Origin of the sequence: Marinifaba aquimaris, assembly GCF_013328345.1 — a bacterium.
Classification (GTDB): domain Bacteria; phylum Pseudomonadota; class Gammaproteobacteria; order Enterobacterales; family Alteromonadaceae; genus Marinifaba; species Marinifaba aquimaris.
The window spans coordinates 115,344-230,686 of sequence record NZ_JABULX010000002.1; the positions used below are offsets into that span (position 1 = coordinate 115,344).

The following is a 115,343-nucleotide window of genomic DNA, read 5'->3' on the forward strand; positions in this document are numbered from 1 at the left end:
CATAGCAGAAATCTGTAGTTCCTTAGCTTGCTCAATTTGATAAGCGCTTTGCAGCTCTTTCGCTTTGTCTTGTCCACCACGGAATAAGTTGTAGCTAAAGATTAAATCAGCTCTTAATTCATCGCGCTCAACATTATCGTTGTTGTTGTCATCCGTTACGCGATTGCTCAATTCAAGTGTCACTTTAGGAAAATAAGCACTTTCGCTTTGACCTAGTTGCGCTTGTGCAGCTCTTACATCAGACGATGCCGCCAATAAAGTTGGATGAGAGTCTTTAGCTAAGTCTAATAATTGGCCTTCAGAAGCAGGTAATAAAATTTGATCGGCAACAGGGGATACTAACTCTCCTGGCATTTCACCAACTAGACGAACGTATGCGTTAACGGTATCAGCGTAATTATTTTTGCTGCTGATTAAATTAGCATGTGCTCTAGCTAAACGACCGCGAATTTGCGAAAGGTCGGAAGTTGTACCTAAACCGCTTTCTGTACGAAGCTGAATTTGTTCAAAAATTTCTTGATGCGAATCTAGGTTTTTTTGTGCTAATTCAACTAATTGCTTTTGTTTTAACACTTCAAGATAAGTTGAAGCAATTTCTAAAGCCGTATTTTCAGCTTGGTCTAACAATAAGTATTTTTCAGAAGAAAGCTCGTGTTCAGTACGGTTGATATTTTCAGAGGTATAAAAACCATCAAAAAGTAATTGTTCTAATGTAATGCCGTAGCTAATTGGTTCGATTTCTTCATCTTCAATATTGGCACGAGTTTGTTGTGAGTCTTGTTCACCCACACCAACGCTTGCTGATAGATCAATAGACGGATACCAACCACCTTTCGCTTCTTTAAATACTTGTTCTGAGCTGCGGTATCTGTGATAAACCGCTTTTAATTCAGGGTTAGTATTGAATGCTGTCGCTACTGTTTGTTCTAGTGACTTAGCGTGGGCTAGGTTTACAGATAAACCTAAGCCAAGCGCTGTCATAGCGCTAGCAATGTATTTAAGTTTCATGGCAAATTCTCAAATTCTTCTTATTTTTCCCGAAGTGCATTTTGCTTGGCACGGATGATCGGCTTCAACAAATAGTCCAGCACAGTTTTCTTGCCGGTGATGACATCAACTGAAGCAGTCATACCAGGGATAATAGGTAATTTCTCATTATTTTTATCGAAATAGCTATCTTCGGTACGCACTCGGATCAGGTAATAGCTATTATCTTTTTCATCTTGGATTGTATCTGCACTAATGTGCTCAACGTTGCCTTTTAAGCCTCCATAAATGGCAAAGTCGTATGCAGTTAACTTAATAACGGCATCTAGTTCAGGTCTTAAAAACGCGATATCTTTTGGTGAGATTTTCGCTTCGATTAACAAACTGTCCTCAATTGGGACAATTTCCATCAAATCCATTCCAGGTTGAACGACACCACCAACGGTCGTTACTTTAATCGTCTTTATTTTACCATGAACCGGCGAAGTTACAGTGGTCCTTCTAAGCCTATCCTCAACAGAGACTAATGCTTCATCTAAACTGGCAAGTTTAGATTCCACCTCTGCCAGTTTTTCTTGGCTTTCACTTCTAAATTTAAGTGCCACCTCTTGGCGTTTTTTCTTCACTTCGCTCATTTCCGCAGCCAATTTTGGCAGTGAAATTCTTGCACTCGCTAACTCACCTTTTACTTCATTGGCGGTACGTTCTAGTTTGATAAGTTCAACTTCAGAGACCACACCACGCTCAGCAAGCGGGCGAGTCAACTTCATCTCTTTATCGACTAGGTTGTACGAGTTAGCTAAGTGCTCTACTTTCGATGTTAATTCATCAAAAGCAGCTTGTTTTTGATTAACTTGTTGATCCAAGATCTCAAGTTGATTAATCAAATTTCGAATGCGCTCAATGTAATAAGCACGCTGTCTTTCAATCACCCGGCTTGATGCGATTTTTTCAATATCAGAAAAATCTAAATCAACCGGAGTTGCGTCAACAGAGTAATCACCTTTCTCTGTAGAAATGGATACACTCGATAGCTCAGCTCTTAATCGAATAGAAGCGGCAGCAAAACTACCCCGTTGCGTTTCTTGCTCTCGAAAGTCTGATAAAAAGCGAGTATCGTCTATCGTTAGTAATGATTCGCCAACATTAACAGTCTGGCCTTCTCTAACGAGAATTTCTTTTACAATACCGCCTTCCAAGTTTTGAATAACCTGGATTTGTTGCGACGGTATTACTTTCCCCGTACCAACCGTTACTTCATCAATTTCAGCAAAGCCAGCCCAACACAGAGCAAGAAAAACAAAAGCAACAATGGCATACAATAAATGTCTCGACGCTCTGGGTGATTTCTCTAAAACCACCCCATCAAGTTGATCAAAAAAATCGAGCTCTTGGCGATTTGCTTTTGGTTCAGTTGTTTTAATATTCATTATATCTGCGCCTTAATTTTGCCGCTCTTAAGCGCATCTAAAATAAATGCTTTTGAACCATCGGCGATTACACGCCCCTGATCCATCACAACAATACGATCAACTAAGCTGACCATAGACATCTTATGAGTGATAAGTACTAACGTTTTATCAGCCACAATATCACCAAGCGCATTACAAATGTGATTTTCAGATTGAGAGTCCATATGACTGGTTGGCTCATCTAAAATCATAATGGGTGGATTAAACAATAACGCGCGTGCCAGTGCGACGGCTTGGCGTTGCCCACCCGATAGGTAAGCACCACGCTCCCCTACTTGTCTATCTAAACCGTCTGGATCTTTATCGGTAAAATACGTCACCCCTGCTAATTTAGCAGCGCGCACAACTAACTCTTCATCAATGTGCGGTACACCTAGTGTAATATTGTCTCGAATCGACCCATAAAACAGGTTAATTTCTTGCGGTAAACATCCGACTTTTTGCCTAATATCAACTGGACTTAACTGGTTAATATCAATGCCATCTAAGCGCAGCGCCCCCTCTGAAGGCTTATAAAAGCCCAACAAGAGTTTTTCTAACGTTGATTTACCTGCGCCAATTCGCCCAATAATGGCTACTTTCTCTTTAGGTTTTATCTCTAAATTAATCCCAGTTAACACGTTATGTTCAACTTGAGGATAAGCAAATGAGACGTTCTTAAAGCTAACTTGGCCTTCCAGATATGGGCGATGTAAGTACTGGTCTAAACTCTCTTCTGGCAAAGACATCACTTCATCCAGAGATTTAAGTGCAATTTCAGCTTGGTTGTAACGCGTGGCAAGAATGGCCATCTGTGAAAAAGGAGCCAAAGCACGTCCTGTCAGCATCACACCCGCAATTAACGCACCTAAACTCATCTCACCATCTGTGATCAAATACACACCCACGATGACGATCATTATGGTAGCAATTTGCATGACAAATCCTGTGACCGAACTCACAGATGTAGAAAGTTTCTTAACAGATAAGTTCCATTGAGCAATATTGGCAACAACCTTTTCCCACTTGTGTTGAAACTGACTCTCAGCATTGGCAAGTTTTAATGTCTCAATACCAGATAATGTTTCAATTAAGTGAGCGTTTTTCTCTACGGAATAACGGCTACCCACTTCAACTTCGTGTTTAATTTTCCCTTTAACCCACCACGAATAGCCCAGCATAATGACAATGGCTGTAACAGGCACAAGGGCAAGTGGTCCAGCGACTAAAGCAATAACAACAATAAATAAGATTGAGAATGGAATATCAATAAAAGCGGCAATGGTAGCTGAGGTTATAAAATCTCGGATTGACTCAAAATCTTGGATGTTTCTTGCAAAAGCACCAATAGACTTGGGCCTTGCAGCCATATTGATGTTCAGTACTTTTTCAAATAACTTTGAAGATAATAAAATATCGGATTTTTTTGCAGCCAAATCGAGCAAATGAGCTCTGATCTCTTTGAGGATAAAATCAAAAATCATCACAACAAAGATACCGATACTAAGCACCCACAATGTATCCATGGCCAAATTGGGAACTACTCTATCGTACACATTCATCACAAACAGTGGGCTAGCCACGGCAAATAGGTTGATAAAAAATGCTGCAATTAATGCATCGCGATATATGCCTGATGAGATATTAAGCGTCGACCAGAACCAATGCCCTGATTTAGTTTTCAATACTTGTTGGCTACGCTCGTCAAAGCGATATTTTTGTTTGACTAAAAAGGAATAGCCAGAATACAACTCAGCGAGTTCAGTTAACTCGATATGATGTTCACTATCTGGAATATCAGCCCATGAAATTTTTGCTTCATCTTCATTTATCGATAGCAAAATAGCGACTCGATTGTCATTCAGTAAAAGTACGCAAGGCAACAGCGGATTTGGAATACTGTCTAAAGACTTTTTAACTAACTTAGCAGAGATACCTGCACGCGCAGCTGCACGTGGAAAAAGTTGTGGAGTAAGAGTGCCATTAACCAATGGTAACCCAGAGCTTAAGGCTTGTTTAGAGAAGGGTTTACCATAGTACTTACTAAGGAAGACCAGGCTACTTAGCAGATGGTCTTGGTGCTCAGCATGTAAGGGGTGATTAGCAAAAGAGTTAGGCATTCTATTAATTATTATTAGTAATGAAAGAAGTGGGCACCTGAGGAAGGTGCCCGATATTGTTTAACCTAGTTTAAGGTTGCCATCATCGACAAGTGATTTCAGTAAGTCAGTATCACCTGCTAAATCTAGCCCTTCTAAGCGAATGGTTAAGTCATGTCCGCCATCAGCATCTTTGTCGACTTTGATGATGGTGTCTTCCCCTTGCTTCTCGAATGTTAAGTAATTATTAAGTGACGCTTCATCATTTGTCGCGCCTACCAGTAAATCACTTAAATCAAGTACGTCACCTTCTGAAGCATTAAAGTCAGAAATCACATCATAACCGCCATCAGCACTATCCGCATTGAAGTCAAAGGTATCCGCTCCAGTATCACCCTTAGCGGCATCGTCACCTGCACCCATATCGATAGTATCATTGCCAGTGCCACCGAAGATAAAGTCATTACCTGCGCCAGCAGCAATATTGCCAGAATCATGAATAATATCATCATCTTGAGTGGCGACATCTGTTACCACAGCCTGTTTTGATAATGTCAGGTTGCCAGTTGCCGTATTACTTACCTGACTGCCATCACTGATACTAAACTCATAACTTACCGTCGACTTAGCGGATGCTTCATCTTTAAAGGCAAAGAAGATCTGATCATTAGCCACCATAATCAAGCCATCATCACTAGAGAGGGTCTCTAAATGAACTTCAGAACCATTAGTGCTGCTCGATTGCATTACCTGGCTTTCTGTAATGTTATCAACTTGTTCAATAACAAATTCAACATTGGTTAAGAACACATCACCACCAGATGTAGCCCATGTTGTAAAAGTATGCGTTGGAATATTTTCATATTTGAAATATTGACTCGTTTGCGGGTCATTATCACCATCTAGGTTCATATCCGTACCAGCGTACTTATCATCAGGGTTAACGCCATCGCCAAAGAAGCTTAGATCTTTATTCTCACTTGCACGGCCGGCATCAACATCATAGAAATTCATTTCTAAGTTAACTTGACCTAATGTTTCATAAACGCCTGTATCAAAATCTAACTGGAAACGCTCTGTAAAGAAGTTATCTGCGGCAGTATTAGTATCAGAACCATTAGCTAAAATACCTAAACCATTAGCCGCACTGTAGCTCAGATCACCTAAAGTGGTGTTAACACTTAAATATTCCCAATTTGCATTGGCAACGGCTTGTGCTGAACCTAACTCAGTCGAGTAATCAAAATTGAGTTCAGTTGTCGATTCTGAGACATTTCGACCGACCGCTTCTAATGGTGGAGTAACAGCTTGAACCGTAACACTCACGGTTGCAGTTTCAGAAACTCCACCAGAGGTGACTGTATAAGAGAATGAATCGTTCCCAGAGAAACCTTCAGCTGGAGTATAAACAACCTGACCATTACTGATAACCACAGTGCCATTGCTACCTTGAGTAACACTGTTTAAGCTTGGTGTACCTTCAAATGTATCATTAGCCAATACATCAATCGTTACCGAAGTATCTTCATTGGTACTGGCGGTGTCACTTTCAATATCGGCTACCGCTGTCAAACTGATTACACCCGTTGCCGGAGTGCTATCGGCTAAGCCTTCATTATCAACTGCAACATATTGGAAATTCGCCGAGCCGTTATAATCGGCATTTGGCATGAAGTAGATAGTGGCTGCATCGGCTGTAGCGCTAATCACACTGCTTGTAGTCAATGCCGTTGTCATCGCACTATCACTATAGAAAGTGCCTTTGTCGGATAATGCCGTTAGCTTGAAGCTAGCAATAGAACCGTCAACATCCGTGCCCGATAATGAAATAGCGACTAGATTATCTTCTGTACCTCCGATGCTAACTTCAGATGTAGCCGGTTGATCATTGACTGCTGTCACATTAACGGTGACGGTCGCCGTATCTACACCACCATTGCCATCACTGACACTGTAATCAAAACTCGCTACACCATTGAAGTTCTCCGCCGGTGTAAACGTCACCACACCATTATTCAATACCACGGTGCCGTTTGATGGACTACTGACACCGGTCACCGTTAAGGTACCGCCATCGGTGTCCGTGTCATTACTCAATAAGGTGCTGACATTAATATCAATCGCCGTATCTTCATCGGTTGTCACTGAATCATTATTTGCAACCGGGTCATCGTTTAACACTGCAACATCTAAAGTCACTGTCGCTGTATCGACACCGCCATTGCCATCACTGACCGTATACGTGAAGCTCGCATCGACTAACGGTGGCTCACTACCATCATGGGCAAAGGTGTAATCGCCATTGCTTTGTAAAGTGACCGTACCACCGGTGACATTAAAGCTGTAACTATTGTTGGTAAACGTAATATCACTACCATTAATTTGCGTGATACTTAACGCATCATTTTCTAGGTCGCTATCATTACTTAAGATATTACCTGAAACACTCGCCCCTTCATTAACCGTGATGGTATCGTCAACTGCGTCAGGCTTATCATTCACAGCCGTCACATTAACTGTGACCGTTGCCGTATTCACACCACCATTACCATCGCTGATGCTGTAATCAAAACTCGCCACACCATTGAAGTTTTCCGCCGGTGTAAACGTCACTACACCATTATTCAGTACAACAGTACCGTTTGATGGATTACTGACACCAGTCACTGTCAAGGTATCATCTTCACTGTCGAAATCATTGCTCAATAATGTGCTGGCATTGATATCAATCGCCGTATCTTCATCCGTCGTCACTGCGTCATTGTTAGCAACTGGGTCATCGTTAACTGGCGTCACATCCCATAAAACATTTGCGGTATCAACACCACCATTACCATCACTGACCGTATAAGTGAAAATAAGCTCTTGACCTGCTGGCTCACTACCATCATGTGTGATCGTATAATCACCATTACTCTTAAGAGTGACTGAACCATCAGTGATGTTGAAGCTGTAACTACCATTCGTGAAGGTGATATTACTACCGTTAATCTGGGTAATCGTTAACGTCTCGTTTTCTGGGTCACGATCATTGCTTAACAGGTTACCCGAGATACTACCGCCTTCATTGAAGATAAGAGTGTCATTTACTGCATCTGGTTTATCGTTGACTGCTGTCACATTAACGGTGACGGTCGCCGTATCTGCACCACCATTGCCATCGCTGACACTGTAATCAAAACTCGCTACACCATTGAAGTTCTCCGCCGGTGTAAACGTCACCACACCATTATTCAATACCACGGTGCCGTTTGATGGGCTACTGACACCGGTCACCGTTAAGGTACCGCCATCGGTGTCCGTGTCATTATTCAATAAGGTGCTGACATTGATATCAATCGCCGTATCTTCATCGGTTGTCACTGAATCATTATTTGCAACCGGGTCATCGTTTAACGCAGTAACATCTAAAGTCACTGTAGCTGTATCAACACCACCGTTGCCATCACTGACTGTGTACGTGAAGCTCGCATCAACTAACGGTGGCTCACTACCATCATGGGCAAACGTATAATCACCATTACTTTTCAAGGTTACCGTGCCACCGGTGACATTGAAGCTGAAACTGTTGTTGGTAAACGTAATATCGCTACCATTAATTTGGGTAATACTTAACGTATCGTTCTCTGGGTCGCTATCATTGCTTAAGATATTACCAGAAACACTCGCCCCTTCATTGACTGCGATCGTATCGTCAACTGCATCTGGCTTATTGTTCGCGGCTGTCACATTAACCGTGACATCAGCCGTTTCTGTCACGCCACCTGAAGTGACGGTATACGTGAAGGTGTCTTGACCAACAAAACCTTCTTCTGGTGTGTACACCACTTGGCCGTTAACAATCGCAGTCGTGCCTTTGCTGCCATCGGTCGTCGCGCTGATCGTCGCACTGCCATCAAAGCTGTCGTTATCTAATACATCAATAGTCACGGCCGTTTCTTCAACCGTGCTCGCCGTATCATCGGCAATATCGGCAACCGCATTCACGGTAACCGTACCCGATGCAGGGCTTGCATCTTGTGTACCTTCGTTATCCACGGCGGCAAAATTAAAGTTCGCCGTTCCGTTAAAGTCAGCATTCGGTGCAAAGTAAATCGTCGCCGTATTACCTGACGCGGTGATTTCTGAGCTGGTATCCAGTGCCGTTGTTTTCGCGGCATCCGCGTAGAACGTACCGTTCGCCGATAAGGTCGTTAACTTAAAGTGTGCCACGCTACCATCGCTATCACTACCCGATAACGTTACGCCAATTACGGTATCTTCATTACCAGTAGAAGATGCCGCGCTCGTCGTTGGGGCCACATTCGGTGCAGCCGTCACGTTAACCGTGACATCAGCCGTTTCTGTCACGCCACCTGAGGTGACGGTATACGTGAAGGTATCTTGACCAACAAAGCCTTCTTCTGGTGTGTACACCACTTGGCCGTTAACAATCGCGGTCGTGCCTTTGCTGCCATCGGTCGTCGCGCTTATTGTCGCACTGCCATCAAAGCTGTCGTTATCTAATACATCAATCGTCACGGCCGTTTCTTCAACCGTGCTCGCCGTATCATCGGCGATATCGGCAACCGCATTCACGGTAACCGTACCCGATGCAGGGCTTGCATCTTGTGTACCTTCGTTATCCACGGCGGCAAAATTAAAGTTCGCCGTTCCGTTAAAGTCAGCATTCGGTGCAAAGGAAATCGTCGCCGTATTACCTGACGCGGTGATTTTTGAGCTGGTATCCAGTGCCGTTGTTTTCGCGGCATCCGCGTAGAACGTACCGTTCGCCGATAAGGTCGTTAACTTAAAGTGTGCCACGCTACCATCGCTATCACTACCCGATAACGTTACACCAATTACGGTATCTTCATTACCAGTAGAAGATGCCGCGCTCGTCGTTGGGGCTACATTCGGTGCGGCTGTCACATTCACCGTGACATCAGCCGTTTCTGTCACGCCACCTGAGGTGACGGTATACGTGAAGGTGTCTTGACCAACAAAGCCTTCTTCTGGTGTGTACACCACTTGGCCGTTAACAATCGCAGTCGTGCCTTTGCTGCCATCGGTCGTCGCGCTGATCGTCGCACTGCCATCAAAGCTATCGTTATCTAATACATCAATGGTCACGGCCGTTTCTTCAACCGTGCTCGCCGTATCATCGGCGATATCGGCTACTGCATTCACCGTTACCGTACCCGATGCAGGGCTTGCATCTTGTGTACCTTCGTTATCCACGGCGGCAAAGTTAAAGTTCGCCGTTCCGTTAAAATCAGCATTCGGTGCAAAGTAAATCGTCGCCGTATTACCTGATGCGGTGATTTCTGAGCTGGTATCCAGTACCGTTGTTTTCGCGGCATCCGCGTAGAACGTACCGTTCGCCGATAAGGTCGTTAACTTAAAGTGCGCCACACTACCATCGCTATCACTACCCGATAACGTCACGCCAATCACGGTATCTTCATTACCGGTTGCAGTGGTTCCGCTCGTCGTTGGTGCTTCGTTATAATCTAAAGTAACAGTTGCACTATTACTTTCAAACTCACCGTCAGTTACTGTGTAACTAAAGCTAAGATCACCACGAATAGCTTCATCGTTATAGGTATCGACCGTATAGCTACCATCTTGCTCTATAGTAACTTGATAACCATCTAAAAATACGGTGTAGGTGTTTGCTTGCGCATCAAAAGAGACATCATTACCAGTTACACCGGCAATCGTTAAACTATCACCCTGTGCATCAAAGTCATTAGCTGTAATTAAGTTACCTGTAGTACTTGTCTCAACATCAATCGTGTCATCCACAGCTGTTGGCGCTGTATTGACCTCGACTTCCGGTACTTTTAAGGTAACGGTTGCACTTTCAGACTGCGCTTGGCCATCTGTAATTTGATAGGTAAAACTGAGGACTTCTTCTGGTTGACCTTCAGGCTCGAAAGTATCAATGGTATAGCTACCATCTTGATTTAAGTTAACGGTGTAACCATTGAAGAAAATACCGTAAGTACCAGAGCCTGCGTCAAACTCTACTGATTCTGCATCTACACTTGAGATAGTTAAAGTATCGCCATCCACATCAGTATCATTCGCAGTAATAATATTTCCGCTCTCATTACCAGAAACGGTTAAATCAATTTCGTCATCATTTGCTATTGGTGCATCATTAACCGCAGCAATATTTAGTGTACCTGTAGCAGGAGACGTATCCTCAGTACCGTCATTATCTACTGCTGCATAAGTGAAGTTAGTACTGCCATTAAAGTTATCATCAGGCTTAAAGTAGATAGTCGCACTGTTATTTGTAGCTGAAACAAGGTCATTAACATTTAAAGCAATTGTTGCTTCTGAATCAGAGAAAAATTGACCATTGGCAGAACTACTCACTAGGCGGAATTGTGCCACTGAGCTATCGCTATCAGTACCGGATAATTCAACAGTTACTAAGTTATCTTCTATCCCTTCAGCCGTTGTGTTATTTGTCGTTGGAGCTTGATTTACTGGCGGCTCAACCGGTGGTTCAGGGGTCGTTGGATTAAAAACAGTAACGACAGCATTTGCCGTCGCAATTCCACCATTGCCATCACTAACGGTGTAAGAAATACTATCGGAACCAGTAAAGTTGTTATTAGGCGTATAGGTTAAAGTGCCATCATTATTGATCACAACTTGACCATTAGAAGCACTTGCCTGAGTGATTGTTAAGTCATCACCATCTACATCAATATCGTTCGCTAATACCTCTACAGAAATGGCTTGATTGATCAAAGTACTTGCTTGATCGTCATTTGCTACAGGGTCATCGTTAACTGGGTTAACCGTAACGCTGACACTGCCTTCGACTTCACCACCATTCCCATCGCTAACAACATAGGTAATTTGGTCTTCACCATTATAGTTTTCATTAGGTGTATAAGTGATCGTATTGTCGTCATTAATAACAACAGAACCATTTACTGCCTGAGCAGATGAGATTGTTAATACATCTTCATCAATATCAGTATCGTTAGCTAAGACATCAATATCGATACTGACATCTTCATCTGTTGTTACCTGTTCGTTATTGACTTCAGGGTCATCATTTACAGGATTGATTGTAATATTAACTTGCGCTTGTGTTTCTCCACCATTGCCATCTGCAACAGTCAAAGTAACGGTATCAGCACCATTATAGTTTTCGTTAGGCGTATAAGTGATTGTGTTATCAGCGTTGATCACAACAATGCCATTTTCAGCTTCAGCTGTTGAAACTGACAGCTCGTCACCGTCAACATCAAAAGCATTTTCAAGCGCGTTGAAGGTAAGCTCTGTATCTTCATCAGTGACAAGATCTTCAATCTCAACAACTGGCACATCATTAACTGGGTTTACAGTTACTTGCGCATTGCCTGAAACCGTTGTTTGTCCGTCAGAAACTTGATAGCTGATAGTATCTTCGCCATTAAAGTTTTCATTTGGCGTGTATGTCACGGTACCATCTGGGTTTAATGTCACTACACCGTTAGTTGCAGTAGCCGAAATAACGGATAAGTCATCGCCATCTATATCCGTGTCATTAGCCAATAGATCGACTGTCAAAGCAGTATCTTCATCTGTCGCTAAAACTTCATCCGCCACAGTTGGGGCGTCATTAACTGGTGTCACGGTAACATCAACGGTACTAGTTGCTGTTAGTCCTGTAGAATCCACAACCGTGTAAGAAATAACATCTGTACCATTAAAATTTTCATTAGGCGTGTAAGTGATCGTTGAATCTGGGTTGATAACGACCGTACCATTGGAGGCTGTTGCTTGGTTAACTGTTAATGTCGAGTCATCTAAATCGGTATCGTTAGCGAGCACATTAATTGTCACATCAGCATCTTCTGCAACGGTTGCAGTATCCGCTACTGCGACAGGCGCAAAGTTTGCGTTAACGGTACCAGAGGCATTGGTAGCGGTACCGTCAGTTCCAGTAAAAACAGCGGTAATATCGTTTGTGTCTTGAGTCAGTGGAGCAATTGTACCCTGCGTTAAAGTCCAAGTGCCGTCACCATTATTGGTGGCATCATAAGTAACACCATCAACAATAACCTGTATTGTTGCTGATGGTTCTGAAACTGCACCCGTGATCTGTGGCTGTAAATCATCAGTCTCAATACTGTTAATCGAGCCTTGAGGTGCAGCCTGTGAAGTTACACTCGATACAATTTGATTGGTATTATTTGTTTCGGTGGAAATATCGCTTCTTAAATCCGCTAATGCATCTGACTGGTAATCAGCTTCAGCAATAGTTTCGGCTGTACTGAACTGAACAACAGGCGCACCATTGTTACCAGATGAGGTTTCTCCCGCTGCTGTCGCTTCAATATTGGAAAAATCACCTTGCTGGATGGCTTCTTGAATGGCTTCAATTTCTGACGCTAAGTCGGTAACAGGTTCTGCGCCAGCTACATCGACTTGACCGAAAAGTAATTCTTGATCATCTTCAGTAAGGACTTTGACTGTCGTACCTTCTGGCAATGAGAGTTCAATACCAGCTGCTAATAGTTGCTCAGCTGTAAGCGGCACTAATTGACCATCTACAACCGCGAAGGCTGTTCCATTAATCTCAACGACTCGTCCTTGCTGCGGTAAAACATGCTTAGTTGCCATTACTTCTCCACCCATATTGTAACTTCAAATTTCAATTCTTCTTGTAACTTAACGCGAGTTGACAAAAAGATCGACTGCAAAATATCACTTAATAATGATATATCAAGAGAAAGAACCAGGAAACAATGAAGGATAGGGATTGACAAAAAAGCCAAAGAACATTAAGGAGCAGTTGCAAACTTGTAAATACAGCGTTAACAGCCAAGCTTCGAAACAACAAAACAGTAACAGTTCTAGCTTGGCTAACTACTTAACGTAAGTGGCTTAAAATATGAAAAAATAAGCCAGTAATAAAGTCACTAAGACGATAGAAACGATGAATAAAGTATAAGTCCAATCGAATCGAGGATCGATTTCCATATCGGGTTTTAATGTTGGGTAATTCGCCGTTTCGAATTCAAGAGGTCGAGTCACATCACTGACGCATGGTAATTCTTGTGTACTTGAACTGGCCATTTGTTGATGCTCAGTAACACCTTGCTCCAAAATATTAGTCAGTTCACAATAATAGTCGTCAAGCGAAATTGACTGGCTAGCTAACCTTGCTGCTAAATGATTTAGCTTTTTACTGTAACCAGATACGGTACTAATTTCTGCTGCTGTTACTTTTTTATCTCGTTTACCATTCACAATGATAATTGAGACATTATCTCTTGCTCCGCGGTCGAATGTCTTTTGCAATAAAATATCAATGGCCTGTTGTGAACATTGCCATTGAGAGACTAAACGATAAATTTCATTATCCGTCACTTCTGCAGTTAAGCCATCGCTACACAAAACGAAAAAATCACCACTGTCGTATGGGAGTAATGCATGGTCAAAATACAAATCTTCATGCGCACCAACTGCCCGAGTGATAACGTTAGAGAATTTACTATTAGCGGCTTCTTCTGGCTTCATATGGCCTTGGCGCAACATCTCTTCAATGTAACTGTGGTCCCAACTGATTTGTTGGATGCGCTCTGAGTTAACACGATAACAACGAGAGTCGCCAGCCCATATTGTAGCTAGCATACCTTGGCAAACCGTCAAGGCGATAATAGTTGAACCTATATGCTGTCCATCTAAAGATTCTTTTGAATAAACCTGCAACTCGTTGTTGAGCTGACGCATTGTTTGTTCAATGAGTTTGATTCTCTCACTGAGCTGCTCTGGCCAGATGACTTGTTCAAACGCAGCAACTATCGCCTTACTCGCTTTATCACCATCGCGGTGTCCACCCATTCCATCGGCGACAATCCAAACCTGCTTTTCGTCATTGGTATAAATAGAGTCCTGGTTTACCGAGCGTTTTTTACCAACATCAGTAACCGAATAACTCGACCAAGTTTTCTGCATTAGACTCCAGCCTCAACTAAAAAAGAAGAAAAGGTATCAACTGGTGGCATACCAGAAAAATAGCGATACATAGGTGCGATGCCTACGCCTCCTGTCATCCACCAAAGCGTTACTTTGGCTTGCTGCAAGGCTAATAATTGCTCAAGAAACGCTTCATTAGCCTGATTAAAGTCTTGATCAACAGAATCAGAGAAACACCCAATCTCAGATGAAGAATAAGTCGCTAAGGAAGGGTGAGAAGCGACATTAAGATCACCTGATTCTGGATAGAAAGATTGCAGTACTTCTAATACTTGCTCAAGGTTGGGATCTTTTTGTCCCAACAGAGAAATTAAAAAGTCTTCAACCTTCTTGTGATTTTCATCGATAGCACAGCTCCAAGCGAACATATTGACGTTTTGCTCTGCTTCACATAGAACAATAAAAGGATAACAACGCCCGGCTTTATCAACACTTTGCATCATCAAACCTGTTACCGCATTTGGGCTTGCTACTCCAGCTTGGAAAGAGAAACACCAAATCGGGCTGTGCAAATACCTTGCATGCCAGTGCTCACCAAGTTGAAACATAGACACATCTAAGGATTGCTTGAGCCAATTATCAAAAAACTGGATCAGTTCAGGTGCTACGTTACGATAAATGAAGTCACCAAAACTGGGTAATTTTCCAAAAAAACCAATCTTCATTTAAATACCTACAACGCGGTTAAACACTTAAATTGTGAAAGTTGTCTAACTTGAATTGGATTGACGCGATCCACGCCAGTCAATTCGTATTTAGCGAGATAACCATCTTTTTCGAAAGTGATATTCACTTTGTGGCTATTAATCACATCGATTTTAGCTTCATCTAATAACTTGAAGAAAGAGAACAAACCAGTTTGGCTGACACTTGTCTCTGAACCATCTTGTCTGACAAAGGTAAAATCACTTCTCGCTTCAAGGCTATCACCAGGCCATGTAAAACGAGTGGTGATAGGACGACCAAATTGATAGCTCATTCGCTTATCGTTAGCGGTCATTTTAAACTTAGCCACTCGTGCATCGAGATAAATAGGCTTAAGTGCTAATTTCATCTTGGGCTGAGTTGTCGTTGTTGCAAATAAATCGCCCTGTACACGCATTACTTTTTCAAAGAAAGGTAAAACCTTAGGATCAAATTTATAATTTTGAGCAACCTCTTTTTTCCAACGCCAAGGTCGAGTTGACGTATCGACAAGTGATTTCAAATGCGTTTGATAAAACTTAACTAACTCACCATTGGTAGAAAACAATTTTGCTAACTCACGACTACTCACCTCACTGCTAGCATTTTTAGCAAATGGATATTTGAAAGCAGTCAAAGATTCACATTGGGGTAATAAGTCATCATTCCAGATTTTACCAATCTCAATTTGATGAGCTTCATCATTAAAGCGTTTAGCACTATCGGCCAATGCCGTTAACCACAAATTCATTGGCTCTGGCTGTTGATACGCCAAACTCGTTAAATTTTTCACCAACTTTAAGTCAACTTCAGGCGTTTCGCTCATGCGGGTCGAAGCCAATGATAAGCTCAGAGGTGTTGAAACCGCATTTAACTGCCCCAAGAAAGCTTCAACACTTTTTGCTTTGGCAAATTGATGTAAAGCATCAAATGCGTTACTGATACGCATATGAGGTGCATTAATTTGAGTGTTATCGGTAAACTTCTTCGATCTGGCGCTCGCTTTATTAGCCAACGCAACGGCTTGAGTAAACTTGCCGCTGGCTAAGTTAGTTTCTTTGGCAATACTGTTCACCAACGTCATCAGTGGTGAGCTAGCTGTTGCAGCTTGCTTAATCGCACCTTCTGCAGATAAAGCAGTATCAAACTGCTTTACTTTTGTTTGATTGATCAAGGTTTGCCATGAGTTGATGTAATCTTGCGTATAAATATCAACAAGTTGGCGAGTCAAAACAGGTGCATTAATATCGTTTTGCTCACCTAGCAACCAAGATTCTGATTGCAGCAGTTTAACAAACTTAGCGATTTCCGTAGTCAGCACTTGAGAGAACTGCTCTGCAGTAAACAAGCGAGATAAAACCGCTGAGCCCTGATTTTGATTGGACAGCATAGTGCGCCAATCTGAACCAGCTAACTCTGCTAAGTCAATTAAGCTTCCTTCTTTGGCATTAAAAGCTAACTTGAACTCTTGGTAGTAAATATCGGATAACGATTCTGACAACAAGGCAACACGCGTCTTAGTAATTAAATCATCGTTAAGGTTTTCTAGACGTATCCCTTTATCTATTAGCTGTTGAGTATGCTCAGATAAGTAAATAACTTCAGCACTGCTGAAGCGAGATGTATCTTGGTAGCTACTCAATAGCCAATTTGATAAAAATTCAGCATCGCGCTTTTCGGCATTAGCCAGCATTAAATAGGCTTTTAACGCCTGATAAGTAGCGGGCACACTTTGCGCTTTTTCGATACTTGTCTCAATGTGTTTTTTGATAAAAGGCAGCAGGGCCGTTTTTAATAAACGTTGATAACTCGCAGAAAATGCATCTTGCATATCTGCTGACTGGCCAAGTCCCATGCCTGCCATTGCAGTGCTTTGAGTTTTAATGGTTGAAATATTCGTAGAAAAATCATTCAACGCAGGTAGATAGTAACGAATGTCTGAGTTTTCTGGTGGATTTTTATAACGCACATCCCAGCTTTCTATCGCCGCTTGATTGGCATCGATAAAACCAACATTTTTTTGATAGCTGACGCCCCAAGCACCCAATACTGCAACTGATGCTACACTAGCTGCGATTAGGCCAAGCTTCTTATTGCGCTGCTTGCGCTTGAGATAATTAGCTTGAACACCAAATAAATCCGCTTCAGGGAAAACAACTTGCTGTAATAGCTCTTTGATGAAATAACTGCGCTTGTCATTATTCCAAGCCATTTGTGAGCTTTGCTTTAGACCAAAAGTTTGAGATACACGATTGATTAGTCGATCAATTGGCGCACCGCTTTGCGTGCCACTCGTGAAATAAACACCGCGAATAATACCGTTATCAATACCGTTTTCTTGTTCTGTTAGCTTGTTAACAATCTTATTTAACGTCGGCTTTAAAGACGTTAATTGATCGCTAAAACCATAGATCATTGCTTTGCGACTAGGGTCTCGCTCATCGGCCATACGTTGCCATTGACGACGAGATACTGATTGCATCAATTCATCAAATTGTTGGTTGAACAATGAGGTAACTTCACCGGCTTTACTCTGTGCTTCCTCAAAAGTAAAACCAAAGGTTTGTTCACGCTCGTGGTGTGAAAAGTTTTCGTAGAATTGGCTAAAGCCAGCAAGCATATCTGATTTGGTGATCACGACATAAACGGGAAATCGCGTTCCAAAAAACGTATTTAATTCAGAGACACGTTGTTTTAATTGGATTAATTGCTGGCCCAGTTCGAAGTCATTTTGCGTCAGCAAATCTTGCATACTCAAACTGACCAAAACACCACTGATTGGCTTTTTTCGATACTTTTTAATTAAACTGAGAAAGTTTTGCCAACCAGATTCATCGGCTTTTTGATGACTATCACGCGATGTATAACGGCCAGCAGTATCAAGTAATACCGCTTCTTGGGTGATCCACCAGTCGCAGTTTTTAGTGCCGCCGATACCTTGTAAAGCTTGATTAGAAAAATGTTCAAATAACGGAAACTCTAAACCAGAGTTAGACAGCAATGTTGTTTTACCGCTACCTGGTGAACCAATCATCATATACCAAGGAATATCGAGTAAAGCATTCGACTGGCCTTGTTTGTCTTTTAACAAGCCAAGTGCATGTTCGAACTTGTCTTTTAACTCTTTAGATTCGGCATTGATAGCCTCTTCAACACCATTATCAGCGGTTAACGCTGACATCATTTCTTTTTGTAGCTTACTCTTTTGTGTGTATTGGTAAAATTTAACAATCAAACAAATTAATACCACAAAGCCTATCGCGACTAAGCGATTATTTACACTGGCAAATGGGTAACTCTCTGCAAATCCAATGTACGGACCGATAAACCATACGAGTAATGCAGTAAACAGCACGATTAACGTCGGTACAAACCAAGCACTTTGATTTAATTTTTTTAATAATGTCATGTGCTTATGACCCTTTTAAAACTAAAAGTAATTCCACTCGACGATTCAAACTTTGCTTAAATTTATCGTTAGTATCATCGTATAAAGGCTGGGTATCAGCGACTCCTCGGGTGATCACATTGGCAATGGGTGAGTCAGCAGTGTTTAACCAAGCGGCAATAGCTTCAGCTCTTTTTCTTGAAATGACCCAGTTGGAGTCAGCTTGCCCAGTTGAATCAGTATGGCCAACCACTAAAACGGTATCAGCATACTGTTTAATATGCTCAACCAATGTATTGACATCAGGTAGCGCTTGACGGTTGACTTTGCTACTACCAGAACCAAATAAGCTTGAACTTGTTAAACGAATAACAGGCATTTGATCTTGGCTATCAATCGATAAAATTTGCGATTCTTGTTCCGCTACAAAAACAGTCTCTAGCTTGGTCGTAACACGCGCTAGGATATCTTCATCACTCTTAGCTTTTGTGATGAAGTCTTGCCAACCAATGCTTTCCAGCTTCGCATAAATAGGCTCTGCTTTACCTTTCAAGTTAGATAACAGGCCAACATAACTCGCAGATAAAACAAATGCTAAACCGATAAGTACCAGCCATGATGGTACTTTTTTAGTAACGGTTTCATTATTTGCTTGTGCGCCTTGCCAAGCAGGAGATAAATCACGAGGTACCGGTCTGAGCTGATTAATACTGTGATAAAGCTTTTGAGAGAAAGATAACAATATTTTTTCACCATCTTGAGCCACTTTATATTTACCTCTAAAGCCAACAGATAGACACACATAAGCCAACTCAACTAAATCCAGATTGCGTTGTGCCTGTTCTAATAACTTATCAACGATCAGGAAGAACTTTTCGCCCCCCCAGGTTTCATTGTGGTACTTGCTCAAAAGTGTTTGCTGACTCCATGTCCCTTCAGCCCCCCAAGGTGTTGAAAGGATAAACTCATCGAGTAGACAGCAAATTAAATAACGAGAGGTTAAGACTTGTTCTTGATCTCCGCCTTTTTGTGCCAGTTCTTGTTCAAATTGACCAATTAACTTTTCAATATCAACTCTTAATTGCTCTATTGAATTTTGAGGCTCAAGGGAACGAAGGTTCATCGCTAGCGCTAACAGCTCACCACTTGAAGACAGGATTCGGTTTTCACCATGAAATGCTAAGTCTTGCATTGGTGTAGGCTGTGATGGCGCCGCTTGATTTGGATTAAACCCTGGCGATGGAGGCGTAACTGGCGGCACAGCAGGACTGGCAGCAGTATTGTCAATTGGCCCACGTCGGCCACCAGGATTGGGAATTATCTGGGTTTTAAATAAATCATCAGACATGAACTAGTTACCTCTGATCGCCCATAACTCTAGGTCTAGGTTCGGGAAGTTAGTCCCTATGTGCAGGGCAATACCACCAGATTGTGTCAACGCCTGCCAATATTCACCTTGTTGTACTAACTCAAAATAAACGTAACCACGCTTGTACGGAATTTCACGAGGAGCAACTGCAAGTGAACTTAATTGAATACCAGGTAATTGAACATTGACTAGTTCTTTGATTTGCTCGACTGCCCCAACTTTCACTTGAGCAGGGAAATACTGACGAAGATCATCAACAGATAAATCAGCACTCACCGCTAATACAAAGTTACCCGAAGCAAATAGCGTCGCATCGGCAACTTGACCAATACGGATGCCATACTTCTTCTCTTCGAGTGGAATTGCGATAGAGTTTTGCTCTAAAACAACAGAGAATAATTGACGTAAATGCTTGATTAATTGATTGAAAATATCCGAGCTATTTTTTTGTTGGTATGTGGGTAATTCTGGTACGAGCTTATCTTCATTAATAAACGTACTCATGTCACCAATCAGGTAACACCACTTTTCAAACAAGTCTTTTGAACCAACAAAATCAGCTTGGCTGTGATCAGATAAAATAGGTAAGTGACGATTCAGTGTTTGTAACATTAAAAAGTCTGTTACCTCTGACGTAGATGCTCGCCCAGCTACAGATACACGTTGAGCCAAAGCAGTTACTCTGTGCTGACAAAGTGTCACTAATTCAGAGATGAAGCTAGAAACATAATCACATTTCTTGATGTTAATCATGCTAGGTATAAAGTCAGCTTGTAATTTGATCTTGCCTTCAGCTGAGATATCTTCAACCACAGCAAATGGTAAACAACAGAATTCGCTTAAGTCGTCATTCTCGGTAAGCAGGGAAAAGTTAAACCCAGCCACTTCAATTGCTTGAGATAGCGAGTTTTCAGTATTGATGTCACGGATCTCAATTTCAGAGACGCGATTGCGGTATCGCTGTAATTCATCGCCTTCTCGTGAGATTTCAGTATTACCATGTCGACGTATATTAACGGCTAAATAAATTCTCTTTCCGAGTAAGCTTTCATCAACATCAATAGCTTTTGGAATACCATCTTGCTGACCAAGGTGGAAGTAACTTCCATCAGGTAAGATCCCTTCAGCTTTATCTAAACAAATTTTGCCGTTCAATAGTTGGCTAGTATCGACTTCAAAGTTAGCAAAGCCCCAAGCATAGGGTGAAATGAGGCCAAGCGTTTTCGATAGTTGAGCATCGTGATAACGCGTTTGTTGTTGGAAATGCTGTGGCTGCAGCATCATCCCCTCTGTCCAGACAACCTTTTTTTCCCATGCCATAATTTTACTAACCCTTATTCTTAAAGCTCGATAACACTAACAGATACTTTTTCTACTTTAATTTCAATCGCAGAATCGCGCCAGAAACTCTCATCAGGTACAGAGATAACACTGCGCCAATTCACACCATCAATTGCACGGTAGCCAACAGCGACACCGATAAATTTAGAACGCTCAGAGATTTTTAACGCGACTTCATTATTAGTGTCTGGGTGAACTAAGTATTCGTTCATATCAATGAATTCTGCACCAAGCACATTTTGCTCAGGATCGAATAAGGCATCATAGCTAGCATTATCAAAGTTAACGCGATTCGTTAACTGATAAACCCTAACCAACACAGGAGAAGGACGATTAGTGAAATCTGGATTGATGTCATTCGTCGCTCGGATGTAATAATTAAAATCCATTGTCGGTTCTGTTGGCGTGCTAGAACAGGCAGATAAAAATGCAACGAGTAGTAAAGTAGTCGCTTGAACAAGCTTCTTAAACATGATTTTTTTATCCTTTTTGATCATTTTTTATTTTTTCAATTTGTGCTTGATACGCTTCAGCAAAGTATTGACCTAAAACGTGATTTAAGTTTTCTTCAACGGATGCTTTAGCTTTATTTTGTCTTGCCGTAAATTCTAGCCAACACGCAGATGAAGAAACTTTGCCTAATAAACTTCGGCTATTTTGCTTAGCATGAGCTTCAATTGACTCAGGGTCTAGTTCATCTAAAACCCCTGTCATAGAAGATTGCAACCCAGCTAAAAAGGCCATTTGATGATATTGCAGATCATTCACTGCTTCATCATAAGAATCTTTTGCCGACAGATAACCACTTTTCTTTTTCAATAATAGCGCTTCTAAACAATCTGTTGGATCAATAGAGAATTTAAGCGGGTTATTAGAACGCGGCTGAACTGAAGTGACAGCTAATCGAGATTCTTGCTTGAAAATAGAACGCCCATTTAACAACGACATCAAACCTTGTGTCGTTGAAGTTAAAATGGCTGCGATATCTGTCGCAAAAGCTTCTTTGTCTACGCTGTCTTTAAACTCTCTTGGCAGTTCTAACTTTTCAAATAAAGTATCAAAAAAACCATCATTTACACTTTGTGTAGATACTTGTTTTGGTTCGACTGTATCAGCAACAGGTGCCGAGGTCTCTCCCCAACTTTGGGGGTCGACAACAGGTTTTTTTTCAACGACAGGTTGAGAAATTGGTTCAGGAGCTAGTGCAACTTCAGCTCTTGCTACAGGAGCGGCTTGCATAAACTCAGGAGTTTCAGCTTGCGGTTCTGATACGGGTTCAGTTTCAGGTTCAATAGTCGGCGATAAATCAAACTCAATTTCTAAACTAGCAGGCGGCTTGGCGACATCTTCATTAAGTTTAAAGTCACTCTCAGTTTGTGGAGTAACGTCAGCAGATTGAGCCTGTGCTTGCTCCAAATCTTGCTGGTTCCTCTTCAACGATTCTAAATCAAACTCTTTAACTGCCGGCATAATGCCAGACAACTCCCAATCATCTGGAATGGCGGCATTATTATTATTTGCAACCGGCTGACGTTCTTGGCTAGCCGCTTTAAAAGCATCGGGTAATTCAGACTGTGGAATAGCTGCGGCAGAAGGTTGAGCATTAGACGCTGCAAAAGGGTCAATCTGTTCAGTCGCTGGGGCTGGGGCTGGAGCAGGAGCTGGTTCGAAAGTAGGTGCTGGCGATGATGATGCGCCAACTTGATCTAAAATTGATGATGGTGCAGGTTCTGCACTAGGTGTTTGCTGATTAATCATCGAAAGCGGATCAGCATTTTTTGATGGTGTCGAAGGCGCAGCCGCTTCCCCGCCCATAACCAATCCTAATAAGCTATCACCGCCTTGACTTGGCGAAGCGGTTGGTGCGCTGGCAACAGATGATGTAGATAAGTCGATTTCTGTTACTTTAACTTGGTACTGACCAATGAGAATAATGTCGTTAAGCGCTAAAGTGTAACTGTTATTTTTGCCAACGGGGTTGTTGGTTGAATTGATAAAAATACCATTGGTACTGACATCGACAAGAACAAAACTGTTATTTTGGAATTGAATTTGACCGTGAACATTAGAGATAAAACGATTGGTATCAACTAAAGTCCAGTCACATGCTTCAGAACGGCCAAAATTGCCGCCTTGTTCAGTAAAAGTTTGAGAACTGTTTTGCCCAACACTGCCACCAGAGACAACTGTCAGTAATAACTGAGCCATATAAATTTCCTTTTCGATATCGAAAATGAAGTGTAGTAATAATTTTGCCTGTTAATGGCGTTATTTCAAATAAAGCCATCAAATTGAGTTTACTTTATTGCAAACTCTTATTCTGTTAATTGACGCACATATGCTAGCAACAAACTATGGAATCATTATGAAGTAAATATCGCCTTTACAGAAAGACAATTTTACAGTTTTACCAATAGTTTTAAATTTTAGCTAGCATGATACACTTCTTTGTTATAGATAACCCCATGAATCTATCGATGATAACCTAAAAAGTAGTTACGAAAAATGGATGCATCTTCAATAAAAATAAATGGTTACCAGATAAAAAGTACACTTGGCCACGGCGGCATGGCGACGGTTTATTTGGCGATCCAAGAAAGCTTTGAGCGTGAAGTCGCAGTTAAGATCATGTCGGCGCAACTATCCTCTGATCCGTCTTTTGGTGAACGCTTTTTGCGCGAAGCAAAAATAGTCAGTCGCCTGGTTCATCCGAACATTGTGACGGTTTACGATGTAGGGGTACAAAACAACCATCACTACCTATCAATGGAATATATCGATGGTCGTGATTTAAAAGATAAACTTGCAACGATCTCTTTATTCCACATCATCAAGGTTATTAAAGAAGTTTCTCTGGCATTAGATTACGCGGGTAGAAAAGGTTACGTACACCGAGATATTAAGCCTGAAAACATCATGATTAATGATGAAGATGGCCGCGCTATTCTTATGGACTTTGGCATCGCGAAAGCCTTTGACTCTGTTAGTGAAATGACACAAACAGGTACTGCAATTGGTACGCCTTATTATATGAGTCCAGAGCAAGCCAAGGGCACTGAAATAGATTGGCGCTCTGATTTATACAGTTTAGGTGTTGTTTTTTACCAACTACTAACCGGAAAAGTACCTTTTGACGGGGATTCAGCAGTTACTGTCGGTATCAAACACTTAACCGATCCTGTCCCTGATTTACCTGAATTTTTGCAAGCAACATTTAAACCCATCATAGACAAATTGATGGCTAAGTCTGCAGAAGACAGATTTCAAAATGGTTCAGAGTTAATCACAGCACTTAATCAAATCAATGAAGCCGAACTACAAAGGCTCAATAACGAATTTGTCAGTAATACAGATAGAGACAGTGGTCAACAGATTAACCATTATGTTGATACGCCTGTCACGGGACGTACTCAAGCCAGTGTTGATCAAGATGCGACACAAATTTTACAGGTGCCGCCACCAGTTGGCGCGCAAGAGAAAAAAAGTAAAACACCACTTATCATTGGCTCTGTTGCATCGCTGGCCATCTTAGCAGGCGCAGGGGTTTGGTTTAACCAAGCTTCAAAAGAGAGCAAAGATAAGCAGCCACAGGTTGTGACTATAGAAGAGATAAAGACTGAAACGGCTGTTGCAACCACCTCCCCCACAGTTGAAAAACAACCGACAGTTGCGCTGCCACAGCAACAAAAGTTAAATGAGCTTCAAGCCCAATCACAACAGTTAGAGCAGGCACTTGAACAAGGTTTGACTATCGAGTTAATTGATGAGCTAAACCAAGTCCAAAAACTTATCGCCATTTTAGATAAAAATCATTCGAGTCTATTGGCAAGAGAGAAAAAGCTCAAACAAGCTTACGTCGAGTTAACTTATCAGCAAATAGACGAAGGCGATTTAGAAGCAGCAAATAAAACGCTTTATAAGAAAATTCGCCGTCACCCCGAGACGGAACACTCAGTCACTGTGCTTAAGTTAAAACAAGAAATTGACAAAGCATTCAGGATATCTGAGTTGCTCAGTGAAGCAGAACGTTTATTTGAAAATGACTATTTAACAGGTGATGGTAAAGACAATGCGTTTTACCAATATCAGCAGATATTAAAAATAAAACCTGACCACAAAAAAGCGATTCAGGGTATTGAAGCAATTTCTGCGCGATATTTAAAGCTGGCAGATACATCAGTCAAAGCCAAGCAATATGACAAAGCGCAAAGCTATATCAACAAAGGCTTAACGGTAACCAAAACACACAAGCCTTTATTTGATGAACTACAGAATCAAATTGACTTAAGCCTTGCAGAAAAAGCTGCACTGAAAAAACAACAGCAAGCGAAAGTTAACCGTTTTCAAGGCTTATTAAACAAAGCTAAAAATGCTTATGATCAAGATAACTTGATCCCACCAGAAGAAAACAATGCTTTTGATTACTACCAACAAGCCCTGAAGATGCAACCTGACTCATCACAAGCAAAAAAAGGGTTAAAGCGTATTGAAAGCAAGCTCGCAAAATCAGTACCTTACTTGCTGAATATTGAAGACTTTGAGCAAGCAGAAGACGTAATCGTTCAAATGCAAAAGCTCTATCCGAAAAGTAGTTTAGCTAAGCAGTTAAAAGCTAAGTTAACTCAAGCGAAAAAAGCCAGTGCTGATGCCAGTGCCCCACAAATCGCTAAAGTGATGATTAAAGGGGAACAATTCTCAAGCTTGTCTGGTTTTTACGACGGTACCGTCAATGCTAAAGGACAAGTCTATGTAGGTATACAATTCAAAAACTTTGGTGGCGCAACAACGATACTGCAAGCAGAGTTATACGATGGTGCTAAAACGACAAAGCTTGGCACGACCCCCGTTATCATCACTAAAGATACAGGGACAAAAGTATTTAAAGTCGCAGGCCCAGTTTCAGGTTTTAGCTCGGGCGGTTATGTCATCGACTTTATCCGTAATAATCAGCGAATAGAATCAACTCGCTTCACGGTAAAATAATAAAAACGAAGGCTTTTTAATGAAGTTTAAATACACAAAATTGGCTAGCTTAGTGTTACTAGCAAGTATAATTTCCTCAACAGCTTTTGCGACAAGTCAAAATGAAGCTATTTTGGAACAGGCGCTAGAAAATGCAAAAGTTGAGAATCAGAATTTAAAAAACAACTTGAGGCTTGCTAATCGAAAGATTGCCGAATTGGAGGGGTTAGTCGGCACTTTAGACAGTGAAAAAAACTCACGAGTATCAGAATCATCGAACCTTAAAGGCCAAACCCGCACCTTTATTCAAAACCAAATAGACGCGTTGAAAACATTCCTAGTTGAAGGTGGTTTACTCGACTACATGGGCAGCGAACTCATTGCGCGTAAAAGCCTAGACGATGACGATGTTACTTTAGTTGATGTTGGCCATGCGATGAGTAAATCTGGAGTGCTGACAGGCATAGGTGCTTATGTCAAACAACCTGGGTCAGTCAGAGTCAAATTACTACGCCCTATCGACAAAAAGCTAGTTGTGATTTGGCAAAGTGAGACGATTCGTTTTACACAAACAGGCTTAGTTAAAAAGCAATTTGCCAATACGGTCAGTGTCGATAAAGGCGATATTGTCGCCTATGAATTTAACGATAACGTACCTATTGGCTATACATCTGGTACCGGCTCAACCTTGTATTCACATAAAGATTTAAGCTTAGGTAGTTTGATACGCCAATCTTCATTGAAAGGGTCTCGTAGTAAAAGAGCCTACTCTATTGGTGTATTTGGTTTGTTAAACTAAAACATCACCATTTTTCAAAACAAAAAAGCCCGAGCTTGTTACCAAGCTCGGGCTTTTATTTAATGCTGTTAACAGCTAATTATTCTGCGTTGTAGGCATCATCGTGAACACCGGCTACAGCACGACCTGAAGGGTCAGCCATATTTTGGAAGCTCGCATCCCAAGCTAAAGCTTCTGGTGTTGAACAGGCTACTGATTTACCACCTGGTACACATTCAGCGCATGATGGGTGCGGGAAGTGACCTTCGAAGATAGTACGGTAGTAGTATGCTTCTTTAGTGTCTGGCGTATTGTGCGGGAAGCGTTTTTCAGCATTCGCTAATTGATCATCAGTTACGTGATCTGCACAGTGCTCTTTTAAGCTGTCGATCCAGCTATAACCTACACCGTCTGAGAACTGCTCTTTTTGACGCCATAACACTTCATCTGGTAAGTAACCTTCTTTAAAGGCTTCACGTAAGATGTTTTTCTCTGGCTTACCATTTTTACACATTTTCGCTTCAGGGTTGATACGCATCGCCACATCCATAAACTCTTTGTCTAGGAATGGTACACGTGATTCAACACCCCAAGCCGACATTGCTTTGTTTGCACGTAAGCAATCGAACATATGTAATTTGTTAAGCTTGCGGTTAAGCTCTTCGTGGAATTCTTTCGCGTTTGGCGCTTTGTGGAAGTATAAGTAACCACCAAAGATTTCGTCAGCACCTTCACCTGAAAGTACCATCTTAATACCCATCGCTTTGATCTTACGCGCCATTAAGTACATTGGCGTTGATGCACGAATAGTTGTGACATCGTAAGTTTCTAAGTGATAGATAACGTCTTTAACGGCATCAATACCGTCTTGGATTGTGTATGTCATCTCGTGGTGAACAGTACCAATCGCATCAGCAACTTTTTTCGCTGCTTTTAAATCTGGTGCGCCTTCTAGACCTACTGCAAATGAGTGAAGTTTTGGCCACCAAGCTTCACCTAAATCGTTGTCTTCAACACGACGGGCAGCGAATTTTTGTGTAATTGATGAGATAACAGATGAATCTAAACCGCCCGATAAAAGTACACCGTATGGTACGTCTGACATTAAGTGAGACTTAACTGACTTTTCTAAAGCCGCGTTAATGTCTTCTGGCTTAGCTTCGTTATCTTTAACCGCGTCATATTCCATCCAGTCACGTTGGTAGTACTGACGTAACTCACCATCTGCTGAATGTAAGTAATGACCCGGAGGGAATTCTTTGATTGATTTACAAACCGGTACTAAGGCTTTCATTTCTGAAGCCACGTAGAAGTTACCGTGGTCATCCCAACCCATATAAAGTGGGATAATACCCATGTGGTCACGGCCGACTAAGTATTCGTCTTTTGTTTCATCATAAAGGATGAAAGCAAACATACCTTTTAATTCGTCGATGAACTCAATACCTTTTTCTTGGTATTTAGCTAAGATGATTTCACAATCTGATTTAGTTTGGAATTCGAAGTCTACTGTCAAATTCGCTTCTAGCTCTTTGTGATTGTAAATTTCGCCGTTGACCGCTAAAACGTGATTTCGATTTTTATTGAATAGAGGTTGGTCGCCAGAATTTACATCAACAATCGCTAAACGCTCGTGCGCTAGAATTGCATTATCGCTTGCATAAACACCTGACCAGTCTGGGCCACGGTGGCGTAATAATTTAGACAGCTCTACTGCTGACTTACGAAGTTCTGCTTGATCTGTCTTCAGATCAAGAATACCAAAAATGGAACACATAGAGTTCTCACTCCCTCTTTTTATTCAATAGCTTTTTATATTTATTCGAAATCACTGTGGAATAAAATCCACAGCATGCAATTTGCCAGTTTTGAAATAAATAGCAACACTAAATGTAAAGTTTTTCCCTTTACGTTATGTCTATTGGTTATAAAGCTTCATAAAAACGTCACGCTTGCATAAATCCAGATTAAAAAAACATCAAAAGCTGCTGATTAGAAAACAATTTGGCAAAAAATAGATGAATAACAATTCACATAAGAAAAATAAAAAACCAAAAAGAGAATAATTCCACTTTAACAAAGAGTAGGCTTTAAACTTGAAACGCCAGCCCTTTTATAAAAATCTAGACAACAAAAAAGCACTCAAAAGAGTGCTTTTTATCAAACATAATTTATTGGGAATTATAAATTATTGGGTACCGTTTCTACTCATTTGTAATGCCCAAGCTGATGAGAAATCAGTATGGTTGTAGTTAATACGTCTTGGGTGGCCTGCTTCATTTCTTAATCGGTTTTCAGTGAATTCCCAACCTGCAGCAAAAGCCAAACCTACTGTTTTAGCTTCTTCTTCCCAACCACCGCGGACGACACGTTTACCAGCCATCATTCGCCATGCATGAATCAGCTCATGACCGACCATTATATCTTCACGTGCAGCAGTCCAATCACCTTTGTAGTTTTGCTTACCGTGCCACCAGTGATCATTCAAACCTTCAGCATAAATTTGAGGCGTTAGGCGTACTTGAGTAGGGATGCCTTTCCCCGGAGATAAGTAATCGTAAAACATAAAGCATATTTTGTAGTAAGTAGCATCATCACAAATTGTACGGCCAAGTGAGATATCGACGAGCTCTTTGATTGTCTTACCAGAAATTTGTGAAATGTATCTCCAAGGGTCGTCAATCCTAACAGCCAAACGAGACATAATATTATGGAGTTCACAAGAAACGGCTTTTCTGTATAAAACTTCGTTGTAGCCCAAGTGCTGTTTAAACTTCTTTTCCCAGTACTTTTCAGCAGGTGTTTTTTTGCCTTCACTAGAAGTTCTATCTTTTTCTCGAACGAGTAAGTTTTGTACACGAGGCCTAAAAGAAATCACCATACGATCGTACTCTTGTTGGGCACAACGCGTATCTTTTGCTTGGGCACAGCCATCGTATTTCAGTGTTTTACCACCTGAGAAAATGTGACACGGATACCCTGTGTCATCAATGGCAGCAATTAGCTTTCGGCCAGTAGGTAGGCGTGCTAATTTATCAAGAGCTTTTGCTACGCCTGAAGTAAATTGGTTTCCATCTTTTTGATTCAGGTTTGAGCCAGATTGCTGGCCATTAGAATACATCTGTCTACCCTCAACTGGGTGAATCGAAATAGATCGACTGTACTGTATCATTGGCATCGCTGATTCCTTATATTATCCGTGGCGCTTAACTTCGATGTTTATCTAAGCGTAGTAAAAAAGTCTAATAGTAAAATGTGTAAAAATTGAGTAAATTGCTACAAATATTGGCTGTTTCAGATATTTCTTACAGCCTTGATATTTAATGACCAAGTTCCATTTTTGAGCTTTAATTAAAAAATTATGAAGCAAAATCATTGTAAAAATTGTCAAAAAATTATGTCGCTAGCTGAGTATAGACACTCGCCATACTGTTCATCAGGCCCTTGCCAACTAGCGAAAGTTCAAGCGCAATTAAAAGCTCAAAAACAAACAAAAACAGCGTTAAAGCAGACCGTTGCTAATCAGTACCAAAATGCAGAAAACGCCATAAACGTATCTGCAGAGCATGTACTGCTAGTACCAGCCAATACCACTGCATTATCTGAATTAACTGAAGAGAGAAAAAGGTCATTCTTGGCGCATCTTGCTTCTGTTTATCAAAACATTGAGTCAAGTAGTAAAACCGACAATTACCTTTATGCATTTGTCACCAATGAAGTGACAAAACAAGACATTGATGATTATCAACTCGACAAAGCCTGTGCTACCTGTCAGGGGCATTGTTGCTTACTCGGAGGGACTCATGGCTTTCAAGATCCCCTGTCACTGAAACATAACTTAGTTTACATCGAAAAGTTACTTGAAAAAGAGGTCTCACTCACAGAACTACTATCTCTTTTCTCGCGTTATTTCCCTCACTCAACATCAAAACTAGGTTGTGTATTCCAAGGTGAAATGGGGTGTACTCTTCCTACCAGCCTTCGCTCCTTAACTTGCAACCGATTCTTTTGTAAGGAAATTGTCGAATTTACCCGTGATCAGCAAAATAAAACTCCCTTTAGCGCAAAGGTCGCGGCAATAGCTGACAATGAAATAATAAGAACCCAAATTCACTAAATCATGCCGTGGAAATTCAAACCCCAAGCGCGGTTTTTTTGCACTTGGAAACCAGCATTTTGCAGTGCTTGAATAAAGTTTTTGAATTCATTCATATTGTGCAAAGTAATGATGGTGTTATTGCCATAACCTGTAATGGAGTTTTTCGGTACAAAAGCGGTGAAAGGAAAACCCTCGCCTTCATCTGTCATCTCGTCGCCCGTGATCGCGCCAAAAATAGTCGGTCTTAAAGACTCCATATTGTGATGAACTCGGCGAAGATAAGCACCATCAGTGCCATTTGCTGCCCCCATAAGCTTGTTCATTAAATTCACACAACGCAGCACACGAGGCGTTAGATTACCCATATGGGCATGTTCATGCTCATGCTTACCAGGCTTTTGATTGAGTCGACCTGTATGCAAACTCATATCCATTACTTTGTCTAAATTAACCCCAGCTTGAAATACTTCTTCACCGTCATAGTCACTATGAGCCATTTTCGATTTATTGCCGTAATCAGCCCATTTAGGACAAATTGTTAATAAATCATAATCACCAGTAATAGGTTTACCGTGAGTGACCATTACTCGAACTGGTTCAAGATGGGCATACGCCGTCTCTCGTTTAGTTGGCTTTTTGACTTTAATAACGTATTTGCTCGGTAAGAAATAAATATCGTATTTATGATTATTTTTGATACCAACAAAATGGCGAGTAGCCCCTGTACTGTCTTGGCAAACAATGAGTTTATCTTGGCTTTCTAGCAAATCAGAGTAATGCTGAATTGCGGTTCGACCACCTACAGGTACACTTTTTTGCAGTACTAATTCATTAGCATCGAGTGATAAAATAGCAGCATGCTGATGGTGATGTTCAATACCATTTAAATTAGCTTTGGTGCTTTTGTTCTCTGCGGATAAGTTACCGACTTTTTTGGAAAAACGCCCTTCCAATGGAACAAAACCAGCCTGGGGCCCCCAGTCAGCACTTTTACCTTTTAAATGAAAGTTCTTTGAAGGGTGATTTCGCTCTAACCAGCGCAGTGACCATTTACCAGTAGATCGGAACATGATCACTTCACCAAGCGTTTCAGCGGCTTTAACACATGCTTGCATGTCTAATTTGGTCATACCATTGTCTTTATCTAGATATGACCTTTCTAAACCCAATTCCATTTATAACGTTCCTATTGTAATTCAGTTAGTTGCCGCCGTTGTACGAATACTTCATCGTTGTTTCTTTGTTACCCCAGAACTTGTACCAAGGCTTTTTACTTATCAGTGCATTTTCACCTTTGCGAACAATCCTAAGTAGCCCTTTAATAACCAAGTCATCACTGGATAAATTCTTTGCCCAGCCATTTGAATAAACTCGACCATGCTTTTTTATCGCATCAAGATAACTCACACCATTGTTGAATTTTTTCTGGCTCAACACACTGCCATCGGCAGTGATCAGCTGTAAGAAGCGCATCTTGTCACCACAAATATTCGTGGCATAGGTAATACCACCAATGACTGGTGCATTTTCGGTTGCTTCTAAAAACATATCGTTAAAGTGATCAGCTGTACCTGATAATGCCGAGATACGCGCAGGCTCAGGTAATCGCCAGTACTGCTTACAATCTTCAATAAAATTATTGATGTACTTGCGCTGCTTAAACATGTAAATCAAGCGAATAATACTCTCAATAACACCCGCAATGGCATTAGCCACAACAGAGGTACCCATACTAATGAATTTTAAGCTTGCTGAAATTGCTGCTTTAACAACCGCGAATAAGCCTTCAAGCATTTCATTATTAATTAACTGACCAACCGCTTTTACAATGGTTTGGCTGTGCCCTTTTACTAGTTTTACTTTCCAGCCTTTCCACCACAATTCGATTTTATTAACCAAGGTTTTACCAAAGGTATATAAACCCCAAACACCGCCAGCAATATCAAAAATGAAAGGCGACATATTGGTAAATAAAATCTTTGCAATCATGCCACCTACGCCATCACCGTCAGAACCAAAAGATAGCTTTTGCATGATTGAGTTAACAGCGCCTGTACACCACTCCATCAACTTACCGGCTTCTGACTTCCCCATACCACCATCTTTAATATAATGATAAGAAAGGTAGCCACCCGAGCCGACGCCAGCTAAGCCCAACTTATTGATATTCATAAAAGAAGCAATCGTCGTCAATGGGCTGACTTTGTTCATATTGGCCCAAAGGTAGATGACCCCTTCACGCGCATTGGCCATATCATCGTTAAGATCGACCGTATTAACATTACTTCTAACGCGAGGCATTATTCTTCACCTATCTTGATTGGTTATTCACTATCTTCAGTTTACGAGCAAATATCGTTAATGCCAATATCACCAATAGTAAGAGTTGGTTAGCAGCAGCGTCTCTAGTAATTAAGGTCAATAAATTACTCATAACTCACATATGTTACTCAAGCCAAAACTACAACTTGATTAAAGGTCTCAGTTTACTAAAAAAGAAAAGACAATAATTAGATACGGTTCACACTTTAGATATTAACGATACAGGTACCGCTATACTATCCCTTGATTTGGGGATAGCTATTTATTCAAAGGATGGTGAAAGTTTTTATATAAGAAAGGATTTTAATGAAGAGTTAGCATATGGCGCTGATGTAACAACGCCATTAATCTTATTCAGCTATAAGTAATTAATACTTTAAATCCAAGAGCCTTCGTAAAAGACTTCAGAGGTGAATACATTTTTTATTTTTATGCCACTATTTTCCATGTCATAGCAGATCGTGCCATATTGAGATTGGTTCGACAGTGTATTTTGATGCGCACGAATATCTCTATATCGAGCTTGTGCTAGGGCGAAGCGCTTAAACTTTTCCTCGTTTTCACCGTTAGCTTGAACCGCTGCGATAACATCGTAATTCCCTCCGTTGCTGTTGAAGGAAATCAAGAATTTTTGTCCTAATACCCGCTTTTGTTCAGAGGTTAAAGTACTGACCCAATTTTTTAGATTCTTGTAGTCTGGAGTCTCAAGTACTGTCCTTCGTTCGTATTCAAGTTCCGCATGCTCATCGGTTTCAACTGTAATACAGCCTTGTAATTCATCAAAGCCAGTCGCACCAGAGCGGCTTGTAACTCTGACAGTTCGATTTTCTCCTAAATTTTTAAAGAGTTTGTATGCCAAACTTGTAGATAATAGTTCAGGCGCGATTCTCGCTTGCTGTCCCTCTCGATATGCCATCGTCCGAGCAGCGTAACAAATCATCAACTCAATTTTGTATTTGTCATTTCGATTGGGAAGTAAATAAGTCAGAAAAGAAGAAACTTGGTCCCATTTAGCGAGTGGTTCTTTACCATAAAATTGGCCACCATAAACATAATCAGTACAATTCATATGCCCATGAGCAGAAACGAATATTTTCCATGCCCCTTGGCAAGCCAAGCGTATTGCATTCAACTCTTCCTGAGAGATACTTGAAGACCAATTCAATACCCCCAGTTTATGAACCCTTAGCATTTCAAAGACGTCATATTGAATAACTTCATAGCTGTTTCCAAAAAAACGCCTAAATCCATTACGGGAATATTTGGTTTTAAGGCCATCACCTAGTTTTTCTACAGCTTGTTCATTTGCGTCTTTAAGTAAGTTTAAATAAATTACTTTTCTACTCATCATCTGTTCCTATGTGAATCGGCGAAGATTAAAATACTAAGAGATTGCTGATGACTCACCCAACCCAAGTTTATCTTTAAAGCAAGGTGAGCCATTTAACTGTGCTAGACTATCGAGTAACTGAACTCTCCATCTTTTGCAGTGACTTCAACTTTAGTGATTGGTGTACCTTCAAGCATGAAAGTTAAGAACTGCTTACTCACTTCAGGAAGAAGCGTATTCGTTAAGATGGCATCGATCATACGACCGCCACTTTCCAGCTCTGTACATCGACTAACAATCAACTCAACCACGGCATCATCATAGTTGAATTCAATACCTTGGCCTTCTTCAACACGCTTCTTAATGCGATCAAGTTGTAAGCGCGTAATGCTATTAAGCATTTCATCAGACAGTGGGTAATAAGGAATTGATACAATTCGACCTAGCAATGCTGCTGGGAAAATCTGTAATTGCGGCTCGCGTAGTGCCTTAACTATACCTTCAGGCTCAGGCATCAAGTCAGGGTCTTTACACATATTCATAATAAGGTCACTACCTACGTTTGATGTAAGTAGGATCAGGGTATTTTTAAAGTCGATTAAACGACCTTCCCCATCTTCCATGACACCCTTGTCAAATACTTGGAAGAAGATCTCATGAACATCAGAGTGCGCTTTTTCTACCTCATCAAGTAATACAACTGAATAAGGTTTACGACGCACGGCTTCAGTTAAAATACCACCCTCGCCATATCCAACATAACCAGGAGGAGCACCTTTAAGCGTTGATACCGTATGTGCTTCTTGGAATTCACTCATGTTAATCGTGATAACGTTTTGCTCGCCACCGTATAAAGCTTCAGCTAATGCAAGCGCGGTTTCAGTTTTACCAGTACCTGAAGGACCGCAAAGCATAAATACCCCGATTGGCTTATTCGGGTTATCAAGACCAGCACGAGATGTCTGGATACGTTTAGCAATCATATCCATACTGTGATCTTGACCAATAACTCGCTGCTTAAGCACACTCGGTAAGTTCAAGACAGTGTTAATTTCATCATTCACCATCTTACCTACAGGAATGCCAGTCCAATCGGCAACAACAGCGGCAACGGCTTGCTCATCACAGGCAGGAAGAATAAGCGGTGATTCACCTTGTAATTCTTCTAATTTGGCATGATGTTGATCAAGTTCAGCTTGAGCTTCGCTAATAGCCTGACTGTTATCAATCGTTGCTGTCTCTTCATCTTGTTCAGATGCTTTTTGCTCAGTAATGAGATCGCGCAGTTTACGACGTGACTCAAGTACACTATCGACCACTTCTTTTTCAGCCTGCCATTTCTCAGCAAGCTCTTGTTCACGGTTTGTTTCAAACGCCAAGCATTCGGCAATATCATCCATGCGCTTTTGATTAACAACGCCAATTGCCGCTTCTTTTTCTAGAACATCTTGCTCAACTTTTAAGTTTTCGATGCGTTGTTTACAGTCTTCTAATTCAGCTGGTGTTGCAAACTGACTCACGGCAACACGAGCTGCTGCTGTATCTAATAAACTAACGGCTTTATCTGGTAATTGACGAGCAGGAATATAACGATGAGATAGCTTTACAGCTGATTCAATAGCCTTATCTAACATCTCTACGTGATGATGCTTTTCTAACATGCCAGCAATGTTGCGAAGCATTAAAATAGCTTTTTCTTCGTCTGGCTCTTCTACTTTAACCACTTGGAAACGACGTGTTAAAGCAGGATCTTTTTCAATGTGCTTTTTGTATTCTGCCCAAGTCGTTGCACCAACTGTTCTCAGTTCCCCGCGTGCCAATGCAGGTTTCAATAAGTTAGCAGCATCGCCTGTACCAGCGGCACCACCAGCACCCACAAGAGTATGCGTTTCATCAATGAACATGATGATAGGTGTCGTTGAAGATTGCACTTCTTCAATAACTTGTTTTAGACGGTTCTCAAATTCACCTTTCATACTGGCGCCAGCTTGTAATAGGCCAATATCAAGCGCGAGTAACTTAACATCTTTTAATTTCGGTGGTACATCACCTTTGACAATACGATGCGCAAACCCTTCTACAACAGCAGTTTTACCGACACCTGCTTCACCGGTTAAAATAGGGTTGTTTTGACGACGACGCATCAAAATATCAATAAGCTGGCGAATTTCTTCATCACGACCAATAATAGGGTCTAGCTTGCCAGAGCGAGCTTGCTCTGTCATGTCAGTACAATACTGAGCTAACGCCTCTTCTTTACCCATTTGAGCAGGTGCCATTGCATCATTGCTCGTACCAGGTTCGCCTTGCGCTAAGTTCGTGCCATCTGTTGAGCCTTGGCCATCTTCTGGCGAACCAGATACGATGTCATGAAGGTTATCACCAAGTTGCTCCACTTTTACTTTGGCAAACTCAGCCGAAATGCTTAACAAGGCATTTTTAAGCTCACGCGTTTTAAGCATACCTAAAACAATATAAGCCATACGGACTTTGGAATCACCGTAAGCTAAGCTACCAAACACCCAGCCTCGTTCAATTGATTCTTCAATATGGCTAGATAAATCTGAAATTGAGGATGCACCTCTTGGTAACGCATCTAAAGCGTCAGTCACATCTTTTGCTAAACGCGCGGGTTCAATATCAAAGTGTTGAACAATTTTATGTAAATCGGAATCTTGTAATTCTAAGATTTGTTTAAACCAATGCACTAATTCAACATAAGGGTTACCGCGTAATTTACAGAAAACGGTTGCGCCTTCTACGGCTTTGTAGGCAAGTGGGTTTAACTTACCAAATAAACTGACTCGGCTTATCTCTGACATGTTGTTATTCCTTTTAGCAAGAAGCTGTCTGATAGACGGTTATAGGAGCACATTGCTGTAGGTGAGCTAGCTCACTTTGACTCCATGAATTAATGCCCAGTTTAGAGCGACCTAAATGACTGGTGCGAGTTTGTTGCGGTTTCAGCGAAATGCTGATTTGATATTCAAATTCTTGGCCAACAGCTCGACGCACAAGCTTATCGAGCATTTTTAAATATTGTTTATCATCGACTAATCGAATGTACTCATCATAATCCAAAGGGCCGATGTTAATTTTAAAATTAAAGCAGGCTTGGTAGGTTCGTTGGCCGAGCATGGCATCGTGGCCTAGACTGGCATTTTGGTGACCGAGTTTAAGTACTTCCTGCTCGTTAAGCTCATACCAACGCCCAACAAATTCATCAATACTCACAGGCAATTGTAAATACTCAGCTAATAGTTGAGATAACACTCTCGGGCTGCGATTTTTTTGACTTAATAACCCTGATAGGTATTGGCTGACAGGCTGTTTGAAAAAAGCTTCTTCTTCAAGCTCTGGCTCACCTGCTAACGCTGCTAAATTTTGCTGAAAGTGATCTTGTTCAGGTCTGTCGTGACTAACAGCAGGCTCGGCATCAGCCCATGCACGATAAAATAATGAGATGAACCTATGGTTAAAAATATCCAAAAATTCATTAAACGTAGCATCTTGGTGACGAAAGTTACGCTCGATAGCGTACTCGGTAAAATGAAGCGGTAATGGGCCATTAATACCTAGCATGCCCCAATAGCTGTTTTTGACCTTGTGATCACCCGTAGCTTTATTTTTACTAATTTCAGTAAAGGCTGACGAGTAAAAATGCATAAGTGGCGTTTGACCAAAACGCGCGACATCTTGTTTAGGTGAAATAGAATAACCAATACGCTCAGATAATGGCGCATTGGCTTCTAAATACCTCAATAATGACTCGAATTCAAAGTCGAGTAATTCATCATGATTATGAGTAAGTTGATCTAGATAGGATTTCGCTTGCCGATTCGTATTGGCCATCGGTGGATCTCCCCTCTTGTTGATGAATTTAAGATCAACTGAGTAAATGAATTAATACTTACGTATTGAGCAAAGAATTGCTCAAGTACCATGCCTAACATGTAGCAACTACTACCTTCATAGGCGAGCTCATCAAAAGTGATACTTATCGCCACGCCACGACCAAAACAAATAGGGCCTTTAATCGGTAATCGCGCAGTAATTTGCTCGGTTTGAACATCAATAATACCGTCTATTTGTTTGCCGTGAGCAAAATCACTCTTATCAAGCATCAAACTTAATAACGTTTTAAGACTATTGATCGCTGGACGATGATCTCCATCAGCTAAACCTAAAAAGTTAATCGATAACTGATTGATTAAATCCCAAGATGTACTGCCTTGACTGGCAGGTGCCTTAGGTCGAGTAGGCTCACCTACACAGCGAACGGATTCACACGGTGCTCCCGTTTCTATTGTAAAATCAGTATGCCCTTTTCCTAAAGGCATCATGAGCGGTAAATCTCGGTTACTGCACATAATATCAACCGCTAGCTGCCTTAAATCATCAGAAAATGGCGCTCGTTTAGGGTCGACCAAATTGATAAAAATTTCAGTACCGATATAACTCGAGCGATGACCAAACTTTCGTTGGTTTGCATTTAGATTTCGAGTTTGGCGCTTTTGGGTAAAGAAACCTTGTGGTTTATTAAAGTTATCATTATTGGTGCTGTACAGAGGGGTGAACTCAACCGTAGGCTCAATACCAGTATTGAAGCCTTGGATATGTTCAATACTGCAAACTTCAAAATCTAGAGGCCTTAACCTGTCCGGTACAACATGAAAATCATGGTGACTTTTATCGACTTTAATACGCTCGGCACGCTTGGGAAATAAATTAATAGCAGGTGTGCAATTGAGCGCAAAATTATCGGCTGAAACTAAGTTTTCGAGGCGATTATCATTGTGGTCGAGCAAGAGTAAAAGCTCTATTTTTTCTTCATCACAATGACGAAGTGTCGGAGCCAGGTTTTCTAATTCTAAAAATAAAAATCGTTTGGTAAAAGCAAAGTATTCTTTTAATAAACGAAAGCCATCAAATTGGCGATTAGAATATGGCAAAAGTGCCTGTTCTTGATTGAAGCCTGTGGGGGTAATTTGCGTTTTAGCATGTTCACGTCGCCACAAATTATTACCCGTTTTGTATAAAGCGCCAATATAACCCTTTGTCAGAGCCTCAAAAAGGTAAAGCGGAAATGATTCTGTGCCGCGAATGTGTAAATTTAAATGGTTTAGGTCAATGTCAGAAAAACGCGTACCTGGTGCCGACTCTAAAGTCACTAAAATAGCACTTTTAGGTGTTTTGACCGAATGAATACTGACCTTATTGGTATAAGCTGACAAAGCTTGTGAGTTAATATATTCAGCAGCGGTCAGTTTAATCGGCCACATGGTTACATCATGAGCGGTGCGATATTCACAAGCGGTTTGTTCACCTTTACCTAAAATACTGTGCAAAGGGGTATTGCGTGACAGCGTAACACCTTGCGCTAAGCTTCCCTCTTCGTAATCAGGGTTAAACTGAGCAACGAGCATAGATGGGATAGGCTGTAAAAAACTGGGAAATAATAGCTCAGTCAGGTGTTGGGTAAATTTAGGAAAGGACGCGTCAAGCTTTTGATGTACTCGCGCAGATAAAAAAGCAAAACCTTCAAGTAATCGCTCGACATAAGGGTCTGAACAATCAAAACCCTCGAGGCCTAATCGACCTGCGATCTTTGGATACTCTTGAGCAAATTCAGCGCCAGATTCGCGGATGAACTTAAGCTCTTGGTTATAAAATTCTAAAAACTTGGCATCCATATTACTAACTTAGGCTGGTAACCTGAACATGACCATTTTCCAGGTCAACTTCGGTTTTCAAAAACAATTGCAGTGGTAAGGGCTGAGCCCATAAATCGCCACTAATTTCAAAAGAGAGTGTGTGATTACTCATCTCTTCTTTGTTTACATGCACTTTAACTTTTAAAGTGCTGGCAATAATTCTAGGCTCGTATTGCTTTACACACCGAGCCACTTCTCTTTCTATTTGCTTAGCATTAAAAACAGCTGAGGTTCGACCGGCCAATTCAGGGATGCCGTAGTTGATCGTCGATGACTTAACATAAGGGAAGTCATCCATATCAATACTCGCATCAGCTGAGACAGAGTTGAGTAACCAAGCAATGTCACGCTGAACAAGCTGTCTTAAACGATTGACAGAGATCACGCGTTTTTCACGAGATTCAAACTGCTTATCCGGTTCATCATCGGTTAGACGATCGAGCAAAGAGAGCTGTAACCGCTCTTTTTGAGATAACTCAGGCATCTAGCTTAATTCAGCTCAAGTTTTTCAATGTTTAACATTGGGTGCTCATTGCTGTCAGTAATGAAGACTCTTTGACCTTGACCAATGAAAAAGTTTTCAACTGGCTCTACCCATTCACAACTGCGAGATAGCTTCTGACTATCATTAGTTTGCGCAGTAATTGGATATCGAACAGGCAAAAACACGACTAATTTACCACGGTTTTTCAGCGTTACATGTGCACCGCGCCAAACCATGTCTCTTAAATCTTCTACGGGTTCAAATTCAATTGAGGTAACATTTTCTAGTGGTAACCAGTAGTAGCTACCGTTAACGATAACTTCAACGACAGGACCAAAACGCAAATCGCCATCAGTGATCCAATTGAAGGAATCTTGCTCGTTAATTTTACCAGCTAGTTCAGGCGCAACTTCTGTCCCCTGGTTGATTAAACCCGCAGCAGCTTCGTATTCACCTTTGGCAGCATGTTGAAAAGCTTTAACAAAATAAGCCAACCATTCAGAGGGCTCACCAAAGCACGTTGGTTCTTTATCACCAGCAAAAACAGCGGCTCGCTGTTGCTCACATTCGATTAATTGCTGATAGGTATTGACCATAGGGATCGCACTATCGGACATATCTTTGATAACATCGAGCTGGTTTACCGCTTTTTTCCAATCTTGCGTTATGCAACTTAATTGAAATAAGAAAATTCTCAAATCGACATTACTTGGGTCTTTTCTTATTTCACTAAATAGCTGTTGCTGACACGCCTCAAGGTCACCTTGCTTTAACAAGCTTTCTGCATTCATGATGTATTACCGATACGATGTGTTGATAGATTAGAAAGAGGATATATCTCAGCATTCACCAGGAATGCTGAGATATTAGATTGGCTATTAAGCAGGAACGTTACCAGGTACATCCCACTTGAACTCAACAGCAGCACCGCCAGTACCGTCGTCTTTTTGAGTTTTGTAAGTTGATTTGATTTTAGCGAAGTTTAACGTCACATTTTCAGTTAAACGATCTTCACCGCCGGAACCACCTGTAGAGTATGAAGTAACCATTACTTCTTTTAATTCAATTACGAAGTACTCAAGTGGGTTACCACCCGCTTTACGAACAACTAATTTAGCAGTAGCTATGTGCTCACCTGTTGCAATTTTGTTCATTAATGTTGCGGTTGAATTATCAACATACTTAGTGATGCTAATATCTTGGAAGTTTGCTTTACCTGCACCACCACCTTTACCTTGGTGTAAAGTGCCAGTTTGTGATAAACCCCAACTCCAAGCTAAGATGTCGATTTGATCTTTATACGCTTTATCTTCTGATTCACCTTTAATGCCTTCAAGCACTAAAAACATATCTGCAGCCATAGTATTTCTCCTTGGTTTAAATTCTTATTAAGCCTTTTCAGAAGGCAGTTTTGATACCAAACGTAAAGAAGCAGTTAAGCCTTCTAATTGGTAGTGTGGTCTTAAGTAAAATTTTGCACTGTAGTAACCTGGGCTACCTTCCACTTCATCAACAGCTACTTCTGCTGCTGCAAGTGGACGACGCGCTTTAGTTTCTTCAGTAGAGTTATCTGGATCACCGTCAACATAATTGTTGATCCATTCATTTAACCAACGTGACATATCGTCACGGCTCTTAAATGAACCAACCTTATCGCGAACCATACATTTCAAGTAGTGAGCGAAACGACAAGTTGCAAACAAGTATGGTAAACGTGCTGATAATGCCGCATTTGCAGTTGCATCTGGGTCATCATATTCCGCAGGCTTTTGTAACGTTTGAGCACCGATAAACGCTGCCATATCAGAATTCTTACGGTGAATTAGTGGCATAATACCGCAAGCTGAAAGCTCAGCTTCACGACGGTCAGAAATCGCAACCTCAGTTGGACACTTCATGTCTACGCCGCCATCATCACTTGGGAAAGCATGAACTGGTAAGCCTTGAACGTCACCACCTGATTCAATACCACGGATGCGTGAACACCAGCCGTACTCTTTGAATGAACGGTTAATGTTTACCGCCATTGAATATGCAGCATTAGCCCAAGTGTATTTAGAAGAGTCAGCACCTGAAGTATCTTCTTCGAAGTTAAATGCTTCACAAGGCTCTGTATCTGCGCCGTATGGTAAGCGAGATAGTACACGAGGCATAGTTAATGAAATGTACTTAGCATCATCAGTTTCACGTAATGAACGGAATGAAGCATAATCTGGTGTAGAGAATACTTTTGTTAAATCACGTGGGTTTGCTAACTCACTCCAGCTGTCCATCTGTAATAAGCTAGGACCAGCAGCAGAGATGAATGGCGAGTGTGACGCCGCACAAATCTTAGACATGTTAGATAACAAATTAACATCAGCTGGGCTGTTATCGAAGTAGTAGTCACCAACGATTGCGCCTAATGGCTCACCACCAAATTGACCGTACTCTTCTTCATAGAATTTCTTGAAGATTGGGCTTTGATCCCAAGCAGTACCTGCGAATTTCTTCAAGTTTTTAGCCAATTCTTTCTTAGTGATGTTGAAAGCACGGATCTTTAACGTCTCGTCAGTTTCCGTGTTGTTCACTAAGTAATGTAAACCACGCCAGGTGCCTTCTAATTGTTGGAAGTCTTCATGGTGCAGGATTTCATTTACTTGCTCTGAAAGTTTTTCGTCAATCTTAGCAATGATAGATTCAATTGAGTGAACCGTGTCTTCAGAGATAACATTTGCATCTTCTAAAGCATAACCGGCTAACGTATTGAATGCTTTTTCAACTTCATCAGCCGCACGGTCTGATTTAGGTTTGAATTCTTTTTGTAATAGAGAGGCAAAACTACCGGCATCAAGTTCTTCAACAGCGCCTTCTTGGCCGCCTTCTAGTAATTCTTCAGCCATTATTATTCTCCGCCTTCTTCATCTTTTGGTTTTGCTGATTCAGTTAACGATGCTAACAATGCAGGATCTTTTAGGGCTTTAGCGATTAATTGTTCTGCACCTTCTTTACCATCCATATAAGTCACTAAGTTAGCTAATTGAGTACGCGCTTCTAGTAACTCTTTTAAACCATCAGTTTGCTTAGCGATGGCCTCAGGAGTGAAGTCGTCCATACTTTCAAACTTCATTTCTACTGCTAAATTCCCTTCGCCAGTTAACTTGTTTGGTACAGTAAATTGCACGCGAGGTTTAGCTGATTTTAATCTGTCATCGAAGTTATCAACGTCAATTTCTAATAGCTTACGCTCAGAAATTGGCGCTAGTGGCTCTTCAGGGTTACCACTTAAATCCGCCATTACACCCATAACAAATGGGATCTGTATCGTTTTTTCGGCACCGTATAATTCGACATCGTATTCAATTTGAACACGCGGTGCGCGGTTACGGGCTATAAATTTTTGACCACTGGACACATTATTCTCCTTATTTGAGTGTATTACCGCTACCAGTCACTTAGCGAAGTCGCTGAACTGCTAGCTGTATTTGTTTCTGTTGTTTCAGTCGTAGGTGCTGATTCAACTTGTTGCACAGGCTGCGCTGTATTTTGCACAGACGATTGCATATCTTGTTCTGACATACCACCTAACGCTAACAATTGCTGTAGCGAGTCAGGCGAAATATCTTTAATGATGTTCAAGAAATCCATCTGAATAAAGCGCTGCGCTCGATTCATAAGTATAGGCACAGGACTAGATGGTTCAAAATCGCGATAGTAAGTTAAAATAGCTTGGAAACATTTCTCTACATCCGCTCTTGAATGAAGTGTTAATTCATCTAGGTTGCTGAATGAAGTTGCACCAGCAGGAGCTGTAGGTTGCACATTAACAGGCGCTGCTGCCTGTGGCTGAGATGCAGCCGTTGGCGTCAGTTCAGTCACGTTAACGTCCTCAACAGCAGCAGGTTGTTCAACTACAATATGCTGTTCTAGATGCTTGGCTATTTCACGGCAAGTTTCACAAACTTTATCAAAATTAATGTTATAACTATTACCTGCTTGTGAAATGAAAGTTTGATTAACTTTCTCTAAATGTTCTGCACTTTGGTTAACCGCATTGAAAATAGCCGTTAATTCCTCGGCATCCGAGTCGTGTAAAATACCTTGTACTTGCGACTTGGTTAAAGTGGTTTCGTCACCATTAATAATGTTTTCAATCACTTGCAGAGTGACTTTACCCAAACCTTTAATCTCTGCGATGGTTGCATGTTTTAAAACATCAACAACAAAGGCTTTGTCATTTAAATGGCCTAACGCTGAAATGCGTTCAAGTGGGTCACCATCGTCTTCATCTAAAGGTGGGTAAACATATTGCCACTGCGTTTCAACTAGTTCTGATAAACCAGCTAAACATTGCTCAAACTTGACTAAACCTTCAGTGTTTAAAACTGATTGAGTCAAAATTGAAATAAGTTTCAAATCACGTGTTTGATCAAAGTAGCTCAAAGCTGTTTTTTTAACATCTCGCCACTCTGGTGGCTCAGCTGGAATAGTCGTTTGGCCATCAAAGCGTTCTGGCGTGCCTTCAGCTTCGAAAAAGAAGTTCTGAAAACCTGCATCATCTTCTAAGTTAGCGCCACATTCTTCGTCTACTGTAACCGCAGAAGTGATCAGCTCTTTATAATCCATGCTTGTTGTGACCTATTTAATACTTAAGCAGTGCTATTATTAATGCTCTGAGCTATTTTTGATGGAGGTACCGAGCCGCAACTCTATACCAATGTATTTCAAATAGCGATATTATGTTTTAACTAGTCTTCTTGTAAGTCTGTTTTAAACTTCATTTTACAAGTCGTAGATTCATTTAAGCACAAAAATAATTTTTTGTATGGCTGAATCAAATTAAATATGCAAAATATCCTACACTAAATTAAAAATTATCCACCCCCTAGGATTAGGGGGGTCAAGCGTTTTAAGTTAGTGCTAGTATGAACTGCTTTTTTCCCAGCACAAGCAGAATTTCAAAGGTATTCAGAGAATTGTTAAGGCCATCACAAAATGAGATATTGGTCGGTACTTTTTGTAAGTAAGCCGTTTTACTTAATGTTAGTATGAATTGCTATTTGCATGGCACAAGCAAAAAAATAAAACGTAATAAAGGAAGTGTTAATGCTGTCTCAACATCACAGATTAATCGCTATATCTACTCCTCTTGGTGAAGATGAGTTGTCTTTTTATAAAGGTACCTTAACCGAGTCCTTGGGCAATACTTTCCATTTTGAGGTTGAATTAGTCAGTGAAAATGACAACGTAGCACTTGAAGACTTATTGGGACAAAACGTCACAATAAGAACTGAAACACTTGACGACACACGTTACTTCAATGGCTTTATTACCGAGTTTGAACAACTTGAAAATCACAATAGCTTAAGCCATTACCGCGCAGTCATTAAACCTTGGTTATGGTTACTCAACTTGAGTGAAAACTGCCGTATTTTCCAAGAGCAAAGTATCCCAGATATTATTAAAGATTTGTTTGATGAGCTGGGTTTTTCCGACTACGAGTTACAGCTAAACGGCACGTATAAACCCGTGGATTACGTTGTTCAATTTAATGAATCTGACTTCAATTTTGTCTCTCGTTTAATTGAAGAGTTGGGCATTTACTATTATTTCAAACACATCAACGGCAAACACACTCTTGTTTTAGTCGATCAAAATGCCACGCTACCCGATTTGAAAAAGATCGCGTTCTTACCTTTAGATGAAGAATCAACGATCAATGAGGAAGTCATTTTTGGCTGGAAAAACTTCAAGCAAGTCAGAACATCAGCAGTGCGTTTAACTGATTATGACTTTGAAGTACCGAGTAAAAATTTAGAAGCCGTTTCTTCTGTCCCGACAACCTCGACACTCTCTGCCATTGAGAAGTTTAATTACCCCGGTAAATACAAAGAAAGAGCAAATGGTACAGATTACACTCGTCTGTTGATGGAGCGTGAAAATGCGCTTTATGAAAGTAAAACAGGCCAATCTTACCGCCGTGATTTATATGCTGGTGCTCACTTTACACTTGAAGATCACCATCGCGACGATCAAAACAATGAGTATTTGATTTCAGAGCTCAGAATCGAGTTACTTTCCAATGAATACCTAAGTTTAACAGGTCAAGAAGATACCGCGGTATGCCGTGCAACTTTCAAAGCCATTCCAAGCAATGTTGAATTTAGAAGCCAGCCAACGGCTAAAAAGCCGCGTATGCAAGGTCCGCAAACGGCGATCGTCGTCGGTAAGAAAGGCGAAGAGATCTGGACGGATAAATACGGTCGAATCAAGGTGGCATTCCACTGGGATAGACAAACACAAAAAGATGAAAATAGCTCATGCTGGATCCGAGTATCCCAAACGTGGGCTGGAAAAAACTGGGGTAGCATGCAAATTCCGCGTGTTGGCCAAGAGGTATTAGTCGACTTTTTAAATGGTGATCCAGACCAACCAATTGTCATTGGTAGTGTTTACAACGGAACGAGCCTACCACCGCAAACCTTACCAAAAGATGCTCATATTTCAGGTGTTAAAACCCGAACGACAAAAGGTGGTGGCGCCTTTAATGAAATCACGTTAAACGACAAAAAAGGTGAAGAAAAGGTCAACCTTTTTGGGGCTAAAGATGTAGCACTCGAAAGTACTGAAAATACAAACTTCACGACAGGTAAAGACCATCACACCATCATCAAAGGCATCAATCACGAATTGGTTGAAAAAGATAGCCACCAAATGATCAAAGGCAAACACGTCAGCCAAGTTGATAAAGATGCTGAAGTCACGATTAAAGGTAAGCAAAGCAGTAAAGTAGATGGCGATGCGGGTGTCACTTATGGCAAGAGCTTTGCCGTTGCTGTCAGTAAAGATACGAACTGGAAAGATGGTGCTAATTTCAACCACAAAGTCGGTCAGAAATATTCACTGAGTAGCGGCATGGATATCCACCTCAAGGCGGGTACAGGTTATGCCGTGCAAGCAGGAACCACTGTCCATATTAAATCAGGTGCGAGTTTAGTTTTAGAAGCATCGGCTCAAGTAAGCTTGAAAGTCGGTGGTAGTTTCATCTCCATCAACCCTGCGGGTGTTCAAATCAAAGGCCCTATGGTGATGATCAACAGTGGGGGTGCAGCAGGCTCTGGCTCTGGTGCAAGCCCAAGTTCACCTAGTGCCCCAAGTAAACCAGGTGCACCTGAAGAAGCTCAACCTTCAGATGAAGCGGGTAAAGGTGGAAAAGACGATGCATTAAAAGCAGATAAAGCCGCAGAAGCTAAGAAACTATCGCTCAAATCCACTAAAGCGGGTGACTACAAAGAACCTGAATCAGGTTTAACCACTTCAGGTAGTAGCAGTTCAAGCAGTAGTTCTTCATCATCGTCGTCAACTAGCTCATCGAGCTCATCTTCAAGTAGTAGCTCAAGTAGTGATAGTTCAACGACATCTAGCGCAGCTAAAAATGAACAAAAAGAAGAAGAAAATACTGAAGAAGAAGTCAATTGTAGTATCGAAAGCTTTGATGCTAAATGCAGTAGTAATCGCAAAATTGATCAAGGAATACGCTTATTAGATATCGTGCCAAAAACGGATAAGTCATCTAATGATACCGACGGCTTAGTATTTAATAATGAAGATACCAGCACTTCAGGCTTTGCCGTTAAAAAAGAATATGGCGGCAAAAAATCCATTTCAGCCGAACTGAAAATAAACAATGACTGTGGCACAGGTAAAATAAAACTATCCGAACACGGCGACTGGAAAAAAGGCAACAAGCAAAGTTACGATGTGCAAGCAATTGAGTTATCGGATATAGACGATTTACCAAGTGCAACATCAACTAACTACACATTGGCTTCAGGCTGTGAGCATGATTATGGTCAAAGTATTCAGGTTCGCCTCTACCCTTCAGAGCAAGTATCAGCAGATGTTTCTCTAGAATACTTAACTGCGGCGATGGACAAAGTTAACAAAGCCTGGGAAGAATGGGGTAAGAATATTTTCTCATTCTCAGCTTTAACACTTAACCCTAAAATAGTGCCACCAAAAGGTAGTCTGAGCTACAGCAAAGGCTGGAAAGAAGCTAAAGACTGGCGCGCCTATTACAACACAAGCTATAAAGCATCATTAGCACCGCTTATCGGCACTGAAATTGAAGTACAACTCAGTTTAATTGAAATAGCGTCTTCGGCAGCAGGCATTCCACCTATCTTGGCTCAATTGGAAACCAAGTACCTAGCTGATGTCATCTTGTTATTAGGCGCCGGTGTTGAACTTGAATGTTCAGGTCAAAATGAAACGCAATATTACAGTACAGGTGATGTCGTTACCGAAGGTCAGCTAAAACTAGGGGTTAAAGGTAAAGTGTGGTTAGGCATGATGCCTAAAGTCGGTAGTGATACCTTTATCTCTGTTAGTGCAACGGGTAAGAGTGAATTAACACCTTATGGTGGCGGTACCATGACGGCGAAAAAAGACGGCTTGTTTATTGAACCAGAAATTAAAATACCCGCACCGACGCTTTCGGTTACTTTCGAAGCCAGAGCCTTTAAGGTTTACTCGAAGAAAAAGGCCAAAGAGTGGAAGCCGTGGGCAAGTGAATACACAGTAGAAACGGATGAATATCAAATTATCTAGAGCATGATGAAAATGGAATTTAATTTGATGACAGTTTTAGTCATCATTGCCGCTGTCGCTGCAAGCATAGGGTTATTTAAACTCAAAAGTAGTGATAACTGGCAGCAAGCTCAAGCAGAGCTTGAGTTTATCGATTTTGAGCGTGTTTCAACCTACAACCAAAGCAGTGATAGAGACGTTAACGAGTATTTAATTAAATTGCGCTACCAGTATCAAGTGCAAGGCCAACAATATTCTGGCGATCAAGTATATGCTGGTCTTGGCAATGCCTTTAGTAAGCAAAAAATGGCTGAGCAATTGGTCGCTCAATACCAAGGAAAACAACAAATAACGATTTTCTTTAATCCACAGCAACCAAGTAAGTCTGCACTAAAGCAAGCTAACTTATCGAATACCGCTATGATTTGGTTATTGGTCACTATCTGGGGGATCGGAGCTTTGATCATTTTTGCCTATAACAAATTTTTTGCGCATTAACTTTTGCCCAAAGGAATAACCGTGCAACCATTTTATTTTATCGAATTTTTTTCATCAGGTGTTAAAGCCGAATTCTTCATAAACCATTTTCCGGTGATGACTGAAGAAACAGGGTATCAAGCCTCAACGACACATGTGGTAAACCGTTGGTTAGGGCAGAAAAACAACCATTTTAAGTTAAAGCTAGACCTAGCTGATTACAACAAAATGGGGAAAGAAGCACCTGAAGATATCCCAGAAAAACAAAGTATTTCCGTTACCATTTTTTCTGGCGTACAAACAGAAAAAGGGCTAGTTAAAGAGAACGTACTTTGGCAATACAGCTGGCCTGATCCCAATGACGATGAACTGATATTAGACCAAGCCAGAGTCATTGAAGAAACAGTCGAGGAAACGATTCCTGTTCCACTGACTCGCTTATGGCAATACGCCGAGCCCATCAAACAAATTGATGTCCAAGCACAGCACGATATCATGATGGTCCTCAAAGGTATTCGTCAGTCATTTTCGCAACATGACTATGAAAATGCATATCAGTTTATGCGCTACCGCTATGAGGATGAAGAAATTGCGGAGTACATGCCTGCAAATCACTTCAAGCCAACCATAATCAGTATGTGGCAAGATCACTTACCCAAAACTAAATTATTAGAATACCCACCTGAGGCCGTTAAATTTGCCCTGTTGGACAATCAAAGGGCGGTGCATATTCAGGTGACAGATCAAGATCAAGCCCTGACATTTGAGGGTGAAGACGATACCTACTTCGGTATTGATTTATTCTTGTGTAAGGTCAACCAGCATTGGATCGTAATTAGGTAAACGTTATGGCGATACAAGTAACAATGGGCGCAAATTTGATGTGCACTATGGGCGTTGCACCGAGTGCATTAATGGTTTTGCCCACCAGCTTCACGCTAGTGGACAATAAACCAGCTGCCAACATTATGGACTTCAAACCCTTTGTCAACATTATGCCTTTTGGTATGTGTAAATCGCCATCTAACCCCGCGGTTGCTGCAGCTACAGCTGCGGCCATGGGCACGCTAACCCCTATGCCATGTACCCCAATGCCTGTAGGACCTTGGATGCCAGGCTCCAGTACTTGTATGGTGGGTAATTTTCCGGCGCTCAATAACAATTCGAAATGTATGTGTGCCTTTGCAGGAACTATTTCAATCACTAACCCCGGTAGCACAACCACTATGATCCCATAGTGTTCAGTATTTAGCCAAATTAACTTTGGCGAATACGCACTACTCGCATCACTTCAAAGTCTAAGCCCGCTACAGACTCTTTATCAATGTAGTAAGTCATATTCACTCGTGCGCCTTTTAAACTCTTATATAGCTTTTTTCGCTTGTATTTAAACGGTACATCACAGCCTTCAACCATCACGGAATTAATAAACCAATCGTCTTTTTCTCGTTGGGTATGTGAGATTACTTTTTGGTTATTGGAGTGAATCAGATTTTGATTTTTCTCCAACATTTTATCGACATCTGTTTTGGCCATTAGTTATAAAGCTCCGCAGTTAATTGCCAAAGTGGTTGTCCTGAATTGTGATATTTTTGCTCAAACGGCGTAATAGCCGTTTCAAATTGATAAGGCTTTAATTCACTATCCATCCCAGCTAATTTGAGCGCATAAGCGAACTCTTCAAGGTATAGTTTCCAATTCGATCTCAACTCTATGGTTTTACCCAGTTTGATAATTTCAGGAAAAACCGCCGAACCATGCCATCTTCGCTTCACATGAGCCGATTTTGGCCAAGGGTTTGGATAAAGGATAAAGTGTTTATCCACTTGCCAATTAGCTTGCACCGCCAAGCGGTAAAAATCATTTAAATCCGCTCTGGCTAAAATCAGGTTATCGGGCTCATTATTATCACGCTCTCGGCTTAATCGGTCAGCCGACTTATCAATGCCTACAACCCAGTGGTTTGGATACAAGTTTGCTAACGCTCTTGAGCTATCGCCAACACCACAACAAGAATCAAAAATAATAGGCATCGACTTGCTTGCCAATTGCGCTTCAACCTCAGCAAAGGCTTGCTTGGTATGTTCAGCAAAAGGCTTGAGAAATTTAGTCGCAAAATGCTTGTTGACGATATCCGTTAAATCTTCATGAATACCATCTTGGTTTGATTCAATTACCCGAGAGTTACCTTCAGACATACTCACTCCTATGAACGTAAACCAATACCGCGACGAATTAAGAAAAGCGCGGTAGCAAATAAACCAACAACTAATGTGATAAGCACGCCAAAGGCAATACTCAATGACACATCAGAGTATCCGATAAAACCATATCTAAATGCATTGACCATATACAAAATAGGGTTGAGTTGACTGACTGTTTGACCAATTTCAGGCAACATAGATAAAGAATAGAAAACGCCCCCCAAATAAGTCAGCGGCGCTAAAATAAAGGTTGGAATAATGCTGATATCATCAAAACTTTGTGCATAAACCGCATTGATAAGACCGCCTAAAGCAAACGCCATCGACGTCAGAAGTGCAGTAGCAATAATGATAAACAAGCTATGCACTTGAATATCAACAAAAAATAATGCAACACAGGTAACGATTGAGCCCACTAATAGGCCGCGTAACATCCCCCCGGCAACAAAGCCGAGAATAATGACAGCAGAGGGTACTGGTGCCACTAATAGCTCTTCCACATTGCGCTGAAACTTGGTGCTGTAAAAAGAGGACGCCACATTTGAATACGCATTGTTGATCACAGATAACATGATCAAGCCAGGCATAATAAATTCAACGTACTGAAAACCTTCTAACTCACCCACTCGCGAGCCGATAAGTCCACCAAAAATGATGAAGTAAAGCGTCATCGTGATGGCTGGCGGCACTAGCGTTTGCACCCAAATTCTTAAAAATCGATTGCACTCTTTTCTCACTAAAGCCTGAAAAGCAATGCGATTGCGGTTGATATAATCCATCATGATGCTGCGCCTTTTGATTGACTGTTTTCTACCAAGGAAACAAATAGCTCCTCTAAACGATTCGCCTTGTTGCGCATACTCAGTACTTGAATATGTTGAGCTGAAAGCTGCTCAAAGATAGCGTTAAGCCCAGCAGTTTTAGGTACATCGACTTCGAGAGTATGTTCATCTACTAAGCGTGATTCAAAGCCATCTAATACCAATGAAGAAACATCTTGATCAAGATCGAGAATAAATGTCTCGACATCGAGCTTTAACAGCAAGGCTTTTATCGTAGTGTTTTCAACAATCTCTCCGTGATTGATAATGGCGATATTACGACACAGCATTTCGGCTTCTTCTAAATAATGGGTCGTCAAGATAATGGTAATACCCTGCAGGTTTATTTGTTTGAGGAAATCCCACATCGAGCGACGAATTTCAATATCTACACCTGCCGTAGGCTCATCTAAAATTAACAATTTAGGTTCGTGCATCAGTGCACGAGCAATCATCAATCGGCGTTTCATCCCGCCAGATAAACCACGAGCAGCTTGATTTCGCTTATCCCATAAGTCGATTTGTTTCAGGTATTTTTCCGCTCTTGCTAACGCCGTTGGTTTATCAACGCCGTAATAACCGGCCTGGTTAACCACTATCTGTAGTACGGTTTCAAACTGGTTAAAATTAAACTCTTGCGGTACGAGGCCAATGCAAGACTTAGCTTTATCTAATGCACTGTCGATATCATGGCCAAATACTTGAACTTGACCCAAGCTTTTATTGACCAGTGAAGAAATGATACCAATAGTAGTCGACTTACCTGCCCCATTAGGGCCAAGTAATGCAAAGAAATCGCCAGCCTCAACGGTTAAGTCGACACCTTTTAAAGCTTGTGTACCGCTTTGATAAGTTTTGGTTAGATTTTGGATAGATAAGGCTTTCATAGTCCCTCTTCTCTAGTCCCTGCGCAATAAAATCAATGATGCTTTAATTATGTCACAAACAGAAATGAAGAAAAATGTAAGCTAAGAATGGATTAAGATGACTAAGCGAAAATTAAGACTATATAGCGAACTCCATAGGCTCAACTTGGCAGTTAAGTTTGACGGCATCGTTTAACATTTGGCAATAGTCAATCGCCGCTTGCTCTGTTTCTAAAAAAGCTAACATCAGATGATATTTGCTGACCATTTTATCCTTAGTGTAAAAGGTATGGTGTTTAAACAATGGCTTATAGCGCTTATCCAAACCTGCCCAATATACTTTCAACATTTTTAGCGAGTTAAAAGTTGCATTTTTCACCACGAAGCCTTGGCGAATTTCTTTTTTCTCAAGCGTTATATCCATTCCCATAACAACATCCCCCTTAGCTGAGAATGCAACATCAATGGGTTGCGGATTTTTTAATTTATGTTTTTTTAAATAATCAGGGTTAACTCTTAATTTATATTTTCCTGGTTTAATATCTAAGAAAAGGAAAAAACCATCGTATTCAGAGCGGGTAACGGCTACGACTTTGCCATTTAGGTCAACAAGTTCCAGCTTCACCAAATCGGCAAACTCTGCTCCTTGTTCTGTTTGAATAAAAATACTGCCTTCTAATTCCGAAGTTCTGACAATGGGGACATCTAGCATAGTTAAATAACCATTACGCGGGGTAATTGCGATACCTTCAGTCAATGGTCGCATAAAAGGATCAAGCGTATTTTCATCGACAACAATATCTGTTGTTCTATTGGCAGGCATGGAAACTAGTAGTGCTAATCCATCATCATTAGTATGAGTTCGCCTAAAATTCTGTAAACCTACTATTTTAGCTTTTGGAATTTCTGGTTCACCGCGGTCAAATAAACCGTTAGCATTTAAATCTTCAAAAACTCTAACTAGCATAGAGCCGCCGCTTGCAAAGCGTGCTCGATTTAAGAAATAAATATCTTCTTCTGCATGATAACCAAAGCTGAAGTTAGTCGAGAATGATAAATGCCAGTCATCATTTGAGTTATAGGAAATATTAGTATTGGTAGAAAGGTACTTTTGTCCCCAGTTTAACCCGAGTCTTGCCGTATCTAAGTCGAGTAATAAAGAACGCTCTAAACTTAATCTTGTGGTCAAATTCTCATTGATCGACCAATCAAAATCGCTTTTAACACTGACCAATTCAGTTTCAGGTTTAATCGAATAGTTCATATTTAACCTGGTTGAAAAACCTCTTAATCTAGGGCTTAAGATGAATTCACCACCACTAAATATGGAACTAAGCCCCTCTGTTTCACTTTGATTCCAGAAAAAAGTATGGCTGACTCGATTAGAAAATATTGTCGCACCTAAAGAGTTTTGAAAATATTGACTCTTAACAAAATCGGATTCTGAATATGAAAAGTTATTTTGATAATTAATATCGAGTAGATCAAAAAAGCCAGAAAAGTTTGCAGAAACACTATCTACAGTATCAAACTCAATACCTTCTCTTCTTGATACCTTTTTAGTCTTAGTATAGTTGGCATTAACAGACTGCCCCCAAAAGTTAGTTTTCACTGAAGTAATAAGTCGATTTTCATCAAGATCGTTAGCAACATATTCGAATTTAGCCAACACTTCATCCATTATTGTGGCATCAACCCCTACGACGTATTCAGCATCGACATTACTCACCAATGGATTATCTATATTTTCACGATCAAAAATAAATGAATGGCCGAAGTAACTTGTTAAATCATCATTTAAACCATAAGAATACTTACCCGACAAACTGTAGTAACTAGTCGGAGGTTCCCGATCAGACAAATCAATTAATGGATTATATGCTTCATTTAGGGAAACATCGTATGAAAACTGGCCTTCATCAAGCGCATTGCCATTAAAGTAAATCGCTTTTTCTTCTGTTCTTCGCTGCCCTTGTGGCCCATAAAAGACAAGTTCGAAATTATTATCGCCAAAAAATAGCTCTATATCATAAAACTCATAGCGACCATCAGCCAAACTAAGCTGGTTAGCGACTAATATATTATTGCGATATAACTCAACATCCCAGCCAGGTTGAATATCGCCGACAAAATCTGTCGTTGAGTTATCTCTCACGCCCCCTTGCTGTAACCTAGAGATTCTGAAACCACGTCCTTCAACTTGCCCTTGTTGACCACCGTAAGAAACAGCATTGACATCACCAAACTCAAATCTTGATGCGGCAAGCGGGCCAAGTAAATCATTATCTTGTGAATCTCGAAATAACTTTATTCGGGCATTACTGAGACCACCGGAAAAATTAGAACCCGATAAATAATACTGCGCCCCCAAAAAGGCTAAATCCTGACTACCTAACACTGAAAAGTTATAGTTCGACTTACTATTTTTAGATTTAATGTAACTTAATTGAGTATCAAATAACGGCGTTGAAGAAGCACTATAGCTATTATCCACTTCAGGTAGTATTGATTCAGCACGCGCTGATGAATGCTTGATTTTGCGATCTTGTCTGGCTAGTTTCTCTTGAAGAGGTAGCGGTTCTTCAGAAGATACTGAGACCAATAAGTCATTAAACTGATAAGCTAGCTTGATACCAAGCCACTTTTCAATATCTGAAGACTCAACATATAAATCATCAGTCAGCTCATATCTTTCACGGTTTAATAAAAAGCGACCTTTTGCGGTTTCAATCTCTAGCGTCTGTCCATCTTCCCCAAGAGTCAGTTTGAAATTGTTAGCTTCTTTTATATACCATCCATTCGCGTCTAAAGGCTCAATTGATACATCGATAGGAAAGTCCAATAACTCCACTAAAGTGGTTAAACCAACTCTAGCTCCATCTTCTGTTTTAATAGCTATAACTTCTCCTATGCTATAGCTATCAATAATAAGAGTAATGAATAACTCTTCTCCAACAGGGATTCCTATTTGAGAATCGTCAAGGCGAGCAGCCTCATTGAGTTCATTAGCAAATAAAGCTTGTTGAATCAGTAGAATCAGTACTAGGCATTTAAAAATAAATTTCATCACCTAATTCCTATCGGTATCTTATTTTCAGAGAAACTTAATACGGTAAAGGCGCACTAATTTTGCCATCGACAACATTATACTTTTTTGCAAAAAGTAACTGGTCTTTGAATTCTTTCTGGCCTTGATATTGTATCTCTAGCACGCCAGAATCAGCTTGGTACTCTGGCCAGTTGAGATAGATTTGGGCATTATCGACTTCTCTAAAAATATTATAACCATGCCTTTGAGCGATCACTTTTTCGGCAGTTGAACCATTCGGTGTAAAATTAGCAATCACATTACCTGTTGAACCAAAATTACCTTCACGAAGCACACCTAAAACTATAGTGGCACCGTGCGCTTGTCCTTTAGTCGGATGGATTTTCACATCGTTTAAATCCAAATTAACCTTGGTTTTTCCCTTTTTAACTATCACAGGTAAAGAAAAGCTTAACCTAACAGCAACCGATGTTGTTTGTCCTTTCTCACTGGCTACTTTTTCATCTTCAATGATAGGGGTGAGTTTTAGGTGACTTCGATATTCGCCTTCAGCTAAATCTTTAGGGCGCCTAGCCAAAATTTTGACTGTTTGCTTGCCATTAGGCGCTAAAACAACTCGTCTAGGCGATACCCGAAGAATTTTTTTAGCGCTGTACTGATAGTTTTCAACTACAGCATAGCCACCAGCAGGCTTAGCAAGCTTATCCTCTATAGCTATCTCATAAGACATGGTTTTATCTGAGTTATTTATCATACTCAAAGTGGCATAACGTTCCCTATCATCTATTGCCACACGATTAGGAGTAAAAAGCAGGTTGGCATGACTCCATGATGAAAATAGTACCAGTGAGAATAAAAAGAATATGTTTTTAAGTTCCAGTTTCATTCTTGCTCCCCAATAATTTAAGTTATTCTTCTATTTCAGTTTAAGCTGTTATAAAAAATACAATGCAAAAAGCAAACCAAAAATATAAATATTGTGAACGTAAGTATAGAAGTAAATTAATAACTTACATCTATCTCATATATGGCTTGATAAGCGATGCTTTGATAAGGGAGGCTATTTCCAGTACTGCGTAATGTGCCACCGATTAACAAACGAGCAAAGCCAGTACCGTCAACTGAAATTCTATTCGCAGTATCAATATTAACTAATTCAAATTGCTCTGTTGTTGTGACCATTCCTGATTGGTAAGTATAAGGTGTGACAATATTTACGCTCACATCTAATTGGTAGTAATGCGGGTAATCGTAAAAGTGGATTTCTCCTGGGTTCCCAGGTTCTAGAATAAAAATTTTATTCGTATTAGTAATATATCCAGATTGAGTGATGGTGATCTCACTTACTGCGCTATTATCTGCAATAACAATCCGGCCAAAGTTAAGCGGTTCAACTAAAACACGGCTTTCAGCAAAAGAAAAAGATGTATAAAAAACAAAACCAAAGAAAGTTAACAAACTTTCTTTGGTTATACATTGTTTGAACTGTTGACCAAACATCGGACTTACTAGATAAGCTTAGTAAGAAACCTCTAAGAAATACTGACCAGTATATGTAGCACCATCGGTGTAGGTAGTTGCAGCTGGTACCGCAGATGTATCAGCCGTTGTCGCTATTGTAGCACCAATTGCAAAACTTAAATTACCAGAACCATCAGTTTGCACTGTACCTGTACCTGCAGCAAAAGCAGTACCCGCGGTACCCGTAATAACATCTAATGTCCAAGTGCCTACTTCAAATACGTGAGAGTTAGGCGCACCCGTTGATAACTGAACACCCGCACCAATATTACCAGCAGTACCATCTGAACTCACATTAACAGTAACTGTTTGATAATTAGGTAAGCCCGTTGCGTCAAAAACGGCTGGAGTACCGCCACCAACAGCAACAAGTTGAGTACCTGTACCTAAAGTAGGTGTACCATAACCAGAACCATCAGCTGCTAAAACTACTGTTGCTTGTTGCGCTGTTGCTGATTGTGCAGGATCAGGAGTTGCGAATAACGTGCCAAAATCAAGTTGTTGAGAGTTCGTAACAGAAATTGCATTTTGAACAGTAATTGTTGCAGTGTATGGCTGGTAAGCAGCAGAAGCTTGAATTGATACTAAAGAAGCAGCTGCAATACTTGTCGCGATTAGAGTCTTTTTCATGTTTAAATCTCCGAAATATTAACTTCCATCCGTTTGCTTTCCATAAATTTAAAACAAACGTCCATTAATTAAAGAAAATCAAAGACCAACTAGAAAAAGTTTCTAAAGCTGATCCGATTCATCTAGGTTATCGTCCCCTTTACGATCAACTTTAATAAACTTGCTTAAATTAACAACTAAAGTTACATAAAGGAAATTGTTAGATGAGTTTTGGTATAAAAGACTGATAATTGGTAGTCGAGAGTGTGAAATTAAATTTTCAAATGTAACTAGATTTGATCACATTAAGATTAATTAATCTTTATAGATTATCACCGTCAAATAGCACTACGGCACAATATTGACGAGATTTTATTTTATTACATGCTGACTTAGCTTCAGCTTGAGTGAAAGGTCCAACTTTGAGACGATTTAGCCTTACATTATCCTTTAGCGTTGCTTTAATTTTAGCTGCTTTACCTGTAACAATCGATGAGAAACGATTTTGATAATTAAACCAAGCTTGCTTTGCTTGGCCTTTAGTACTTAAAGTCGCTAAATGTAAGCTATATTCTTGCTTTTGATTACTCTGTTCTGCTATTTCAGTCTGGTTTTGCCCTGAAGCAGCAATTTGCTGCACCTTTTCATCAACAGCTTTAGCTTGAGTATTCATAACAACCATTGGGGCAATCGCTACATTGTCTCTAATAGGAGCTTTTTCGGCGTGATTAGCTGTAGAGCCTGTTGTTAAGGGTTCATTGTCTTTAAAGCCGATTTTAGTCTTTTTAATTGCCTGTGTAGGCTGAGGCAATAAACTGACATTATCTTTAACTTTGACAGTATCGCCTAGATGAGCTGTCTGAACTATTTTTTTTGAATCGGTAACAGGGGCCGTTTTGACATTATCCTTGATTGTGTATTGTCGCTGATTAAGCTCGGCTGCACCTAACTCAACAATATCCGCTTCTGGCTCAATAGCCGAAACTTCGACTATCGGACTGTCAGTTAATTGCTCCGCACTACCAAGTTCATTGATCAATACTCTTAAGTCAGCCTGTAAAGCCACTAATTTATCGATATCAGGTTTAGCTTTTCGCCACTCTTCAATATAAGCGCGCATTTCATCATCAGTTAAAGGCTGACGTTGTTTAGTTTCTACTTCAGGCGTGCTTGAGCAAGCACTGAGTAAAGCAGTGACAAAAATGAACAACGAATAATTAACTGAAAATACTTTCATAGCCCAATTCCTTTTCAAGCTTCTTATCGAGTTAGGCTCATACCACTAGGTTTAATAACTGGCTTAGCCGTTTTACTATAAGGTAATAACGCGATACCGCTGGCGATGACACTTTGTTTATCTTGGCTTAATAAAAATAGATGTAGTAACAGCTCACTATGCTTACGGGTGATCGAGCCACGTAAAAATAGCGATTGTTCTGCTGAAATAGGTTTCATCATAACGCGTAACCCCATACTACTGCTATGGTGACTAATCGTTTTATGTAAGTGATTGATAAAACCAACTGACACATTATCTTCATCATGAGGCATGATAGGTTCGATATAAACAGCATGTGTAGGCAAGGTTTTATTTTCTGATTGGCAAAATAGTTTATTTAATAAACCATTAATATCTTGGCTAATCACGCTGTATTTAGATTGGCTAAGCGGTTTTGCGTCAGACTCTTCTTCCACCACTTGAGCGTTGATACTGACCTGACAAGTTTCATAGAGAATTTGTGCAGCCACTTCGTCTTCTGAAGGAGTGATGGCAACCATCTCAACTTCTTCTTGTACCGTGTTATCACTCTCCACAGCAACGACAGTATCGTTAGAAAAAAGGTAACCTGGTGAATTAACACAGGCCGTCAGTAAACCTGTTAAACTCACTACGGAAAAGAAAAGCCATGAAAAACGAGTCATTTTTTTGTCGCTCTTAATCATAAATACAAACTAAGAGGACAAAAGCAACTATGATGCCAGGATGTTTTTTTTATCAATCAAGATCAATAATTACATCAACAATCGACTAAATAGAATAGCCCCAACGCCCCATTAATGTTTGTTCAACACCAAGGTGATCCAGTACGCGTGCCACCATAAAGTTGACCAAGTCTTGTATCGATTGCGGTTGGTGATAAAAGCCAGGCGCTGCGGGCATGATTGTCACCCCCATCTGCGAAAGCTTGTGCATATTTTCTAAATGTATGGTCGAAAAAGGCGTTTCTCGAGGCAGCAAAATTAATTGACCGCGCTCTTTTATCACGACATCAGCAGCACGCTCAATTAGATTATCGCTCGCCCCCACAGCAATTGCTGACAGGGTACCTGTACTGCATGGGCACACTACCATTTTTTTCGGTGCCGCCGAGCCAGAAGCAACGGGAGAAAACCATTCATCTTTGCCATAACACTTAATTTGCTCAGGCTGAGCTTGATATCGCTCGGTAAAATAAGCTGCAGTTTGCTCTGGTTTACTGGGAATTTTTAAATCAGTTTCAGTGGCAAAAACCACCTTGGCTGCGCTTGAGAACAATAAGTGAATTTGGTAATTGGCTTTAACCAATGCTTCTAATAAGGTTAAAGTGTAAGGTGCCCCAGAGGCACCAGTCACAGCGACGGTGATTTGATTGTCAAACACGTTTTTTTATTCCAACAACTGACTTTATATGATTATAAATCAAAGACGACTCGGTGCACCAAGCTTAACTCAGTGCATCCAGTAACTTTTGATGAATGCCGCCAAAACCACCATTACTCATAACCAAGATCACATCATTTGCTTTAGCGTATTGTGTCACCTGAGTAATCAGTTCATCGAGCTGCTCAAAGCTATATGCATCTTGTTTACATTCATCACTGATATCAGATACTGGCCAATCAATATTAGGCGGTTGAAACAAGAATACGGCATCGGCATCGATTAACGAATTAGCGATATCGGCTTTGTGCACACCCAGTTTCATGGTGGCTGAGCGCGGTTCTAACACTGCTAATATACGGCCAGAGTTTGCCGCTTGGTTCATATTATTTTTTAAACCCGCTAGCGTTGTCGCAATGGCTGTTGGGTGGTGAGCAAAGTCATCAATCACTTTTACGCCATTGACTTCGCCCTTTAATTCCATTCTGCGTTTTACATTTTCAAAGCGCGATAGCGAATCAATAGCATCGGCGATGCGCACACCAACGTGATGTGCCGCAGCAATGGCCATTAACGCATTATTGGCATTGTGCTCGCCCATTAACGACCAAGTTACCGTGCCTTGGTATTGCTCCTGATAAATAATATCGAAAGCTGAAAAATCATCGCTCTGCGGCTTGAACTGCCAGTCGGCGATTTTACCTAATGGGTGCTCGGCCATGGCATTTGCTGTGGTTTGTTGTTCAGACCAACACCCCATGTCCAATACTTGATTTAATGCCTGGTCATGTTGTGGCGACAATACCAGACCATTGCCCGGCACCATGCGAATCAGGTGATGAAACTGTTTTTGAATCGCCGCTAAATCGGTAAAAATATCAGCGTGATCAAACTCAAGGTTGTTCATAATTAACGTGCGCGGACGGTAATGCACAAACTTACTGCGCTTATCAAAAAATGCGGAGTCATATTCATCCGCTTCGATAACAAAGAAAATTGAATCACCAAGGCGTGCCGAAATACCAAAGTTTTTGGCAATGCCACCGATTAAAAAACCAGGCTGTAAACCGTTATCTTCTAACAACCAAGCTAGCATGCTCGAAGTTGTCGTTTTACCATGCGTGCCTGACGCAGCTAAAACCCACTTGTCTTTTAGTACGTGCTCTAATAACCACTGTGGACCAGATACGTAAGGAATATTGCGATTAAGCACAGTTTCAACGGCTTCATTACCGCGTGATAACGCATTGCCAACAATAACTAAATCGGGCTCTGGGTTTAAGTGTTCAGCGTGATACCCCTGCATTAATTCAATCCCAAGCTCTTCTAATTGAGTACTCATAGGCGGGTAAACATTGGCATCTGAGCCAGTCACTTTGTAACCCAATTGCTTAGCAATTACTGCCAAGCCACCCATAAAAGTACCGCAGATACCTAAGATATGAATATGCATAGAAAAGAAAGCCTTGTTGAAAATAACGATTTAATTGTTCAGAGTAAGTAGGCTAAGCTAAAGCGAAAACAATAACAATAAGATAAGAGTTGAGTTAGATGAAAAAAAAGGAACTTTTACCCGCCCTCGCATTAATGACTTTATCCACCTCTTCATTGGCAGCTAGCCTGCCCAAAGTCGAAATGGCGTTTTGGCAAAACGATGCCTACGGCGCTTACAGCATCAACCATGATGATTTTTGTGTCGATAATACATTTGGCCTTATCAAATATGCTTTACCCGAGTTAAAAAAACGCGGTTTAAAAGCCGCTTTTGGTGTCATTGCCAGTGATTGCAAAGATGAACACTGGGACGTGCTCAAACAAGCCATCAACGATGGCCATGAAATTTACAATCACGCTTGGACTCACGTCACACCAAATGATGATAACTGGTCGAATGACGAGCAAATTAAACACCCACACCAAGTTATCAGCCAGAAATTAAATTACCAACCGACTTTTTACGCTTTCACCATGGACCAAGGCAGTGATGACGCCGTCAATTACCTGCAGAATATGCCGGGCTATGTCGGTACTCGCGCGATAAACTACGTCAACAATACCGGTGTCAACTTCGACGAAGACAAAAATGATTTCGCGGTCCGTTATGACCTTTACACTGTAACCGGACAATGGTCGATTTACGAAAAGAAAAAAGAAGGTAAAGACATCTTAAATATGCATGCAGATATGGCCGCACGCTCAGGTGGCTGGGCCTATCGCACAGCGCACGGTGTAGAAGATACGTCGTGGAATAGTATCCCGCTAGCCATTTACTTAGATCACTTGGACCACATCCAAGCAAAAGTGCAAGATAATGAGCTTTGGGTCGCACCAGTATCAGAAGTCATTAAGTATCGTGCCACGCGCAGAGAATGTGCGATGACGCAAACGGCCATCGATCAGCATAGCGTTAAATTGAGCTTTGACGATAGTCCCGCCTGCAAAAAAGTGGCATCCGATGTGACTTTTATTGTGTACGGAAAAGTCAGCCAAATTGTACAAAATCAAAAAGCCTTAGCCCCGACTGCAAATACCGAAAAACAAGCTATGTTTAACGCAAATCCACTTGATGGTGAGATCACCGTCAAATTTTAAATTGCGTTAATTAGTCAGGTTTTGTAATGCAAAGACTTACCCCTACCCTACGCCACGATGGCGTAGGTATTGAGCTTATCGCGCTCATTCGCACCATTTTAGCCGCTACCAAAGAGATCTCTTTTCGCGTCAGCCAAGCAGAACTCGCAGGTATTTTAGGTTCTACATTAGATGAAAACATCCAAGGGGAAACCCAAAAAAAGCTCGATGTAGTGACCAACCAATTGCTCAAAGATATGCTGCTAGAGTGTGAGTTTGTCCGTGCAATAGCATCAGAAGAAGAGCCCAACAGTATTGCTGCCACACCCAACGCTCCCTTTGTGGTTGCCTTTGACCCACTAGACGGCTCGAGCAATATTGATATTAACGGGGCAATAGGCACTATCTTCACTATTTATCAGGCCAGAGGAGATGTCAGTGATAGCGACCCGAAACAGTTTTTACAAGGAGGTCGAAAGCAAGTATGTGCCGGTTATGTGTTATATGGCGCATCTACTAAGTTAGTCATGACAACAGGTGGCCCAACACGTGGCTATACACTTGATAGAACACATGGCGGTTATCTACTCACCACAGCTGAATTTGCAGTACCTTCAAGCACTCAAATGTTTGCCATCAATATGGCCAATCAAAGATTTTGGCAAGCCGGCTTTAAAGCTTATGTCGATGACTTATTGGCAGGAGAAACGGGTAAAAGAGGTAAGCGCTTTAATATGCGCTGGAACGCCGCTATGGTTGCAGATGTTCATCGAACCCTTGAGCAAGGCGGCTTATTTGCTTACCCAAGCGATAATCGCGATAAAGAAAAACGGGCCAAACTCAGGTTACTTTACGAAGCCAACCCCATGGCGATGCTTATTGAACACGCGGGGGGTAAAGCTTATACCGAGCAAACCGCAATTTTAGATATTGAGCCGACTGACCTACACCAACGCGTTGCGGTTATATTAGGCAGCCAAGATGAAGTTGAAACCTGTCTTAGCTACCTCGCCGATAATCAGTAGCGATTAATCGAACTGATATTATTACCCGCAATAAGTTGAGGTTCAGCTTCAGCTTGTTGTGGGTGTAGCCTATATCACTGATATCGGCGTAACGAGCAATAGAAATACTCACTCGACCAAGTTGCACAGATAAGTGCGAGGAAGCGACATAATTGGTATAAAGCTGGGCAACATTTAGTTCAAAATCATCACGACCAGCGACCTTGAGGTTAGTCATGATGTTTAAATCATCATTAATTTGATAGCTGACTCTCAAACCAATTAATTTATCTTTACTACCTTTGCAAAAAAGTAAAGCCGTTAACAATAAAAAAGGGCTTGATAAGCCCTTGGATATTAACGATTACCTTTCTTTTTTTTCTTACCCTGAACCGCTTTAAAGCGAGGGTTAGACTTACAAATCACATATAAACGACCGCGTCTTTTTACAATTTGGCAGTCTGGGTGGCGCGATTTTGCGCTCTTTAATGAACTGAGTACTTGCATTAGACCGCAGCCTTTAATTTAGTGCGTGCGAAACGCTTGTTGAATTTAGCAACCTGACCATCTTGTTTTGCCACTTTCTGTTTACCTGTGTAGAAAGGGTGAGAATGAGATGAGATATCAAGTGGTACATATGGGTAAGTTTTACCTTCAACCTCAATGGTCTTATCCGTTTTAAGTGTCGAACCAACAATAATGAATTGGTCGACTGACGTATCGTGAAAAGCCACGTCTCTGTATTCAGGGTGGATACCTTGTTTCATAAATATTCCTAAATTGCTCAATTTGATAAAAGTTATATTATAACATTTATCATTTATTGCAAATAAGAATTACTATCAATCGCAATACGATTTTAATCTTTTTGTCACAGAAACAAAAAAGCCTCAACATTATTGAGGCTTTTTAATCGGTAAAGAAGTGTATTAATTACTGAGTTAAATCAATTTTATAAATGGCACCGCGCTCATCAGTCGCTGTTTTCACCATGGGTTTTTGTTGCTTTTCAGCTACAAAATTAGCGACACGCTCAGTATCTGGCACTCGAAAGACCACGTTTAGTTCAGCCTCAGTATCAATTTGAGCAAATGACCAATTATTATCTGCCGTTGGATTAACTGTGCCATTGGTAGTTGATAACTGACGAATATAATTGGCTAATACATCGCGGTTAGCATCTGGGGCTTTAATAACAACATGGTCGCCACCTGTACCTGGGAAATTACCACCGCCACCAGCGCGATAGTTATTCGAGGCAATTAAGAAAGTCATATCATCAGTAACAGCCTGACCTTGATAAGTTAAGTTCTTGATGCGCTCAGCCGATTCATCAACTAATTTACAGCCATTTTCATAACGCGCAGCAGATGTCACATCAATTTGATATTCAACACCGTCAATCACATCAAAGTTGTAAGTAGGAAATTGAATACTAACCAGCTCTTGTTGTTCGCTCGAATTCGGATCAACTTGATTAAACATACCCGCCGAGCACTCAAGCCACTGTTTTAACTGCTCACCGCTAACTTTAAGCACCTGTAAAATATTGGGGTAAAGGTATAAATCAGCCGCATCTTTAAGTGCTAACTCACCCTTCTCTACTGTAACAAAATCACTTTCATTACTGCAGTTTTGACCACGTGAGCAAGCTTTAAAAGGCGCTGCTGCTGATAATACTGGAATGTCTTTAAGCTCAGGATCATTTTCAATTAGTGACTCAACATATTGTTTTTGTGCATCACTGACAATTTGCACCGACGGATCGTCTTGTACCAACGCTAAAAAGCTAAACATATCATCAGACGCCGAGCCAATAGGCTGATTCATGTAATCGCGTGTTGCCTGATCAGCATCCGTTAATAATGCGGTCACTTGCTCATCGGCCATTACCTCTTCTGAGTTAACACTCGGCACAGAGACATGGTGATTAAACACAGTCCAACTATCGTTATCCGTATCATAAGCGAGTTCTAAATCAATAATGCCTAAATGACTGCCCCAGTAACCCGCCATTACTGACGGTACGCCATTGATCGTACCTTGCTCAATATCAACATTTGGCAAGTTGGCAAACGCCGCAGATGGGAAAACGGCATGTTGGTGACCAAATAAAATGGCATCAACATCTGCCACTTGTGAGACGTAGTAGGATGACTGTTCCGCTTTCGCTTCAACATCATATGGCGAGGTGTCTAAACCTGAATGTGGAACGGCAACAATGATGTCTGCGCCTTCTGCTTTCATCATAGGGATATATTTTTCAGCGGATGCTTTGATATCTTTTACGATGATTTTGCCAGCGAGGTGTTGCTTATCCCAAATCATAATTTGCGGTGTAACAAAACCAATTAAGCCAATTTTAATATCTAGCGATTCACCGTTGTGGCCGGTAATCGTCTTATCTAGAATAATATATGGGTTGTAGTAAAGCTGGTCGTTACTGCTGTCGTTATCACCATCATCGACATAAACATTCGCATTGATATAGGGGAAATTAGCATCGTTTACCGACTCTTCTAAAAATGCTAAACCATAGTTATATTCATGGTTGCCATAAGTACCTACGTCGTAGCCCAGCTCGTTCATCGCTAAATACATAGGGTGTACTTCGCCAGCTTCAATACCTTTTGCTCTCATCCAATCGCCCATCGGGTTACCTTGAATAAGATCGCCATTGTCGACCAAAATAGAGTTAGCCACTTCAGCTCTTGCTTGGTGAATTAATGACGCGGTTCGGGTAAAACCAAAACGCGTTTGCTCGTTACCTGAGTAATAATTCACATCAGTAATGTAAGCGTGTACATCCGTTGTTTCCATTAAACGCAAAGATGCAAAGTGCTCAGCGTCTAAAATCGTTGCTAAATCATCTAACGCATCACTCAATGCTAAAGCGTCAAGCTTCTGCTCTGCGTTATTGACCATGTTTTCTAATTCAGTGATTTTTGCATCGACCGCTTGCTTGCTATTGGTATCTAAATTGTCAGCATTGTCTAAGGCAGTTTTTAATTCGCTAATTTGAGCGGTCAATGAAGCTTGCTCAGTATTGTTTTGCTCTAACTGACTTTGCAGCGCTTTTACATCACTTTGTAGCGCGCGTACTTCACTGTCGTTATCATCGCCATCACAACCTGTTAATAAACTCGCTACCGCTATTGCGATAAGGCTTGGCTTGAGGAAAGACTTATACATAACTGGTGTTCCTTGTGTCGTGTTAATTATTATTAGTTTTCACTAACTAGTTGTTTGCTTTGAATATTTCAGCAGGTCCAACCAGATAGATAACAGCAAGGTTCACATTTCAAAATGAAGTTTATGTAGCAGTTATATGACGTTATTTTTGAAAAACGTTAGTCATTTAAATTAAGTGGTCAGTGAACAACAATCAGTTAACAACCCTATTTTTTGTTCATAATTTATACGTACAACTGTCATATCTGCTTCCTAATTTAATCTCGCTATGAAGATTTTCTAGCCACATTAAAAAACAGGAGAAATGTGATGAATTTAAATTGGAAGTACCTAATTACGCTCGTACTGAGCGTCTTCTTTACTAGCTGTCTTTACGCTAATCAATACGAATGGAATAAAGACCCTATCGTCAAAGCCCCAGTATCGGGTGGTAATGGCAAAACGGTCTACTTTGACGTGTCTCACGGCGGCACTGAAGGTAACGCCGACTGGGTTATCGATGGTGCATTTTCAGATTTTGCCGATGCCTTAGTTGCTGAAGGCTATACCGTGGTTGAATACCGCGGTGTTGATTTAAATGGCAATGGCAAGATAGAGTGGATTGATGACTACAACACGCCAGCTAATGCCGATATCAATGAAGCAATTATTACTTATGACGCGATTGCTGCTTCTGATGTATTTGTTTTAGCAGAGACAAATCGCCCTTTTACAATTGCTGAGTACGCGGCACTCAAGCAATACGTTGATGCGGGTAAAGGTATTTTCTTTATCGCCGATCACTACGATGCTGATCGCAATCTCAACACATGGGATTCGACCGAAGTATTCAATGGCTATAACCGTTCAGATTTAGCGAAATACAACCTACACAATTTATACGGTGATTTGCGCAACCCCAAGTCGGCTAATGCTGGCTGGTTAGCAGAAAACTTTGGTATTCGTTTTCGCTTCAACGCCATCGATTTAAAAGCAGGCGTCAGTGATGTCATTGCACCTAGCTTAACAGAAGGTTTAACCCAAGGTGTGGCGCCCATTTTAATGGCTGGTGGTGCAACTTTAGCCATTACTGACCCTAATTTAGCAAAAGGTTTGGTGTATATAGCACCAACGGATAATGCAACAAAATGGAACTACGCCAAAGATTCTGGCATTTACTTTGGTGGTCAAGATGAAGGCCCTTATGTGGCGATTTCAAAACCAAGTTTAGGTAAAGCCGCTTTTATTGGTGATTCATCACCTATCGAAGATGCCACCCCTAAATATCGCCGCCAAGACAGTGGTTCGACGAAAAAGACCTATCCAGGTTGGACAGATCCGGGTCATGCATCCGTATTATCAATCAATATCATTAATTGGTTAGCCAACACTGAAGACTATGTAGGTTTTAATACGGCAGCTCACCCAGCTGGCTTTATGACGCCGATTCCATTAGCCGATGAAGAAAAAACAGACCCGAATAATGGCCAACCTTGGCGCCAACCATCAAATGGCTATTTACCTTGGGATCCATCATCATTTGCCAATGGTAGTTTTGGCGCGCCTTGCCCATTAAATGGTTGCTCAGGCGGCGGAGACAACGGTGGTGGCGACAACGGTGGCGAACCGAGTGATAGCCTAACGGTCGCCCAAGCTCTGAACACAGCTAATGGTACAGATGTTGTCGTAGAAGGTGTCATTAAAGCAGAGCTCAATGGCATTTACGCACTGTTACTCGCTGACAGTAGTAATAACAGCATTACCATCAATGTAAAATTAGAGTCATCGCAAAGAGCTCAGTTCAGTCCAAACTTAAACCCTCAACTTATCGGGCAAAAGATTCGCGTAACAGGCCGTAGAGACACTTATATGTCTGGGCCGAGTATCGAATACGTCTCATCCATTGAACTTGTCTCAGCTTATTTATCCGTTAGCCAAGCGCTGGCCGAGCCCGTTGGTACAGAAGTGGAAGTAGTCGGTATTATTCAAAGTGAATTGAACGGTATCTACGCACTTTTATTAGCCGATGAAAATGCCTCAGGTACAACGATTAACGTTAAACTTGAATCGACTCAAAGAGCTACATTTAGCCCTAGTCTTAATCCTGATTTAATCGGCAAAAAACTGCTTGTCAAAGGCCGTCGCGACAACTACATGTCTGCACCGAGTATCGAATATGTCTCTGAACTGACGTTACTAGATAGCACAGGCGGTGGCGATAACTCAGGTGGAGAGCCGAACAATCCAACAGATGCTATTTCGGTAAGTGACGCATTAGCACTTAGTGAGGGCACAGATGTCAAAGTCATTGGCCAAATTACTTCGGCTTTAAACGGTCAATATGCCTTGGTTTTAAGTGAAGGTAATCAAGATATTAATATCAAGCTGCCATCAGAATATCGCAACCAGTTTAGCCCAGAGCGAAACCCGAGTATTTTGAATCAAACAATTATTGTAGAAGGTAGAAGAGATAGATACATGTCAGCGCCAAGTGTTGAATACATCAGTAGTATTCAATTGGCGAATTAATCGCTTTTAAGCAGATATAAAAAAACCTAGGCAAACCTAGGTTTTTTTATTCGGTAAAGCTATTTAGCTTATTTACCTTCGATGCTTAATAACTCAACATCAAAGATTAATGTAGCAAATGGAGGAATGCTACCTGTACCTTGTGGACCGTATGCTAAATCGAAAGGAATGTAGAAACGGAACTTAGAACCTACAGGCATTAATTGTAAGCCTTCAGTCCAACCTTTGATTACACGGTTAAGCGGGAATGAAGCAGGCTGACCACGGTCAACAGAGCTATCAAACTTAGTACCGTCAATTAATGTACCTGTGTAGTGAACTGTTACTGTATCTTCAGCAGCAGGTTTTTCACCTTCACCTTCAGAAACAACTTCGAACTGTAAACCAGACTCAGTTGTTTGAATGCCTTCTTTCTTGCCATTTTCAGCTAAGAAAGTTGCACCTTCTTCTTTAAATTTAACGCTGTCAGCTTCTTGCTTTTTAGCATGCGCTTCTTGCTGTTGCTGTTGTAACTTCTGTAATAAAGTTTGAACTTCAGCAATATCGATTTGTGCGTTGCCCGCTAACGTGTCAGCAAAACCTTTAGCAATTAAGTCTTGCTCTAATGCAATACCCATTTCAGTTGATTGTTGAACGTGTTGAGTTAAGTTCGTCGCAACTGATACACCTAAGCTGTACGACTGTTTTTGAATTTCGCTTTGCAATTTAACTGCCTCTTGTTTTGTTTCAGTTGGTTGAGCTGCTTTTTCTGCGCCACAACCTGCTAATGTTAGTGCTGCTGCAATAGCACAAATGCTACCGATCTTTTTCATTATAATTATGCTCCAAAGTGCCCTTGCATTAATAAATAGGCTTTTATTATTAACAACTCATTGTGTCACTATGACTAACTATCTGCAACTAAGCCGATGTAGTGTTAATCGAGAAAAGAAAACGGTGAGTCATCTGGTCTACGAGTAAATAAAATTGAATACCGCATAGGGTGATATTCAAAAAGCATTTATACTCTGGACTATATGGATACAAACGAATAAAAAACAATGCCTATGCGCCTTTTTTTAGCTTTTTTTTGTTTTCTTCTACTTAGTGCTTGCGCTGAGCAAGCCGATAAACCGCTTAGTGCTTGGCCTATTTCACAGCAAAATCACCTTTCAGCAAGCTTATCCCCCTCTGGAAAACGCTTATTACTGTCGAGCTTAAGTTCTGGAGCTCAGCTTTATCACTACGATAATCAAGCGCAGAACTGGCAGCCCTTATTTCATTGGCAACATCAGAACGACAGTGAGCAAACCCTATTCCATACCCATATCAGTCCAGATGAAACCGTTGCCTTAACCGCAAATGAAACTGAGTTTGCACTTTGGCGTATCAGCGATGGCCAATCACTGGGGTTTTATAAAATTAGCCTATCGAGTATCAGAGATATCGCCATCAGTGACAAAGCTCAGAAAGTCGCAATTGCCCGTGCCGACGGTGTTATCGTGATCTTTAGCCCTTCCACAGGCCACAGGCTAGAATTTTTAGGCCACACCGAAAAAGTTAACTCCATTGCCATTTCCGCTCGAGGTGATTGGGTTTTATCAGGGGGGAATGATTATGTTGCTTATTATTGGCATGCCGCCACAGGTAAGATTAAACACAGATTTGTGCACCCAAGCCGTTTAACCAAAGTGGCAATAGATGCCAATAAAGAATATCTATTTACCGCAGACAGTAAAAACAACGCACATATTTGGCAACAAGAGTCAGGAAAGCGCTACACAGATTTAGCTATTCACGAAAGACAGAAAGTTTTCAGTACCGTGCACTTTAACAGTCAAAAAGACTTGTTAATCACAGGTTCGCCTAATCGCGACATCAGTGTTTGGCAATTGTCCTCAGGACAGCGGCTAAATCACTTTTTAGCATCGACAAAAGCAGACAGTAAGATACCAAGTGCGGTAATATACGATTTAACCCTAACGCCTATGCTAACGCGCAATGAAAACCAAATTGCTTCCGTTAGTTCGGCGGGTATTGTAGAAATCTGGCCTTTGCCAAAATAATGAAAGCCCTATGACTGAATATGAACCTTTGCTAGAAAGCAGAATTGAAAAACTTGAAATGCAATTAAGCTTTCAAGACGACACCATTGAAACATTAAACCAAGCATTAGCGGCACAACAGGCGCAGTTATTAACCATGCAAGAACAGTTAAAGCTGCTCGCTGAAAAAGTAAAATCGTCACAAACTCAAAGTGCAGTAGTTTCAATGGCTGAAGAAACGCCACCACCCCATTATTAATTCAAGTTGAAGGCTTGATACCTCTGTTGCTTTTACTGGGGTATTAAGTCCTATTCGCATACACTTCGTCAGCCTTTTTTACAGCGTTCTAACCGCCCCAACCAGACTACTTTTTAACCAGCTGTTATTACTAACAATATCGCAAATAGCACTATTCTTGCATTAAGCCCTGCTGTTGATGGAATCAATAACTAAGCAAAAGGGATCTGATCATGCTTACCAAACCGCTAGTGAATACACTGCTGTACCTCGTTGTTATTTTTAGTTCATCTCAAGCTCATGCTGCACTGTTAGGTTATGCCGATGCTGTGGTCGAATACCATTACACGGGAAACTTAAACTGCTCAGCTGGGTTTGGCCAAGGCGGCCTCTACCCACGAACGCCACAATTTGAGCAATGCCTACCTTTTAGTGCAGTTTTAGGTGACGATTTAGGCTACCCCAATACACAGGCAGATTACTTGTCACTTCCGTTAGGCTCATTTATTACGCTGAGCTTTAATGACGAATTCATCATTGATGCTCAAGGAGATGATATTTTTGTTGAAGAAGTGGGAAATGCGCTGGAGCTAGCGGATATTTTTGTCAGCTCAAATATATCAACTAACCCAGCAGATTTTGTCTACCTTGGCCAAGCAGATGGCGATCAGATATCGAGTTTTGATCTGTCGAGTATTAATTTTACTCAGCAGGTTAAGGCAATCAAAGTATTTAGCTTAAATAATGGTGGAGCACCTGTCGCAACAGGCTTTGATATTGCCAACGTCAGGGCATTAAACTACCAAGCAGACCCGACTTTTAATGTCACTGAGCCGGGATACATTGCGACCTTAGTTTTGATTTTGTTGTTTGTTATGTCTAACAAACGACAATTTGAGTTTTGACTAATCGCTATTCTGGTTTAAAAATGCCAATGACAGAGCCAGGCTGTTTAGCGGCTTGGCTCACTTGTTTATCTGTTTGGCTTTTTTTGTGACCACAATCGACACATTCAACCTGTTCAACGTTGTTTTCCATGTAAAGCATTAAACTATCAACTGCTTTACACTCTGGGCACACGGCACCAGCAATAAATCGTTTCTTTATCTTCATTTGTTCAAATACTACTCGCTGATTCTCAACTATTGTAACCGAGTTTGGGTAATGCTGGCTAATCCAGTATGATACGCCCAGTTTTTATCCTTAATACCAGCTTAACCTTATCTATGATCACCTTTAGCGAAATTAGCCTGCAATTAGGTACCCAAGTTCTTCTCGATCAAACCAGCGCAACTGTCCACGGCCAACAAAAAGTGGGATTAGTCGGGCGCAATGGTTGTGGTAAATCCACTTTATTGGCATTGCTAAAAAATGAATTGCAACTAGATAAGGGGGATTTAAGTCTACCTAAGCAGTGGCGTATCTCGCATGTGAAACAAGAAACGCCTGCACTTGAGCGCACAGCTCTCGATTACGTATTGGATGGCGACAGTATTTATCGTCAATTACAGCAGCAGCTTGTTGCAGCCGAAAGTGCCAATGACGGTACATTAATAGCTGATTTGCATCACAAGTTAGATGCCCATGGCGCTTATACGATAGAGGCGAGAGCCGGACAATTACTCAACGGCTTGGGCTTTAGTACACAGCAACAAAAAGCGAGTGTCGCGGATTTTTCTGGTGGCTGGCGTATGCGTTTAAACTTGGCACAAGCTTTAATTTGCCCAAGTGACTTACTACTACTCGATGAGCCCACCAACCACTTGGATTTAGACGCTGTTATTTGGCTGGGTAAGTTTTTAAATTCATACCCAGGTACCTTGTTGTTAATTTCGCACGACAGAGAATTTTTGGATGAAGTGTGCGATAACATTATTCACATCGAACAACAAAAGCTGAACCTATACAAAGGTAACTATTCTAGCTTTGAGAAACAACGCATTGTGAAATTGGAACAGCAACAAGCCTTGCATGAAAAACAAATGCGTGAAAAAGCTCACATCCAATCGTTCATTGACCGTTTTAAAGCGAAAGCATCAAAAGCTAAACAAGCTCAATCACGCGTAAAAGCATTGGCCAAGATGGAAATCATTGGACCAGCACATGTTGATTCTGAATTCCATTTTGAGTTCAAACCCGCAGATAAACTGCCTAACCCACTAATTGCGCTCGATCAAGTCGCAGTGGGTTACAGCCAAACACCTATTTTAGACACCATCAAACTCAATTTAGTACCAGGTAGTCGAATTGGTTTACTGGGGCGAAATGGTGCAGGTAAATCAACTTTAGTTAAATTACTCGCGGGTGAATTAACGCCACTAACAGGTGAGCAAACCATTAGCAGTGGCCTAAACATCGGCTATTTTGCTCAGCATCAGTTAGAGCAATTGCACAGTGAAGATACGCCGTTATCGGCATTAACGCGTTTAGCACCAAATGAATTAGAGCAGAAACTAAGAGACTATTTAGGTGGCTTTGGTTTTAGTGGTGATCAGGCACTCGATAAAGTAGAGAAGTTTTCAGGTGGTGAAAAGGCTCGACTTGTGTTGGCCTTACTCGTTTGGCAAAAACCCAACTTATTGCTGCTGGATGAGCCGACCAACCACTTGGATTTGGACATGCGTCTAGCCCTTACAATGGCTTTACAAAACTTTGATGGTGCAATGATTATCGTCTCGCACGATAGACACATCCTTTCGAGCACATGTGATGATTTTTATCTTGTCGATAGCGGTCAAGTGTTACCATTTGACGGTGACTTAAAAGATTATGAAAACTGGTTAGTTGAACAAGCAAGACAAGTTAAAGCTGAACAAAACGCACAAACCAGCAGCAGTGACAACAAAACCGAGAACAGTGCTCAAGCGCGTAAAGAAGCAAAGCGCAAAGAAGCTGAAATTCGCAAGCAAACGCAACCGCTTCGCAAACAAATCGACAAACTAGAAAAAAGCGTTGATAAGCTACAAGCCAAGCTTGATGAAATAGAAAACCAACTTGCCGATAATGACTTGTACAGCGACCAGAGAAAAGCAGAACTTAATACATTGTTAGAACAACAAGTAACAGTCAAACAACAACTGGCTGACGATGAAGAAGCTTGGATGATGGCAGAAGAAGAATTAGAAACTTTACTTGAGTCACTGCAATAAATGACCATGACTAATGAAAGCTTCTGGCAATACAGTCTGACGCTCTATCAGCAAACACAAATGCAATCGCTCTGTTTGCAGCTGCAAAATGAATATCAGGTCAATGTAAACCTGTTATTGTTTTGCTGTTACTTACAAAGCCTAGACAAAGCACTATCTGCACTGCAGCTTAAAGATATTGAAACAGCACTGTTACCTTTTAATAAGGCTTACACCACTAAGCTTCGTCAACTTAGACAAAACTTGAAAACGGATGAAACATTAGTTGCAACGACCCAGCAAACATTAAAGCAGGCCTTGCTCAAATGTGAGCTGACAATGGAGCAACATGAGCAAGCCATCATAGTGCAAAGCTACCAAGCAACAGAACGCCAAGATACATCAACAATGACACCTGTTGCTTGTTATTTTCAGCAACTTAATATCCAAGTAACATGTGACACTCACTATCAGCAAATTCAACAACTGCTCGCAATAGATAAGTAGATAATCAAATCATGACGAAAAAAACCACATCGACACCAATCCAAGCTATTTTATTTGATATGGATGGCACTATTTTTGACACAGAAGTTATCTATGAAAGTGGCTGGATAGAGACAGCAGAAGCGTTTGGCCAAAGCTTTACCAAAGAAGATTATAAAAAGATGGTTGGTGTTCGTCGTGAAGTCTGTCATCAAATTGCAAAAGACATGTTTGGTCCAGATTTTCCAATGGACGATTTTATTGCCGCGAAAGACAAACATAACCAGCAAGTAAAGGCACAAGGTGTCGCTATCAAGCAGGGTTTTGAAGCGTTTTTCCAAGCCTGCTTAAAGAAAAACTTGAAACTCGGTTTAGTGACATCAAGTCACAGAGCTGTTGTCGATGCCAATTTTGCGCGCCTAACCCACTTCGATTATTTAAAGCACTTCGACTGCATCGTCGCTGCTGAAGATGTAACCCAGCCAAAACCAGAGCCGGAATGTTACTTAAAAGCTGCCAAACAAATAAATGTCGCACCTGAATCTTGCCTAGTTATTGAAGACTCTAACCCAGGATGCCGTGCTGCAATTGCTGCAAGCTGCCCAACATTGATGATCCCTGACTTTTTACCCGCAGAGCCCGATGTCGCTGAGCAATTAGCCGAGCAAGTCAGTAGCTTTGATCAGGCTTACCATTGGCTAGATAACACAAGCGAGTAAAAAACAGACAAAGCCGTTATCAATCGCTATAATTAGAGAGTGATTTGTTTAAGTGATTAGGGGATTACTTATGCCAAATGATATCGATTTTAATGCATCAGTGCGTTCGCAAGAGCTACAGGCTCAACAAAACGTTGAAGCTCAACAAGCACTGAGACAGCAAGAAGAACTGCAAGCTGAAGAAGCACAATCACAAGAGGCCTTACAACAGGCCGAAGAGGCGACCCTAGAGCAAGAAGAAGCGCAACAGGCACCACCTGCCGAACCCATAGTGGTTCAAACGACCGAAACGCTCGAAGCCCAGCCAGTGGAATCTGCCGAAGAGCTAAGCTCAGAAGTGGACGATTTAGTCGAGCAAATAGGCAACCAAGCTGATCTGGCCTTACAATCACAAACCGATATATCTGCCGAAGAAGTTTTAGGTGTTGCTATCTAATCAATAGCTTCACCTAGATTGATACCACTTATGAACGCGGCAATTAAGCATTACCAAACTCAACAACTCGCTGCTGGGCAACCGCTCGATCGCATATTGAGCTTGCATGGAGCGGGAATTAAAGCCTGCCAAAATAACGACGCATTAAAGGTCGAAAAAGTACTGATATTACTGAATAAAACCTTGAATAGAAAAAGTGCCCAACACAATCCAATCACAGAACGCCTTGCCAGTGTTTATGCTAAATTTCTTTATTGTAATCAACAACAAGACTTCCCTTTACTGCAAAGCCAACTGATCAAGCTGCGCAATGCATGGCAAAATTTGCGCTAGATCAATATACAATCCGGAAACATCACCGCTAAGCTAGAAAACTGATCTCGATCAAGTTTTCATTTCGATCTCTGAACTAAAGTTTAATCAGATCAAAGTTGAGAGGAGAAAGACTATGACTGTCTGGCAACAAATTATCAGCGACCCAATTGTTTGGGGCAGCATTTTAGGCATAGGCATTGTTTGCGCACTTTGCGGTTATTACGTTTGGTTGTTCTTAACAAATATCGCTAACGCACCAGAGCCCAAGTAATTTAGTCAACTAGCCCTTTCTTATAGTTTTTGCGCAGTAACCCACTTACTGCGCTTTTTTTATTCACTGCAAACACAGAAAATATCTTCCTCACCGACTTGAATTAGCAAGGCGTAAGCTAGATACTTAACAACAAGCAATAATGCTCTGTTTATTTCCGCTTCAAGCCCATTTTCTACACAAATTAATGATCATTGAAAGTCACTTCAAACCCGTTTGGTGGTTACGCAACAAACATGTGCAAACAGTCTGGCAAAAGATACACAGGCATAAATTAGACTGCCCTACCATTGCCGAACGCATTACTTTACCCGATGGCGATTTTCTTGATTTAGCTTGGACAGAAAAACCCACAGACCAAGATACACGCCCTATTGTCTTTGTTTTACATGGCTTAGAAGGCTCAATAGACAGTACTTACGCCAAAGGCATGATGAATGCCATTCGTGCTAGAGGCTGGATTGGTGTGTTAATGCACTTTCGCGGTTGTAGTAAAGAGCCTAACCTACACGCCCGTGCTTACCACTCGGGTGAAACGGAAGATGTCCTATTTGCCGCGACTTATGTCGCTAACCAATATCCAAACCAAGATATCGCCAGCGTGGGGTTCAGTTTAGGCGGCAATGCCTTAGTCAAATTATTAGGCGAAAAGCCCACTGACCATCCATTTAAAGCGAGTGTATCAATTTGCCCTCCTCTCGATTTAGAAGCGTCAAGTCGGCGAATTCAAAGAGGTCTATCCAGAGTTTATCAAAAGTACTTGTTAGATATGCTGCACGAGAGTATTGCGCGAAAAATGATGCGCATCGATTTGTGCAACTTGCTCAATCTCGATCGCAATAAGCTAAAAAAAATTAAAAGCTTATGGCAGTTTGATGAGTTGATTACGGCACCCTTGCACGGTTTCGACAGCGCTCAAGATTATTATCAAAAAAGCAGCGGCAAACACTTTTTACGAGACATCCAAACGCCCACATTAGTCATTCACGCAAAAGACGACCCTTTCTTGTCTAATCGCTCGATACCTAAACCTTCAGAGCTATCTCACCGAGTGACCTTTGAAATCAGTGAGTTTGGAGGACACGTCGGGTTTGTTAATACTAACCAGCAGCAAAAGATAGAATATTGGCTCGAGCACCGATCACTACAATTTATTGAAAATCACTTAAAAGGGCTTTAAACCACCTCGTAAACTGAGCATTTAATCAGCTCAAGATACAAAATAATCACTGGTCAAATCACTACAGGTTAAGCTAAACTCGACCTTGGTATATTTTTTGTAATTGGTTTAGTTGTGTTGCGTCGTTTTGCTCGAACCCTTTTTTATTCTCTTTCATTAATGGCCGTGAGTGCTCAAACACTTGCAGCGCCTGAAGAAAAAGTGGCTGAGGTAAAATCCGATGGCATCATCACTTTGACAATCCAGCCCGACGTTTACCAAGACTACATTCGCTTCTTAGATGGTCGTAGCCCATTAGACATTAAAGACTTTTCTGAACCTTTTAATCGTCGAGATATCGCCGATGCCATCATTTTTCAGCAAGCATTAGCCCTTGGCGGTGCTAACTTCGATATCGAGTTTGTACTCGGTAACTATTATGCCCGTAACCTTAAGATGCTGAAAAAAGGCTTATTATCAGCCACGTTAGATTCTGTTTGGCAACAGGATTTAAAAAATATTCAAGACCACGTTTATGTCACCGATGCCATTATTGAAAAAGGTGAGTATGAAGCTGGGTTATATACTTCAAACAAGAATATTCATACGCTCAATGCAAAATCACTAGCGGATGTACAAAAATTAAAAGCCATTGTTAACCAAAACTGGAAAGTGGATATTCAAACACTGCAAAGTATGGGTGTTGGCTCTATCACAATGGACGGTCACTGGACCACTATAGTCACTGCAGTTGACAGACAGCTCGTTGACTTTGTACTGGCACCTTTTCAACAAAGTGAAGACTTAAGCTTTTACATCAATGAAAAAATTAGCTTAGTGCCCATTCCTAATATTAAAGTCACATTGCAGGGCAGCCGCCATTTTGTGGTATCGAAACACCACGAATATTCAGAAATACTTTTCCCCGCCATCAACAAAGGTTTAGCCGAGTTAAAAGCAAATGGCAAAGTACGCCAGGCCTACACTCAAGCTGGCTTTTTTAATGACCGCGTCAAAGATTGGAAGACAATTTTTTAATTGCGAGAAAAAGAAAATGGCCCCCTACAGGAGTCGACAAAGACAATTAAACACCTGAAAAGGTTAGGTTTTGTTAGGTTAGGTTAGGGGCATCCTAATGTTACTTTAAGTGTTACATAAAATATAAGTCAGAGTCCCTTCTAAAAGTTACCTAGACATTACCGTTTATCCATCAGTATTTATCAACACTAACTTGATAGCAATAAAGATTGATGACCTAGCCCGTATTTTTGCCGTATTTCCCACAAATGGTCAGACTAAACACTTATAAAAATCTCAAAGCCCGTTATTTTGCCGTTATTAACGGTATTTTTGCTTGATACGGCTAGTGCCATAATTTTTAGTTTGAGCTGGCTTATTACCCTTACTACGTACTTTAGCTAGGTAGGAAATACGCCAAATAGCTCTTTGAATACTTCCTCGCTCATCTCGTTTTAAATTGTAATAACAACGCTTAGGCGTATATTCAGAGCCTTGTAGATTGTTCTCCCAAATATCTTTAACCTTTGGCAAAATTTCTATTGGATGGCGCACCTTATGACCATCTATCATCAAAACATAGTGATAATGTTGTTGTTTTGCTTTTTCCATCTCACGACACCAGATGAAGCCGATACGTTTGACTTGGTACTTAGCTTTTAGCCATTTATTTAGTTTGCGATTAAAGACAGTGATTACTCTATTATCAGGTGTATATTGATAAAGCCTAAGGTCATAGCGGATTACAAGAACTTTACTATGATGACTGAGCATGGCATTTACTTGGCGAATCATCTTCTTAGCGATGTCCGAAAACAAGCCACTGTGTAAACCATTAACCCACCAAAGCTCGTTATCAACTTCAAGGAAACGTGTTTTTATTTGATAAGCCATAAAACTTAATTGGGATATTATTAATTACCTAGTAGGTTGTTAGTAATGACTATCACGTTAAAAGCTTTAGTTTACTAACCTTAAACCACTGAACTTCATTTTTTGATGGGTAAAAAACCTAGAAATGACGCTTTTTAAGGTTTAGCTAAATTCAAAACGACAGCTTTAAAGTAAGCAACTACTAACAAATTGTATGTAATTAATATTGGGGTTATGCTTAAAAACTGACGGTGTTGATCGACCAAAACTACGCACCGCCAGCAAGATCAGAGCCGTTTAGTATCAGCTAGGCGGCTTTTTCTTCTTTGTAATGCCGTATCTGTGCTTCTGTCATAAAAACTATATCCACGGGATAAGGTGGAACAGTCTTTGTAAAAGGGCACTCCACACGTCCATGCGTTAGCTCAAACTGATACCCTCTTTTGACTAGAATAGGGATCAGGCTATGTAAGTTATGAATACCTATGTAACGGGCTTTCCTTGTATTTAGCCTATGCCCTTCAACAATTAACCTCAAAACATAGGTGAGTTGATTCTCATAATTGTAAGGTTTAGGTAGGCCAAGCTCAGCGCATTTATCTTGATGTATCATCATAATTATTGCGCCCCTTACTTAGCTTCTCGTTGTGCGTGTAAATCACTAACAAGAGTTTTGATTTGCTCAGTAGTTTTCCCCTCGACACGCGCACCAACTACAGCTTCAATTTCTTGCTTAATATAAGCGACAGCCCTCTCGCCAATTGAGATAGGCTTAGGCATTAGCCCTGCTTGCTCGTCTTGGTAGAGGCTAGATTTAGAACGCCCGGTAAGTTTTAAGACTTCTGGACGGCGGATTAGTTGAAAGTGATTTTTGTTAAACATTAAACTCTCCTTTTAATTTGAGTCGAGCTAAATGTTATTGAGGCTAATTAACCTTGTCTGCGACAAACTTTGATAAACTTTGGTTAGTTTGTCATAGTTTTTCCATCCAACTTCTGTTGTCAACAAAATGTTGCTTATACCAACTAGACCTCTTTATAAACTTCTGAATTTTCTCATATGAAACTTCTTCAATAATTATTGAAAAAAACTGAACTAAACGACTATTTAGAGTAATATTTTTTTCTGTCGCTATTTCTACAGGCCATGAGAGACAAATAGCATCAATAACCTCATCCCATACTCCACTGCCATAACGACCCTGCGTATAGTTATGATAGAAGTAGCAATGCTCCTCCAAGCTCTTAAACATTTTTGTTACATCAGCATTCTGGAAATAATCCATTGTATTAGTTAAATCATTACCTAATACAGGATTTAAAATAGAGTATGAGACTTTATATTTTTGCTTTTCATCTAACATTGATAATGCGTTTTGTATTGCCTTAGATGCCCTTTCTATCTCTTGAAGAGCTCTTACTGTCTCTTTTGCTTTTACCTTTTTTGATGTTGGTATAACTATATCTTTCATATTTAGCTCAATCTGCCAAAACAAAAAATCAAAATCGACGCCATCATCTTGAAATAGAGCTTTGAGTTCCTTTTTTTGAAAAGCTGATAATTTTAAAGACAATTTAAATAACCCTTTTGATCGGATGAATATTGCTATTGGGCATTGCTAAAATATGATTCGACCACCATTCCATCATTACCCGCCTACGCTCTAGGTAATCCGCTCGATTATAAGCGCGTCTAACTTCGTTTTTATCAACATGGGCAAGTGCGGCTTCTATCACATCAGGTTCAAACCCTTGTTCATTTAACGTGGTACTCGCCAAACTTCTTAAACCATGCGCAACCAATCTATTTTTATAACCCATACGCTTTAAGGCCATATTGGCGGTGCTTTCATTTACGGGTTTTCTTGGCTCGTTGTATGACGGAAAAATATAGTCTCTATGGCTACTCATTGGCTTGATGCGTTCTAATAAGGCAAGGACAGCCTCAGATAATGGGATAACATGCTCACGCTTCATTTTCATGCGCTCTGCCGGTATCACCCAAAGCTTGTTATCAAAATCTATTTCAGACCATTTCGCTTTAGCCGCTTCATTAGGCCTTGTCATGGTGTGAAGCTGAAACTCAATTAATAGTCGAGTTAAGGGCTTAATACTGGCGTATTTAAGATCATCCATAAACTGAGGCAGTTCATCAGGCTTAATAGAGGGCATACTCTCAACTTTAGGCGCTTCAAAAGCATGGCTGATACCAGATAGCGGGTTATGCGTGATAATGCCTGTATTAAGCGCATAAACCATGATGTTATTTAAGCGCTGGCAAATACGCTTTACCGTTTCAAAGTTGCCTTTGTTAGCAACTGGCTGAATAACATCAATAACAAGTGGGGCGGTCAGTTTACTAATGGGTACATCAGCAAGTTGCGGGTAAACGTGTAATTTAAGAATCCGCTTAATATCTCGTGCGGTCTTTTCTTTGATCTCTGTTTGCTTAATGGCAAACCACTTTTCAGCCACCGTTTTTAAACTATTCGCTAATTTTTGCTTCTCTGTTTGTTGGTGTTCATCTCTATGCGCTTGCGGATCAATGTCATCTACCAATAACGCCCTTGCGTCAGTTCTTCGCTTTCTTGCCTTTGCGAGTGTTACATCAGGGTAAACGCCAAAACTCAGGTTAGCGCGCTTCTTAGTGAATGGTCTTTGATAGGTAAAGATCCAGAGTTTAGAGCCATTAGGTTTTACCTTAAGCGCCAAGCCACCGCCATCAGATAAGTTATATTCCTTATCTCCAGCTTTGGCATTTTTTACTTGTTGGTCATTGAGCGGTGTAACTGTTTTAGGCATTTATGTAACATCAAACATAAGATTGAATATCGGTGTTACATAAAACATTACATCAAAAGCTGAACATTACAAACCTTTATTGATTCTCAATAAGTGACGAAACCCATGTAGATAAAGAGATATGTTTATATTTTTGATTTTTAATGGATGGTAATAAATGAGGAAATGGCCCACCCTACAGGAGTCGAACCTGTGGCCTCGCCCTCCGGAGGGGCGCGCTCTATCCAGCTGAGCTAAGGGTGGAAATATTTAGCGCGGACGATTGTAATGATTTCATCCGATTATGCTAGTGTTATTTGACGATTTACCAAATTCGATAAAAGTAGATGCCAACACTGGTATCTTCACTTTCTAACATTCGCCAGTTAGCTTGATCCGATTTACCTTTTTCATATTCAAAAGCTTGATATTGCGCTTTTAGCATCAAGCTCCAGTCTTGTTTAATGCGATAATTTAGCGCAACACTCGCTTGTGTATTAGCTTCAGAACTCCCGAAGCCAGCTTCTGCACTGGCGTGAAAAACAAGCTGACCATAGATAGGCCAATCCGCCTTTAGGCCGACAGTGGCATCAATCATATCACCCGATAGCTTGTAACTCGTTGTTGCTTGTTCGATCGTTTCGGCCGCACTAAAACTAAAATCGAGGTATTGCACACCAAACATCAAATAAGCAGCTTGTCCAGATTCGCCTTGGAGGAAGCTTTGACCAACAGAGAAAAACGCATCTGTCTGTTCAAAATTGTATTGCCAGCTATCTTGAACAACGTCAGGTTCTGATACATCAAATTGCCTAAAGCCATATTCAATACGCCATAAACCATCCGTCGCGTAATTATTAGCTTGTAATAAGGTACTAAAAAGCTCGCTGTTGTCGTCAGGAGTTAACGTAATATCAAACAATTTAGCATCTGCATTTTTTTGACCTACCTCCACTTTAAGTTCTGGTTCGTGTTGAACAACACCGGTACCAGAGCCATAGTGCCAGGCAGCAAAACTAGCTGGTGAAAAAGTAGCTGTTAGCAGTAAAGGTAGATAAGTAAGACGACGCGACATTGTCCGCTTTCCTTAGTTAAGACAAAGAAATCCCAGCCATTCTACTGAGTTATAAGCAGGCTGGCTAGCAAGATGATGATAACTCAAGTTATACTGAGACGAACAGCAAATAAAGAATAATAAATATGGTAACGGCAATTTATCCAGGGACTTTTGACCCTATCACAAATGGCCACATTGATCTTATCTCAAGAGCCAGCAAGCTTTTTAGTAAAGTTATCGTCGGTGTTGCAAATAACCCGACCAAGAAACCTATGTTTGACTTAACGCAAAGAGTTGAATTAGCAGAGCAAAGCTTAGCTCATTATCAGAATGCTGAAGTGGTTGGTTTTAGCGGACTGTTAGTTCACTTTGCTCAGCAGCACAATGCCAATGTTCTACTAAGAGGCCTAAGAACAACCATTGATTTTGAATATGAATTGCAACTTGCTACAGCTAACAAACGCTTGCACAAAGAGCTTGAGAGTATCTTCTTACCACCATCTGAAGATAATGCATTTATTTCATCGACCTTGGTAAAAGAAATAGCAATTCACGGGGGAGACATCACCGATTTTGTATCAGCTCCCGTTAAAGCTGCATTATTGGCTCAAGCCAGCGATAAATAACTAAAGTAATATTTTTATTAAAGTAAACCCAACAGATAGTAAGTTGGGTTTATGCTTCAAAATAACGAGACTCACGCTCTTCTTTCGCCAGTTTCTCATCAACTAAAACACTGTGAATTTCTTTCGAACCTCTTGGGTATTTCAATACTTGCTCACATAACATAATAATGCCGACTGACGTAATGAGAAATAAACAAATAACGACAAATGTAAAGGTAATTAACACGTTAATACTCCCTATTCCAACAGGTGATTGGACCCGATTAAACAATGCTAATTAGTGTAGTTAGAAGCGACTATTTGGCGAGTATTGCTATGCGCGATAATGGTAGATTTTAACCATTCAATTTTGCAGTTTTTTACTAGGTGATTGAGTTATTGAGCATTTTGATATTTTTGTAAGAAATCGCCCTCACACTTTTCAATCATTTCAACTCAATAAGCAGTGAGAAAAACGGTGTTAACCTCGCAATGTTCCTAGGTTTGGCAGTGTTTACAAAAGACGGTAGCGCGTTGTCCTAAGCGAATTTCTACCAATTCTCTTTGGCAGCTAACACAAGGCAGCCCTGCGCGACCGTATACGTTTAACGATTGGGCAAAGTACCCAGGCTTACCGTCGGCTTTAGTGAAGTCTTTAAGTGTGGTTCCACCCTGCTCAATAGCTTTTGCTAATACCGTCTTAATGCACTGTGTCAGCTTTTGATATCGCGCCAAGCTGATATTATCAGCTGCTCTTTTCGGATGTATACCGGCCATGAAAAGCGCTTCATTAGCGTAAATATTTCCCACGCCCACCACGACTTTATTATCCATGATAAAGGTTTTCACGGCCGTTTTTTTCTTCCGGCTCATATCGTATAGCCGAGTATCATTAAACGCCTCTGTGAGCGGCTCAGGGCCTAAATGAGATAATAAGTCGATCGCTTGTTGACCTACAGCTTGCCATAGCACAGCACCAAAACGTCTTGGGTCATTTAAACGCAATGAAATACCATTCGCTAATACGAGTTCAAAGTGGTCGTGTTTTTTGATTTCGCTATCCGTTGGCACAACAGATAAAGAGCCCGACATCCCTAGGTGTAAAATAATTGAGCCTAATTCCGTAGCAATCAATAAGTACTTAGCCCGTCGTTCAACACCTTGAATAACTAGGCCTTTCGCCAACAATACCTCACTGGGTATAGGCCAGCGCATATTCGGATTGCGGATAATGATGTCATCAATAGTTTGATCTGCAATATGGGGTGTAATACCTAGGCGGGTGACTTCGACTTCTGGTAATTCAGGCATAACCGTTCTTCTACAAAGTTAATATAAGTTGCTCATTGAGATTGGCAGGTAGTTTAAGCCATAACTCGCGCTGCTGATCAAAAACTACAAGCCGCTGCTCACTGACATAGCCTTGCAGTACGTAGCCCTTAGCTTCACCGGCAAACCAAGCAACAGCAACCCAATCTGGGTTAGTATTGCCTTGATATACGCTTTGCTCTTGTTCAGTCATCACTAATGCTTGGGCTTGATACCAAGCTGTCATTAGCTGATTTAACTTGACCAGTTCAACAGTGTTCTCTGGCCTTAAGCGCCATTCCTTACCCACTCTTTCAATTGAATAATTAGGTAAATCTAACGTTAACAGCACTTGCTCTTTAGGCAGCAGTGCCAGTGGGGCTCCCGCTTTTTCTGTGTTCTCTAGCAGTTTATTGTGCACGCCATTAAACAATAAAATCATGATTAAACTGGCAAAAATTAACACATTGTTCCAACCGCGACGGCTCAGTCTTATCATGGCAAGATATCCTTTTAGCTAGTATTGGGGCAGTTTAACTTTCTTACAGGCAATAAAAAACCCGGCAGAACCGGGTTTTTTTAATTCAGTTTGGCAAAAAAGCTTATTTGATTTTAGCTTCTTTAAACACAACGTGCTTACGTACTTTTGGATCGTATTTTTTGATCTCAAATTTACCTGGCATGTTACGTTTGTTTTTGTCAGTAGTATAGAAATACCCTGTGCCTGCCGTTGAAACTAATTTAATTTTATCACGCATTTTCTGCTACCTTAAATTTTTTCACCGTTTGCACGGATATCAGCTAAAACTGCATCAATACCTTTTTTGTCAATGATACGCATACCTTTAGTAGACACACGTAATTTAACAAAACGGTTTTCGCTCGCAACCCAAAAACGGTGCGATTGTAAGTTTGGTAAAAAACGACGACGAGTCGCATTTTTAGCGTGCGAACGGTTGTTACCTACCGCAGGCTTTTTACCAGTAACTTGGCATACTCTAGACATTGCTGTGTCTCCAATTAATTGCTCAAGCGCTGACTTGAGAAATCGCGTACCCTGATTCAAGAGGGCGCAATTTATACCGACAAATTGCTCAAAAGTCAACTTTATTCCAAATTAAATCACATTTTTTAGTGATCTTTTTTCTCGGAGAAAGAATCACAAGCGCCCTGTCTCAGCCAAGGATATGACCTGATTATCAGCGATGATAAAATGATCGAGTACGCGAACATCAATTAGCGCCAGTGCTTTAACCAACCTGTCGGTAATTAAAAGATCAGCTTTACTGGGCTCTGCTATGCCAGATGGGTGGTTATGAGCTAAGATCACTGACGTAGCTCCAAGCTTTAGTGCGTATTCAACAACCACTCTAGGGTAAACAGCTGCACTATCAATTGTACCTTGAAAAAGCTCTACATACTCAATAACTCGATTTTGGTTATCTAAAAACAAACCAATAAAAACCTCATGGCGCCGGTTACCAATTTGCAGTAATAAAAAATCTCTACAAGCATGAGATGAGTCAAGCAAGTCACCACGAGTAATCGCCTCTGTTAAAAAACGCTTTGTCATTTCAATACAAGCTTGCAGTTGAGCGTACTTTGCAGAGCCTAAACCTTTTGCTTGGCAAAATGCATTCAAGTCCGCCTTGAGTAAAGCATTTAGACCGCCAAAACTACAGAGCAACTGTTGAGCTAATTCAACCGCACTACATCCTTTTACGCCCGTTCTTAAAAAAATAGCAAGTAGCTCGGCATCTGATAATTTATCAGCTCCTTTGGCTAACAACTTTTCCCTCGGCCTTTGTTCTGCCGGCCAGTCTAAAATCGACATCAAATAACCTCGTACTGGTCAAAAAATGAGTACTTACTTACCTTTAACAAGCAATTAAGCCTATGCATTAGCCACTTTAATGATTTACACTTAAGGAACTAAAAGGGTGTCACAAAAATATCCCCTTAAAATAAATCTAGCTAATAAAAAAGGTTTTGCAGTGTCATTACTTGAAAATAAAAAAATAGTTTTAGGTATTACTGGTGGCATAGCTGCCTATAAATGTGCTGATTTGACACGTCGACTACGCGAGCAAGGTGCGATTGTTAAAGTGGTAATGACTAAAGGCGCACAAGCCTTTATTACACCACTGACCATGCAAGCGGTTTCCGGAAACCCAGTGATGGACGATTTACTCGATCCCGCCGCTGAGGCCGCGATGGGACATATTGAACTCGCCAAATGGGCCGACACCATTCTCATTGCTCCGGCCACAGCAAATTTTATGGCGTCTTTATCTCAAGGTTTAGCTGGTGATTTACTCTCAACAATTTGTTTAGCGACATCAGCGCCTATTGCTATTTGCCCAGCGATGAACCAACAAATGTGGGCAGCCCCTGCTACTCAGCGTAACTTAGCAACATTGTTAGCCGATGGTCACGCTATCTTTGGCCCAGGTACAGGAGAGCAAGCCTGTGGTGATATTGGTGCAGGTAGAATGCTTGAGCCCCTTGAAATCATTTCTCAGCTTCAGCGTGTATTTACCCAACCTTTGTTAAATGGAAAAAAAATAACCATCACAGCAGGACCGACTCAAGAAGCAATCGATCCGGTTCGCTACCTTTCTAATCACAGCTCAGGAAAGATGGGTTTTGCCATTGCCAAAGCAGCGATAAATCTTGGTGCTAAAGTCACTCTAATCGCCGGCCCAGTAAGCTTGGCAACGCCGGTTAACTGCCAACGCATCGATGTAAAAAGCGCTGAGCAAATGTTAGCCGCAACTCAACAAGCCTGTTTAGATAGTGATATTTTTATCGCATGTGCCGCCGTTGCCGATTACGCACCAGAAACGGTGGCAGAAAATAAAATTAAAAAATCGAATGAAACAATGGCAATTGCGCTCAAACGCAACCCAGATATTTTAGCAACCATAGCAGGCCAACAGGACAAACCATTCTGTGTTGGCTTTGCAGCCGAAACACAAGATGTTGAGCACTACGCCAAAGATAAACTTTCGCGTAAAAACTTAGATATGATCGCAGCAAATAATGTTGCCATTAGTGGTCAAGGTTTTGCTAGTGATAACAATGCCCTATCGGTTTTTTGGAAAAATGGTCAACAAGATCTGACACTCGCCGATAAAGAAACCCTAGCGTATCAATTGCTTGAGCTAATTGAACAAAACTATTCCCCAAAATAACAACGAGAAGTACTTATGCCTGCAACACAAAAAAAGACGGGACAGCGTAAACAACAAATCTTACAAGCATTAGCTCAAATGTTAGAAACGAGCCCTGGCGAACGCATTACAACAGCTAAACTAGCTAAAGCGGTTGGTGTGACTGAAGCGGCGCTTTATCGACACTTTCCAAGTAAAGCGAGAATGTTTGAGGGTTTACTCGAGTTTATCGAAGACAGCTTATTTTCTCGCATCAATTTAATCATGCAAGAAGAGAAACAAGCGGCAGCTCGAAGCGTTAAAATAATACAGCTCGTTTTGTTATTTGCTGAGAAGAACCCTGGTATCTCACGCATTTTAAGTGGTGACGTACTCATGGGTGAGCAGGCGAGATTGCGCGACCGAGTCAACAGTATTTATGACCGCTTAGAGACTCAGTTTAAACAAGTACTGCGAGAGCGAAAGTTACGAGAAGGCAAAGACTTCAAATACACCGAAGTAGTGATTGCTAACCAACTTGTTGCATGGTTAGAGGGGCAAATAGCCCAGTTTGTTCGCAGTGGCTTTGCCAAAAAGCCATCAGAGGGGCTCGCCGAACAATGGTCGGTATTTGAAACTGCGCTTTTTAACGACTAGGAAATAATATGGCACCGTACCAAGCTGTTATCGCGATACTGAGTATGATTTTTTTAGTGGCTTGCCAACAAGCTGCACCAGAGAAAATCAACGAGTACGTGCATACAGACAACGGTGCTTATACAGCCGATTTATCCACCAATGGCCAATATGCCGTGATATCGAGTGCTCAGGGCATTATGACTTGGCAACTCGATAAAAACCTACCCAAATACATATGGCACCACAAAGCCAATGAACTCAATCAGGTGATTTATGTTCACATCGCGCATGACAATAGCGTAGTAGCGACAGCAGAAAGTCAAAAGGTCGCGCTGTGGAACTTGCAAACAGGTCGAAATAAAGGTTTTTGGTCTGTTGCAGAGTCACCTATTGAGCAGGTTAAAGTGTCTAATCAAGGCAAAATATTAGCCGTAGCACTACAAAATGGCGTGATTGAAATTTATAACCTAGATTCAGGTCGACGATTGAGGTTTCTAGGCCACCAAGAGCGTATCAGTCAAATTGATATTTCAGCCAATGGTCAATATCTTTTAAGCGGTGATTACGCGGGTAAAGCAATTTTATGGGATACCAAAACCGCACAGGTAGTTTACGACTTTTCACACCAAGGCCGGATAACTCAAGTCAAGCTAGATAACCAAGGCCGCTATGCATTTACAGCCAATAACTTTAAACAGAGCTACATTTGGGATTTACAATCTGGTGAAAAGCTCAGTCAGCTACAATACCCGATGCGCCAATTGATATTCTCTAGCGTTGAGTTTTCTAATAATGGTAAGTACTTAGCAACGGGCGCACCAAATAAGAAAATAAAATATTGGCATGTACAAACTGGCGAGCTGCTCAGTCAATGGAGCTTTAAGGCTGATGGTTTTGCAGCCAGCGTACTCGACTTTGCCTTTTCGGAAAATGACCGCACCCTACTGGCGGAAAACAGTTTTGGTTTAGCAGAAGAATGGGATATTTCTGAGCTAAACATTCACTAGTCGAAAGTGATATAGCACGCTCGCTGACTAGATTATAATTAACGTCTTTTAGACTTTGTTAACTCAGATCGTTGAGGACTTTTTAACATGATCACATTACCCATTCATTCACATTTCACTAAAGCAAGCCGTTTAATATACGGCTGTATGGGTTTAGGTGGCAGTTGGGATACTGCGCCAATTAACAAAGAGCATATAAAACAAGGGCATGATGTCGTTGATGCGGTATTAGAGATGGGGATAAATATCTTCGATCATGCAGATATCTACACTTGGGGTAAAGCGGAACAAGTTTTTGCTAAAGTACTGGAGCAAAGACCGACATTACGAGACCACATCACCCTACAATCTAAGTGTGCTATTCGCTTCAAAAGTGAAAACCTACCTGGCCGATACGACTTCTCCGAAAGTTGGATCAAGCAATCGGTAGAAGGCATTTTATCGCGTTTGGGTATTGAGCAACTTGACTGCCTACTTTTACACAGACCCGATCCTCTTATGCAGGTTGAAGAAGTTGCAGAAACATTCAGAACGCTCAAAAACCAAGGGAAAGTAAAACATTTTGGTGTCTCTAATATGCACAGATACCAAATGGATTTACTCAATCACTACTTAGATGAACCGCTAATCGCGAATCAAATTGAATTAAATTTACACCAATTAGATTGGTTAAATGAAGGCGTGGAAGCTGGCACTCCAGATAGTGCAAATGCAGGCTTTAATTCAGGTACGTTGGAGTATTGTAAGCGCCATAATATTCAAGTCCAATCATGGGGCGCGTTAGCTCAAGGTTTGTACTCTGGCCGCGATGTCAGTAATAAACCTCAAGCCGTACAGCAAACGGCTCAGCTAGTACAAGCTTTATCAGAGCAATACAGTACAACAGCAGAATCAATTGTATTAGCTTGGTTGATGCGCCACCCTGTTCACATTCAGCCAATTATTGGTAGCACTAATATCGAACGCATCAAAGCCTGTGCCGATGCAGAACGCGTCAGTGCTGAATTGACTCGTGATGATTGGTATCGCCTATTTGTCAGCAGCAGAGGCCGTATTTTACCTTAATACTAAAAAGACCAGCTAAGCTTGAACGCTTAGCTGGCTATATAACGGTATACATGCACTTTCAAGCCCTTACCTTGATGTGCTTCTTTAAACACCTCTGGCGCATGAATCGAATGTTCAAAAGTGCAACTTGGACAGTGTTCTGCAACCGTATCTCGTAAAAATGCATCGTCTAGATCAGGTGAATTCAAACACAACACCACTAAACTATCATCAGCCATAAACTCTGGCAGACGACGGATAATCTTTTTGTAATCGCGCTTGATATCGACACTGCCTTTTTGAAACGCAGGTGGGTCACACACTAAGATGTCAAACGGCCCTTGACGTTTAACTTTACCAAAAGACTTAAATAAATCGACTCCGGCAAAGCTAACTCGAGTTAAATCATGTTGATTGAGCTTATGGTTTTCTCGGCCCCTAGCCAATGATGCTTTGCTCATATCCAAATTCATCACATGTGATGCACCACCTTCAACAGCCGCAATTGAAAAAGCACAGGTGTAAGCAAAAAGATTGAGTACTTTTTTATCTTTAGCGTGTTGGCGTAACCAATCTCGACCGTTTTTCATATCGAGAAAAAGACCGTGGTTCTGACTTTTACCTAACTCAATATGAAACTTTAAAGTGTGCTCTTGGGTCACCAGCTGAGTGACTGGGTCACCTGATACTAATTCGATAGGTGCTCTGGCGCGACATCTGTATTGCACTTGTATTGATTTGGCTTGCGGTATTTGTTTTTCAATAAAAAACACAAGCTCATTTAACCAAGTCGCATCTACCTCTTGATATAACGTAACTAAGATGACAGGTTCAAACCAATCAATACAAACATGACTAAAACCAGAGTAGGCATGACCGCGACCATGGAAAAGTCGTTGGCACTGTCCATCTTTAGGGAGCTGGATGAATTCAAACATCAGAAAAGGCCGCAAATAAAAAAGTGGCGCGAGTTTAGGGGCTAGTGAAGCAAGAGTAAAGAAAAACCAGCCTAATAGATATTGCCAATTAGGCCAGTTTTAAAGTGGAGAGATGGTTAAATTAAACTTGGATGCTGATGGCTTGTTGCTCGTATACTGGTTGGATTCGAACAAACTGTTCAGTTAAATCTCTTTGCTGTGGTGTCTGCTGACTTTGTTGATAACCTAAGGTATCGACCATTTCATTCATGCGATATTTATCAGCCATGTTTTTGTAGAAATTAGCCGGCGTTGTTTGGCTGTCATTACTGGTATCACTACTATCTTCAGCATCTAACCCTTCAATCATTTCGATATATGTTTGTGCTGTTTCTTCTGCAGTTTGCAGCTCTTCGGTGCCTACCGCAGTCATGCGCAATGTATCTTTTTGCTCGTCACTGACCTTAGGCGCGTTTAACTCTTCTTTTTTAGCTTCTTTTGCTTGGTGAAAATCGTATGGGTCTGGATTGATGCCCTTTGCCGCTAATACATCATCTGTGTGTTGACCGTGATTAGGTAACTCTTTTTTGATGTTAAGCTCAGCCTGACGTAATGCCATTTCTTTTTGAAATTCTTGCATTTGCATTTGTGCGCCTTGCTGACTTGCATAATTTTCGATTGCGTACATATCTAAACTCTCCACAGTTAATGTCTCTCGAAATACACTTATTCAGACGACACGAAAACGAATAAATTCCAACCTTTACACATCTTTGCAAGCCCATAATTCAACCAATAGATACAGATAAATAACATTGGGCAGGCAAAACGAGTATTACCTAGAGGGAAAACTAAAATAAACACCTTAAGCTGTTGAAAATAAGTAATAAAAAGTAAACCTATTGGTAATAAGCTGCAGTCAACAAGAGCCAAATGCGTCAACCAGAAACAAATGAGAAAAAGTTCAGCCACGTTTGGCACTTAACATTACTTTGCATTGGATTTAAGGTAGGCAGAAAAATTTAGCTTAAATCAGATCTGCTAAGGCGATTTAATTTTATTTTTATGTACAATCGCTACTAGAAACATACATTTGATTACAAAAAGGAAGCCTAAATGAAACTGTTTCAAACTTTACTGGTAGGCCTGTGCCTATTTGCTTCATTTATCAGCCAAGCTCGCGATTTCAGTTCACTCTATCAACAAGTTGACCCATCGGTAGTGGTTATTCATACCAACAGCAAGAACTTGCGTACAACGGGTGAAAAGTTAAAAACCTATACCGCTAATAGCTTAGGTACAGGTGTCGTTATCAATAACAAAGGTTTAATTTTAACTGCTGCACACGTTGTTAATGCAGTAGATAAACTGACTATTACTTTTGCTGACGGTTCGGAATACGACGGTAAAGTACTAGTGAGTATCAGCTCGGCAGATATTGCTTTAGTTGAAGTGTTATCCAATCGAGATGACTTTGCTCATGTGAGTTTAGGTGATTCAGATAAAATCAAAACAGGGGAAGAGGTCTTTGTAATTGGTACGCCATATGGTTTAGATCACACCCTAACCGTCGGCCACTTGAGTGGTCGCCGTACGATGGAAAGCTACACTAAAAGTAAGTTAGAGTTTTTACAAACAGACGCTGCGGTAAACCAAGGTAACTCAGGTGGACCTATGTTCAATACCCAAGGCGAGTTAATTGGTATAGTCAGTCATATCCAGTCTAAATCAGGTGGTAGTGAAGGTTTAGGTTTTGCGGCCAGTATTAATATGGTCAGAGAGCGTTTCTTAGAAGCTCCTGCTGTCTGGTTTGGTGCAGAGTTTACCTTCTTAGCATCAGAGTTAGCAGCAGCCCTTAACGTGCCGCAAGATTCAGGTTTATTAATTGAAAAAGTAGCGCGTAACTCTTTTGCTGAAGAGATAGGCTTAAAAGGGGGTACTGTTGATATTAATATCTTAGGCCACCAAAAAGTAATTGGTGGCGATATCATTCTCGCCATTGGTCCGCACCAAATCAAAGCAGAGAAATCATTGCTGACTAAGGTCAATAATTACTTAATTGATGTTGAAACGGGTGATACCGTTAGAATGAAAGTACTGCGTATGGGCAAAGTACTTGAATTAAAAGTTAAGGCGCCAAAGCCCAGCTTTAACTTCGATTTTGAATAACAAATTTTACCAATAAAAAAAGCCGCATTTGCGGCTTTTTTTGATTCTGTTCAATAACTATTTTCAATACCGGTTAATGACGGTATTAGTCCTGAGGAAAGGTTTTGAAAAACCAGTCATCTAACATGGCATACTCGTATTTGAATGTCTCGCTGTCGCGATAACGATTAATACCAGAATCAAAGCCCATATCTTTGACTTTATCAGTACCTTCTTTAATCAGCTGATGCTCAGCATCATATAGTTGATAATCTAGATTAATTCGCGGGATATAAATAGAGCGGATAACGCGTATCCAGTCTCCGCCGACGGGGCGAACATCACCAGCTAAGTCTAAATCTGTCACCGTCACCACTAACTTTTGTTGTTCGGGCAACTGACTGGCAAGCTTCTCAATATGCTTTTGTAACTTTTCAATCACATGCTCGCGATATTTAACTTTGCCAACCATATTATTGGGCTTGATGTCGGTATAGTCTTCAGGATTTTGCCAGTCCATCTCAACAGTAGCGGCGTGAGCATTGCTAACCAAAGCGAGTGGAATAGCGGTGATGAACGCTAATGTAAATACTAAACCGAGAATCTTTAAACCTGCTTTAATCATTGTCTTCTCCAAAAACTACCTTGGTTATTACTTTAGAGCGCTATCGCGCGGCTAAGTTCAGCAAACCACAAAGGCTTTACGTTTCTTTTCTAAAAGGTAACAACTCACCACTTTATTAGCAGCAAGCTCTACTAACAGATAGTTATTGGAGTAAGTAATTTAGTCTTTTTGATTGATTTGAGCTTCTAATTCAGCAAGCTTTTGTTCTAAATCAACGAGCTTTTCACGTGTACGCATTAACACCCGTGTTTGCACATCAAACTCTTCACGCGTTACCACATCTAATTTATTTAGCTGTTGTTGCAATACTTGCTTAGTTTTGCCTTCAACATCTTCTGCTAGCTGTTTAACACCTGGAGGTAATGCATCGCTGACTTGCTGCACGATTTCTTCAATTTTTTTAGTATCTATCATAGTGATAACCTAATGATTAATTTTTAAAAATTTGTTGCTGCAAGCAATATGCTTGCAGGTCTGCTAATTGTTTACCATGGCAATGGGCTAATTCATCAGGCTCTGCTGATATTTTCAAGCGCCATTTCACCCCTGCTCTATCGGCAACCTGCATATCGGAGTGCTTATCTCCGACCATTACAGATTGAGACATATCGATATTAAATTCTTGCTGTGCTTGCAAAAGCATACCAGGCTCAGGCTTTCTACACTGACATATTTGCAAGTACTGGCCTATGGCCTTTTCTGGATGGTGCGGGCAAAAATAAACTTGGCTCACTTCTACGCCTTTTGCTTTGAATTGCTCACACATCCAATTGGTTAGGGTCCAAAAATCTTGCTCTTGGTAATAACCGCGGCCTATACCCGACTGGTTTGTAACCACAATAATTTTAAAATCAGAAGCTTTTGCACGTTGGCAAAATTCAAAAATACCCTCGGTAAATTCAAATTCAGCTATTTGTGAGACGTAACCGTGGTCAATGTTAATCACACCATCGCGGTCTAAAAATAAAGCCTTCATTTTAGCTCTGAATTTTTTCAATAATCTTGGTGGTTGAGCAACCATCGACAAAATCGATAGTTCTTACCGCACCGCCACTTTCAAGTACAAAGTCAGCACCGACTATTGTTTCGATAGTGTAATCACCACCTTTAACTAATACGTCTGGTTTTACCGCTTTGATTAATTCTAACGGCGTATCATCACCAGCTTCACCAAATGGGATCACCCAATCAACAGCAGCCAAAGCGGTCATCACAGATGCGCGCTCATCCAGCGGATTAATTGGTCTTTCAGGGCCTTTTAATCGACTGATACTGGCATCGTTATTTAAACCTAACACCAATTTATCCCCCAGCGCTTTGGCTTTTTCTAAATAACGCACATGGCCTGCGTGTAGAATGTCAAAACACCCATTAGTGAAAACAATCTTCTCACCGCTTTGACGAGCAAACTCAATATGCTGTAAAACATCTTCAAATGGGCATTGGTAATGAGTATCAGGTTTAAATTCAGTTTGATTTAACCTCGCCATCAGCTCTTCTGGTGTGACACAAGCGGCACCTAGCTTACCAACCACAATACCTGCCGCTAAATTGGCTAACAAGGCAGCATCTTTTGCTGATGCGTTAATAGCTAAACAACAGGCTAGTGTTGCAATGACGGTATCACCCGCGCCTGTTACATCATTCACTTCAAGCACCTGTGCGGCTAAATCATACTTAGCATCTGCTGTCACAAGCGACATACCTTGTTCAGAACGCGTCAACAACATGTTATCGATATTGGCATCACTGAGTAACTGACGAACCGATTGTTCAATCTCAACTTCAGTCGTTGTTTTGCCACCAGCGTCAATAAACTCTTTTAAATTTGGGGTGATGTAATTAGCACCCGCATAGGTTGTTAAATCAGATGACTTAGGATCGACTAAGGTCAACTTACCTTTTGCCTTTGCCATTGCAATCATCTCAGTTATATTGGCAAGGGAACCTTTGTTGTAGTCAGAAAAAACAATGCAATCATAATCATCAACAACAGCATTAAACTTTTCTGTTAGTTGTTGGGCGCTAGCTTGATTAAACGTTTGCTCAAAGTCCAACCTAACCACTTGTTGATGGCGGCTAATCACTCTAAGTTTGGTAATAGTCGGTTGTTCAGATTGACGAACGAGTACAGAGCTGATTTTTTCACTATTCAACTGTTTTTCTAATTCATCACCGTTGGTATCATCACCAATAATGCCAAGTAACGCCACTTTGCCATCAAGATGAGCAATGTTGCGTGCGACATTGGCAGCCCCACCGACTTTGTCATCCATTTGATGAACTTTAACCACAGGCACTGGTGCTTCAGGAGAGATTCTGGATGTATCCCCCTGCCAATAGCGATCTAACATGACATCGCCAACGACTAAAATGTTGGCTTGAGAAAAGCGTTGAAAAAGAGAAAAGTCCATTAATCTTCCTGACTAACAATTTTATCGATGGCATCACATAAAAAATGGCCAATGAAAATGTGTGCTTCTTGGATATGAGCAGTAACATCACTCGGTACAATTAGGTTTAACTTGGCAATATCTTTAACCAGGCCACCATCACGACCAGTAAAAGAAACCGTGTAAGCACCGATCTCATTAGCCGCGGCTAGCGCTAAATTAATGTTAGGGCTTTTACCTGACGTAGTAATGCCAATGACAACATCTTCTGGTTTACACAAGGCTTCTATTTGACGGCTAAATACTTGGTCATAACCGTAATCGTTACCACCGGCTGTCAAAATAGAGGTATCAGTTGTTAACGCGATTGAAGCTAACGCGCGACGCTCACGTTTGTAACGAACAACAAACTCTGCGGCTAAATGCTGGGCATCTGCGGCACTACCACCGTTACCAAAAAAGATGAGTTTACCGCCATTGAGTAATGCCATATAACATTGCTCAACTAAGGTTTGAATGTTGGGATATAGCTTATCTAAAGCATCAAATACAGCTTGATGTTGTTTCAAGCTAGCGGAGAAATCTTGGGCTAATTCTGACATTAGGTGCTCAATATTGTTAAAGACTCTGATTGGAGTATAGACAAGTCGAATATAGATAAATTCTATCAATGACGGACTAAGATTACACCCTAAGGCCTGTTTTTATTTGTTTATCAGGCTTGAAAGGGCAAACTGACCTCGAATAAGTGCTAGCTTTTTGCTTCGAGGTAATTGCTTGATTCGATATTCGAGTTGGCTGGCTTCACTGCGATTAAAACCCGATTGTTGAAACACCACTTCAACAGCGGGGTTAGAACGAAAATACTTTGCTCCTTTACCGGATTTATGCTGCTCAAACCGCCGAGTGACATCGGTTGTAATACCGCAATAAAGGGTATTTTTAGTTGTAGTAATTAAATAGACAGACCAATCTGACACTGTGTTACTTAGTTGCTATATCGCAATTAAGAATACGCTGATAAAGTTCAACATTTCCTTTAGCCATGACATGCGTGGAAAATTCACACCGCATACGCGCGATACCAGCCTCAGAAAAGCTTTCTCGCAATGGTTTATCAGCCAGTAATTGCGCAATGGCTTTTGCCAACCCTTCTTTATCTCCTGGTTCGGCTAATAAGCCGTGAACGCCTTCTTTGACAGCTTCTGGAATACCGCCTGTGCGACACGAAATAATGGGCACGCCACAGCTTGCTGCTTGAAGTAAAGAAACGCCAAGCCCTTCAATATAAGCGGGATGGACAACTAAATCTAAATTGGGCATAACCTTTGGCATGTCAGTTCTAAAGCCAGCAAATTGCACACAGTCCGTTAAGCCTAGCTCATTCACTGAAGCTTCTAATTGCTCTTTTCTTGGTCCCTTGCCGAGTATTAAAACCTGCAAGTTAGGATAAGAAGCTCTTAGTTCAGTTAATTTATCAAGTAACAGCTGGTGGCCTTTTCGTTCAATCAATTGCGCTATTACACCAATGACAACATCCCCATCTTGGTAATTAAACGTCGATTGAAACCAAGCTCGGTCAATACGAGGTTGATAAAGTTCAGTATCGACAGCACTTCTGACAGTAGTTACATGATCAGCAGGTACTTTTTGCGACAATAAAACCTGTCTAATACCTTCTGATATTGCTGCAACGTGATCAAACCAAGCGTATTTTATCTTACTGAACCAAATAGGTTCAGCATTATCTACACGCCGAGTTAACAACACTTTTACACCTGCGAGCTTGGCTGCTAAAGCGCCCCAAACATCAGCTCCTCGGCGAGAGTGAATATGCAGAAGGCTTGCCTTCTCCTCGACGAGGATTTTCTTTAATCGAAAAGCAAGACCAATATCGAGATCGCCTTTCATATCAATTTCAATGACCTTAGCAATATCGCGACACTCATTCGCAATATCCGAGCCTTTTGGGCACACTAAGATGTTGTTGACGTGATAAGCCTGTAATTCGGTTAGTAGATATTTGACTTGTAACGCGCCGCCATAAAGGAACTTACCTGCCTCGACATGAACGATTGTTGTCATAACTTTCTCTATAAATAAGCGCTAGCTTGTTGCCAAACATCTTCAGCCGTGAGTTTTTTCAGGCAGGTAAAGTCACCATCACAGGTAGGTCTGCGACGACAAGGTGCACACTCTATTTCGGTATACATAACTTGAGCATTGTCACGAGTGGTATGAGTATAAGGGCGCGTTGAGCCAAAAATAGCGATAGTTGGCGTGTGTTGAGCAATGCCAACATGAGTCAGCCCAGTATCAACACCTACCAGTAAACGCGCTTTATCAATCACATTAACAGCTTCTAGCAACTTGGTTTCACCGCATAAGTCAGTCACTTCAATACCGTTGGCTTTAGCATCTTTTACGATTCGCTCAGCATTGGGTTTATCGCCCGGGCCACCTAAAATAACAAGAGATAACTGACTTTGCTGAGCCAGTTTGAAAAATTCTTGCCAATAAGACTCAATCCAATGTTTTTGTGGTCGAGTCGTGAAAGGACAAACGACAATGTATCCCTTTTCTTGATTAATCCCTTTAGATTCAAGTAAACGGTCAACAGTTGAAGAAGTCTGCTCTGACACGGGTAAGTGCATGTTAAAACACTCGGTATCAAAGTTTTGTGATTGCGCCATTGCTAAGTATTCAGAAGAAATGCGCGCAGCATCTGGGATCCGCTCAACAACTTGGTTCATCAACATCGCAGTGCCTTCTTTTGAACCTAAGCCAACCTTTTTATCTGCTCCGGATAAAAAGGCCCAAATACCGCTTTTAAGTAAGCCTTGAGTATCTAAAGCCAAATCAAAACCATGTGCGCGCAGCATTTTTATAAAGTCTCGAACCGTTTTAAACCACTCGACATAGCGCTTTTCTCGCCATAGCTTTTGCCACTGGGCACGTGGCCAAATAATGACTTCATCCAACAGGGGATTTTCACTCAATAAATTGGCTGCCACAGGTTCAACTAGCCATGCTAGCTTAGCATTGGGGTACTTTAATTTAATTGAGGGAATTAAGGCTGATGCCATAACCACATCGCCAATGGCGCTGAGGCGAACGATTAAAATTTTTTTAGGTTCTTTGGGGCTCACAAATTAGCCTTATTGATTATTTCGAGGTCTGTAGCAAGTTTAAAAAAAAAGTGTTTTGCTAGCAAACAAAACACTTTTAACAAATGTAATTAAGCAGGAATAAAGGCCGCTAGTAAACCAATTAAACCACCAAATACGCCGCCCCAAACAACCAGCCACCCCAAGTGGGTGCGGATCATATCCTGAATAATATCTTTAACTAATTCTGGGGTGAGTTCATCTAGGCGCTTAGTGATGATGTCGGCTACTTTTTCTTGCATGCCGGATACGACATCCGGCTGTTCTAATTCTTCTCTTAACAACTCAGAAAATTTATCACTGGTCGATATTTCGATAAGGGAGTTTTGCATTTTTTCGATAAAAGGCTGACGTAAAGGCTCAATAGCCTCAACACCGCCAAACATAGATAACATACTGCCAAAAGAAGACTCTTCAATAGTTTTTACCAATGAATCAAAAGCAGGTGAAAGATCCACTTTACCGATAATAGGCGTCAGGTCGAAATGACTGGCTTGGCCTTTTTGATCAGATAAGAAGCGATCGATATTCTCAACAGTAAAAAACTGCGACATCATCAAATGTCGAATACCCGCTTTAAACTCTTCAAATCGAGCTGGGATAACCCCAGAGCCATATAATCCTGGAACCTTTTCAAAAAGCATATGAACCGCAAGCCAATTTGTCACGGCTCCAGATAAGGCAAATATCCCCATGCTAAAAATTACTGCATTATTTAGCACAGTGCCTAAAATCACCAGTAAAGCTGCGGTTAGGTTGGTCAATAAACTTTTATTCATAATTGCTACTACACTATAAGCATAATTTTTCGCTACCCTAACTTGAGTGGCCTTTTTTTTCCAGTATACCTTAGTAAATGTTAATAATATCGTTAACTTAGCCTGTTAAAACAGGCATTATTGAGGGTTTAACTATGCTTTGATATATTGGCTTGGTAAAACGTAAATCTGATGGTTCAACCCAAATAAGAAAAAGACGAATTAAATGAACATATTGCTCGTAGAAGATGACAGTATCCTTGCTAAAGTAGCCTTAACCGTGCTCTCTTCCGAAGGTTATATTGTGCACTGGTCTGAAACAGCCAAAAGCGCAAAGCAAGTACTTGAACAACAACACTTTGATGTGGTGTTGCTCGATCTTATTTTACCAGATGAGCATGGTCATAGCGTATTAAGCGTTATTACAGAACAGAACATTAATACACCCGTTATCGTGTTAACGTCAGATCACAGCGACAAGCAAGTCGTTAGCAGTCTTAACCTAGGCGCTGACGATTACATCACTAAGCCATTTAATCCAGTCCAGCTACTAGCCCGAATCAATGCAGTGGTTAGACGTTATCGTAGCACGCTACAAACTTGGGAAATCGATTCAGATTTGATTATTGATTTAAACAATATGATTGTTGAACGCGCCGGAAAACCCATCAACTTAACGCTATCCGAGTACAAGCTATTAAAAGAATTAGCTAGCCAACCTGGCACTGCTTTTAGCCGTGAGCAATTAGTTCAGCTGATCGCAAGTAAGGACGACAAAGCGATAGATAGTAATTCAATTGACGTGCATATTCACAGTTTGAGAAAGAAGCTGAATAACAAGCAATTAATTAAAACTGAGCGCGGTGTAGGCTATAGCTTTAACGCCTAGTAACGAAAAAGTTAGTTTTATTAACATAGGGTTACATATTATGACTATCTTGAATGTTCTAGTTTTTTCTATAATAATCAAACTAAGTCTGATTAATTATTTTTGAGGAGCATAGGCTCTTGTTTGACAATACAGTTACATATTCAGTTAATAACAGCACCATCATTTTGCGTGATGAGAAAAAAGAGCTTTTATTAGTTACTCCACCTCAGTACCAAAATATCTTAGTTAGCCGCTACGGCTGCCAGTTTACCGATCTTCAACCTGTGCGTCGTGCAGGGACTAAAAACGTCTTTTTACACGAGGTATTCAAAAGAGATAAAACATTCTTCTTTGTAAAAGCTGGTGAAACAGAATTCCAAATCGATTTAAAATTCACAGAAAGCCCAATCACAACAATGAAGTTCTAGTCCTTTTTGTGTAACTTGTTTTAGGGCATTTACGTAAAATGCCCTAACCCACTTCTTTAGCCCGATAACCAGGAATTGCAGATAAGTCGACTTTATCTATCTGGAATGGCTTTAAAAATATCTCAGCAAACTTCAAGTAAATTTCACTTTCGATAAACAGGTCAAATAGATCTGGGTCAATGTGATTATCTAATTTCATAAAACCAAGAATTTTTAAACACTCAGAAAGCGTTTTAGCCTCTTTGTAAGGCCTGTCTGAAGCAGTGAGGGCTTCAAAAATATCAGCGATGGCCATCATCCTTGCCGGAACAGACATCTGTTCACGTGTTAACCCTTTTGGATAACCAGTACCATCCATTTTCTCATGGTGCCCACCTGCGTATTCAGGTACATTTTGAAGGTGTTTTGGAAAAGGTAGCGCATCGAGCATATCAATACTTATCGTGATGTGCTTATTGATGATTTGTCTTTCTTTTTCATTCAAAGTGCCTTTGGCAATGCTGAGGTTAGTGATCAGGTCTTGATCTAAAATTGCCTGCCTCTGCTCTTGAATCTCTATTTGATATTTTTCAGCAATAGTGTAAACCCTACGCTGCGCTTTTTCCGACATAAACTCACTACCGATATTGCTTTGTATTAAAAACAATAAATCATCGTCTAATTGGCGCAATGCCGCTTGATACTCAGTGAATCGTTCAGCGGGTGCAATCTCACCATTTTTAAGCATCGTCAGTTCAGTTTGTAAGTGCTGAATTTTCATGTCTCGTTTGGCAATTTCAAAACGAGCGACCACATAATCAATGCGATCAAATACCGTTTCAAGTTTAGTCGCTTTGTCCATGACATATTCAGGCGTGGCAATTTTTCCACAGTCGTGAAGCCAGGCCGCAATATTTAACTCATACATATCAGCTTCATTCATGGAAAAGTCTGCAAATGGGCCTTCTTTGGCTTCATTGGCCGCTTGCGCCAACATCATAGTAATTTCAGGTACCCTGCGGCAATGACCACCTGTATAGGGCGACTTTTCATCGATTGAGTGAGCTAACAATTTAGTAAAAGAGCGAAATAGGCCTTCCATTTCATCAATCAAACCGCGGTTTGTTAAAGCAACCGCAGCTTGGGAAGCCAAAGCTACAACAACCCGTTCAACTTGTTCACTAAACGCTATTATTTCATCATCTTGCTGCGCATTGATAAGCTGGAGTACCCCGTTTAAATCACCTTCGTGGTTGGTCATCGGGATAGTCAAAACAGATTGAGTACGATAACCTATTTTGGCATCCATTTGTTTGGCTAACGTCATGTCAAAGCCGTCAAATGGCTGATAGGCATCAGGGATATTAATCACTTGATTGGTATTAGCGGCGAAAGCAACTAAGGCAGAATGGTTTTCTCTACCGTCGATAGTAAGAGGAATTTCTGGAAACGGGATCGTATTACCACTACTACCCCCCATATACATACCTAACGTATTATTGATTAACGTCTCAAATTTTAGTTCTTTATTAGCAGTGACTGAATAAATAGTACCACCATCGGCATGAGTGATGCGCTGTGCTGTTGTGAGGATTTTTTCTAGTAACTTAGTGGTATCTTGCTCAGCAGAAAGCGCAATTCCGACGTCGATCATTTGCTCCATTTGATCGAGAATTTCACTCCGGCTTTCACTGCCTATTACATGATTAAAAGTACTGCCTGTTTTCATTAATCTTTGTTCTCAATCTTCCTGGCGATTATTTTTCAGTATGAATAAATACACCATTCCAGTGCTCGGAAATATCAGCCTGTTTTAATTGGCAAATACGCTCTTTATACAGATTATAGAGCTTAGTACCCGGGTAATTGTCAGATAATTTGTTAAATTCGATTTCAGCACTATGCCAATCTTGTTCAAGGTATGCTTGATATGCTTTTGAATACTGTTCAAGTTCCAACTTTTGACTATCAGTTAGTTCCTTTTTTTCAGCCAATGGTTGATAAACCTTAGTTGCAATATCTTTACCTTTCACTTTTACTTGGTCAACTAACATAAATTCATATGTGTCCTGTGCTAGCTGTTTGGTATTTTCTCCGACTAGAATCTCTACCCCATAAAACTTGGTTAAACTCTCTAATCGGCTAGCTAAGTTAACCGCATCGCCTAACACTGTATATGCGCGTCGAAACTCCGAGCCCATATCACCGACATTCATCTCTCCAGAATTGATACCAATACCGATAGCAATTGCAGGTAAATCTTCTTTTATCAGTTCTTGATTCAGATTTTCGGTCACCTCAAGCATCTTAAAAGCCGTTTGAATGGCATTGGTGGCATGCTTAGGGTCATCTATAGGCGCTCCCCAAAACGCCATCACCATATCCCCAACATATTTATCAATGGTGCCCTGATAAGATAAGATGGTTTTAGTAATGGGTGAAAAATAACGATTGAGATATAGCTTTAAATCATTAGCACTCATATTTTCTGATAAGTCGGTAAAACCTCGTATATCGCTAAAGAGAACGGAAAGTGTTTTACGTTCACCGGCAAGTGAAATACTGTCCGGAGATGCCAGCATTTTATCTATATGAGCAGGCGGTACATATTGATCAAACATGCCTTTAATACGTTTGCGTTGGCTAGATTCATTAAAAAAGCCAACGGCTATATTCATCAGTGATAACAAAACACACAATAAAATGACAGTAGTTAATGGCAAAGAGAGTTTGGCCTGAGTCCATAAGTGATAATTAATAAGTAAACTGATCATTAATAAACAGCTTCCCCAAAAGGCCATTTTTTTAGGGCCGAGCCCCGGCATGACAAGCGCCATGATGACGCCAAAAAGCAGTAAATAACTGACAATTAGCCAATCAGCCATATCTGGCTGAAAAGAAAACAGATCAGGGTTAAGTAAGCCTTCAATAACATTTGCGTGGATCTCTACACCTGGGTATTGAATTCCAACGGGCGTTGCCCTCAAATCAGCAAGGCCAACGGCTGATGTGCCCACGAGCACAATGGCATCAGTGAGTAGGTCTTGTGGGATATTTTGCTGTAGAACATCGGTTGCAGAGATATAGGGGAAGCTATTTCGCGGTCCACGATAAGGAACAATGACCCGACCATGTTGATCAGTTTCTATATTTTGTCCATTAAAATTAAGACTTAGTAAATGATACCAACCTTGATAAGGCTCTACGTTTACTTTAATTTCATCTGCCAACGAGTAAATTCGAGCAACTTCAAGGGCGAGTGAAGGATAAAGCTGCTCTTGATATTGAACAAACAAAGCAGCCCGGCGAATAAAACCATCTCTATCGGGTACAGAGTTAATAAACCCTTCGCCTTGAGCCGATGGTTTAAAAGTATCAACGCTACCTATATATCCATCAAATGGCAAAGCGGTAATGCGAGCCTGATCGACCTCAGTTTGCACTGCTACAATCGATACTGGGGGTATGCCATTAGTATAAGCAGCATCTTGTTCAAATAACGCCCCTAGGACCACATCACCCTGAGCAATACTAGCCGCAAACCGACTATCCGGATCGACCTGCTGTTTAACGGCTAACCAAGTTTCATCATTGTGATTAGGAAAATAAGCTTCCAGTTGGTTAAGCGGATTTAATTCAGGTTCAGAAAAGAGCACATCAAAACCAATTACTATTGCACCAGCATCAAGTAAGTTCTCAACCAATGTCGCGGTTTTAGCTCGACTCCAGGGCCAACGGCCTTCGACTTTAAAACTCGCTTCATCTAAATCTACGATAACAATTTTAGGATCTGTATACTCAGGGCGAAGATGTAAGCTCAGCTTGAGTCTGGCATCATAAAGTAAGCCGTCAAGTCTTTCGAGAACGCCTTTGACTGCTGAGTTTGGCGGGGCCAGTTGGATAAAGACTAAACTTAAAACCAGAAACAAGCCTGCAATTTGCCTTTTGCCGAGCCAGTTTATGCGCATGTGTTAATTATTTCCTAGAAATAGGCTCATACCCTCTTGAGCAGCAAAAATATCAACTTGTCCATTTTGTTGAGCAACAGTTTTTTTTAATTCCAGCTCAATTTTTTCTAATGTGTGATCATCTCTGGTGTGGTCGTGACTGTATAAAGCGCAATGCTTAACCTTTGAAGCTACTGCTAAATCAAGTGCCTGAGTTGTTAAACTATGCCCCCAACCGTGTTTTAACGGTAGATCAGCTTGAGTGTATTGCCCATCATGGATAAGTAAATCAGCCCCTTTTACAAATTCAACCCATTCATCAAAACCAGTTTCTTTGTGCTCAGGTGGGTACAATTCATTATCCGTCACATAAGCTAGTTTTGTGCCATTTTCTTCAATCAAATACGCGGAGCCAGAGCCTGGATGATTCATTTTTTTACGAGTGATCGTGGCACTACCCAATTGCCAACTAGCTATTGATTCAGGGCGCTTTTCGATAGTGATATTAGCCAATAAGGCTTGTCTATCGACGGGGAACCAAGAACCCGACATCTGATTCAAAATGGCTTCGGGTTCATCTGGAGAGGTTAAACCCGGTGTTATTGTGATATTCCGACCCACTTGAAATGCAGGAGTGAAAAAAGGAAAACCTTGGATGTGATCCCAATGGTTATGTGACAGTAACAAATGCAAGTTATCGAGCTTGGGCGCTAGTACTTGTCCTAGCTTTTTAATTCCCGTACCTGAATCCAAAATCAGATGAGTTTTATCAGATAATTGAACATGCACACAGGCGGTATTCCCACCATATTTAGCATATTCAGCGCCAGGTGCCGGGGTCGACCCCCTTACACCATAAAACGTAACTTGCATTTAATTTCCTTACGCACTTACTTAACTGACTTTTACTGTGTAGGTTTTCGTTGTTGCATTGCCTTCACTGTCAGTAACCGTGACTGTGATGCCATACATACCTGGGCTTTGGTTATCAGTGTAAGTAAAACTCACACTGCTACCTTTTTGACCATCTAAACCATCTACAACACCGCCATCTACGCCAACTAAAGACCATGTGAGTTCATTGTTGTCTGAATCAAGGTCAAAAGCTTCAAGGTTGATAGTAATCGCTACACCATCATCCATATCAGCAATATCATTTGTATTAGATGTGGTTATATCGGGTTTAAATTGTGAGCTCAGAGCGTATTTAACCGAATATGGAGTGCTGTCAGCATTGGAAGAAGAGCCTGCTAAATACAACGCATTGCCCACGGTTCTTAAAGCGGTAAATTCAATATTAGTATTTGCAACCGAATCGAGGAATAGTCCTTGATCAGCAAAATTAGTATTGATTGAACCGTCTTGATTTAAATAGAGAACGAGACCACTTTTAATTGAATCAAGTTCATCTCGACCCCAACCTGCCAAAATAACACTGCCATCGAGTTGAAGTTCAATATCCTGCCAAACACTGACTAATCGGTTGTTAAGCGATGATGTTAAAGTATCAAAAGAAATTTGCCCTGTGCCTGCCCAATTGCTATCAAGTAAACCCGCATCGGTATAGACATGAGCTAAACCAAACTGGCCACCTTCATCTTCACTATAACCAACTGCTAAAATGGAATTGTCACTGCGTAGCACGATTCTAGAGTAAGCTTCAGAAAAAGCATTTTCGTTGTTATTGAACAACTGGTAACCCTGTGTTCCAGCAGTATTGAAGCCTGTTTTGTCCAAAGTAGGTACTGACATATCAATTCTGGCAATAACGGCTTGTCTGCTACCACCCGAGTTGATTGAACCTGCAATCACTAACTTGCCATTGGCATCAATGAGCATATCATTAACGTTCAATTGATCATCAGATGATGAACCAGTGCCATCTATATTGATATTAAAGTCAAGTGTAGAGTTACCACTGAACGGCGAGTACGCGGAACCATCTGCAGCAACAGCATTGAATTCAACAGTGTCCGTCGTCGAATCATAAGCAGCAATAAAAATATTACCTGTAGCGTCTCGATAAAGTCGGCCAACTGCGGCATATGGTCCTGTGGTAAATATCGTCCTACCCGATGAGTTAAAGCTCGTATCAAGCTCCCCTGATGCTAATAACTTCTCCAGCACAAGATCTGTGCTATCTCGTAGTATCAGTGTAAAGGTATTACCTGAATCATCAGCAATGGAATCAAGAACCACTAAAGAGCTAGCCCCTCTAACAAGGTTATCACTATAAGTGACAACACCAGACTCCCCTTTACTCACATCGGGAAGTCCTGATGCTGTAAGATAATTATTAAAACCTTGAATGCTAAAAAAGCTTGTCACATCTCCGGCAAATGAAATAGAACCATCACTAGATATATTAGGTTGGATATTCTTTTCATCCGCAATTTGTTGACTGTTAAACACAAAACCATCCCCACCAAATGCAGTAACTAGATCACCATTTACATCTTGCTTAGCAATTCCTACAAACCGGTCTTCCGAATAGCTTCCGTTAAAACCAGACATAGAATAAATGTTACCAAGGCCATCGGTAGCTAAAGAGGAACCATATTGTGTTGTATTATCGTCATAGAAATCATTAATTCTAACGCCATCTCCAATACCAGAATTCCAATTCGTATCAAGTAAACCGGAAGCAGTTTGTTTTGCAACAAATGTCTTATTGTTAGAATCTGTATAAACAACGTAGCCTGTAATAAAAATTTCATCACTGCTATTAACGATCATTTCTTTTGAGTAAATCTTAGTGCTATTAAAACCGATATAAGTGAAGTCAGTTGGTGCTATTTCACCAAATCCGCCGCTTATACCAAAAGTATTATCAACGTCACCATTGTATTCAAATCGACGTATTTTCGATTTAGAGTCAGTGTCTTGAGCATTTAAAATCAGCCGCCCGTCAGACTGAATGGCAATAGAAGGGTTAGATAAGGTACCGAGCTGTATGATGCCATCACCAGAGCCATCTGATAAAGGGTCATTCCATTCGGAGTCAAGAACACCAGCACTGGTTAAGCGGAAGAGGTATCTAGAACTTCCCCCTTTACCAGCAATAACTACCTTCCCTCTGAGTGAAGCATTAATGTGATCATTGGGATAAGCTAAAATATCAACTGCATTTTCATTTGATTCACTGAGTGCATTGATTTCCCTAGAAAACACCTCTGTCCCATTCGCTTGATAGAAGGCACCTACATAATAATTTTTATTAAGAGAAGCATCACGCGATTGACCCGATACATATATCAGATCGTTCTCTAAATAGACAGAATGAAGAATGTTGGAATTATTTGTATTAAACTGAAATTCTTTGTATCCATCATTATCAAAACTGGTATCCAGTTGACCTGTTACTAAATCAATTTTAGTAATTAGAAAGTTATAGATATTGTCCGCATCGTATGTATACCCTACCGCAAATGCGTGGGTACTATTGACTGCAATTGCTTGAAATTGTGCTCCGTCAGCCTTTGAAAAATCACTAGAGAAAATTCCTTTGTTAGCAAAAGATGTATCAACACTACCATCCTGATTATAACGAACTAAATTTGCTATCGCCTTAGTCCCATTAGGGTGACTAGATATAACTAGTGGTTTGTTATCATCTTGAATAGCGATTTGTTTTCTTTGAAACGCAGCATTACGATTTGCAAGATCTGCAATATAAGTTTCACCTAGTGCTCGGCCTGATAGACCGTAACTCGTATCGAGTGTCAATGCTTGAACTTGAGTTGCACTTAATAAATTAATGGTCATTACAGCTGTCGCTGAATTAACACCATCACTAACCTTGATATTAAGCGTAAAACTTGGGTTATCCGCTACGGTAAGCTTAATATTATTGGCAACTTTCACATCACCATTTACATCGATAAAGAAAGTATTATCAGTATTACCACTGGTAATTTCCCAGATGTAATTAGTCGCTTGATTGAAGTTATCGACCACCAATGAGCCCACGACAGTATTAACCGATTGTAGCTCGTAAATTTCAAACGTCGCAGGCAATAAACCAACTGGCTCATAAACATCGGTTAACTGAACTTGATAAATTGCATCACCTGCTCTTTCATTGATATCAGAAACTTCAACGGTCAGATCAATTGTCGGAGACGTTTCATAATCGAGTAAACTTGAATCGACAACAGATATCTCCCCCGTAGTAACATTAATGGTAAAAGCTCCATTCACAGTACTTGCGACAATGTCGTAAAAAACTTCGCCGCCTTCAGGGTCAACAGCAGGAACGGTTCCAACAATGGTGCCATTTGCCGAATTTTCTGCTATGGACGAACTTGCACCTGTCCATATCGGTGCTTCATTAACATCTGTTATATCAACTCTCAAAAAGACGGTGCCATGCATATTTGGCGTACCAGAGTCAGTCGCTTTAACTGTTAAACCATAGCTATTGGTTGTTTCAAAGTCTAAGTTGGTAGTATCAGCAACGGTTATTTGGCCATTAGTATCAATTGCAAAGATACCGTCATCATTGCCAGATAGCAGTTCCCAAGTCACTATTTGTCCGGGGTCTTGATCGGTAAAAGTAACCTGCGTCACTAGATCAGCAACTTGTGCACTTTCTGCAATACTGGTATTGCTTGCAGTCAATTCAGGTGCATCATTAGCATCTGTAATAGTGATGGTAAGAGAAAGGGAATCGGTTAATGCTGGCGTTGCAGAATCTGCTACTTGTAATGTTAATGAATAACTAGTTGTTGTTTCAAAATCAAGCTGACTTGCATCATTAACACTTAACACACCATTACTGTTTATAGCAAAAATATTCGTATCATTACCGCTCGTGATACTGAATGTGTGAGAATCTGACGAATCGGGGTCAGTCACGGTTAGGGTTGTGACGAAGTCGCCATTTGCAGCATTTTCAGCAATGCTAGCATTACTACCTGTTAACGACGGAGCATCATTTATGTTTTGCAAACTGATAGTCACTACTTCACTGGTACTTAAATTTGGTGAGCCAGAGTCTGTGACTGTGATCGTGAGTTCTCTTGATGCCTCAGTAGAAAAGTCAATTTGATTAGTATCTTGTATTGAGATAACACCAGCTGCATCAATACTAAACACGTTATTATCGTCACCTGCTGTAATAGTAAAAGTATGAGTATCTGCTTGATCAGCATCAGTAACCGTTGCAGTGGTAACAGTAGAACCCAGCACAGCATTTTCAGCCAACGTTGCATTATTCACAGTTAAAACAGGGCGATTATTGGTTAATACCAAGTTAACCGTAATAACTGCGGTATCACTTTCACTTTGGCTATCTGAGACTTTAACGGTAACAGTAATTGGCAAAGATTGAGTAAAATCGATTAAGTTCGGGTCGTTAAGTACCAATTGACCTTGATTATCAATTAAGAAAATGCCACCAGCGTTACCCGATTCAATAGAAAAAGTCTGCGTATCGTTACTATCAGGGTCAGTGACAGACACAGTGGTAACCACAAAGCCTGGGGCTGCATCAGATTGTGTCAAGTTAACCGTTGCATCTGTTATAACAGGTGCAGTATTGGTATTAACAACACTAATATCAAAAGCACTCAGACTTGCTTGTGCCTGAGCACTATCTGTTACTGTAATAACTATACCCTGATAATCACCTTCAACAGCTTGTCCAGATAAGGTACCTGTCGCAGTATCAAAACTTGCCCAACTAGGTAAGTTAGTAATTGATAGTGTTAAGGTGTCATTATCTATATCTTGGACTGTTGGTGTAAATGTGTAGAACTCTCGTTCATCAATCTGTGTTGTTGGTGTTCCAGATATAGTTGGAGCATCATTTACAGGGTTAACCGTTACTTGAATGACAGCACTTGACTGCCTACCTAACGAGTCTTCAATGGTATAATTGATTGAGGTAATACCATTAAAGTCAATACTCGGATCGTAAGTAATACTGCTGTCTGTAAAACTTAGTTGCCCGTTAGAAGTAGAAGCGGCAACGATAGTAAGAGTTGAAGCAGACACGTCATTATCTAAAGGTGAAATAACAACCGTCCCACCCTCATTTAAACTAGCAGTGTCATTGTTAGCAACAGTGGCAGATTCTTCAGCAATGGTAATTGCAACACTACCTTGAGCACTGAGTGTACCGTCACTGATTGAATAGCTGAAAGAATCAGTACCGACAAAAGAATTATTGGCTTGGTAGCTAAAACTGCCATCAGCAGATAGACTCAGATTCCCCTGTGTCGTATCTGATACCAAACTCACGATTAAGTTATCTTGGTCTAAGTCTGAGTCATTAGCTAATACACCAGGTGCCGCAATAATTAAATTTTGACCTTGTGTCGTTGAATAACTGTCATCTTGTACTGCTGGGGCATCATTAATACCCGTTACACTAATTGTGACAACTGCTTGCTGAGACGCTTGCAGTTCATTAGTAACCTGATAAGTAAAGGTATCATTACCAAAAAAGTCAGGTTTGGGTGTATAGGTAAAACTACCATCAGCGTTAAAGAACAAACTACCATTTACCGGTTGTGTTGTGACGCTCGCTTCTGGGGCGGTTAATTTAGCTACATCATCGTTAGCCAATACACCTTGAACCAAATTGACCACTAAATCATTATCTTCATCTACCTGATAGCTATCAGCTATTAGACTGAAGCTAATATCTTGACCTGCAATATTGATAGTGGCAGTGGCATTTGAGCTTGCTCCTTGGCTATCAAAAACTCGATAGTCAAAACTTACACTTGTTTCTTCAAGTGGCTGGGCATCAATAGTGAAACTAAAACTACCATCGCTGTTTAACGACACTGAGCCAAATTCTGGGTTAGAAATAACCGATGTATCAAGTGTT

General features: G+C 40.9%; 98 protein-coding genes and 1 tRNA gene (2 of these 99 cut by a window edge). 29 read left to right on the forward strand and 70 right to left on the reverse strand.

The features are described from left to right. From HR060_RS02015 to tagH, 11 genes are all read right to left on the reverse strand, one after another. Positions 1 to 1,008 carry the 5' portion of a TolC family outer membrane protein gene (locus HR060_RS02015; RefSeq protein WP_174198593.1) on the reverse strand. 312 nt of this gene lie to the left of the window's left edge, so the window shows 1,008 of its 1,320 coding nt (coding positions 1–1,008); it begins with the start codon at positions 1,006 to 1,008; the stop codon falls past the left edge of the window. 20 nt (positions 1,009 to 1,028) lie between these two features. Continuing rightward, complete coding sequence (locus HR060_RS02020) at positions 1,029 to 2,417, reverse strand: HlyD family type I secretion periplasmic adaptor subunit (RefSeq protein WP_174198594.1); 1,389 nt, start codon at positions 2,415 to 2,417, stop codon at positions 1,029 to 1,031. Next, entirely contained in the window at positions 2,417 to 4,558 is a 2,142-nt protein-coding gene (locus tag HR060_RS02025) for a type I secretion system permease/ATPase (protein ID WP_174198595.1), read from the reverse strand. Before HR060_RS02025 ends, HR060_RS02020 begins: the two co-directional genes overlap by 1 nt. A gap of 60 nt (positions 4,559 to 4,618) precedes the next feature. Next, positions 4,619 to 13,150: an Ig-like domain-containing protein gene (locus HR060_RS02030; RefSeq protein ID WP_174198596.1), complete on the reverse strand. Its 8,532-nt coding sequence runs from the start codon at positions 13,148 to 13,150 to the stop codon at positions 4,619 to 4,621. A gap of 264 nt (positions 13,151 to 13,414) precedes the next feature. After that, the gene (locus HR060_RS02035; RefSeq protein ID WP_174198597.1) at positions 13,415 to 14,488 is read right to left on the reverse strand and encodes a PP2C family protein-serine/threonine phosphatase; all 1,074 of its coding nucleotides are present in this window, start codon (positions 14,486 to 14,488) and stop codon (positions 13,415 to 13,417) included. Continuing rightward, a complete protein-coding gene (gene tagF / locus HR060_RS02040; RefSeq protein ID WP_174198598.1) occupies positions 14,488 to 15,174 on the reverse strand; it encodes a type VI secretion system-associated protein TagF in 687 nt (228 codons plus the stop codon). Before tagF ends, HR060_RS02035 begins: the two co-directional genes overlap by 1 nt. An 8-nt stretch (positions 15,175 to 15,182) precedes the next feature. Continuing rightward, positions 15,183 to 18,602 (reverse strand): type VI secretion system membrane subunit TssM, encoded by a 3,420-nt coding sequence (tssM, locus tag HR060_RS02045; protein WP_174198599.1) that lies wholly within the window; start codon positions 18,600 to 18,602, stop codon positions 15,183 to 15,185. Between the two features lie 4 nt (positions 18,603 to 18,606). Continuing rightward, positions 18,607 to 19,929, reverse strand: a complete 1,323-nt coding sequence (gene icmH, locus HR060_RS02050) for a type IVB secretion system protein IcmH/DotU (RefSeq protein ID WP_174198600.1) — start codon at positions 19,927 to 19,929, stop codon at positions 18,607 to 18,609. Between the two features lie 3 nt (positions 19,930 to 19,932). Beyond that, positions 19,933 to 21,270: a type VI secretion system baseplate subunit TssK gene (gene tssK, locus HR060_RS02055; RefSeq protein WP_174198601.1), complete on the reverse strand. Its 1,338-nt coding sequence runs from the start codon at positions 21,268 to 21,270 to the stop codon at positions 19,933 to 19,935. A 20-nt stretch (positions 21,271 to 21,290) separates the two neighbouring features. Continuing rightward, complete coding sequence (tssJ, locus tag HR060_RS02060) at positions 21,291 to 21,764, reverse strand: type VI secretion system lipoprotein TssJ (protein WP_174198602.1); 474 nt, start codon at positions 21,762 to 21,764, stop codon at positions 21,291 to 21,293. A gap of 7 nt (positions 21,765 to 21,771) precedes the next feature. After that, positions 21,772 to 23,499: a type VI secretion system-associated FHA domain protein TagH gene (gene tagH / locus HR060_RS02065; RefSeq protein ID WP_174198603.1), complete on the reverse strand. Its 1,728-nt coding sequence runs from the start codon at positions 23,497 to 23,499 to the stop codon at positions 21,772 to 21,774. A 297-nt stretch (positions 23,500 to 23,796) separates the two neighbouring features. On the opposite strand from tagH, the gene HR060_RS02070 reads away from it, so the two are divergent. Then, on the forward strand, positions 23,797 to 26,274 hold the full coding sequence (locus HR060_RS02070) for a serine/threonine protein kinase (protein ID WP_174198604.1): 2,478 nt from the start codon (positions 23,797 to 23,799) through the stop codon (positions 26,272 to 26,274). Positions 26,275 to 26,293: 19 nt separating this feature from the next. Next, a complete protein-coding gene (locus HR060_RS02075; RefSeq protein WP_174198605.1) occupies positions 26,294 to 27,052 on the forward strand; it encodes a hypothetical protein in 759 nt (252 codons plus the stop codon). Between the two features lie 79 nt (positions 27,053 to 27,131). Here the strand turns inward: HR060_RS02075 and asnB are convergent, their stop codons facing one another. Further along, positions 27,132 to 28,808 (reverse strand): asparagine synthase B, encoded by a 1,677-nt coding sequence (asnB, locus tag HR060_RS02080; RefSeq protein WP_174198606.1) that lies wholly within the window; start codon positions 28,806 to 28,808, stop codon positions 27,132 to 27,134. A gap of 411 nt (positions 28,809 to 29,219) precedes the next feature. Then, a complete protein-coding gene (locus tag HR060_RS02085) occupies positions 29,220 to 30,209 on the reverse strand; it encodes a type III secretion system effector protein (protein WP_174198607.1) in 990 nt (329 codons plus the stop codon). Positions 30,210 to 30,428: 219 nt separating this feature from the next. On the opposite strand from HR060_RS02085, the gene HR060_RS02090 reads away from it, so the two are divergent. Beyond that, positions 30,429 to 31,148 (forward strand): hypothetical protein, encoded by a 720-nt coding sequence (locus HR060_RS02090; RefSeq protein ID WP_174198608.1) that lies wholly within the window; start codon positions 30,429 to 30,431, stop codon positions 31,146 to 31,148. Here HR060_RS02090 and HR060_RS02095 read toward each other — a convergent pair. From HR060_RS02095 to HR060_RS02150, 12 genes are all read right to left on the reverse strand, one after another. After that, entirely contained in the window at positions 31,145 to 32,305 is a 1,161-nt protein-coding gene (locus tag HR060_RS02095; RefSeq protein WP_174198609.1) for an anthrax toxin-like adenylyl cyclase domain-containing protein, read from the reverse strand. The genes HR060_RS02090 and HR060_RS02095 overlap by 4 nt on opposite strands. A gap of 25 nt (positions 32,306 to 32,330) precedes the next feature. Further along, positions 32,331 to 33,431 carry a hypothetical protein gene (locus HR060_RS02100; RefSeq protein ID WP_174198610.1) on the reverse strand — a complete coding sequence of 367 codons (1,101 nt, stop codon included), beginning with the start codon at positions 33,429 to 33,431 and terminating at the stop codon, positions 32,331 to 32,333. A gap of 397 nt (positions 33,432 to 33,828) precedes the next feature. After that, complete coding sequence (locus HR060_RS02105; RefSeq protein ID WP_174198611.1) at positions 33,829 to 34,803, reverse strand: hypothetical protein; 975 nt, start codon at positions 34,801 to 34,803, stop codon at positions 33,829 to 33,831. 101 nt (positions 34,804 to 34,904) lie between these two features. Continuing rightward, the gene (gene tssH, locus HR060_RS02110) at positions 34,905 to 37,604 is read right to left on the reverse strand and encodes a type VI secretion system ATPase TssH (protein ID WP_174198612.1); all 2,700 of its coding nucleotides are present in this window, start codon (positions 37,602 to 37,604) and stop codon (positions 34,905 to 34,907) included. Positions 37,605 to 37,617: 13 nt separating this feature from the next. Beyond that, entirely contained in the window at positions 37,618 to 38,634 is a 1,017-nt protein-coding gene (tssG, locus tag HR060_RS02115; RefSeq protein ID WP_174198613.1) for a type VI secretion system baseplate subunit TssG, read from the reverse strand. Continuing rightward, complete coding sequence (tssF, locus tag HR060_RS02120) at positions 38,598 to 40,475, reverse strand: type VI secretion system baseplate subunit TssF (protein ID WP_174198614.1); 1,878 nt, start codon at positions 40,473 to 40,475, stop codon at positions 38,598 to 38,600. The genes tssG and tssF overlap by 37 nt, the downstream gene beginning before the upstream one ends. A gap of 4 nt (positions 40,476 to 40,479) precedes the next feature. Continuing rightward, a complete protein-coding gene (gene tssE, locus HR060_RS02125) occupies positions 40,480 to 40,980 on the reverse strand; it encodes a type VI secretion system baseplate subunit TssE (protein WP_174198615.1) in 501 nt (166 codons plus the stop codon). A 5-nt stretch (positions 40,981 to 40,985) separates the two neighbouring features. Further along, positions 40,986 to 41,771 (reverse strand): type VI secretion system accessory protein TagJ, encoded by a 786-nt coding sequence (locus HR060_RS02130; protein ID WP_174198616.1) that lies wholly within the window; start codon positions 41,769 to 41,771, stop codon positions 40,986 to 40,988. 87 nt (positions 41,772 to 41,858) lie between these two features. Next, positions 41,859 to 42,341: an Hcp family type VI secretion system effector gene (locus HR060_RS02135; RefSeq protein ID WP_174198617.1), complete on the reverse strand. Its 483-nt coding sequence runs from the start codon at positions 42,339 to 42,341 to the stop codon at positions 41,859 to 41,861. A gap of 27 nt (positions 42,342 to 42,368) precedes the next feature. Further along, positions 42,369 to 43,862 carry a type VI secretion system contractile sheath large subunit gene (gene tssC, locus HR060_RS02140; protein WP_174198618.1) on the reverse strand — a complete coding sequence of 498 codons (1,494 nt, stop codon included), beginning with the start codon at positions 43,860 to 43,862 and terminating at the stop codon, positions 42,369 to 42,371. 2 nt (positions 43,863 to 43,864) lie between these two features. Next, positions 43,865 to 44,374, reverse strand: coding sequence for a type VI secretion system contractile sheath small subunit (gene tssB, locus HR060_RS02145; RefSeq protein ID WP_174198619.1), 510 nt, complete (start codon positions 44,372 to 44,374; stop codon positions 43,865 to 43,867). A gap of 29 nt (positions 44,375 to 44,403) precedes the next feature. Beyond that, positions 44,404 to 45,585 (reverse strand): type VI secretion system protein TssA, encoded by a 1,182-nt coding sequence (locus HR060_RS02150; protein ID WP_174198620.1) that lies wholly within the window; start codon positions 45,583 to 45,585, stop codon positions 44,404 to 44,406. A 480-nt stretch (positions 45,586 to 46,065) separates the two neighbouring features. Between HR060_RS02150 and HR060_RS02155 the strand changes: the two genes are divergently transcribed. From HR060_RS02155 to HR060_RS02170, 4 genes are read left to right on the forward strand one after another with little or no spacing between them, the layout of a single operon-like run. Continuing rightward, positions 46,066 to 49,569: a type VI secretion system Vgr family protein gene (locus HR060_RS02155; protein ID WP_174198621.1), complete on the forward strand. Its 3,504-nt coding sequence runs from the start codon at positions 46,066 to 46,068 to the stop codon at positions 49,567 to 49,569. Positions 49,570 to 49,596: 27 nt separating this feature from the next. Next, positions 49,597 to 50,046, forward strand: a complete 450-nt coding sequence (locus tag HR060_RS02160; RefSeq protein WP_174198622.1) for a DUF3592 domain-containing protein — start codon at positions 49,597 to 49,599, stop codon at positions 50,044 to 50,046. A gap of 21 nt (positions 50,047 to 50,067) precedes the next feature. After that, positions 50,068 to 50,868, forward strand: coding sequence for a hypothetical protein (locus HR060_RS02165; RefSeq protein WP_174198623.1), 801 nt, complete (start codon positions 50,068 to 50,070; stop codon positions 50,866 to 50,868). Between the two features lie 5 nt (positions 50,869 to 50,873). Then, the gene (locus HR060_RS02170) at positions 50,874 to 51,263 is read left to right on the forward strand and encodes a DUF4280 domain-containing protein (RefSeq protein ID WP_174198624.1); all 390 of its coding nucleotides are present in this window, start codon (positions 50,874 to 50,876) and stop codon (positions 51,261 to 51,263) included. Between the two features lie 19 nt (positions 51,264 to 51,282). On the opposite strand, the gene HR060_RS02175 is transcribed toward HR060_RS02170, so the two are convergent. The 12 genes from HR060_RS02175 to mpl all read right to left on the reverse strand — a co-directional run bounded on the left by HR060_RS02175 (position 51,283) and on the right by mpl (position 63,189). After that, entirely contained in the window at positions 51,283 to 51,561 is a 279-nt protein-coding gene (locus HR060_RS02175) for a hypothetical protein (RefSeq protein ID WP_174198625.1), read from the reverse strand. After that, on the reverse strand, positions 51,561 to 52,223 hold the full coding sequence (gene trmB / locus HR060_RS02180) for a tRNA (guanine(46)-N(7))-methyltransferase TrmB (protein ID WP_174198626.1): 663 nt from the start codon (positions 52,221 to 52,223) through the stop codon (positions 51,561 to 51,563). The genes HR060_RS02175 and trmB overlap by 1 nt, the downstream gene beginning before the upstream one ends. Positions 52,224 to 52,231: 8 nt before the next feature. Next, positions 52,232 to 53,008 carry an ABC transporter permease gene (locus HR060_RS02185; RefSeq protein WP_217434854.1) on the reverse strand — a complete coding sequence of 259 codons (777 nt, stop codon included), beginning with the start codon at positions 53,006 to 53,008 and terminating at the stop codon, positions 52,232 to 52,234. Next, positions 53,008 to 53,937 (reverse strand): ABC transporter ATP-binding protein, encoded by a 930-nt coding sequence (locus HR060_RS02190; protein ID WP_174198627.1) that lies wholly within the window; start codon positions 53,935 to 53,937, stop codon positions 53,008 to 53,010. The genes HR060_RS02185 and HR060_RS02190 overlap by 1 nt, the downstream gene beginning before the upstream one ends. 118 nt (positions 53,938 to 54,055) lie before the next feature. Then, the gene (locus HR060_RS02195; RefSeq protein ID WP_174198628.1) at positions 54,056 to 56,983 is read right to left on the reverse strand and encodes a fimbria/pilus outer membrane usher protein; all 2,928 of its coding nucleotides are present in this window, start codon (positions 56,981 to 56,983) and stop codon (positions 54,056 to 54,058) included. Between the two features lie 37 nt (positions 56,984 to 57,020). Next, positions 57,021 to 57,851 carry a fimbrial biogenesis chaperone gene (locus tag HR060_RS02200; protein ID WP_174198629.1) on the reverse strand — a complete coding sequence of 277 codons (831 nt, stop codon included), beginning with the start codon at positions 57,849 to 57,851 and terminating at the stop codon, positions 57,021 to 57,023. Between the two features lie 116 nt (positions 57,852 to 57,967). Then, positions 57,968 to 58,465 (reverse strand): DUF4402 domain-containing protein, encoded by a 498-nt coding sequence (locus tag HR060_RS02205; protein ID WP_174198630.1) that lies wholly within the window; start codon positions 58,463 to 58,465, stop codon positions 57,968 to 57,970. 18 nt (positions 58,466 to 58,483) lie between these two features. Beyond that, the gene (locus HR060_RS02210; RefSeq protein WP_174198631.1) at positions 58,484 to 59,116 is read right to left on the reverse strand and encodes a hypothetical protein; all 633 of its coding nucleotides are present in this window, start codon (positions 59,114 to 59,116) and stop codon (positions 58,484 to 58,486) included. A 301-nt stretch (positions 59,117 to 59,417) separates the two neighbouring features. After that, positions 59,418 to 60,332, reverse strand: coding sequence for an SPOR domain-containing protein (locus HR060_RS02215; protein ID WP_174198632.1), 915 nt, complete (start codon positions 60,330 to 60,332; stop codon positions 59,418 to 59,420). 23 nt (positions 60,333 to 60,355) lie between these two features. Then, entirely contained in the window at positions 60,356 to 61,018 is a 663-nt protein-coding gene (locus HR060_RS02220; RefSeq protein ID WP_174198633.1) for a hypothetical protein, read from the reverse strand. Positions 61,019 to 61,124: 106 nt separating this feature from the next. Next, the gene (locus HR060_RS02225) at positions 61,125 to 61,736 is read right to left on the reverse strand and encodes a UbiX family flavin prenyltransferase (protein WP_174198634.1); all 612 of its coding nucleotides are present in this window, start codon (positions 61,734 to 61,736) and stop codon (positions 61,125 to 61,127) included. 64 nt (positions 61,737 to 61,800) lie between these two features. Continuing rightward, the gene (mpl, locus tag HR060_RS02230) at positions 61,801 to 63,189 is read right to left on the reverse strand and encodes a UDP-N-acetylmuramate:L-alanyl-gamma-D-glutamyl-meso-diaminopimelate ligase (protein WP_174198635.1); all 1,389 of its coding nucleotides are present in this window, start codon (positions 63,187 to 63,189) and stop codon (positions 61,801 to 61,803) included. A 98-nt stretch (positions 63,190 to 63,287) separates the two neighbouring features. Here mpl and HR060_RS02235 point away from each other — a divergent pair, with 98 nt between their 5' ends. Continuing rightward, the gene (locus HR060_RS02235) at positions 63,288 to 64,328 is read left to right on the forward strand and encodes a polysaccharide deacetylase family protein (RefSeq protein WP_174198636.1); all 1,041 of its coding nucleotides are present in this window, start codon (positions 63,288 to 63,290) and stop codon (positions 64,326 to 64,328) included. 26 nt (positions 64,329 to 64,354) lie between these two features. Then, a complete protein-coding gene (locus HR060_RS02240) occupies positions 64,355 to 65,332 on the forward strand; it encodes a class 1 fructose-bisphosphatase (RefSeq protein WP_174198637.1) in 978 nt (325 codons plus the stop codon). Here HR060_RS02240 and HR060_RS02245 read toward each other — a convergent pair. The 4 genes from HR060_RS02245 to HR060_RS02260 all read right to left on the reverse strand — a co-directional run bounded on the left by HR060_RS02245 (position 65,307) and on the right by HR060_RS02260 (position 68,503). Then, a complete protein-coding gene (locus tag HR060_RS02245; protein ID WP_174198638.1) occupies positions 65,307 to 65,639 on the reverse strand; it encodes a hypothetical protein in 333 nt (110 codons plus the stop codon). The two genes, HR060_RS02240 and HR060_RS02245, sit on opposite strands and share 26 nt — an antisense overlap. Before the next feature lie 29 nt (positions 65,640 to 65,668). Continuing rightward, positions 65,669 to 65,818, reverse strand: a complete 150-nt coding sequence (ykgO, locus tag HR060_RS02250) for a type B 50S ribosomal protein L36 (RefSeq protein WP_174198639.1) — start codon at positions 65,816 to 65,818, stop codon at positions 65,669 to 65,671. Beyond that, positions 65,818 to 66,078, reverse strand: coding sequence for a type B 50S ribosomal protein L31 (locus HR060_RS02255; RefSeq protein WP_174198640.1), 261 nt, complete (start codon positions 66,076 to 66,078; stop codon positions 65,818 to 65,820). Before HR060_RS02255 ends, ykgO begins: the two co-directional genes overlap by 1 nt. A 166-nt stretch (positions 66,079 to 66,244) precedes the next feature. Next, positions 66,245 to 68,503, reverse strand: coding sequence for a bifunctional 2',3'-cyclic-nucleotide 2'-phosphodiesterase/3'-nucleotidase (locus HR060_RS02260; RefSeq protein ID WP_246283051.1), 2,259 nt, complete (start codon positions 68,501 to 68,503; stop codon positions 66,245 to 66,247). A gap of 309 nt (positions 68,504 to 68,812) precedes the next feature. On the opposite strand from HR060_RS02260, the gene HR060_RS02265 reads away from it, so the two are divergent. Further along, the gene (locus HR060_RS02265; protein ID WP_174198641.1) at positions 68,813 to 71,011 is read left to right on the forward strand and encodes a DUF6359 domain-containing protein; all 2,199 of its coding nucleotides are present in this window, start codon (positions 68,813 to 68,815) and stop codon (positions 71,009 to 71,011) included. 68 nt (positions 71,012 to 71,079) lie between these two features. On the opposite strand, the gene bamJ is transcribed toward HR060_RS02265, so the two are convergent. Further along, a complete protein-coding gene (gene bamJ, locus HR060_RS02270) occupies positions 71,080 to 71,823 on the reverse strand; it encodes a BamJ family beta-barrel-assembly machinery protein (protein WP_174198642.1) in 744 nt (247 codons plus the stop codon). Between the two features lie 234 nt (positions 71,824 to 72,057). Here bamJ and HR060_RS02275 point away from each other — a divergent pair, with 234 nt between their 5' ends. From HR060_RS02275 to HR060_RS02285, 3 genes are all read left to right on the forward strand, one after another. Further along, positions 72,058 to 73,056: a WD40 repeat domain-containing protein gene (locus tag HR060_RS02275; RefSeq protein ID WP_174198643.1), complete on the forward strand. Its 999-nt coding sequence runs from the start codon at positions 72,058 to 72,060 to the stop codon at positions 73,054 to 73,056. A 10-nt stretch (positions 73,057 to 73,066) separates the two neighbouring features. Beyond that, positions 73,067 to 73,294 (forward strand): SlyX family protein, encoded by a 228-nt coding sequence (locus tag HR060_RS02280; RefSeq protein ID WP_174198644.1) that lies wholly within the window; start codon positions 73,067 to 73,069, stop codon positions 73,292 to 73,294. A gap of 212 nt (positions 73,295 to 73,506) precedes the next feature. Further along, the gene (locus tag HR060_RS02285; RefSeq protein WP_174198645.1) at positions 73,507 to 74,178 is read left to right on the forward strand and encodes a hypothetical protein; all 672 of its coding nucleotides are present in this window, start codon (positions 73,507 to 73,509) and stop codon (positions 74,176 to 74,178) included. Positions 74,179 to 74,185: 7 nt separating this feature from the next. Here the strand turns inward: HR060_RS02285 and HR060_RS02290 are convergent, their stop codons facing one another. Continuing rightward, on the reverse strand, positions 74,186 to 74,386 hold the full coding sequence (locus tag HR060_RS02290; protein WP_174198646.1) for a YheV family putative zinc ribbon protein: 201 nt from the start codon (positions 74,384 to 74,386) through the stop codon (positions 74,186 to 74,188). A gap of 113 nt (positions 74,387 to 74,499) precedes the next feature. On the opposite strand from HR060_RS02290, the gene HR060_RS02295 reads away from it, so the two are divergent. The 8 genes from HR060_RS02295 (at position 74,500) to HR060_RS02330 (ending at position 80,825) form a co-directional block, all read left to right on the forward strand. Next, positions 74,500 to 76,422 carry an ABC transporter ATP-binding protein gene (locus tag HR060_RS02295; protein ID WP_174198720.1) on the forward strand — a complete coding sequence of 641 codons (1,923 nt, stop codon included), beginning with the start codon at positions 74,500 to 74,502 and terminating at the stop codon, positions 76,420 to 76,422. A gap of 6 nt (positions 76,423 to 76,428) precedes the next feature. Further along, on the forward strand, positions 76,429 to 76,908 hold the full coding sequence (locus tag HR060_RS02300) for a TIGR02444 family protein (RefSeq protein WP_174198647.1): 480 nt from the start codon (positions 76,429 to 76,431) through the stop codon (positions 76,906 to 76,908). 11 nt (positions 76,909 to 76,919) lie between these two features. Beyond that, positions 76,920 to 77,606 (forward strand): HAD family hydrolase, encoded by a 687-nt coding sequence (locus HR060_RS02305; protein WP_174198648.1) that lies wholly within the window; start codon positions 76,920 to 76,922, stop codon positions 77,604 to 77,606. Positions 77,607 to 77,676: 70 nt separating this feature from the next. Further along, positions 77,677 to 78,042 (forward strand): hypothetical protein, encoded by a 366-nt coding sequence (locus tag HR060_RS02310; protein WP_174198649.1) that lies wholly within the window; start codon positions 77,677 to 77,679, stop codon positions 78,040 to 78,042. Between the two features lie 30 nt (positions 78,043 to 78,072). Next, complete coding sequence (locus tag HR060_RS02315; protein WP_174198650.1) at positions 78,073 to 78,375, forward strand: hypothetical protein; 303 nt, start codon at positions 78,073 to 78,075, stop codon at positions 78,373 to 78,375. A 115-nt stretch (positions 78,376 to 78,490) separates the two neighbouring features. Beyond that, positions 78,491 to 78,628, forward strand: a complete 138-nt coding sequence (locus HR060_RS02320; RefSeq protein ID WP_174198651.1) for a DUF3149 domain-containing protein — start codon at positions 78,491 to 78,493, stop codon at positions 78,626 to 78,628. Between the two features lie 187 nt (positions 78,629 to 78,815). Further along, the gene (locus HR060_RS02325) at positions 78,816 to 79,808 is read left to right on the forward strand and encodes a hydrolase (protein WP_174198652.1); all 993 of its coding nucleotides are present in this window, start codon (positions 78,816 to 78,818) and stop codon (positions 79,806 to 79,808) included. A 114-nt stretch (positions 79,809 to 79,922) separates the two neighbouring features. Continuing rightward, positions 79,923 to 80,825, forward strand: a complete 903-nt coding sequence (locus HR060_RS02330) for a hypothetical protein (RefSeq protein ID WP_174198653.1) — start codon at positions 79,923 to 79,925, stop codon at positions 80,823 to 80,825. A 300-nt stretch (positions 80,826 to 81,125) separates the two neighbouring features. Here HR060_RS02330 and HR060_RS02335 read toward each other — a convergent pair whose 3' ends face one another. From HR060_RS02335 to HR060_RS02360, 6 genes are all read right to left on the reverse strand, one after another. Next, positions 81,126 to 81,698: a YagK/YfjJ domain-containing protein gene (locus tag HR060_RS02335; RefSeq protein WP_174198654.1), complete on the reverse strand. Its 573-nt coding sequence runs from the start codon at positions 81,696 to 81,698 to the stop codon at positions 81,126 to 81,128. A gap of 609 nt (positions 81,699 to 82,307) precedes the next feature. Further along, positions 82,308 to 82,559 (reverse strand): helix-turn-helix transcriptional regulator, encoded by a 252-nt coding sequence (locus HR060_RS02340; RefSeq protein WP_174198655.1) that lies wholly within the window; start codon positions 82,557 to 82,559, stop codon positions 82,308 to 82,310. Positions 82,560 to 82,650: 91 nt separating this feature from the next. Continuing rightward, positions 82,651 to 83,250 (reverse strand): hypothetical protein, encoded by a 600-nt coding sequence (locus HR060_RS02345; protein WP_174198656.1) that lies wholly within the window; start codon positions 83,248 to 83,250, stop codon positions 82,651 to 82,653. Position 83,251: 1 nt separating this feature from the next. Then, on the reverse strand, positions 83,252 to 84,478 hold the full coding sequence (locus tag HR060_RS02350) for an integrase domain-containing protein (RefSeq protein ID WP_174198657.1): 1,227 nt from the start codon (positions 84,476 to 84,478) through the stop codon (positions 83,252 to 83,254). Between the two features lie 166 nt (positions 84,479 to 84,644). Next, positions 84,645 to 84,721 (reverse strand) — tRNA-Arg (locus HR060_RS02355). A 61-nt stretch (positions 84,722 to 84,782) separates the two neighbouring features. Further along, positions 84,783 to 85,532: a hypothetical protein gene (locus HR060_RS02360; RefSeq protein ID WP_174198658.1), complete on the reverse strand. Its 750-nt coding sequence runs from the start codon at positions 85,530 to 85,532 to the stop codon at positions 84,783 to 84,785. Positions 85,533 to 85,657: 125 nt separating this feature from the next. Between HR060_RS02360 and coaD the strand changes: the two genes are divergently transcribed. Then, positions 85,658 to 86,140: a pantetheine-phosphate adenylyltransferase gene (coaD, locus tag HR060_RS02365; RefSeq protein WP_174198659.1), complete on the forward strand. Its 483-nt coding sequence runs from the start codon at positions 85,658 to 85,660 to the stop codon at positions 86,138 to 86,140. 49 nt (positions 86,141 to 86,189) lie between these two features. Here the strand turns inward: coaD and HR060_RS02370 are convergent, their stop codons facing one another. The 6 genes from HR060_RS02370 to radC all read right to left on the reverse strand — a co-directional run bounded on the left by HR060_RS02370 (position 86,190) and on the right by radC (position 89,261). Beyond that, positions 86,190 to 86,366, reverse strand: coding sequence for a hypothetical protein (locus HR060_RS02370; RefSeq protein WP_174198660.1), 177 nt, complete (start codon positions 86,364 to 86,366; stop codon positions 86,190 to 86,192). A 251-nt stretch (positions 86,367 to 86,617) separates the two neighbouring features. Beyond that, positions 86,618 to 87,430, reverse strand: coding sequence for a bifunctional DNA-formamidopyrimidine glycosylase/DNA-(apurinic or apyrimidinic site) lyase (mutM, locus tag HR060_RS02375; protein WP_174198661.1), 813 nt, complete (start codon positions 87,428 to 87,430; stop codon positions 86,618 to 86,620). Between the two features lie 10 nt (positions 87,431 to 87,440). Further along, positions 87,441 to 87,926, reverse strand: a complete 486-nt coding sequence (locus HR060_RS02380; protein ID WP_174198662.1) for a hypothetical protein — start codon at positions 87,924 to 87,926, stop codon at positions 87,441 to 87,443. Between the two features lie 103 nt (positions 87,927 to 88,029). Beyond that, entirely contained in the window at positions 88,030 to 88,185 is a 156-nt protein-coding gene (gene rpmG, locus HR060_RS02385) for a 50S ribosomal protein L33 (RefSeq protein WP_174198663.1), read from the reverse strand. Positions 88,186 to 88,196: 11 nt separating this feature from the next. After that, positions 88,197 to 88,433, reverse strand: coding sequence for a 50S ribosomal protein L28 (rpmB, locus tag HR060_RS02390; RefSeq protein ID WP_174198664.1), 237 nt, complete (start codon positions 88,431 to 88,433; stop codon positions 88,197 to 88,199). A 153-nt stretch (positions 88,434 to 88,586) separates the two neighbouring features. Further along, entirely contained in the window at positions 88,587 to 89,261 is a 675-nt protein-coding gene (gene radC / locus HR060_RS02395; RefSeq protein WP_174198665.1) for a RadC family protein, read from the reverse strand. Between the two features lie 160 nt (positions 89,262 to 89,421). On the opposite strand from radC, the gene coaBC reads away from it, so the two are divergent. The 4 genes from coaBC to HR060_RS02415 all read left to right on the forward strand — a co-directional run bounded on the left by coaBC (position 89,422) and on the right by HR060_RS02415 (position 93,290). After that, the gene (gene coaBC / locus HR060_RS02400) at positions 89,422 to 90,621 is read left to right on the forward strand and encodes a bifunctional phosphopantothenoylcysteine decarboxylase/phosphopantothenate--cysteine ligase CoaBC (RefSeq protein ID WP_174198666.1); all 1,200 of its coding nucleotides are present in this window, start codon (positions 89,422 to 89,424) and stop codon (positions 90,619 to 90,621) included. Between the two features lie 15 nt (positions 90,622 to 90,636). Then, positions 90,637 to 91,236, forward strand: a complete 600-nt coding sequence (slmA, locus tag HR060_RS02405; protein ID WP_174198667.1) for a nucleoid occlusion factor SlmA — start codon at positions 90,637 to 90,639, stop codon at positions 91,234 to 91,236. 8 nt (positions 91,237 to 91,244) lie between these two features. Beyond that, on the forward strand, positions 91,245 to 92,225 hold the full coding sequence (locus HR060_RS02410) for a WD40 repeat domain-containing protein (protein ID WP_174198668.1): 981 nt from the start codon (positions 91,245 to 91,247) through the stop codon (positions 92,223 to 92,225). Between the two features lie 87 nt (positions 92,226 to 92,312). Then, positions 92,313 to 93,290 carry an aldo/keto reductase gene (locus HR060_RS02415; RefSeq protein ID WP_174198669.1) on the forward strand — a complete coding sequence of 326 codons (978 nt, stop codon included), beginning with the start codon at positions 92,313 to 92,315 and terminating at the stop codon, positions 93,288 to 93,290. 29 nt (positions 93,291 to 93,319) lie between these two features. On the opposite strand, the gene HR060_RS02420 is transcribed toward HR060_RS02415, so the two are convergent. Both HR060_RS02420 and HR060_RS02425 read right to left on the reverse strand, forming a co-directional pair. Then, positions 93,320 to 94,210 (reverse strand): class I SAM-dependent methyltransferase, encoded by an 891-nt coding sequence (locus HR060_RS02420; protein ID WP_174198670.1) that lies wholly within the window; start codon positions 94,208 to 94,210, stop codon positions 93,320 to 93,322. 121 nt (positions 94,211 to 94,331) lie between these two features. Further along, positions 94,332 to 94,877 carry a hypothetical protein gene (locus HR060_RS02425; RefSeq protein WP_174198671.1) on the reverse strand — a complete coding sequence of 182 codons (546 nt, stop codon included), beginning with the start codon at positions 94,875 to 94,877 and terminating at the stop codon, positions 94,332 to 94,334. Between the two features lie 428 nt (positions 94,878 to 95,305). On the opposite strand from HR060_RS02425, the gene HR060_RS02430 reads away from it, so the two are divergent. Further along, positions 95,306 to 96,358 carry a S1C family serine protease gene (locus HR060_RS02430; RefSeq protein ID WP_174198672.1) on the forward strand — a complete coding sequence of 351 codons (1,053 nt, stop codon included), beginning with the start codon at positions 95,306 to 95,308 and terminating at the stop codon, positions 96,356 to 96,358. A gap of 85 nt (positions 96,359 to 96,443) precedes the next feature. On the opposite strand, the gene HR060_RS02435 is transcribed toward HR060_RS02430, so the two are convergent. The 9 genes from HR060_RS02435 to HR060_RS02475 all read right to left on the reverse strand — a co-directional run bounded on the left by HR060_RS02435 (position 96,444) and on the right by HR060_RS02475 (position 103,301). Next, positions 96,444 to 96,962, reverse strand: a complete 519-nt coding sequence (locus HR060_RS02435) for a DUF3016 domain-containing protein (protein WP_174198673.1) — start codon at positions 96,960 to 96,962, stop codon at positions 96,444 to 96,446. Positions 96,963 to 97,121: 159 nt separating this feature from the next. Continuing rightward, positions 97,122 to 97,376 (reverse strand): ubiquinone biosynthesis accessory factor UbiK, encoded by a 255-nt coding sequence (gene ubiK, locus HR060_RS02440; protein ID WP_174198674.1) that lies wholly within the window; start codon positions 97,374 to 97,376, stop codon positions 97,122 to 97,124. A 16-nt stretch (positions 97,377 to 97,392) separates the two neighbouring features. Then, entirely contained in the window at positions 97,393 to 97,938 is a 546-nt protein-coding gene (gene gmhB / locus HR060_RS02445; RefSeq protein WP_174198675.1) for a D-glycero-beta-D-manno-heptose 1,7-bisphosphate 7-phosphatase, read from the reverse strand. A 1-nt stretch (position 97,939) separates the two neighbouring features. After that, positions 97,940 to 99,376: a bifunctional D-glycero-beta-D-manno-heptose-7-phosphate kinase/D-glycero-beta-D-manno-heptose 1-phosphate adenylyltransferase HldE gene (gene hldE / locus HR060_RS02450; protein ID WP_174198676.1), complete on the reverse strand. Its 1,437-nt coding sequence runs from the start codon at positions 99,374 to 99,376 to the stop codon at positions 97,940 to 97,942. Beyond that, positions 99,376 to 99,957, reverse strand: coding sequence for a D-sedoheptulose 7-phosphate isomerase (locus HR060_RS02455; protein ID WP_174198677.1), 582 nt, complete (start codon positions 99,955 to 99,957; stop codon positions 99,376 to 99,378). Before HR060_RS02455 ends, hldE begins: the two co-directional genes overlap by 1 nt. Positions 99,958 to 100,059: 102 nt before the next feature. Beyond that, positions 100,060 to 100,335 carry a GIY-YIG nuclease family protein gene (locus tag HR060_RS02460; protein WP_174198678.1) on the reverse strand — a complete coding sequence of 92 codons (276 nt, stop codon included), beginning with the start codon at positions 100,333 to 100,335 and terminating at the stop codon, positions 100,060 to 100,062. Between the two features lie 4 nt (positions 100,336 to 100,339). Next, positions 100,340 to 101,440: a glycosyltransferase gene (locus HR060_RS02465; protein WP_174198679.1), complete on the reverse strand. Its 1,101-nt coding sequence runs from the start codon at positions 101,438 to 101,440 to the stop codon at positions 100,340 to 100,342. Between the two features lie 8 nt (positions 101,441 to 101,448). Further along, positions 101,449 to 102,504, reverse strand: coding sequence for a glycosyltransferase family 9 protein (locus HR060_RS02470; protein ID WP_217434850.1), 1,056 nt, complete (start codon positions 102,502 to 102,504; stop codon positions 101,449 to 101,451). An 89-nt stretch (positions 102,505 to 102,593) separates the two neighbouring features. Beyond that, a complete protein-coding gene (locus HR060_RS02475) occupies positions 102,594 to 103,301 on the reverse strand; it encodes a DUF445 domain-containing protein (RefSeq protein WP_174198680.1) in 708 nt (235 codons plus the stop codon). 205 nt (positions 103,302 to 103,506) lie between these two features. On the opposite strand from HR060_RS02475, the gene HR060_RS02480 reads away from it, so the two are divergent. Continuing rightward, entirely contained in the window at positions 103,507 to 104,169 is a 663-nt protein-coding gene (locus tag HR060_RS02480) for a response regulator transcription factor (protein WP_174198681.1), read from the forward strand. A gap of 119 nt (positions 104,170 to 104,288) precedes the next feature. Continuing rightward, positions 104,289 to 104,579: a hypothetical protein gene (locus tag HR060_RS02485; RefSeq protein WP_174198682.1), complete on the forward strand. Its 291-nt coding sequence runs from the start codon at positions 104,289 to 104,291 to the stop codon at positions 104,577 to 104,579. 43 nt (positions 104,580 to 104,622) lie between these two features. Here the strand turns inward: HR060_RS02485 and HR060_RS02490 are convergent, their stop codons facing one another. The 4 genes in view from HR060_RS02490 to HR060_RS02505 are tightly spaced (at most 28 nt apart) and all read right to left on the reverse strand, a layout consistent with a single transcriptional unit that may run on beyond the window. Next, a complete protein-coding gene (locus HR060_RS02490) occupies positions 104,623 to 106,287 on the reverse strand; it encodes a GAF and HD-GYP domain-containing protein (RefSeq protein ID WP_174198683.1) in 1,665 nt (554 codons plus the stop codon). Between the two features lie 28 nt (positions 106,288 to 106,315). Further along, complete coding sequence (locus HR060_RS02495; RefSeq protein WP_174198684.1) at positions 106,316 to 108,526, reverse strand: CHASE2 domain-containing protein; 2,211 nt, start codon at positions 108,524 to 108,526, stop codon at positions 106,316 to 106,318. A gap of 3 nt (positions 108,527 to 108,529) precedes the next feature. Beyond that, positions 108,530 to 109,378, reverse strand: a complete 849-nt coding sequence (locus HR060_RS02500; protein ID WP_174198685.1) for an MBL fold metallo-hydrolase — start codon at positions 109,376 to 109,378, stop codon at positions 108,530 to 108,532. Positions 109,379 to 109,399: 21 nt separating this feature from the next. Beyond that, positions 109,400 to 115,343, reverse strand: partial view of an Ig-like domain-containing protein gene (locus tag HR060_RS02505; RefSeq protein WP_174198686.1) — the 3' portion only. Its footprint extends 1,352 nt past the window's final position; only the last 5,944 of its 7,296 coding nucleotides appear in the window; its start codon lies off the right edge, out of view; it ends in the stop codon at positions 109,400 to 109,402.

Bases quoted from the DNA above. Each gene is read 5' to 3' on its own strand.
- HR060_RS02020 (WP_174198594.1), bottom strand. From the start codon at position 2,417: ATGAATATTAAAACAACTGAACCAAAAGCAAATCGCCAAGAGCTCGAT.
- HR060_RS02025 (WP_174198595.1), bottom strand. From the start codon at position 4,558: ATGCCTAACTCTTTTGCTAATCACCCCTTACATGCTGAGCACCAAGAC.
- HR060_RS02030 (WP_174198596.1), bottom strand. From the start codon at position 13,150: ATGGCAACTAAGCATGTTTTACCGCAGCAAGGACGAGTCGTTGAGATT.
- HR060_RS02035 (WP_174198597.1), bottom strand. From the start codon at position 14,488: ATGCAGAAAACTTGGTCGAGTTATTCGGTTACTGATGTTGGTAAAAAA.
- tagF (WP_174198598.1), bottom strand. From the start codon at position 15,174: ATGAAGATTGGTTTTTTTGGAAAATTACCCAGTTTTGGTGACTTCATT.
- tssM (WP_174198599.1), bottom strand. From the start codon at position 18,602: ATGACATTATTAAAAAAATTAAATCAAAGTGCTTGGTTTGTACCGACG.
- icmH (WP_174198600.1), bottom strand. From the start codon at position 19,929: ATGTCTGATGATTTATTTAAAACCCAGATAATTCCCAATCCTGGTGGC.
- tssK (WP_174198601.1), bottom strand. From the start codon at position 21,270: ATGGCATGGGAAAAAAAGGTTGTCTGGACAGAGGGGATGATGCTGCAG.
- tssJ (WP_174198602.1), bottom strand. From the start codon at position 21,764: ATGTTTAAGAAGCTTGTTCAAGCGACTACTTTACTACTCGTTGCATTT.
- tagH (WP_174198603.1), bottom strand. From the start codon at position 23,499: ATGGCTCAGTTATTACTGACAGTTGTCTCTGGTGGCAGTGTTGGGCAA.
- HR060_RS02070 (WP_174198604.1), top strand. From the start codon at position 23,797: ATGGATGCATCTTCAATAAAAATAAATGGTTACCAGATAAAAAGTACA.
- HR060_RS02075 (WP_174198605.1), top strand. From the start codon at position 26,294: ATGAAGTTTAAATACACAAAATTGGCTAGCTTAGTGTTACTAGCAAGT.
- asnB (WP_174198606.1), bottom strand. From the start codon at position 28,808: ATGTGTTCCATTTTTGGTATTCTTGATCTGAAGACAGATCAAGCAGAA.
- HR060_RS02085 (WP_174198607.1), bottom strand. From the start codon at position 30,209: ATGCCAATGATACAGTACAGTCGATCTATTTCGATTCACCCAGTTGAG.
- HR060_RS02090 (WP_174198608.1), top strand. From the start codon at position 30,429: ATGTCGCTAGCTGAGTATAGACACTCGCCATACTGTTCATCAGGCCCT.
- HR060_RS02095 (WP_174198609.1), bottom strand. From the start codon at position 32,305: ATGGAATTGGGTTTAGAAAGGTCATATCTAGATAAAGACAATGGTATG.
- HR060_RS02100 (WP_174198610.1), bottom strand. From the start codon at position 33,431: ATGCCTCGCGTTAGAAGTAATGTTAATACGGTCGATCTTAACGATGAT.
- HR060_RS02105 (WP_174198611.1), bottom strand. From the start codon at position 34,803: ATGATGAGTAGAAAAGTAATTTATTTAAACTTACTTAAAGACGCAAAT.
- tssH (WP_174198612.1), bottom strand. From the start codon at position 37,604: ATGTCAGAGATAAGCCGAGTCAGTTTATTTGGTAAGTTAAACCCACTT.
- tssG (WP_174198613.1), bottom strand. From the start codon at position 38,634: ATGGCCAATACGAATCGGCAAGCGAAATCCTATCTAGATCAACTTACT.
- tssF (WP_174198614.1), bottom strand. From the start codon at position 40,475: ATGGATGCCAAGTTTTTAGAATTTTATAACCAAGAGCTTAAGTTCATC.
- tssE (WP_174198615.1), bottom strand. From the start codon at position 40,980: ATGCCTGAGTTATCTCAAAAAGAGCGGTTACAGCTCTCTTTGCTCGAT.
- HR060_RS02130 (WP_174198616.1), bottom strand. From the start codon at position 41,771: ATGAATGCAGAAAGCTTGTTAAAGCAAGGTGACCTTGAGGCGTGTCAG.
- HR060_RS02135 (WP_174198617.1), bottom strand. From the start codon at position 42,341: ATGGCTGCAGATATGTTTTTAGTGCTTGAAGGCATTAAAGGTGAATCA.
- tssC (WP_174198618.1), bottom strand. From the start codon at position 43,862: ATGGCTGAAGAATTACTAGAAGGCGGCCAAGAAGGCGCTGTTGAAGAA.
- HR060_RS02150 (WP_174198620.1), bottom strand. From the start codon at position 45,585: ATGGATTATAAAGAGCTGATCACTTCTGCGGTTACAGTAGACGAAGAA.
- HR060_RS02155 (WP_174198621.1), top strand. From the start codon at position 46,066: ATGCTGTCTCAACATCACAGATTAATCGCTATATCTACTCCTCTTGGT.
- HR060_RS02160 (WP_174198622.1), top strand. From the start codon at position 49,597: ATGACAGTTTTAGTCATCATTGCCGCTGTCGCTGCAAGCATAGGGTTA.
- HR060_RS02170 (WP_174198624.1), top strand. From the start codon at position 50,874: ATGGCGATACAAGTAACAATGGGCGCAAATTTGATGTGCACTATGGGC.
- HR060_RS02175 (WP_174198625.1), bottom strand. From the start codon at position 51,561: ATGGCCAAAACAGATGTCGATAAAATGTTGGAGAAAAATCAAAATCTG.
- trmB (WP_174198626.1), bottom strand. From the start codon at position 52,223: ATGTCTGAAGGTAACTCTCGGGTAATTGAATCAAACCAAGATGGTATT.
- HR060_RS02185 (WP_217434854.1), bottom strand. From the start codon at position 53,008: ATGGATTATATCAACCGCAATCGCATTGCTTTTCAGGCTTTAGTGAGA.
- HR060_RS02190 (WP_174198627.1), bottom strand. From the start codon at position 53,937: ATGAAAGCCTTATCTATCCAAAATCTAACCAAAACTTATCAAAGCGGT.
- HR060_RS02195 (WP_174198628.1), bottom strand. From the start codon at position 56,983: ATGAAATTTATTTTTAAATGCCTAGTACTGATTCTACTGATTCAACAA.
- HR060_RS02200 (WP_174198629.1), bottom strand. From the start codon at position 57,851: ATGAAACTGGAACTTAAAAACATATTCTTTTTATTCTCACTGGTACTA.
- HR060_RS02205 (WP_174198630.1), bottom strand. From the start codon at position 58,465: ATGTTTGGTCAACAGTTCAAACAATGTATAACCAAAGAAAGTTTGTTA.
- HR060_RS02210 (WP_174198631.1), bottom strand. From the start codon at position 59,116: ATGAAAAAGACTCTAATCGCGACAAGTATTGCAGCTGCTTCTTTAGTA.
- HR060_RS02215 (WP_174198632.1), bottom strand. From the start codon at position 60,332: ATGAAAGTATTTTCAGTTAATTATTCGTTGTTCATTTTTGTCACTGCT.
- HR060_RS02220 (WP_174198633.1), bottom strand. From the start codon at position 61,018: ATGACTCGTTTTTCATGGCTTTTCTTTTCCGTAGTGAGTTTAACAGGT.
- mpl (WP_174198635.1), bottom strand. From the start codon at position 63,189: ATGCATATTCATATCTTAGGTATCTGCGGTACTTTTATGGGTGGCTTG.
- HR060_RS02235 (WP_174198636.1), top strand. From the start codon at position 63,288: ATGAAAAAAAAGGAACTTTTACCCGCCCTCGCATTAATGACTTTATCC.
- HR060_RS02240 (WP_174198637.1), top strand. From the start codon at position 64,355: ATGCAAAGACTTACCCCTACCCTACGCCACGATGGCGTAGGTATTGAG.
- ykgO (WP_174198639.1), bottom strand. From the start codon at position 65,818: ATGCAAGTACTCAGTTCATTAAAGAGCGCAAAATCGCGCCACCCAGAC.
- HR060_RS02255 (WP_174198640.1), bottom strand. From the start codon at position 66,078: ATGAAACAAGGTATCCACCCTGAATACAGAGACGTGGCTTTTCACGAT.
- HR060_RS02260 (WP_246283051.1), bottom strand. From the start codon at position 68,503: ATGTATAAGTCTTTCCTCAAGCCAAGCCTTATCGCAATAGCGGTAGCG.
- HR060_RS02265 (WP_174198641.1), top strand. From the start codon at position 68,813: ATGAATTTAAATTGGAAGTACCTAATTACGCTCGTACTGAGCGTCTTC.
- bamJ (WP_174198642.1), bottom strand. From the start codon at position 71,823: ATGAAAAAGATCGGTAGCATTTGTGCTATTGCAGCAGCACTAACATTA.
- HR060_RS02275 (WP_174198643.1), top strand. From the start codon at position 72,058: ATGCGCCTTTTTTTAGCTTTTTTTTGTTTTCTTCTACTTAGTGCTTGC.
- HR060_RS02280 (WP_174198644.1), top strand. From the start codon at position 73,067: ATGACTGAATATGAACCTTTGCTAGAAAGCAGAATTGAAAAACTTGAA.
- HR060_RS02285 (WP_174198645.1), top strand. From the start codon at position 73,507: ATGCTTACCAAACCGCTAGTGAATACACTGCTGTACCTCGTTGTTATT.
- HR060_RS02290 (WP_174198646.1), bottom strand. From the start codon at position 74,386: ATGAAGATAAAGAAACGATTTATTGCTGGTGCCGTGTGCCCAGAGTGT.
- HR060_RS02295 (WP_174198720.1), top strand. From the start codon at position 74,500: ATGATCACCTTTAGCGAAATTAGCCTGCAATTAGGTACCCAAGTTCTT.
- HR060_RS02300 (WP_174198647.1), top strand. From the start codon at position 76,429: ATGACTAATGAAAGCTTCTGGCAATACAGTCTGACGCTCTATCAGCAA.
- HR060_RS02305 (WP_174198648.1), top strand. From the start codon at position 76,920: ATGACGAAAAAAACCACATCGACACCAATCCAAGCTATTTTATTTGAT.
- HR060_RS02310 (WP_174198649.1), top strand. From the start codon at position 77,677: ATGCCAAATGATATCGATTTTAATGCATCAGTGCGTTCGCAAGAGCTA.
- HR060_RS02315 (WP_174198650.1), top strand. From the start codon at position 78,073: ATGAACGCGGCAATTAAGCATTACCAAACTCAACAACTCGCTGCTGGG.
- HR060_RS02320 (WP_174198651.1), top strand. From the start codon at position 78,491: ATGACTGTCTGGCAACAAATTATCAGCGACCCAATTGTTTGGGGCAGC.
- HR060_RS02325 (WP_174198652.1), top strand. From the start codon at position 78,816: ATGATCATTGAAAGTCACTTCAAACCCGTTTGGTGGTTACGCAACAAA.
- HR060_RS02335 (WP_174198654.1), bottom strand. From the start codon at position 81,698: ATGGCTTATCAAATAAAAACACGTTTCCTTGAAGTTGATAACGAGCTT.
- HR060_RS02340 (WP_174198655.1), bottom strand. From the start codon at position 82,559: ATGTTTAACAAAAATCACTTTCAACTAATCCGCCGTCCAGAAGTCTTA.
- HR060_RS02350 (WP_174198657.1), bottom strand. From the start codon at position 84,478: ATGCCTAAAACAGTTACACCGCTCAATGACCAACAAGTAAAAAATGCC.
- HR060_RS02360 (WP_174198658.1), bottom strand. From the start codon at position 85,532: ATGTCGCGTCGTCTTACTTATCTACCTTTACTGCTAACAGCTACTTTT.
- coaD (WP_174198659.1), top strand. From the start codon at position 85,658: ATGGTAACGGCAATTTATCCAGGGACTTTTGACCCTATCACAAATGGC.
- mutM (WP_174198661.1), bottom strand. From the start codon at position 87,430: ATGCCTGAATTACCAGAAGTCGAAGTCACCCGCCTAGGTATTACACCC.
- HR060_RS02380 (WP_174198662.1), bottom strand. From the start codon at position 87,926: ATGATAAGACTGAGCCGTCGCGGTTGGAACAATGTGTTAATTTTTGCC.
- rpmG (WP_174198663.1), bottom strand. From the start codon at position 88,185: ATGCGTGATAAAATTAAATTAGTTTCAACGGCAGGCACAGGGTATTTC.
- rpmB (WP_174198664.1), bottom strand. From the start codon at position 88,433: ATGTCTAGAGTATGCCAAGTTACTGGTAAAAAGCCTGCGGTAGGTAAC.
- radC (WP_174198665.1), bottom strand. From the start codon at position 89,261: ATGTCGATTTTAGACTGGCCGGCAGAACAAAGGCCGAGGGAAAAGTTG.
- slmA (WP_174198667.1), top strand. From the start codon at position 90,637: ATGCCTGCAACACAAAAAAAGACGGGACAGCGTAAACAACAAATCTTA.
- HR060_RS02410 (WP_174198668.1), top strand. From the start codon at position 91,245: ATGGCACCGTACCAAGCTGTTATCGCGATACTGAGTATGATTTTTTTA.
- HR060_RS02415 (WP_174198669.1), top strand. From the start codon at position 92,313: ATGATCACATTACCCATTCATTCACATTTCACTAAAGCAAGCCGTTTA.
- HR060_RS02420 (WP_174198670.1), bottom strand. From the start codon at position 94,210: ATGTTTGAATTCATCCAGCTCCCTAAAGATGGACAGTGCCAACGACTT.
- HR060_RS02425 (WP_174198671.1), bottom strand. From the start codon at position 94,877: ATGTACGCAATCGAAAATTATGCAAGTCAGCAAGGCGCACAAATGCAA.
- HR060_RS02430 (WP_174198672.1), top strand. From the start codon at position 95,306: ATGAAACTGTTTCAAACTTTACTGGTAGGCCTGTGCCTATTTGCTTCA.
- HR060_RS02435 (WP_174198673.1), bottom strand. From the start codon at position 96,962: ATGATTAAAGCAGGTTTAAAGATTCTCGGTTTAGTATTTACATTAGCG.
- ubiK (WP_174198674.1), bottom strand. From the start codon at position 97,376: ATGATAGATACTAAAAAAATTGAAGAAATCGTGCAGCAAGTCAGCGAT.
- gmhB (WP_174198675.1), bottom strand. From the start codon at position 97,938: ATGAAGGCTTTATTTTTAGACCGCGATGGTGTGATTAACATTGACCAC.
- hldE (WP_174198676.1), bottom strand. From the start codon at position 99,376: ATGGACTTTTCTCTTTTTCAACGCTTTTCTCAAGCCAACATTTTAGTC.
- HR060_RS02455 (WP_174198677.1), bottom strand. From the start codon at position 99,957: ATGTCAGAATTAGCCCAAGATTTCTCCGCTAGCTTGAAACAACATCAA.
- HR060_RS02465 (WP_174198679.1), bottom strand. From the start codon at position 101,440: ATGACAACAATCGTTCATGTCGAGGCAGGTAAGTTCCTTTATGGCGGC.
- HR060_RS02475 (WP_174198680.1), bottom strand. From the start codon at position 103,301: ATGAATAAAAGTTTATTGACCAACCTAACCGCAGCTTTACTGGTGATT.
- HR060_RS02480 (WP_174198681.1), top strand. From the start codon at position 103,507: ATGAACATATTGCTCGTAGAAGATGACAGTATCCTTGCTAAAGTAGCC.
- HR060_RS02490 (WP_174198683.1), bottom strand. From the start codon at position 106,287: ATGAAAACAGGCAGTACTTTTAATCATGTAATAGGCAGTGAAAGCCGG.
- HR060_RS02495 (WP_174198684.1), bottom strand. From the start codon at position 108,526: ATGCGCATAAACTGGCTCGGCAAAAGGCAAATTGCAGGCTTGTTTCTG.
- HR060_RS02500 (WP_174198685.1), bottom strand. From the start codon at position 109,378: ATGCAAGTTACGTTTTATGGTGTAAGGGGGTCGACCCCGGCACCTGGC.